Raw genomic sequence first — 100793 nt, 5'->3', positions numbered from 1 at the left:
TCCTTTTCTACTCATGCTTTGCTTAATACCGTGCTGTTTAAGCGTCTTATTAAACGGTCTCATTTGATAGTGCCACCCTTGATCTGAATGCAGCATTAATCCGTTTTTCTGGTGCGTATCTATCTTATCTAACGCCTTATCTAGCATCTTACTAACCAAGTCATAAGTCGGTCTCTTTGAAAGCGTATAACTGATGATCTCATTGTTATAGCAATCAAGTATCGGTGATAAATACAGCTTATGACCGCCAACTTTAAATTCAGTGATATCGGTAAGCCAACGTGTGTTTGGTCGATCTGCATTAAACTGGCGCTTTAGATGGTTCTTTGCAATCTTGCCTTGTACGCCTTTATAAGAGCGATACCTTTGTCGTCTAATCCGTGCGCTTAAGTTTAAATGACGCATAAGCTTGGCAATGAGCTTGTGGTTGTGATGGCTACCTAACTGCTTTAGCGCTGCTGTTATTCTGCGATAGCCGTACCTGCCTTTATGCTGGTGATATAGCGTGGCGATACGCTGTTTTAAGTCAGTATATTTATCGCCACTATCAAGCTTTGCTCTATGGTAGTAAAAAACGCTTTTAGGCATCTTGGCGATGTCTAGCAAAGCTGATAAAGGATAATCTTGCCTTAGTCCTTCGATGAGCCTTGCTTTTTGCTTGCTTGTTCCTGCTCCCTGAGCAAGGCATCCAGCTTTTTTAGGTAAGCAACCTCCGCACGAAGATATTCATTCTCACGTTTAAGCTCTGCTAGTGTCTTTTCATCATCTGGCTTGTCTGTGATATAGGGTTTACTCATGGCGGTTCTACCTTGACGTTTAGAAGTGAGTCCAGACATGCCTTCTTGCCGATATGCTTTGTGCCAGTGGCTTATTAATGCCGGTGAGCTGATGTTGAATTTCAATGCCACCTCAGATTGACTTAAGCCTTGGCTAAGCATCGTTGTAATCACTTCGTGTTTAAACTTGCGACTATAGTAGGCTTTACTGATCTTTGGCTTTATAGCATCTATACCACCGCTTTGATATTGCTTCACCCATTTATGTACAAATTGTGGGTTTACATTAAACTTCTTAGCTGTGGCAGCTCCTGTATGTCCTTGCCTATAGTATGCTATGACTTTTATCTTAAAGTCTAGGTCGTAACGCATAAAAATACCCCATAAGTTGTGTCCAACTTATGGGGTTCAGTTCATTAGGGGCTTAGCCTTTTTATATTTATCAGCATCAACATCAGCGACAATTTAGCTTAGTTTGATTTTGTCTTGTAACAAAAATTCCATTAAAGCTTTTTGAGCATGTAAGCGGTTTTCTGCCTCATCCCAGACCACAGAGCGTGGGTCATCAAGTAGGTCGTGCGAAATCTCTTCGCCGCGGTGGGCAGGCAAGCAGTGCATGAATAAAACTTCAGGGTCTGCTTTATCTAACATAGATGGGGTAACTTGATAGGGGGCAAAACGGCGGGCGCGAGTGTTTTGCTCACTTTCTTGACCCATACTGGCCCAGACATCAGTTACGATTAGATGAGCATCTTTGGCCGCATCTTGAACGTCTTCTACTAGGCTAACACAGTGTTTGAACTTCTCCATTAAATCTGGGTTAGGCTCAAAACCGTAAGGGGCAGCGACTCTTAATTCAAAGCCAAACTGATTGGCAGCGGCCATAAATGAAGAGCACATATTGTTGCCATCACCTACCCAAGTAACGATTTTATTTTTGATGCTACCACGGTGCTCATAATAGGTCTGCATGTCTGCTAGCAACTGACAAGGGTGGAAGTCATCGGTTAACGCATTGATGATAGGCACTGACGAGTATTCAGCAAACTTCTCTACTTTCTCGTGCTCAAAGGTACGAATCATAATGATATCGACCATACTTGAGATTACTCTAGCTGAGTCTTCAATCGGCTCACCACGGCCCAATTGAGTATCTTTGGGAGATAAGAAGATGGCGTGTCCACCGAACTGGCCCATACCGGTCTCAAATGAGATACGGGTACGGGTAGAGGACTTTTCAAAAATCATACCTAGCGTACGACCCACGAATGGCTGATACACTTCGCCAGCATGTTGCATCTTTCGAAGCTCACTTGCACGCCTAATTAGGGTTTCAAGCTCGGTTGGAGATAAATCGAGTAGAGTTAAAAAATGACGCACGCTCATGTGGCTCTCTTTAAATAACGGTTAATTTAGGTAGAAGGTTTCAACAAATAAATGACTAAACTCTCAGTATAGCGAACTTTTTAGCTATGTGAAAACAGTTCGCTGTTATTTAATCTCAATGCAGTAAATCTGAACAGTCACCCGTTGCCTTTGAGGCTTAAATCACCACACGAGTGGGGCGCTGTGTTACTCGGCATAATAACTCATAGCCTAAAGTGTGCGCTGAGTTAGCAATCTCATCGACGCTAGGCTCTGACTTGTCTGGATCACCCCATAAGGTTACCTGATAGCCGACAGTAGGGTTAGGCACTTCGGTTAAATCAATGGCAATCATGTCCATGGCCACGCGTCCAATTACTGGGCATTTATAGCTTACCGCTGCTTTTGCCGCAGTGCTGTTATCACTATCGGCCTCAATAGGTTGTGGCTTAACAGTGACCCAAGCTGAGCCATCAACCACACGAGGGTAGCCGTCTCCATAACCAATGCTGACAATGCCTTTGACAATAGGGCGGTTGGCAACGAAACGGCTGCCATAGCCTACTGGAGCGCCGGCAGCAATGTTATGAATGGCCATTAAACTGGCCGAAAAAGTCATCACTGGTTTTAACTGTAATTCCTGAGCACTAATGCTCTCTAAAGGTGTACTGCCATAAAGCATAATGCCAGGACGCACCCAGTCAAAATGACACTCAGGGAAGTTGATAATACCGGCTGAGTTGCATAAAGAGGCTTTTATATGGTCATCTACCTGCTCTCTTAACTGGGTTAAGGCGTCAGTAAATACTTTAATCTGATTGGCGTTAGAGGGGTGATCAGGGCGATCTGCATTGGCAAAGTGGCTGGTTAATATGAGGCTGTATCCCGCATCAACCAGTGTTTTTGCTACCGCTACAATCTCTTCAGGCTCAAAGCCTAAGCGGTTCATGCCAGTGTTTAACTTCAGCCAGATAGTTCGGCAAGGAGAGTCAGCGGCGGGTAGGTTTTCTAAAGCCCACTGCACTTGGTTTTGATGATGAACAATGCTCTGGCATTTGGCTTCAATAGATTCCGCCCATTCTTGTTGACTAAATACGCCCTCGATAAGCACCACGCCTTTTTGCCAGCCTAAATCGCGAATTTGTTTTGCTTCATCAAAGCAAGCCACGCCTAGAGCATCTGCCTGCTGTAAACCGGGGACACAGTGCCTGACACCATGACCGTAAGCATCTGCTTTAACCATTGCCAAAACCTGGGTTTTTTCAGGGATTTTGTTGATGACTCGATTTAAGTTATGAGTTAAAGCGGCAGAGTTTAGAGTAATTGAGGCATGACGCATGGTTAACACTCACTAAGATATCTAAAGAATGGGAGTTGGGTATAAGCTGACAGCCTTATAAGCCTTAGTCATTATTTTGACAATAGTTGCTCGCTGCCAGCTTGGGTTGAAACGCAAGCTTAGACAGAATCTAGCCTAAGATACGCCACAGTACAAATAATACGGCCAATATATAAAATATCGGCGATAGCCAAGCGATAACTTGCGTGGCAATAGCTACGTTGATAACAAAGCCTGCTAGAGCGATCCAGTCTTTGCGTCTGTCATTTAGCATATCGGCGCGGATTTGCTGAATTTCACGCAGCTGCTGGTCTTGTCTTGACCCTTGTGAGGCCATACTTTGTAAGCCTTGATCTAATAGCTTTGGTACTTGAGCGGTTGATAATAATAACTCAGGAAGTTGTTCACGTAATTCACGCATATTGCGGGCAGGATCGAGCTGTTCTTTTACCCAACCGGTCAAAATCGGCTTGGCCAATGACCAAATATCAAGCTCTGGATATAAGTCGCGACCTAGACCTTCAACGTGTACCAAAGTTTTTAATAGCAGCATAAGCTGTGGCGGAATACTCATGTGGTGGCGACGAGCAATGTCTAAAATTTGCATCAATACACCAGCGAAGTCTATTTCATTAATAGGCTTCAATACCATCGGGGCAACTGTGCGGCGCATATCACGGGTTAGGGCATGCTTGTCGGTGTTTGGCGGTATCCAACCCGCTCGGCTGACAATGTCTACCAAGTTGCTGAAGTTGTTGTTCATTACCGCTAATAGCATGCGTGCCACGATCATCTGATCGTCTTTTGACAGCTCACCCATGATGGCGCAATCTAGGCCAATATATCTAGGGTAGAAGCGATACGGCTCTGGCGTATCTGCCGGCAAGGTCTCAACGAAGACGTTCCCTGGATGCATGTCGGCATGGAAGAAGTTATCGCGGAAAACTTGCGTGAAGAAAATGGTTAAGCCTTTTTCGGCTAAGGCAGCACGGTCATAGCCCAATTCATCAAACACATGAGTATGCGAGATAGGCACACCCACAATGCGCTCCATCACCATCACGCTTTTTGAGTCGGCATAAACCTCTGGCACATACATCATTGAGGAGCCTAAGAAGTTATTACGCATCTTAGTGGTATTGTCCGCCTCAAAGGTTAAGTCCAGCTCATTTAGCATGATTTGACGATAGTCTTCCACCACCTCAATAATACGCACGGCACGTGCCGCCTCTAGACGAGCAGAGGCCCACTGTGCCATGTCGCGTAATAACTCGAAGTCAGAGACAATACGCTCACGAATATCAGGTCTGACCACTTTGACTACTACCTCACGGCCGTCATGCAAGGCGGCCGTGTGTACCTGAGCAATAGAAGCGGCGGCTAAAGGCTTGGTATCAAAGCGAGAAAAAAGCTCGTTAATGGTTTTGCCAAGACCAAATTTTGGGTCTTCAATTTGGGCAATAGCAATACTGACATCGAAGGGTTTGACTCGGTCCTGAAGCTGAACCAGTTGCTCGATAATCTCAGGGGTAACTAGATCTCGTCGAGTAGACAACAACTGACCTAGTTTAAGAAACAAGGTCCCCATTTCTTCTAAAGCAAACTTCACACCATTGGGCTGATGCTTCTTACCCCAAGCTGCAGGGTGAGATTTGATCATACGTGCCACAGACTGTAGCTGGGGAGCGTCCTCTATGGGAAGGTGAGTGTCAAGGCGGTGAAGAGCGGCGATGCGCCAAAGCTCGAGTAGTCTTTTGCGATGAGATAACAGCATGTGGAGCAACCCATATCAGGAGTATAAAGAAAGCAATGACTCACTACGGAGTCTTAATCAGCTTAAATAATTGTCATTAATGATACCACGGGAGAACCATTTTAAGAATGGCTGAAGCCGGTTAGATAAGACAAATTGACTGAAATTATCTGCAAATATAAACCCATAAAAAAAGCCACCTTAAATTTAAGATGGCTTAGTTAAGTAGGTAATAGTTAAGCAGGTAATTATAGTTTTGCTTGTGAGGAGGTAAACTGGCCTCTACTTTAAGACTGGCTGTCGCCTTTAAGACGAGCCTGTTCAGCCTTGATCATCGCCAGTCGAGCTTCTTCACGCTCGATATCGGCACGTAGTTTAAGAAGCTGCTGTTTTAGATTATTGGCTTCTTGCTCTTCAACAGGGTCAGGAGGTTGATTACCCGCTACCTCATTGGCCCAGTCGGCCACATCATTAAAAGCATGCTTGGCGGTATGACGTACGTTACCTTTTAAGTACTTAATCAACAGGTTAAGCTGCATCGCAAGAGCAGGACCAATTAAAGGCTCAAGCTGGCCTGCGATATCTGGATTAAAGCCAGAAACCAGTTGTTTGACCTGCATTAAGACGCGATAATCGCCTTCAATGGGTAGGTTGCCACTGGCATCTCGCATAAGGTTCATCAGCTCAGCCGGGTTCTCCACTTTAATGGTACAGTCTGGCTGGCTACTGCCGATAGCAACGTACTCTTGCCAAGCTTGTTCTCTTTCAGAGTTGGCTGCAGTACCTGGCGTTTCAAACACACTTTCAACTTGAGAGACCGGCTCAAATCGGATGTGATCTTCGTTAAAATGCACATCAATACTAAATTCAGGCATGGCCATAGTTAAGCGTAATACTTTACCTGATAGAGGAGATAGCCCAGACTTGGTGATCTCATCACTTAAAATAGCAAAGTTTATAAGCTTTTCTATGCCGGTTAATATTAGAACTGTAATCATAAATCGCCGCCTAAAAAATTATTGAGTCTGGTAGCTGTGAAAGAGACGCCAGTACCGATTTTACTGCCGTGATTTATTTTTTAAAGCCACGGTGAACGGCTACGATACCTGCCGTTAGGTTGTGGTAATCACAGTTCACAAAGCCTGCATTTTCCATCATATTTTTCAGTGTCTGCTGATCAGGATGCATGCGAATAGATTCGGCCAAATACTGATAGCTTTCTGAGTCATTGGCCACAATCTTACCCATAAGAGGTAAGGCAGTAAATGAGTACAAATCGTATGCTTTTGATAAAGGCTCAAAAATAGGCTTAGAGAATTCCAAGATAAGTAAACGGCCACCTGGCTTAAGCACACGGTACATAGCACGTAAAGCCGCGTCTTTATCGGTTACGTTGCGTAGACCAAAGCTGATGGTTAATAGATCAAAGCTTTCATCTTCGAAAGGGGCTAGGGTTTCAGCGTTTGCTAATACGAAATCAACGTTGTTACAGCCCGAATTGATTAAGCGCTCACGTCCGACATCTAGCATGGCTGCGTTAATGTCTGATAAAACCACTCTCCCGTTACGACCCACTTCACGGCTAAATGCTTTGGCCAGATCGCCTGTACCGCCTGCGATATCTAGCACATGCTGACCGGCACGCACACCTGACAAACTGATGGTGTAGCGTTTCCATAAGCGGTGGATACCAAAAGACATCAAGTCATTCATGATGTCGTATTTCTTAGCCACAGAGGTAAATACATCGGCCACTCTTGCTTGTTTTTCCGCTTTTTTAACTTTTTTATAGCCGAAGTGAGTTTCTTCTAAGCCGTCGGTATCAGGAGTATGCGGGTTATTGATATCATCTTTTGGGTTAAAACGAGGCAATTCACGTTGGCCGGTTAACTCTTCAAAACTTTGAGTAGGCTGAATGCTGCTTGGTTCAGTTTGGTCTGCGTTAAAAGGACGGGTAGTCTGTTGGCCTTGTGGTGTGCCTTCAGGTAACTGAGAGATATCGCTAAACTGCTCATTTAATACGGTTTGCTTAGCAGAGTTAGATTGTAGCGACTGCTGCACTTTGGCATTGGTTTGATGAGTATGGTCAATGGTGTCTTGGACCAATTTAGTTTGCAGGCTTGCAGTGTCGTTATTTTGGTTATTGGGTTGGCTCATTATAGATCCTGATTTTAGTATTTATACATTAAGTATTTATTCATTAAATAGTACTGAGAGGTTAGCAATCAAGTGTAGAGTAAGTTGAGTGATTAATCTACAAGTGTAATAGGGCTATGCGCCTATTGTCTGCTTAATTGCTAACCAAAAGTAAAGGGGGCTTGATGACACTTATAATACATCAAATAGTAAAGGGCTGCTTACCTAGATAGGCAGCGGTAAGCACACTTAGGCACCGTGATGTACTTCGTCAATAATAGCAAGCTCACGCTCACAGAAAGGATCAATAAAGCTGCCCACACTCTTAAGGGGCTTCATGGCTGAGAAGCCGGCATCAATAAAGTCGTATAAAGGCTGAAGATTACGTTTGTAAGCTTGTTTTTTGACCAGTTTAAAAGACTTTTGTACGATAAATGAGTTTAAGTATTTATCACTGCGGTAGCACACTTGCTTTAAATCTTCGATTTGCTGACGACGAGCGGCCTCATCATTAACGGCCAAATAAGCTTTTTTCATATTGGCTTCATTAACCTCAAGGTCATTATCACTTAGCCACTGAGCCAATTTAAGATCAAGCTTGGTTGAGGTGATAGCAGTTTCTACACCTAAAGTCCCTGTTTCTAAAGCATTTGATGGGGCCAGTTTTTCAACTTTTTGTGCTTTTGGTACAATTTTTTCAAGCTGACTGACGATTTGATTTAAGCTATCGCCGCCGTATAAGTGGGTTAAAAAGTAGTCTGCCATCGGTTTGTTTTTTGGTTGAGAAAAAAGCTCAGCATGGGTATTGCGAATACGGTCTTTTTGCCAGCTTTGGACTTCTGCTAATTTTGTTGCAAGCTTAGGGTCATTATGATGGGGTAGCTCCCAAAACTGTTTTAACTCAACACTTAAATCGGATAGGGCAGACATAGAAAACTCCTGACTCGGGTTAGTAAATTATTTTATGTGAAAAATTTTAGTAACTATGAAAATACTAGTAACAAAGTTAGATAAAGATAAAAATTGTAGACAAAATAAAATCAATTAATCAAAAATATGCCAGTTAACTTGGTATGAGTTAAATATGAATTATGTAGCAAGCGATATTCGTTGTCATAAATCTATGGCATTGTATTTGGCGTATGCATTATAGTGATGCCAATACAATTTGGCTTTATTTTATCAAACCTAATTTTAATTGTGATAATACTATATGTAAGCGCTACATAATATCAAAGCCTACCACGAATTTTAGGTTCAAAGCCTGTATAAGTCTGATAACAGGTAGTGATTTATTTTAAAGGATGAAAAAATGTCTAAAGATAATAAGAATGAAAGCAAAGAGATGCGTATTAATGCTGACCCTTTAAGCAAATTCCATATGGATGAAGATGAGTTACGCTTAGAGCTGGTGAAGGCGCAATATGCCTTGCGTGAAACCCGTCAGCAAGGGCAAGCCACGGGTCTATTGGTACTAGTAAATGGTATGGAGTATTCGGGCAAAGGGGCAGCCGTGACTCAGTTACGCCAGTGGGTAGACCCAAGATTGTTAAACGTTGAGGCCACGATTGGTACGATACCCAGTAAATATGAGCCTATCTGGCAGCCACACGTGGCGAAATTGCCCCGTCATGGCAATATAACTGCGTACTTTGGTAACTGGTATGCTGACCTAATTGAGGGCGCACTACGGCTGATGAAGCAGGATAAGTCTGATGATAAGGAAGATGGATTTAAAACATGGGAAGTTTATCTGCGTCATCAGCTGGATTTATTGGCAGAGTTTGAGCTTGATCTAATGAACAACCACACCAAGCTATTAAAATGTTGGTTTCATATAGATGAAGATACTTTAAAGCACCGTATAAAAGACGATAAAGAAGATCCAGAATGGTTGTACCACATGGACTGGCAGAGTAAAAAGAAAGTCAAACGCTTTAATAAAATTGCCAAAGTTATCTTAAGTCAGCAGCAAGACTGGGTCATCATTGATGGCAGTGAGCCTGAAGATATTACCGAAAATAAATCGAAAAAGGATTATAAGGATCAAGGCTATTCAGAAGAAGCCAATCTGCATTTTTGCCATGAGGTGTTGCATGCCACTCAAAGCGCTTTATTAAGCAGTCATCAAAATGACAGTAAACATCCTTTGGTATCTGAAATTAGTCGTAATATCAATGCGGCGTTTTCGTGGGCAGATGTGCCAGATAAGCTAACTGATATTGATGATCCGGATATAGGCAAAACTGATTATCAAAAAGCGTTGGCTAAAAAGCAACAGCGCTTGGCTGAACTGTTACGTGCCCGAGCTGATTATAGAGGCAAAGACGGGGAGGACGAGCCCACCAACCATCATGTGATATTTGCCTTTGAAGGCATGGATGCGGCAGGTAAAGGAGGGGCTATTAAGCGGTTGGTTGCTCCATTAGACCCTCGTGAGTATCAGATTTATAATATCTCTGCCCCAAATCGCATTGAGCTGCAACACCCTTATTTGTGGCGATTTTGGAAGCGTATGCCTGAGTTCTCTCCAACCTTAAAAGAAGAGCGCTTGAGTCGAATCGCAATTTTTGATCGGACTTGGTATGGCCGCGTACTGGTAGAAAGAATTGAAGGCTTTGCCAGTGAGGCCGCCTGGCAACGCGCTTATGAGGAAATCAATCGCATGGAGCGTGATTTGGCTGCGAAAGGAACCATTATTCTTAAATATTGGCTGGCTATAGATAAGCAAGAGCAGCTAGAGCGCTTTGAGGAAAGAAAAGAGACGCCACACAAACAGTTTAAACTGACCGAAGATGACTGGCGCAATCGCGATAAGTGGCATGAGTATGTGCAAGCAGCTGCAGATATGCTGGCACGGACAAATACGAAGAATGCCCCTTGGCATGTTGTGGCTACCAATGATAAGCGAACGGCAAGATTGGCGGTATTGGACCATGCCATTGCGCAACTTGAAAAAGTGATTAAAATTTGAGGTTAAAAAAACAGCTGTTTCAAGTTCAACCTGACAAGGGTATAATAGACAGAATTTATTTATAATGGGCATAAACGCCTGTCAAATAATGCTAATAACCTTACGCTAAAATAGGCTTAAAGCCTTATGTAGCGTAGGGTTGGTAATTGTCTCGATCAAACGGACTTGTTTTAATTCATTGAAGCCCCGATTTCTCGGGGTTTTACATTTTCACCTCCGATTGGCTCAGAAATATCATGCTTCCAAAGTCAACTACACCTAGTGGTACCCACTTTAAGGGATCAGCAAAGGCTAACTACACCTTTGGTATTTTCCTTTTTGCAGTTACGGCCTACTTTATATGGTGGGGTCTAGATTATACTAACCATCAACAAACTACGCTGTTTATCGTCGCCACTGTATTTGGCATCTTTATGGCCTTCAATATTGGCGGTAACGATGTCGCAAACTCATTTGGTACGTCCGTAGGCGCAGGTACGTTAACCATCCCCCAAGCTTTAGCGGTTGCTGCTATTTTTGAGGTGTCTGGGGCAGTTATTGCCGGTGGTGAGGTTACTGACACCATTCGTAAAGGCATCGTTGATCTAGAACTCTTAGGTCCAGCAGTTACCCCTAACTTATTTATTTATGTGATGTTGTCAGCCTTGATTGCTGCAGCATTTTGGTTGCTATTTGCTACCAAAAAGGGGTTACCTGTCTCTACTACCCACTCAATTATTGGTGGCGTGGTGGGGAGCTCCATAATAATGGGTATTCAGATTGGCGGTACCGAAACCGCTTTATCAACGGTACAGTGGGACCAAGTGGGGCAGATTGCCATCTCTTGGATCCTATCTCCATTATTGGGCGGCGTCTTAGCTTACCTTCTTTATGGTCAAATTAAGGTCAATATCTTAGCTTATAACGACCGCGCAGAAGAGCGTGTGAAAGAGTTGAAAGCTGCGAAAAAAGCCCTTAAAAAGCGTCATAAAGAGTGGTTAAACGAGCTGGCTGAATCTTTGCAGATATCCTATACCTCAAAGATGGTTCGTGACCAAGAAATCTATAAAGATGAAGACACAGAGCGTGACGACTTAGAGACGGATTACTACCAAGAGCTTTATGATATTGAACGCGAAAGAGCGAGTATTGACACCCTAAAAGCATTACGTCATTGGGTGCCTTTAATTGCAGCGTTTGGCGGTGTGGTAATGACGGCTATGGTTGTGTTCAAGGGCCTAAGTAATGTGAAGATGACGCTGACTTCTTTACATGGCTTCTTGTTAATGATCATGGTGGGTGCCCTAATTTGGCTAACCACTTATATCTACACTAAGAGTATTAAAGGTAAGCAAAAAGAGGATCTAACTCGAGCGACTTTTATTCTATTTAGTTGGATGCAGGTCTTTACTGCTGCCGGCTTTGCATTTAGTCATGGTGCTAATGATATTGCCAACGCGGTGGGTCCTTTCGCTGCGATTATGGACGTTATTCGTACTAACGCTATCGCCAGTGAAGCTGCCGTACCTGCCCCTGTTATGGTTACCTTTGGTGTGGCTCTAATTGTGGGCTTATGGTTCATTGGTAAAGAAGTTATTCAAACGGTTGGTACCAATTTAGCGCAAATGCATCCAGCTTCTGGTTTCTCAGCTGAATTATCAGCAGCGGCCGTGGTAATGGGTGCTTCTATGTTAGGTCTACCAGTCTCAAGTACTCACGTATTAGTGGGTGCGGTATTGGGTATTGGTATGGTAAATAAGAACACCAGCTGGGGTCTGATGAAGCCAATTGGTCTAGCTTGGGTAGTGACTTTACCTGCAGCAGCGACCATGTCTATGATCAGTTACCTAATTTTAACCAATATCTTCTAACTGCTTAGTCTTATATCAAAACCATATGAAAACTAACAAGGCCCCCATAATTAATTATGGGGGCCTTGTGTATTCTAGCGGCTTAAATTAGCTAAGAAATCGGATAAAGATTAAACGTTTTGACTGTGCTGATTTTGCTGAATATTTTTGGCTAGCTTATAGCACTGATTGATGTGGTCATTAGCAATCTTTTTGAAAATCATATAACCCATAGTAGCCGCAACCATTTGACCGCCTAATGGAATAAACTTGGTTACTTGTTTGGCCACAATACGTCCGCCGTAACCCTGTACGGTCTTTTTCACCACACCGCGAGTGGCCATTAAGCCGGCAAAATCTACCGCACGGTTTTTCATTTCGCTCCAGTGAATTTCTTTGGCATCTAAGTCGATAGCAGATTCACGCTCAGAGATTAGACCAAAACGAGCACTGATTTCTGGAAGCAGTTGGGTTAAGATGCCAGCATCGATTGCGATGTCAACGAAAGGAACCGGGATAATGGCAGCACCTGCAGAATATTTAGCACGTTTTTTAACCATTTCTTGGCATTCTTTTTTGATCTTTTCTAGGTTTAAGTCAGGATCAATGGTTTCTGGTAGTTTTTCAGCTGCAGGAAGAGTTATCATGAAGCATCCTTATAGTAGAGTTAATGTAAGAAACTGCTATTAAGACAGATTATATAAAGACTTAATAGGAAAGCTTAGTCTTCTATTGTCTTTGAGAATTTACTGTCTTTGAAAATTTACAGTTCAATTAATAAGCTATTGGTTTATAGTAGGAATTTTAAAGAATCCTTAGTTTGACACAAGTGCGAGTTTGTATCTACAACGCCTAACCGCGTAAGTTTTGTAAAAAATTATAATTTTAATTTAAAAATTAAGCCATTGCCCTAATCGTCTTTAACTGGACTTGCTGTTTTAATTGAACTTACTGTTTCCTATCCCCCTTAATGAGTTAACTATATAAAATTATGTTGAATTTGACCCCACGATTTACTGGAAAGCTCCCTGCTGATTTGCCTGAAGGCTTACAAAATTTATATCAATACTCTCCAACTCTAACTCGCCTGTTCTTAGCCCGCGGTGTCAAAAGTAGTGAGGCTTTAGATTATGGGTTATCTACCTTGCTACCGGCTGATGGATTAAAAGATATCGACGAAGCGGTAAAGATTTTAGACACAGCCATCGAAAGTCAGCAGCGCATATTGATCGTTGGCGACTTTGATTGTGACGGCGCAACCAGTACCGCTTTAATGATGCGAGTACTGGGGGAGATGGGCGCAGAAGTTGACTTTGTGGTGCCAGATAGGTTCAAGTACGGTTATGGATTAACCCCTGAAATTGTGCAGTTGGGGATTGATGAATATGCTCCTGACATTATTGTCACCGTGGATAATGGTATTTCCAGCCATGAAGGGGTCGATAAAGCACGAGAAAATGGTATTACAGTGATAATCACTGACCACCACTTAACTACCAAACCTAACCCTGAAGCACACGCTGTGGTTAACCCCAACCAATTGAAATGTGAATTTGATAGTAAAGCTTTGGTTGGCGTAGGTGTGGCGTTTTATTTATTGGGTCGATTGTCTAAATATCGCCGTGAGGCAGGGCGCTCTAGTGCTCAGGTAAGCCGTTATTTAGATTTGGTAGCCCTAGGAACTGTGGCTGATGTTGGGGTATTAGATCACAACAATAGAACTTTGGTGGCGCATGGTTTAGCGGCAATACGAGAAGGTCGCTGTTCATTAGGCATTTTAGCCTTGCTCGAGCTTGCTGGCCGTGATCCACAAAAGATGACCGTTCAAGACTTTGGCTTCGTCATTGGACCTCGTATCAATGCAGCTGGGCGTATGGACAATATGCGTATTGGTATTGAATGCTTGATGGCAGACAGTATGGAGGAGGCAAAACGTTTGGCATTTGAGCTTGATAAGCTCAACAAAGAGCGCCGTTTTGTAGAGGGGGGCATGCGTGAGCAAGCCGATGATATCTTACGCCAGCTACAGTTATCTGATGACTCACAGTCCGCCAGTACGGATGTAAAAGATTCAGTTGAAGCTAAAACAAAGGCAAGTGGCTTACGCAGTCTTATTTTATATCAAGATGATTGGCATCAAGGGGTCATTGGTATCGTTGCCGGCCGCCTAAAAGAAACCCACTATCGACCTGCGATCGTCTTTGCTCCTGCCGATGAAGCCAAAGTCGGCGATGAGGATGCCATTAAAGGCTCAGCCCGATCTATTCCAGGGATACATATTCGAGACGCCATTGAGAGCATAGCAGAGAGCGATCCTGAACTGATTACTCATTTTGGGGGTCATGCTATGGCTGCCGGTCTAACGCTTAAAAAGAAGCATTTTGAGCGCTTTTCTGAAGCCTTTGAGCGGTTAATGCAAAGTTTAGAGCCTTCCTTATTTGAAGAAGAGCAGTTTACTGATGGGGAGCTGATAGCAGACGATTTTAGTCTGCAATTTGTTGAAGCATTAACTCACAGTCATATTTGGGGTCATGGCTTTGTGGCCCCACAATTTGATGGTCTATTTGAAGTTTTAGACAGTCGAATTCTAAAAGATAAGCATTTAAAGCTTTCTTTAAAATATCCTGGCGTGCTGTATCCGGTAGATGCCATTTGGTTTAACTACGATACAGATAAATGGGATTATCGGGCCAAAGAGGTGCATGTATTATTTGAGTTGAATATCAATGAGTGGAATGGCAATCAAAACATCCAAATGATGATCAAAGATTTGGCAGTGACTCACATAGTGCCTTAAATGCGGATTAGTTGATAACAAATAAAAAGCCTAAACTGTGACGTTTAGGCTTTTTATTGCTCTACAAACTACTAAGCTATTAATCGACTAAGCGAATAGAAGGTAGGTGCCAATCAAAGATAAGTGCCAAGATACGAACGAAAAATATAATACCCAAGGTTAATAAGTCGTTAACCCCTGGATCGACACCAAGCGCTTGCATGACAAAGTAACAGCATGAGCCAATCACGCTTGCGGTGATATAAATTTCTCTTTGTAGCACCAAAGGAATTTCATTACAAATAATATCTCGAACCATACCCCCGACAATAGCAGTACAGACCGCCATTAAAACAGCGATGGCAGGGGCAACGCCTTGGGAGAGAGCAACTTTTAGACCAATGACACTAAAAGCGGCAAGGCCAATGGCATCAAAAAACTTTAATGCAGTATCGATTTTATGATACAGATGAAAGAATATTTGCAGAATTAATGAGGTAATGGTAATTACAATGATGTAGTTTAAATCTGTCATCCAAAACAGCGGATGGCGATCGATTATCACATCACGGATGGTACCACCGCCGATGGCATTCGCCATAGAGACCAAGATACAACCTGCAATATCAAATCCCTTATGCTGGGCGAGTAGGGTGCCGGCAATGGCACAGGCAATAACCCCGACCATATCAAATAGGTAAATTAGTATGTCCGGAGTAATGTAATAACTGGGCATGTTTTATCACACAATAAGTTAATGAGGTGGTTGGTTTTTCATAACATGACAACTATTTATTGAGCGCAAATAAAAGGCCTCTAAAAAGAGACCTTTATATTATCAACGGTTTTTAAATATTAAGATAGTCTAACTTATTACAGCCAATTTTTTTGGTTGCTAGTTGACTGATTATTTTAGGATTTTTAGCCCTGCTTTTTTAGCTCGCTCAACCGTCTCTGCTTTAGAGGGAGGCTTAGGTTTAGAAGGCTCAGGCTCTTCAGGGGTAAAGTTATCATATTCTGAGGGGTCAAAAGGCATGGCAATAGACTGATTTTCTTTAGCAAAAAGTGCCATCACAGCCTGCATAGGAATCCATAACTCGCGAGACACCCCACCAAAACGGGCATTAAAATTAATGTAGTTATTGTCGATATTCATATTGCCTGTAGCTTGGCTAGCAATATTTAATACGATTTTACCATCTTGAACGTGCTCTGTTGGAATCACTAAGTTGTCTTGCGTGGCATCAACGAGCAAGTAGGGAGTTAGAGCATTGTCTTCTAACCACTCATAAAAAGCTCTGATCATATAAGGACGAGTGGGGGTCAAGTTCAGCTCTTCTGTCATAGTAACCTCTTTTATAGTTTAAATTTATTTATTCTATAGTTTGTAAAAAGCTTTCGCGCTCAAATAGGCGCTTTTGATATTCAATCAAAGGACGACATAAGTGAGTAGGCAACTCTATTTGCATCTCATCAAGCCGATATAGCATGGCGCCTAGTAATACATCACACCAGCCAAACTCATCCGACATAAAATAACTAGATTGTCCAAATACTGGAGATAAAGTCACTAAAGCATCAGATAACTTTTGATGGGCAATTTTGGCTTGTTGCGGGTTAATGCTGTCTTTATGAGTTAATAAAATACGGCCCAGCTTTAACCAGTCATTTTGGATACGCCAAGCAAGTTGTCGTTGTAGTGCTTTTTGTTTGGGACTATCAGGCAATAGCTTATGACCATGGTATCTGTCTTCTAGATACTCAAAAATGACATTTAGCTCATATAAGCTAAAGTCGCGATGTACCAAAACGGGAATGGTATTGTAAGGATTTAACTGACGTAAATCTTCTGGTCGTTCGCTATCAAGGAGCGATAAATAATACTTCACTTTTTTTTCTACTAACAATAGTCGGACTACGTGGCTATCGTAACCATCATCAGCATACAGCACAATCTGGCTGTCAGGAATGTCTTTAGGATCAATCATAGACTACATAAAGCAATGAATAGACTAGCATAGTAACCAAACTGCCTAGGTTAATCAATTGCATAATCTTTACCAAATTTAATGCATAAAAAAAGACGATAGATTTCTATCGTCTTTTACTCAGTTTTCTATGCTCATTTAGAGTAGAGAGAGATTATTTAACGTCTTTCCAGAACTCTTTGTTCAATAGATAAACTGGGATTAATAAAATCAATAAGAAGATCATCACGAAGAAGCCATAACGCTTACGGTCTTCACGAACAGGCTCTGCCATCCAAGCCATGAAGTTGACTAGGTCACCCACACGACTACGATATTCTTCTTCACCTAACTCGTTTTGTAAGTTTAGAAGTACATGAGGCATCGCTGCGTTCTGTAGTACCAAGTTGTTAGCACCCCAAGGACGGCTTGGATCTTCATAGAAGCTTAGTAAGTAGGTGTACACCCAGTCATCACTACGTAAGCGAGTCTCTAGTGATAAATCTGGTGGTGGTGCACCAAACCAACCTGCTTGAATGTCTGGGTCAACGCCATTGTCAATATGATCACCGATCTGATCTGAAGTTACCAATAGGTACTTTTCAACCAACTCAGGTGGAATCTCTAAGTCTTGAGCAATACGCGAGTGACGCACATATTTTGCCGTGTGACAGCTAGCACAGTAGTTCATGAACATGGTAGCACCGCGCTGCAATGACCCCTTGTTAGAGAAGTCAATTGGGGCAGTACTACAAGCCAGCTGCTCTTCTACACCTTCTGCGTTGGTAAAGGTACCACAGCTCTCCGCACCTGCTGCTTGGGCAGATGTGGTAGCGGCTAGTGTTAAAGCAACACCAAATCCGAAGCCGGTCAATGATTTAGTTAAAGCACTCATTAGTGACCTCCAGTAACGCGTTCAGGTGGCTGCTTACATGTCTCAATTGATGTGTAAATTGGCATCAATAAGAAATATAAGAAGTACAAGATAGTAAAGATACGACCTAGGATAGTGTTAACTGGAGTAGCAGGTGCCACACCTAAGTAACCTAGTACCAGGAAGCTAACTACGAAGATACCTAGAGCAATCTTAGATAAGATACCTTTGTAACGAATAGACTTCACAGGTGAACGGTCTAACCAAGGTAGTAAGAACAGCATGGCAATAGCGCCACCCATGGCAATAACACCACCTAACTTATCTGGAACCGCACGTAAGATTGCATAGAATGGTGTGTAGTACCAAACTGGAGCAATGTGTGGTGGGGTTTTCAGAGCGTTAGCTGCTTCAAAGTTTGGTCTTTCGATAAAGAAACCACCGCCTTCTGGGAAGAAGAATACCACAGCAAAGAAGATGATAAAGAATACCACGATACCAACCATGTCATGCACAGTGTAGTAAGGGTGGAATGGAACACCATCTAAAGGCACACCATTTTTATCTTTTAGCTTCTTAATATCAACGCCATCAGGGTTGTTTGAACCCACATGGTGTAGGGCTACTAAGTGAATGAATACCAAGCCAACTAACACAAGTGGAATTGCCACAACGTGTAGAGCGAAGAAACGGTTTAGGGTAATACCAGAGATTAGGTAGTCACCACGAACCCATTCAGCAAGGCCGTCACCAATGACAGGAATAGCAGCAGGTAAGTTAAGAATAACCTGAGCACCCCAGAATGACATGTTACCCCATGGTAGTAGGTAACCGAAGAAGCCTTCCGCCATTAGACACAGGTAGATACCCATACCAATCAACCAGATAAGCTCACGTGGCTTCTTATATGAGCCATACAGCATACCGCGGAACATGTGTAGGTAGACTACCACGAAGAAGGCAGACGCACCGGTAGAGTGCATATAACGAATTAACCAGCCGCCTTTAACATCACGCATGATGTATTCAACAGAGGCGAACGCACCTTCAGCGCTTGGGTTAAACATCATGGTTAGCCAAATACCAGTTACTAACTGGTTGACCAACACAATCATCGATAAAACACCGAAGAAGTACCAAAAGTTAAAGTTTTTTGGTGCGTAGTACTTTGACATATGATATTCATACGTCTCAGTAGCAGGGAAGCGGGCATCAACCCAACTCATCATTTTTTTACCAAAACTCATGATTACGCCTCCCCAACAGTTAAGATAGGACCATCTACGCTGTATTCTGGTACTGGTAAGTTAGTCGGAGCAGGAACACCACTGTACACACGGCCAGCTAGATCGTATTTCGAACCATGGCAAGGACAGAAGAATCCACCGAACCAGCTATTACCACCTAAATCAGCAGCGCCTACTTCTGGACGGTAGTTAGGTGCACACCCTAGGTGGGTACAAACACCTTCTACAACTAAAACGCTAGGCTCACGCGAGCGAGTAGCGTTCTTGGCATATTCAGGCTGTACTGAAGCATCAGAATTCGGATCACTTAGCTGAGGAGTTACCTTCTCTAAGTTAGCCACCATCTCTTCGGTACGCTTAACGACAAATATTGGCTTACCGCGATATTTAACCACAATCATTTGGCCATCTTCGATAGCACTAATGTCTTGTGTTACGGCAGCACCTGCAGCTTCGGCCTTCGCACTTGGATACCAAGAGCGCACGAATGGTGTGGCCACCGAAGCAACCCCAACTGCGCCTATAGCGGCAGTCGAAGCGATCAAAACTCTACGGCGTTTTATGTTGACGCCTTCGGCATGGCTCATTAAAAACTTCCTCCAGATAAAAGTCATGAAACGACGAGGCTTAGTATATAAGTAACTCGCTGCATTTCATACTGGTATGTAAAACCCAATGCAATAAGAAGACAATAACACTGCATTCCATAGGTGTTATTTGTCATTAATAATAAATGTTGGGTTACATTGGCTTTGCCTAATATTACTAATTGTGTCTATTCTAAGCTATTTTAGTAATAAAATAAATTCTCATCTGTAAAAATAAAAAAACCCTTGAGTCAACAAGGGTTTTTTTAATATTAAATAAGCAAATATAACTCTGCCTATAAAATAAATTAACGCTTCGAGAATTGAGGACGTTTACGCGCTTTGCGTAGACCCAATTTCTTACGTTCAACTTGACGTGAGTCACGAGTAACGAAACCAGCTTCTTTAAGAGCAGGCTTTAAAGTTTCGTCAGACTCGATTAGCGCGCGAGTGATACCATGACGGATAGCACCGGCTTGACCATTGATACCACCACCTTTAACAGTAGCGTAGATATCATATGATTCAGCTGAATCAAGTAATTCTAGTGGCTGACGAACAACCATGCGTGAAGTTTCACGACCGAAGTATTCATCAAGTGGTTTGCCGTTTACAACGATGTTACCAGTACCTTTTGATAAAAAAACACGGGCAGTTGACGTTTTACGACGACCAGTTCCGTAATTGCGTTCCATAACTTACTCCTGATTATGCGATTAGATGTCTAGTTCTTTAGGCTGCTGGGCGGCATGTGGATGCTCAGTACCAGCATATAGCTTCAACTTCTTAATGGTAGCATAACCAAGAGGGCCTTTAGGTAACATACCTTTTACGGCTTTCAAAAGAACTTCTTCTGGCTTATGAGCGATTAACTTAGTGAAGTTAGTCTCTTTAATGCCGCCAGGGTAGCCACTGTGACGATAGTATTTTTTGTCTTGGGCTTTCTTACCAGTTACAGCAATCTTGTCTGCATTGATAACAACGATATAATCGCCAGTATCTACGTGCGGAGTGAAAGATGGCTTATGCTTACCGCGAAGGCGATGAGCGATTTGAGTGGCAAGACGACCTAAAGTTTTACCTTCAGCATCGACGATATACCAGTCGTGAGTAACCTCAGCGGGCTTTGCACTTTGTGTTTTCATGATTAAACCTTAAGTTATCGAGTGAAACAGTTATCTGTGAAACAGGTTAACTGCTTCACTGTCGTTGAGAGTGTTGGGGGAAACGGGGCTCTCAAAAAACAGACGCACATTGTAGTCATTGCCTACAAAAAAAGCAATATAAGATTGTAAATAGAGGGCTTTATTTCATTAAAAGCTATTTAGCCGAGCTATAAACTTATTTATTGTACAAATTATAGTCTATATTAAGAGAGTAGAGGCGATATATTTAGAGGCAGTATCTTTATTGTCAGAGACTAGATTTGCTCTATCTGCAGCAAAGTTGCATAAACTTGGCCTATTTTAGTCTCTTTAAGCACAGTATAGTCATAAGGTAGCTGCTGCAAAGTTTGACTCAGCTCTCGTTTGTCTTCTAAATAAAATAAAGTCTGTGAGTTCGCCAGTTTATGCTTAATGAGCAGATCGATCATAGGCACCCATAAATCAAGGTCATAAGGAGGATCTACATAGACAATATGATAGCAAATGGCCTTATCAATAGAATTTTGCACAGATAAGGTGGGGATTTTTTCTAACGCATCTCCCACAGACACTCGAAAGCAGTCATTTGGAAGCTTAAGCTTTTGTGCCGTTTGAGATATTAAAGAGGCTTGATTGGGCTGAAGTTCAATAAAATCGACCCAACTTGCGCCGCGGGATAAGGCTTCAAAACCTAAAACGCCGCTACCAGCACATAGGTCTAAAACATAGGCATCATGAAGCTCAAACTGAATCCAGTTAAATAAAGTCTCTCTTAATCTATCAGGGCTAGGTCGCAGGCCATCCGCATCTATAAAAGGCACTAGCTGGCGTCGAAACTGACCTCCTATGATGCGGACCTGACCCGTTGCCCTGGCTTTACCTTTGGTAGAGCGTCTTGAGTCAGCAGCTTTGTGGGGACGGTTTCGTTTCGCGTTCATTACCTTCGCCTTATAACTTAGCTTTGTAAACAGTAAATTTAAGTGCTTTTTGACACAAGGGCCTTTAGGTTTCTGAGCTTGTCTCAGGCTTATTGGCCTCAGCTTCTTCTGCCTCTTTTTCTAAAGCCTCTTGTGCCTCTCGCTCAGCGTCTAGTAGCGCTTTGGCGGCTGCTTTTTCTGCTCTAATGACTTCTAGCTCTTCAGGGCTAGGAGGAACGAGCGGGTTGTTTGGTCGACGCAGCATCCAGTAGTCAAATAGGGCACGACCAATAGGAGCAGCGGTTGAGCTTCCGCCACCGCCGTTTTCTACTAGGACTGCAACAGCGATTTGTGGGTCCTCAACAGGGGCAAAGCCAGTAAACCAGGCATGGTCCCAGTGACGCTTATCTAAAGCCGCTTTGTTATAGCTTTTACCTTGAGCAATAGATTTAACCTGAGCAGTACCCGTTTTACCGGCAATACGATAGCGATTGGTATAAATACCTCTACCTGTGCCTCGCTTAATGGTTTCTTCCATTGCATCACGCATCTTTAACCAGTCAGCTTCAGACCCATTAAACTCAATCGTACCTGTGGGTCTATCGATAGGATGAACCTCAGCTGCGCCCTCAGAGCGTTTTAGCATATGCGGAGTTAGCTTTTTACCTAAGTTGGCAGTCATCGCTGTTGCATTAGCAACTTGTAAGGGGGTGGCTAAGAAGTAACCTTGACCAATACTGACTGAAATAGTCTCACCCGGCAGCCAAGATTTGTCATAAGTATCCATCTTCCACTTCGGTGAGGGCATGACCCCTGATTTTTCATTGGGCAAATCAATACCTGTCGGGCTACCAAATCCGAAGCGAACCATCCAGTCATGTAAGCGCTGGATACCCATCTGATAAGACAGTTTGTAGTAGTAAGTATCGACCGACATGACAATGGATTTGGTCAGGTTAACCGTACCATGGCCACCTCTTTTCCAGTCACGGAATCGGTGACTGTCCCCTGGCAGTGTGAAATAACCCGGGTCATAAATGGTGTCATTCCAGCCCATTAATCCATAATGAATCGCCCCCAATCCCTCAAACGGCTTGATAGTAGAAGCAGGGGGATACATGCCTTGCAGCGCTCGGTTATATAAAGGCTGGTCGGGGTCATCGCGCAGGGCGCCATAATCTTTAAATGAAATACCTGAGATGAACGGGTTTGGGTCAAAGCTTGGGTTACTAACGAAAGCTAGGACATCTCCGTTTTGCGGATCAATAGCGACAATCGCACCTCGGCGACCATTTAGCTGGTCTTGGGCTATTTTTTGGAGCCCGTAATCTAAGCTTAGGTAAATGTCATTACCTGGCACTGGGGGCGTGTTATCTAATTTGCGTAAAATATCGCCATGAACGTTGGTTTCAACGGCTTGGTGACCTGCTTTACCTAACAGTAAATCCTCATAGTATTTTTCAATACCAATTTTGCCAATAAGGTCTGTGCCCGCATAGCGCTCTTTATCAATCTCTTTAGACTCTTTGTCATTAATACGGCCCACATAGCCAATCACATGAGCAAATAGTTCGTCATGAGGGTAGCTACGAGTCAGCTTACTTTGGATACTTACCCCTTTAAAAAAGGGCTTGCGCTCACTAAACTGAGCCATCTGCTGATCATTAATACCAATTTTAATGGTCACTGGGTCGTTTTTACTTTGCTCTATACGAGCCAAAATATCGACAATATCTTCTTCAGTTAAGTCAAAAATTGGCGTCAACAGCTCAAGGGTACGCTTTGGATCTTGTACCTCGTCAGGGCTGAGCATTGCAGTAAATACGGGTTTGTTATCCGCTAGCAAATGACCGTTTCTGTCATAAATATAGCCCCGAGAAGGGGGGTCGGATATTAGTTTAACTCGGTTGTTCTCAGCTTGAGTGGTATATTTTTCGTGAGAATATACTTGTAAAAACCAATAGCGAGCCATTAGTCCTGAGAGACCTAAGAATATAAATAACGCAGCAAACAAAATGCGGTTTAAAAAACTGCGATTTTCTTGGCTAGTATCTGAAGATAAGGGTTGTTTCATTAAGTTTATATACTTAGCAGGATGAAGAAAGAAAATACGGCTTAAAAGGGGAGGTGGTTTGTAAAAGCGACCAGTTCTAGCAATTATATCACAACAAATCAAAGCTCATTGTAGTGGTCAATGATTTTTAGTGCAGGGAAAACTATTGCAGTTTAGACATATATCAAGCTATTATCAGGTCTCACTAGGACCGGTGAGTTGATTTAAGTAAATCTATAGCTAGTGTGTTAGAATCCTGCACACTGACACCACAACAACATGGAAATAGGTTCCTTTAACCTAAGTATAAGTGATATATCCAACATGTTCTCTTCTATCTGGCAAGTCTTAAGCGCGCATCCTGAATTTTTTGCAATGTTAACCATTCCATTTGTAACGGCATTCGTTACATGGGCGCACGTTTGGATGGCTTTGAAAATGTTGTTTTACCCTATTAAATTCTGGGGTATCAAGATTCCAAACTTGCCTTATGGTTGGCAAGGTCTTGGCTGGCAAGGCATTGTGCCAGCGAAAGCCGGTAAGATTTCAGGCGTAATCGTTGATCAGACATTATCAAAGCTAGGGTCACTCGATGAGTTCTTCAAGGCGATGGAGCCTGAAGAAATGGCTGATTTTATTACTAAGACGGTCGATGCCAATCTTGAGCAGCTTATTGATGAGATTATGAATGAGCGCTCTGCCACGCTGTGGAGCAACTTACCTTATGCCTTAAAGCGCCGTATCTATGGCTATGCCCATGAGCAGCTACCCACTATTATGAGAGAACTGGTGGTTGATCTGACTCTGAATGTTGAAGAGCTGGTCGATATGCGTCAGATGATCGTGCGTACTATGGAAAATGACCGCCGTTTGATGGTCAATATGTTCTTAAAAGTGGGTCAAAAAGAGATCAACTTTATTTGGCATATTAGTGCGCTGATTGGGTTTATCTTTGGTATCGTGCAAATGTTTATTTATTTGCTAGTTCCTCAGCACTGGACGGTGCCTTTCTTTGCGGCGATTTGGGGCTTTTTAACCAACTGGATTGCTATTTGGATGGTATTTAACCCAGTTGATCCCAAACCTATCAAATATATTCGACTATTTAAGCGGGTAGACGGCTTCCCGTTTATTGTGCCAGTATTACCTCGTATTGATACTTATTATTGGCAAGGCGGCTTTATGAAGCGTCAGCCAGAAGTTTCTGAGGTTTTTGCGGCCATTGTGGTGCAAGAGCTGGTGACCTTAGAGAACATCATGAATGAGATGATGTATGGACCCAAAGCTGCCGAGACCCGCAACTTAATGAAAGGTCATTTATATGGTGTTCTAGAATCTCCTGTCGTGAGTACTACTTTACGTGTAGGCTTGGGTAGACGTGAATTTGGTCAGCTGAAAAATACCATTATTAATAAGTCAATTGATGCCACTATGGTGCCCATTCGTGACCCTGAGTTGAATGAAAGTCGGGCCAATAAGATTTATGGGTTATTCTGTGAGCGTATTAAGGCACTAACTTCACGTGAGTTCCAAAACCTATTACGTCCTGCATTCAGAGAAGATGAAACGACTTTGATTATCTTGGGTGGATTGACAGGTTTCTTAGCTGGTTGGTTGCATTTAATATTAGTATTTTTCCCAGTGAGCGGATAAAGTGCTAAAATATGCAGATTAGCTGAAGCTATCTATATAATTATCGATACTATACAATATGACTATATATTAAATTGTATATGGATATACCAACTTTGATGTACAAGTTAAAGTAAAGCCACTCTGTAGTTTGAGTGGCTTTATTCGTAAAGATATAGTAAAAAAAACTTAATAGACAATAAATAGCATCTAAGCAAATTGATTTTGAGTCACAAGCAGTAATTAAGCAGTATAAGGTTTTAGCCCTGGTAACTCATAAAGGGGCTGTGCCTAACGCAATGAATGACCAAAGCAAAAAGTAAATGATGACTTATCGATGAACCACGGTAAGACGAAAATTAGATTTGAGTTTAGATCCTGTTATTTGAAACAATAGGTTTTAATAAATATTTATACGCTTACTAGAATAGGGGTTGCCTCTAGCAGCTCCTACCAAGCTTAAGCAACAGCATAGTAGTATTAGGGCGAGCGAATATGGTAATTACTGAGCTAGGATATTTTGCATTAGTTGCATCAATGATTTTGGCTTTACTGCAAGTGGTGCTGCCGACCATTGGTATTGCACGAAATCAAAGTCATTTGCAACGTTTGGCACCAAGCTTGGCTTGGGCACAATTCGTCGCAGTGTTCGTATCTTTTTTGACACTCATGGCTGGCTTCTTCTACAACGACTTTACGTTGGTCTATGTGGCTCAGCACTCAAACTCACTATTGCCTTGGTACTATAAGTTATCAGCGACCTGGGGTGGCCACGAAGGCTCTTTGTTATTGTGGGTCACTATCTTAGCAGGTTGGTCGGCTATGGTGGCTTGGTTTAGCCGTGGTTTACCGCTAAATATGCGCGCTAGGGTATTGGTGATATTAGCTGCTATACAGCTGATGATGTTAGCCATGCTTATTTTCACCTCATCGCCTTTTGAGCGTACCTTACCTAACGTGCCAGTAGATGGGGCAGACTTAAACCCGCTACTACAAGACCCGGGTCTAATTTTCCACCCTCCTATGCTGTATATGGGTTATGTCGGCATGGCGGTTCCTTTTGCCTTTTGTATGGCGGCATTGTGGGCTGGTCGACTTGATGCGGTATGGACCCGATGGTCTCGCCCTTGGGCACTAGCGGCTTGGGGCTTTTTAACCTTAGGTATCGCTTTAGGTTCATGGTGGGCTTACTATGAGCTTGGCTGGGGTGGCTGGTGGTTCTGGGATCCAGTGGAAAACGCTTCGCTTATGCCTTGGCTGGCTTGTACGGCATTAATTCACTCATTAGCAGTTACTGAGAAGCGAGGTGTATTCAAAGCGTGGACCATCATGCTGTCTATCTTCGCTTTCGCTTTAAGCTTATTAGGAACCTTCTTAGTACGTTCAGGGGTAATCACCTCTGTTCACTCTTTTGCCGCAGACCCGACTCGTGGTTTGGCTATTTTAGCTATTTTAGGCGTGGTTATTGGCTCAGGTCTAATTGTCTTTGCTTTACGTGGCTGGCGTTTAACCGTTGAGAGTAACTACGGCCTTAAGTCGCGCGAGACACTTCTAGTTATTAATAACATCGTCATACTAGTGGCCACATTAGTGGTGCTGCTAGGCACGTTGTATCCCATTATCGCTGACTTCTTTAATTTAGGTCAGGTATCGGTAGGCCCTCCATACTTCAACGCGCTATTTGTTCCTTTAACTTGGTTGCTATTATTGACCATGGGTATGGGCTCTAACCTGCGCTGGAAACAGGACAAGCGTCCTTTATTGGGCATAACGCTGACTATTTTGGTGAGCAGTGCTTTATTGGCCGCTATCGTTACTTACTTATTTACTCAAAGCTTAAATCTACAAATTGTGGTTACCAGCTTATTGTGCCTATGGGTACTGGGGTGGATAATTTACGATATCAAAGATAAAACCAAACATGCGACAAGCTTAGGTAAAGGTATCAAGCGCTTAAAAGCTCACTATTGGGGCATGCAAATTGCTCATATTGGGGTGCTTATCGTATCACTAGGAATAGGGATAACGAGTGCGTTAAGTATCGAAAAAGACGTAGCGATGACCGTTGGAGATACGGTTGAAATCAAAGACTACGATTTCACTTTAGTTGAATTCGATGAGGTGCGTGGTAAGAACTATGATGCTACTCAGGCTGAAATTAAGGTAGAAAAAGACGGTAAGTATGTCACTACTTTATACCCACAAAAACGTAATTATGTGGTGAGTAGTATGCCAATGACTGAAGCGGGTATCCAAACCACCTTCTTCCGCGATCTTTATGTCGCTTTGGGTGAGCCTATTGATGATAATGATCCTGATGGAAGTTGGGCGGTACGTATTTATGTTAAGCCGATGATTGCTTGGCTATGGACCGGATCCATCGTTATGGCATTAGGGGCGCTTATTAGTATGCTTGATCGTCGCTATCGCCTAAAAAAATCTTCATAGACGCTGTTGCCGATAATCGTGATCAAATATTGATTATCGGCAAAAGTGGTCTAGGATAACAGCAAAAAACTGGTGCAAAATTTGTATTGAGGATATGGTAAATGTCTGACCCATTAATGAGTAAGTCACAGTTTAAGATTTGGTTTTTAATTCCCCTGATTGTTTTCTTAGGTCTTATTGTTATGTTCTTTGCCAGATTAGGTAAGGACACTAACGTGGTATTTGATAATGCATTAAACCGACCTGTTCCAGAGTTTGATCTGCCGCTATTGTCTAATCCTGAGACCAATGTAACCAATGCTGACTTACCAAAAACCCCTTTTATTATTAATGTATGGGGTTCTTGGTGTCCTACTTGTTACGAAGAGCATCCGTTCTTTATGGAGCTGCATGAGCAGCAGGTACCTATAGTCGGCGTTAACTACAAAGATGAGCTCGACAATGCTCATGAGTATATCCGAAACGGCGGCGACCCTTATGTGTTTAGCTTTAGAGACTATGATGGCAGCTTTGCTATTGATTTGGGGCTAACAGGTGCTCCTGAAAGTTTTATCGTTGATACACAAGGCAATATTCGTCAGCATATCGTGGGTGAAGTTAGCGCAGAAAACTGGCAGTCTAGAATTAAGCCTTGTATGGATGTCCTAACAGAGCTGGGTCAAAATCAAGTGGCTTTAGATGGCCCAGATATCACTAAGCAAATTGCTGAGGTGTGTAAATGATTACAATAAAGGCAAGCTCAATGTCAGCAATAACAAAGCGTCTTAGTGCCTTATTTAAAGTGTTGGCCTTGATAGTTACCTTAGGCTCAGTGAGCAGCTTGTCACAGGCTGCCATTGAGGTATTTGAGTTTGATAACCCAAGACAAGAAGCACAATACCAAGCTTTGATTGAAGAGTTTCGTTGCCCGAAATGCCAAAACCAAAACTTAGCCGGTTCAGATTCTGTTATCTCTCAAGATCTAAAACGCAAAACTTATGACATGGTTATGGCAGGCCAGTCAGATGCTCAGATACGAGAGTATATGTATGAGCGTTATGGCGACTTTATCAGTTATAAGCCGCCGGTTCGTCCGTCAACTTGGATTTTATGGTACTTCCCACCGGTGATTTTATTATTGTTAATAGTAGGCTGGTTGATGCGTACTAAAGCCAATAATAAAAAACAAGTCAGTACAGTACAAAGCGGTGCTAGCAATGATATTGACTTAGATAACCTAGGCTCTAACTTAAGTGAGGAAGAAGCGCAAAAGCTTAAAGCGTTGCTTAAAGAGCACAGTAACGACAATCTAAGTGATAAAAAATAATCAGACGCTAGCCGTTTTTATATCGAAAATTTAAGTTAAGCAGTGAAGTTTTGCTGTCACCACCAATTGCGGTTTATATCTCAACTTGTAAGGAGTTAAATCATGCCAACGTTAGTGATTTTTGTCGCGCTGGCAATTTTATTGGCAATAATATTAGCGATTATCGTGCTTATGCCATGGTTGCGAGTGGATAAGTCTGCTCAAAACGATCAGCTAATAGCGCTTAATGTTGAGGTATTTAAAGAGCGACTGGAAGAATTAAAAGCTGACTTTAATGCCGGAGCAATGACTGAGTCGGAGTTTAAAACTCAAAAGACAGAGCTTGAGCGTCAGCTATTATTGGCCAGTGATGACAAAAATAGTGTGGTGTTGAATGAAGGTCTTAAAGAAGAGAACTTCACCAGCGCAGAGCTGTCAAAAGCCAAGCGTGAGCAGCAATTTACTCGCAGTGGTAAAGCGCGCTTAACACTGCTTCTGTGTGTGCCTACCTTAATGATACTAGGCTACTTCTTGGCAGGGGATAGATCTCCAGTGGTCAATCTATGGCAAGCACAAGACAAGGTGGGCCAGGTGGCTGATGATCTGTTAACCGGTAAGATTGATGCTCCGCCAGAGTGGGCTATCGAAGATTCAGTTGGCTTAATGGGCGCTATTCAGACTAACGTGCATCATCATGCTCACGATCCTATGCGCTGGATGCGACTGTCAGATATATTATTGGCTTTTGAAGCCAACGAACAAGCCAAAGAAGCACAGGCTCGTGCTTATCGCTTGGCGCCTGAAGATGAAAACATTGCAGTTAGTTATGCTCAGACTAACTTCTTTACCAGTGGTGGCATGTTAGATGCCAGTAGCCGCAAAGCCTTGGAAGGGGTTCTGCAAAACAATCCAGAGCACCAAGGGGCTCAAATGCTGATGGCGATGGGTGAGGCGCGTTCAGGTAACTATCAGCAAGCTCAAGCCTGGGTAGAAAGATTAAAAGCAGGTATTATGGCTAGAGATGGCGACCACAGCGAAGCTTTAAGCAGCTTAGAGGAGTTAAGCCGTAATATTGCCCAGCAGCAGCAAGCCAGTTTATCTGCAGCAGATCAAGGTACAACTGCCGTTGCTACTCAGACTGTCGCTGTAACCGTGACCCTAAACCCAAGTCTGGCTCCGTTATTAGCACCCTCAGATATTTTGTTTGTGACGATTCAGCAAGCTTCAGGCGGTGCACCATTAGCAGTTAAGCGTTTGCCGGCTTCAGAGCTAGCAAATGCAGCCAACGGCTTTAATATCGAGCTGAGTGATGAAGATGCCATGATGCCAACCCAAACTTTGTCTAAAGCGATGCAGCAAGGTCAACAGTTGGTGTTAAAAGCTAGAGTAAGTAAATCAGGGCAAGCCATGCAAGAAGCTGGTGATTTGGCCGCTAATGACTTACCGCTCAACTATCAAGACAATACTGACAGTAAGCTTAAAGTGACTACTGAAATTAATAAACAGTTGCCTTAATTTATTGATAACACTGTATTAATGACGATTATCTGAAGTTTGTTTGACTACTAAGTTTTACTTATAGCGGTATTTATTATTAAAATAGCTTGAGCTTTTTTTCATCTCAATGTAAGGTATTTGTGCTTAATACAACAGTCAAACAAGACTTGTCTGAGGCGTCATTGCTTGTAACCACCTAATGAATTAACCCTAATCAGGGCTAGGGCTTGTGGTTACCATTTATTGTCATTTAAGACATATTATTATTTAAGACGCTTATTTTTTAAGATGATTTTTCATCGACACAATTCAAGAGGATTACCACTATGATGCGTATTATTTTGCTAGGGCCTCCAGGGGCAGGTAAAGGAACCCAAGCACAGTTCATATCTAAAGAATATGATATTCCACAAATTTCAACGGGTGATATGCTACGTGCTGCTATCAAAGAAGGTACAGAGCTAGGCAAAAAAGCTGAAGGCATCATGAAGTCAGGTGGTTTAGTCTCTGATGATCTAATCATCAATTTGGTTAAAGAGCGTATTGAGAAGCCAGACTGTGCAAATGGTTGCATCTTCGATGGTTTCCCACGCACTATCCCTCAAGCAGAAGCTTTAATTGAAGCGGGTGTTGATATCGACCATGTGGTTGAAATCAGTGTGCCAGATGATGAAATCGTTTCTCGTTTATCAGGTCGTCGTCAGCATCCAGGCTCTGGCCGTGTCTATCACCTAAAATACAATCCACCTAAGCAAGAAGGCTTAGATGATGTTACTGGTGAGCCACTAATCCAGCGTGAAGATGATAAAGAAGAGACCATTCGTGACCGTCTGGCTACTTATCATGAGCAAACTTCTACTTTGGTTGGTTTCTATCAAAACAAAACAAAAGAAGATGCCAATGCTCCTAAGTATCATCAGTTTGATGGCACTAAAGATATCGAAGTGGTTAAAGAAAATATCCTTAGCGCCCTTAAAGGCTAGTTTACTACTGAATCAAAGTTAAAGATTTAGTTTATAAACTACGAAAAGCCCCGCAATCTATTTAGATTGGGGGTTTTTTTATTGAGTTTAATAAATCAAAGATAGTCAAAGATAGTCAAAGATAGTCAAAGATAGTCAAAGGTATTAAAAGAGGGGATGCAGGTGAGTTTATGCCTGTAAATTTTGTACAAGTAAATAGATAGATGTGTACTAGTAAATTTGTACCAGTAAATAGAATAGGCTAGCCTATATTGAGGGCATAAAAAAAGCCACTATAAACGACTTATAGTGGCTTTTATAAGACCAACCAAATGGCCGATAATCACAAAGGATTATGCGTTGCCTGAACCGTCAGCAGCTTGCTGTTGGCTTTGAGCATAGGCTTGGTCGAAGTTAACTGGGGCTAACAGTAACTGTGGGAAGCTACCACGAGTTACGATATCACTGATAACTTCACGTGCGTATGGGAACAAAATGTTAGGGCAGTAAGCGCCTAAGATTTGGCCAATTTGATCTTCAGGGATATCTTTGATTAAGAAGATACCGGCTTGATGAACTTCAGCGATAAAGGCTGCAGAACCTGCGTTTTGAGCATTTACAGTTACGGTTAGAACCACTTGATAATGGTCCTCATCTAATGGCTCAGCGTTAGTCGCTAGATTAATATCTAACTCTGGTTGCCATTCTTTAGTAAATACATCAGCACCAGCTACTTCAAGTGACATGTCTTTAACATAAATACGCTCAAGGGCTAGTTGAGGTTGTGCTTGTTGTTCAGCCATGAAAAATATCCTTTTTTAAAGTTAAATTTTATGATTATAAAATTATAAAGCCACCAAATGCACAACATTAAGCATTTAGCATTTCATCAAGTTTGCCACTTTCATTCAAAGCGTTTAGCTCATCAAAGCCACCAACGAAAGTTTCGCCAACAAAGATTTGTGGAACGGTTCTGTAGTTGTTGGTTTTTTTCATTAAAGCCATACGCTCATCAGAACTCATATCATGCATACCAATTTCTTTGTACTCGATGCCTTTTGATTTTAAAAGCTGTTTGGCGTTTGAGCAGTAAGGGCAAATAGGGGTTGTATATACAGTAACAGGAGCAGTCATGAGTAATCCTTTTATTTATATGAAATATTTATTGGTGTAGCTTTTAAAGTCAATTGTACCAAAACACCGTTCTTTATAATTAAGGGTTTATCTGGCATTTTGTACCGGATATATTACTTAATGTGTGCAGGGTATCGTATAGTAACCACAGTCTGCAAGTTATTTGGCTTTGGCTTTTCCGTCTACGGTCTTAGATTTTTTTACAGTGGCTCCAACCAGTGGCATGCCTGCTGCTTGCCAACCGCCGATACCGCCATCAAGACGGAATACGTTTGGTTTTCCAATCAGTTGTACCGCAGCACCTGCTTGAATACCCATATCACAAACCACGACAACCGGAGCTTCAATAGCTCTGATTTCTTCTAAACGGTCTTTTAATTGGGTGAATGGAATATTACGGCTACCTTGGATATAACCTGTCTCAAACTTTTTCTTAGCACGAATATCAATAATTTGTGCATTTTGGGAGTTAACTAAGGTACCTAAAGTATTGGGTGAAACTTTTTTACCACTGCGTTGGTTTTCAACCGTGAAAAATAAAAAGATAAGTACAGCCAAAACACCAAATAAGACAGGGTGGTTACCCATAAATTCAAGCCAACGATCTAGTGACAAAACACTTCTCCAGTAAAATTTTTATGGCGATTATTATAACGTGATAAGCGTTAGAATGCATTAAAGACAATAGAGAATTCCTAACTTAGCGGTTAGAAATCCCTATTTAAAGTATTTGAGTCAATATCTAATAAGTGGGGGTGTCTGCTTCTGCTTGCAAGGTCACCAAGCTCTCGACTCGGCGCTGCATGACTTTACCCTCAGCTACCGCTTCCCACAAGGCACAACCCTTACTATTATGGGTGTGTTTGCAGTCTCTAAACTGACAGTCGCCCGCTAAAGGATACAGCTCAACAAAGCCGGCAATGATATCGTCCGGAGTTAAGTGCCAAATGCCGTACTCGCGAATGCCTGGGGTATCGACAATACCGCCTTGGGTCAGATCTTCAGGATTAAAAGGCAATAAGCGACTGGTTGTCGTGGTGTGTTGACCCAGTTTTGAGTTGGTAGAGATCACATTTACGCTTTGATCAGAGTTGGGCAGTAAGGCATTAACTAAGGTGCTTTTACCGACCCCTGATTGACCGGCAAAAATTACCAGCTTGTCTTTTATTTGTTGCTGCAGATCGGTTAGTCCCAATTCAGCTTGCTGCTGTAAAGGCTCGATATCTGTCAGCTTGGCACTGTCTATGGCTTGCTTGCTATTACTCTGAGTAGGATTGAGTAAAATGTTTTCAGGACAGGGGGCGGCTGTTAACACTGCCTCATAGCCCAAGCTTTGATATTCATTAAGCAAGTTTTTAGTAAAAGCATAGTCTTCAATAGCCAGTAAGTCTGCTTTGTTTAATACCAAAAGCGGCTTAACATCGGCATGATGGCAGACCACCAGATAACGGTCGATAAGATTAGGAGCAGCGGCAGGGAGTGGGGCAAAGACAATGGCCAAAATATCAACGTTGGCCGCCACCGGCTTGAGTTTATGGTATCGGTCTGGACGAGACACTAAGGAAGTACGCGGCTGAACGGATTCGATACGGCCAAAGCCCGTATTGGGGTCAGCTACCCAGCGCACCTTATCTCCCGTCGCTAACATGGGTAAGTTGGTGCGGACATGACAGCGCCAAATATCGCCTAACTCGATGGCCTGCCAAAATGGCTCAGGCTCACCTTCAGCCACAACAGGCGGGTTTGGAATGATAGCGGGCAGTGAGGTGACTTGAACCTCTAGCTGTTTGCCATAATGAGCCATCACCACGCCATCCATCAAGCTACCATCAATTGACTCTTGTTGCTGAGCTTGTTGTTTATCAATTCGTCTAAGTTGTTGCTTGGTTAGCTTACGTTGTCGTATCAAAGCCATAAATTCAAGTTACCTGTAATATTAAGTGTGCTGAAGTAAGCGCAAGGGTTACTAAAAACAGTGACAGTGAGTATCAGAGTGTCTAGGATATAGTTTATTGGGCGCTGGTACAATAAATTCAAAGTTTACGTGTTATATTGCGCGAATAGTTAAGGTGTCAGGTGTTAAATTTGTTACCATAGTCAGATTGAGTAGTCTGCCTATTTGCAGATCATAATAAAGGACTTAGTTGCCTACAATTAACTCTATTTTTTATCTATCTTTATGAACTAAAAGTGTCTAGGAAGTATTATGAGTGATCATCCCAATAAAATTAAAATTAAAAACCAAGGTAAAAAAGGTCTTATCTGGATTGATTTAGAGATGACTGGTTTAGATACCATGAATGACGATATTATTGAGATTGCGACCATCGTCACTGATGAAGACTTAAATGTGCTCGCTGAAGGCCCAGTATTTGCTATTAAGGTTTCTGACCAAAAACTAAATGCTATGGATGATTGGAATACCAAGCAACATGGTCAGTCGGGGCTAATTGATCGAGTGCGCCGTAGTACTGTGACTCTTGAGCAGGCCGAAAAAGAAACGATTGAGTTTTTGAATAAATGGGTAGATGAAGGGAAATCTCCCATGTGTGGTAACTCAATTTGCCAAGACAGACGTTTTTTAGCGCGTCAGATGCCTCAGTTAGAGCGCTTCTTCCATTATCGTAACTTGGATGTCTCTTCTATCAAAGAGCTGTGCTATCGCTGGCGTCCTGATATCCTAAAAGGGGTAGAGAAGACCGGCAGTCACTTGGCTATGGATGACATTCGTGACTCGATTCGTGAGCTTAAGCACTATCGTCAGCACTTCTTCAAGCTATTAGACTAATACTGTCTCTATGTGATTTATCTATTAGTATCAATGGGATACTCTTGGAAGTCATGAATAAGCCTTTGGCTAAGTCAGTTTGAGTTTAAACTCTTTGTTGGGTTTAAATTATAAATTTGACCAGCTGAAGGCTTTCTTTTTGCTCTAAGCTTGTGCTGTTTGCAGTGTTTGTACTTTGTTCAGGAAGGCAGCTTAAAGCAATAACAGCTTCAGCTTGTTGATACGAGCTGTCAGGATTGATCACACGCCAATCACCTAAAACATAACGGAGCTTGGTTTTGTTAGCGTCTTGATCTGTTACAATCTCATGGACAGCAGGGCGGTGGGTATGACCATGCAATAAGGCATCTACAGGCTTTAAGGCTTTAAGCACAGCGCCTGCATTAACATCCATAATCGACATGGATTTATTGGTTTTATCTAGAGCACTTTTTTGACGAATTTTTTGTGCTAAAGCGATTCTTTTATGTAGGGGCCTTTTTAGGAGCATCCATTTGGTAAGAGGATTACGGATTATGGCCCGAAATCTCTGATAAGACTTGTCATCGGTGCATAAAGCATCACCGTGCTCAAAGCGGAAAACTTTATCGCCGATGGTCACCAAAGAAGGCTCAGTAATCAGCTGACCTTGGAATAAATCACAGAAGCTTTGACCAATCAAAAAGTCGCGATTACCATGCATCACTTTTATTTGGCAGCCTTGGGTGCTGAGCTGTGTCAGCTTGTTAATAATAGGGGTGAGCCAGTGTCGTTTGGTTTCAATAGTCGATAAACTTAGATAAAAATCATCTCCAACCCAAGCATCAAACCAATCGCCAAGAATGTAAAGCTCATTTAAATTTGGTAAAACGATTAAATCATCAAGGAAGGCTAAAAAAGCCTGCACTAAGGCAGGCTCATCCGCTGATAAATGCAAGTCACTGATGACCACTCGGCGAATGTCATAAGGCCGAGTGGTTATCAGGTAGCTGTAATCAATCACAGCAAAGTCATCTATTACCATAGTATAATGAGTAACTGATAATTAGCGGTAAGCTAAATTATTCAGAAACCATAACTGCAGATTCGATGATAACTGGCTCTTTTGGCACATCAGCATGCATACCGTAACGACCGGTTGGAACACCTTCAATTTTCTTAACTACGTCCATACCGCTGGTTACTTTACCAAATACAGTGTAGCCCCAACCTTGCATGTTTTTGCCAGAATGGTTTAAGAAAGCGTTGTTTTTTACGTTGATGAAGAACTGGCTAGTGGCTGAATGTGGATCTTGAGTACGTGCCATAGCAATGGTGCCTTCTTCGTTCTTCAGGCCATTGTCTGCTTCGTTCTCGATAGGTGCGTTGGTGTTTTTCTCATCCATGTTAGCGTCCATACCACCGCCTTGTACCATGAAGTCTGGGATAACGCGATGGAAGATAGTGCCATCATAATGACCAGATTTTACGTAAGACACGAAGTTTTCTACGGTCTTAGGTGCTTTTTCAGCATTTAATTCGATAACAACTTCACCCATTGAAGTATTTAACTGAACTACAGGCATATCACTCATTTTTGTTTCCTTAACATTAGATGTAACATTGGTGTTGGTATTGGTGCCAGTATTATTGTTTTGGGTTGTATTGGTATTGGTACAGCCCATTAAAAAAAGAGGCATCATTAAAGTGCCAAAACCTAAAGTTTTAAGTGCATTCACAGGATGTCCTTGAGGGCTTTTATTGGACTGATGGCCAAACAAACCCAAGCTGTATTCATTATTAGTTTGATAAGAGGTAAAGATATTAACCCAGGTCAGGCCTTCGTTAATTTATTTCTGCTTTATGCAGATAACCCCTTGTTTAAAAGACGTATTAACTCTATATAGAATGAATACTCTTAAATTCAAAGGGGTAGTCTAACCTCTTTTTTTTAGGTTGTCATGTGTCTAGCTGTTACAGGGTTTGGTAAACCTGATAGAATGGGGCAAATTTTTACAAACTTATAGTAATATCCAGGTTTTTATAGGAGAAGTAATTCGATGAGCACTGAAAATAATAAAGCGAATGCCTCAGCTGAGCTCAAAGAGGATCAAAAAAACGATTTTATTCGTCATATCATCCGTGAAGATGTTGCCAATGATAAGTATCAGCAGATTATCACTCGTTTCCCGCCAGAGCCAAATGGCTACTTGCATTTGGGTCACGTGAAGTCTATTTGCCTAAACTTTGGTGTGGCCAAAGAGTTTGAAGGTATTTGTAACTTACGCTTTGATGACACCAACCCAACTGCTGAAAAACAAGATTATATCGATAACATCAAAAGAGATGTGACTTGGCTTGGCTTTGAGTGGGCGAACAAGCCTTACTATGCTTCTGATTATTTTGATCAGTTACATGAGTGGGCCATTAAGCTAATTAAGCAAGGCGACGCTTATGTGGACTTGCAAACGCCAGAACAGATTCGTGAAACCCGAGGGTCATTTAATGAGCCAGGTAAGCCCTCTCCTCAGCGTGATGCCAGTGTAGAAGAAAACTTACAACGTTTTGACGACATGAAAAACGGTAAGTACGCTGAAGGTGAAGCTGTTTTACGTGCAAAAATTGATATGGCTAGCCCAAATATGAACATGCGGGATCCGGTGATCTACCGTGTTATGCATCAGTCACATCACCAAACGGGTGATAAGTGGTGTATCTATCCCATGTATGACTTTGCTCATCCTTTATCAGATGCCATTGAAGGGATTACTCACTCAATTTGTACCTTAGAGTTTGAAGATCACCGTCCGTTTTATGATTGGGCTGTTGAAAAAGTTGGGGTTGAAGGCGGAATTAAATATCCTCCACATCAGTACGAATTTAGCCGTCTAAACGTTGACCATACCATGACCAGTAAGCGTAAGCTTAAGCAGTTGGTTGATGAAGGTATCGTAACCGGTTGGGATGATCCGCGTATGCCGACTATTGCAGGTATGCGTCGTCGTGGTTATACCCCTGAAGGTCTGCGTGACTTCTGTGAGCGTGTGGGTGTGACTAAGTCAGACAGCGTTGTAGACTTCCGTTTGCTTGAATTTAGTATCCGTCAATCACTTGAGAACACAACGGCACGTGGCATGGCTGTGCTAAAACCTCTTAAAGTGACCATCACGAACTTTGATGAAGCGCTGAGTGAGTGGGAAAGCTTAAAAGATGATGGCGTGAATGCCCGCTGGGATGAGGCTGAAAAAACCTTATGGATTAATCAGCCTAAGCACCCTAACGTTGATATGGGCGAGCGTGAAATTCCATTTACTGAAACCATTTATATCGATCAAGGCGATTATGAACTTGAGCCACCAAAAGGCTACAAGCGTCTGTCTCCTGAAAAGCCAGAAATCCGCTTACGTAACACCTATGTATTGGCAGTGACTGAGCATGTGCTAGATGAAGCAGGGAATGTGGTTGAGTTAAAAGCCACTATCGATAAGACCACTTTGGGTAAAAACCCAGAAGACCGCAAGGTTAAAGGAGTCATTCACTGGGTGTCTGCAACCAAAGGCGTACCAGCTACTGTGCGTTTATATGAGCATTTATTCTCAGCAGAAAACCCAAGTGCCGTGCCAGATCTTCATGATGCCTTAAACCCGAACTCATTAACTGTTCTTGAAGCGGTAGTAGAGCCATCACTGGCCAATGCTGAAGCGGGCAATCGCTTCCAGTTTGAGCGTGAAGGTTACTTTGTGGCAGATTCAGAAGAACACACGGCGGATAAACCGGTATTTAACCAAATTGTTAGCTTACGAGATAACTATAAGCCGCAGTAGTATTCAGCTAAAGTTTTAAGCAACAAAAAAAAGAGGGGCTAAATTAGCCCCTCTTTTTTTTATGATTAGTTTTTTTATAGGTCGGTTTCTTTATAGATTAGTTTACAGTTAAGCGGTTTTTTCTTGCTTAGACTCAACCAAATGCTCAGTACCAAATTCTTTACGTTTACCGGCAAAGAATCTATCTAATCTGTCCATAGCATCTTCTAAGTCAAATAAGTTAGGTAGGAAGACCACACGGAAATGATCAGGTGCGTCCCAGTTAAACCCAGTCCCTTGGACCATTAGTACTTTTTCTTCAATTAATAAGTCCATCATAAACTGCATATCATCTTCGATAGGATAGATGGTGCGGTCTAGTTTAGGGAAACAGTAAAAGGCCCCTTGTGGTAGTGTGCAAGAAATACCTGGGATGGCATTTAGACGCTCAACTGCCAATTGACGCTGCTTATACAAGCGACCAGATTCAGCGGTTAAGTCCTGCATGCTTTGATAGCCACCCACTGCCGTTTGAATGGCATGTTGAGCGGGCACGTTGGCACACAGTCGCATTGAGGCGAGCATATCTAAGCCTTCGATGAAGTCGCTGGCATGCTCTTTATTACCTGATAGCATTAACCAACCTGCACGGAAGCCGGCAATACGGTGTGACTTAGACAGACCGTTGTAAGTTAGAATTAAAACGTCTTGGGCCAGTGTACACATTGGCGTATGAACTGCGTCATCATATAAAATACGGTCGTAAATCTCATCTGCCATGATTACCAAGTTGTATTCACGTGCCAGTTCAAGAATCTCTAGTAACACTTCATTGGAATAAAGCGCACCTGTGGGGTTATTTGGGTTAATGACTACAATACCGCGAGTTTTATCGGTAATCTTCGAGCGAATGTCTTCAATATCTGGCTGCCAGTTTTGATCTTCATTACAGCGATAATGAACTGCGGTACCGCCTGCTAAATTAGCCGCTGCAGTCCATAAAGGATAATCTGGCATTGGGATAAGCACTTCATCGCCATCATTCATCAGAGCCTGCATGGTCATGACAATAAGCTCTGACACCCCATTACCTAGATAGACATCACGCACATCGACCGCAGATAGCAAGCCTTTTGATTGATAATACTGCAGCACCGCTTTACGGGCTGAGAAGATACCTTGCGAGTCTGAATAACCGGTTGCGTTATGCAGATTTAGCGCCACATCTTGTAAGATTTCATGAGGCGCATCTAGATTAAAGGGAGCAGGGTTGCCCACGTTTAGCTTCAAAATTCTTTGACCTTGAGCTTCCATCTGCATCGCTGTCTTTAATAAAGGACCACGGATGTCGTAGCAGACGTTTTGTAGTTTGTCAGATTTTTTTAAAGGTTGGCGAGCGGGGGTAGGGGCTGTATTGGTCATGGTACGGTTACTCGTGCTTTGATTAGAAGACTGGGAATTGGTAGAAACTTGAGTTTCAGCGGCTAAAGAATCGGAATAATCAGCTGAATTAGAAGGGCTGTCTGGCAGTTCACCACGCAGTAAATAGCCTTCAGAGCAGCCTAAAATAGTTGCCAGAGCGGGAAGCTTTGAGGAGACAATGCCGTTTATGCCCCGTTCCCAATTTGATATGGCGCCACGGCTAACTTTTGAGCCAGCGTCTGTCATGGCAGTGGCCAGCTGCTCTGCAGTTAATCCTTTGGCTTTACGCAGCTTACTAAGCCTCTCTCCTTGAGCTTTGTATTCAGATTGCTCACTCATAGCGACTACTCTCTAAGTATTAAAAGGGTCATGATTATTATTGCTAAGCTAGTAAAATAAACCTTATTAGCTAATGCAAGATATTATTGCATTCCTATTTGTTTATCAATAGTCTAAATGCAAGTAAATCTTGCATTAGAGTTGACTGTATTATTATTGTCTTACAGTTATAGCATAGTTTTTTATAAAAACATCAATAAAATAAAAGGCTTAACACTGAGAGTGGGCGTTTAAAACAAACCAATGGGTCTGTTTTTATTATTATGTAACTAATCGTAAAGTTAGCCGGTAAAAATAGGTGTTTTGGCGGCTGAATGCTTGAAGCAGAAGCTTTTAGCCTCATTAATTAACTTAGCTTCTTTAAATTCATAATATTTCAATTCATAACATAGTTACACTAGTACTAGAGCCAAAAAATAATCAATACTTTAGAGGCAAAGTCTTAAAGTAGATGAATCGAAGGACATTATAAGACGCACATTATAAATAGATGACTACGATAAATAAGGAACCGTTATGCAAGATTCACAGTTAACCAAAGAAGAGATAGCCCAATTAACAGAAGCCGATTGGCGTGAGCGTTTAACTGACTCAGAGTATTTTGTGCTACGTGAGAAAGGGACTGAGCGTCCTTTTACGGGCATTCATAATGATATGAGTGAGCAGGGTATCTACCGCTGCAAAGGATGTGGCGCCAAGCTATTTGACTCAAACAATAAGTTTGATGCCGGCTGTGGTTGGCCAAGTTTCGATGCCACTATTGACGAGTTAGCAATTGATGAGCACTTAGATACTTCTCATGGAATGCGCCGAGTTGAAGTAACTTGTAGTAACTGTGGCGGGCATTTAGGTCATGTGTTCCCAGATGGGCCAAGAGAGACCACAGGCCTTAGATACTGTATTAACTCTGTGGCGATAGATTTAGAGCCAAAAGCTTAAATTTACTTCTGTAAATGCTATGCTCAATAAGTACTAGTGGAATAAATACCAGTTCAATAATTACCAGCTCAAGAAAATAAATCAGTGGCGCTTATATAAAAGCAGTTCACATCAAGGAAGAGAGTATGACGAACATTTATGAATTTAATGCCAAAGATTTAAATGGCAATGTAGTAGACTTTGCTCAATTTAAAGACAAGGTCTTGTTAATCGTTAATACGGCCAGTAAATGTGGGTTCACCCCTCAGTTTGAAGGCTTAGAGAAGTTGTATCAAAGTTATAAGGATCAAGGACTGGTTGTTATTGGCTTTCCTTGTAATCAGTTTGGCAGTCAAGACCCTGGCAGTAATGAAGAAATCGGGGAGTTTTGTCAGAAGAATTACGGGGTTAGCTTCTTAATGATGCAAAAGATAGAGGTTAATGGCGACAATGAGCATCCGTTATATACTTGGCTGAAAAAACAAGAAGGTGGTTTTTTGACGGATGGTATCAAGTGGAATTTTACTAAGTTTTTGGTGAATCGTCAGGGTGAGGTGGTTGATCGTTATGCGCCTACCACTAAACCTGGAGCTATCGAATCCGAGATCGTTAAGCTTCTAGGCTAGTTTTTAACTGGTCATCAAAGATTTATAAAATTAGCTTAAATAATGGGTAACACTAAAAAGTGTTATCCATTTTGTTTTCTAGCTAAAGTGTTAAACTATCGATTATTCCTAGACAATCCAAATTCAAATAAAAGTTTTAGTGAGAAAAAATCATGCGAATCCGTAAGCTGTTCAAGTTTGAAAACGCTCATATTGTGCGTAACTGTAGCTCAGATAGATGCAAGCGCTCTATACATGGGCATAGTTATCAGATTGAGCTTATTTTGCAAGCTGATAGATTAGACAATGGTCAAATGGTCTATGACTTTGGGTTATTAAAATCGTCTATCAAAGACATTATTGATAGCTTCGATCATGCCATTTGTTTTTGGAACAAAGATGATCCTGAATACATTGAGATGTGTAAGAAGTTCAGTGCGCGCTGGATTAGTCTGCCGGTCTCTCCCTCAGCTGAGCAGTTCTCAAGAGTGATTTTCTTTTGGGCTCAAAGCATTTTAGATCAGACCAAAATGGCCAATGGAGAAGCGGGCGTGAGCGTTTACTCTGTTATCGCGCATGAGACGGCAACAGGCTATGCTCAGTGCTTTGCAGAAGACATTACTAATGAGCACATGGGGCTTCTAAAGCTAGAAGATTTTGAATTTAGTGAACAGGTGATGCAAGAGTGGACCGACCCAAAAATGTATCAAAAGCTAATAGCGGGTGAGACTTTTGTAAACCCTGAAGTAACCCTTCAAGTTAAAGCTTAGTGATGACTCAAGTGATAGCTAAATGCTATTAAATCAAATAGATATCGCCTTTAAAAACTTCATTAATAATTATGCGAGGCAGACAATGGCAGGCCAACATAAAGAGATTATCTTAAAGTCTGAAGCCGATACCGAAGCTTTAGCACAGCAACTGGCGAAGGCCAATATTACTGGGAGCGTCTGGCTGTCTGGTGACTTAGGGGCGGGCAAGACTACGTTGACTCGCTATTGGCTAAGAGCCTTGGGTCATCAGGGCTCAGTAAAAAGCCCAACCTATACCTTGGTCGAGCCGTACGAGTTAACTGAGTCTAATAATGAGTTAATACAGCGTGTCTATCACGCGGACTTGTATCGTTTACAAGACCCTGAAGAATTGTCATTTATTGGATTTGAAGAATATCTAGAAGATAATAAAGCCTTGGTTATTATTGAATGGGCCAGTCGAGCTGAGGGTTACTTACCTCAGCCTCAAATGACACTAGATATCACTGTGACAACAGAAGAAAATGAGCAGGTCAGACGAGTTCAGATAAACTATGAGGATGGCATTAACCTTGATATCTTTTGAGCAAAACATGGGTTGAGTAAAGCATAGCTTGAGCAAAACATAGACAAACTTGCTTTGCTACTTATAAAAACCCCTACCTATTTGCCTTTTATTCAATTTCAACCTCATTGATAGCCTATTATGACTTTTCGTAGTAATTCAACGGCATTAACCCAGGAGCACACAGCGTTTGTGGTTAGTGCCAGCAACCGTATCAAAAAACTGCCCCCGCTGTTGGTCAACCAACTTGCCGCGGGTGAGGTAGTGACGCGTCCGGCATCTGTGGTGAAAGAGCTCATTGAAAATGCCATTGATTCTGGTGCCAAGCACATTGATATTCGAATTACTCAAGGGGGTATGGGTATTATCGAGGTGTCTGATGATGGCTGCGGCATTCATCCTGATGACATGATTATGGCGGTGACCCGATTCGCTACAAGTAAAATTGCTGATGTGGCTCACTTACAGGGAATTGCGACCTTAGGATTTCGTGGTGAGGCGCTGGCAGCGACAGCTGCGGTGTCTAGGTTGACGTTGACCAGCTGTAGTGATGACAGTGGGATTGGACGCGAATTGAATGTGGCCGGCATTTTAGAAGACATACCGCAATTATTACCTGTGGTACGCTCTAAAGGAACTACGGTAACGGTTAAGGATTTATATTTTAATGTGCCTGCTCGGCGAGGCAATTTAAAGTCCATTTCTACTGAATACGCTCATATTGAGACGGTGGTGAAGCAGCTGGCTTTGGTTGCCAGTGATATCAGCTTTACGCTATGGCACAATGACAAGCGCAGATTTAACTTTGAATCTATTGCTAGTGCTAATGAAAGTAGTGCTTATAGCGTAAGTGGCTCTGAGGCGATGAAGCCAACAGTCATGCAGTCAGTGCTGGCAAGATTAATGGCCTTAATACCAACCAGCCATGATCAAGCTGAACTGTTTAGTGACAGCAATTTGCAACCAATTAATATTAACTTAGAAGGCTTACTACCACAAAGTGCTTGGCAGCAAGGTGCTGAAGAGCGGCTGGCCATTACAGGCTTTTTGGTCCCCAGTCCAAGAACATTATCGAGCGCGACCTATAAACTGATTTATATTAATGGCAGATTGGTAAAAGATAGACGCATCGCTCAGAGTATTCGAGATACTGCAGCCAACTTACCAGGCATTAATAGTCTAGGCTATGTGTTGTTTTTTAATCTGCCTAAGGCTTGGTTGAACTTAAATGTTCACCCTTCTAAGCAATGTATCAAGATTCAAAACCTAGCCAATGTGATGGCATATCTTGAAGTAGGGGTTCGAGATGGACTTCAGTTGTGGCAAAACCGTCAGCCGGCTAGAGTGGCCGCAGCACCTGAAGCCAGGACACTCTCTGGCTCGAAAGCTACAGGCTATGTAGAGGATAGCTTAGAGGCTAATTTAGAGGATAACTTAGAATATAATTCTCAACTAAAGTCAGCTGCCGCCAACTCTGCTACGATTGCTAATTTTAAAACAGTTCAACAGCCTAGAGCTGATTATCAGCTTGGTGAGGGGCGTAACTTCTTAGGTAGTACATTAGACAATGCAGCAGATAATAAATCGGTTTTTGCTGCAGCCTCTAATGATACGTCACAGAGTTTATTTGTTCAGACTACGACGACTAATATCACAGCTGCTAACACTGCAGACAAAAATGAAGCTACTGCAGTAGTGCCCAGTCAATTGTTGGGCTTGGCTGTATTAGACAAGAATTCTCTATCTCAAACTCTATTAAATGAGCTACAAAGTACCTATCAGGTCGAACCCTCCGCTATCCGTTCACTGCTGCTTATCCAAGAGGGTCAACGTATTTATCTGATGACAGAGCAGGGGTTAAAGTCAGGGTTACAGGACATAAAAGCAGATTTACCTGCTCATTTAGACAGCTTTTGGTTTGAGTCAATGAGCTTGCAGTCGTTACCTGAGCTAAATTCAGTGCTCAGCAGAGTAGGCGAGTTGTCGGAGGCAGACCGTAAGCCACTTATCGCACAGGCCATAACTCAGTTATCGTTTTTACAGTTGGCTGAACTGATGATTGAAAGACTTTAAAACAAAAAAACTATAAAGCTATATAAAACACTAACAATATATTCGTACATTATCCAAAGAGACCGTTATTATGGTTAACCACTCGACAAAATCATCATTAGATAAGAGCCCTTTGCCGAAAAACAGTGTGGTATGTTTGATGGCCCCCACAGCCAGTGGTAAAACCTCTTTGGCTTATGAGCTTTATGAGACAGGGAGGTTTGAGATTATCTCTGTAGATTCAGCTCTAATTTATAAAGATATGAATATCGGTACTGCTAAGCCTACCGAAGAGGAGTTGTTGCAATATCCGCACTATTTGGTAGATATCATTGATCCGACTGACTCTTATAGTGTGGCTAACTTTGTCACTGATGTGGAGCGGCTAATCAAAGAGATTCATGGCCGCAATAAAATCCCACTACTTGTGGGTGGCACCATGATGTACTATATGGCTCTGTTTGATGGGCTATCGGCAGTGCCAGATACTGACCCACAAATCCGTGAACAGGTGGAGCACTGGCGAAAGCAGCAAGGTATTGAAGTGCTGCACCAGTATTTACAACAGGTAGATCCGGTTATTGCTGAGCGCTTGCCACTAGGAGATACTCAAAGGATTACCCGAGCGATTGAAGTATATAAACAAACGGGGAAACCGTTAAGTGAATGGCAAAAATTGCCTAAACAAGCTTTATCTAATAATCCAGAGCAGTATTGGCTAGGATTGGCTGTCATGCCAGATAGAGCTTGGTTACATGAACGCATTGAGCTTCGTTTACAGATTATGTGGCAGCAAGGGTTCTTTGAGGAAGTGACTGCTCTATTACAGCAATATGAGCTATCAGCCGATATGCCTTCGATGCGCTGTGTTGGGTACAGACAAGTGATAGATTATTTGCTTTTAACAAATCATCCAGCGGCGAAGCGACTAATAAATAACAGCGAAACTATTGAAGATAAAGGCTTAGCTGTTAATAACCTTGACGAGGCAACTGCTTGTCAAGATATGAAAAATAAGGCATTATATGCCACAAGACAGCTTGCAAAACGCCAGTACACGTGGCTTAGAAACTTAGTAGCCAGCTTTGATCCCTCAAATGTTGAACCAGCGAATGGTGATCAAGAGAATAGTTCCCTGACCACTCAGCGCCAGTTCTCTCAGACAGATACCTTCAATACGTCTGCCCAACTTGACCGTGGCAACAAAGTGGTTCATGCTTTTGCAACTATTACCGAGGCAAAAGATTATCTAAACGCTAGATTATAGTATTTCTAAAGCTAATAATTAGAAAAAACTTACTTACACATATAACACTCACTGTGAACTAATTTTCTAGTACGGACAGTCAAAAAAATGATATGGTAAAGACAGTATAAATATAAACACTCTCTGTTTGAGAGTAGAGCTAATTTATAACGAAACTTAATGGCTATTTTAAATTGACCGTATTAAGCTAATAACTAATCTGTCATCCATATATAATAAATTAAAAATTTAGGAGACACACCCGATGTCAAAAGGACAAACGTTACAAGACCCGTTTTTAAATTCATTGCGTAAAGACCGCATCCCAGTGTCTATCTTCTTAGTCAATGGCATAAAACTCCAAGGACAAATTGAGTCATTTGATCAGTACGTGGTTTTATTAAAAAATACAGTCAGCCAGATGGTATATAAGCATGCCATCTCAACCGTAGTACCTGCCCGTAACCCACGCAGCAGTGGCGCAACGCCTAGCGGTGGCATTGCTCAGCAGCCCGCTGGATATCAAGGTGGCTTTGGGGCGAATCCTGCTGCCACGTCAGGTTTTGATCGTAGTGCGCCTGGCTTTGAGCCTGGTGGCTTTGCTAATAAGCGCAGTAGCGGCTTTAATCGTGGTGGCTTTGCTGACCGTGGTTTTAATCAAGAAAGAGGCGGCTTTGTACAAGAGCGTGGCTTCGGTGTTGAGCGCGGCTTTGAAGGCGATCGTGGTTTTGATTCTGATAGAACCTTTGGTGCCAATCGTCCACAGCACGGGTTTGGTGAGCGCGGCTTTGAGAAACGTGGCTTTGCTGGCCCATCACAACAAGATGAAGATGATTTAACCAAAAACTTTGGTGATGACGAGTAATCGGCTTATAGTAAAACATAAACTTTCTTCTAGCTTTGTGTTGGATGAAAAGAAATAAAAGCCTGCTAATTAGCAGGCTTTTTTATTACTAAATTATAGATATTAATACACGGAACTTACATCCTAGACTGCTTGTAACACAGGTAATATGCTAAACTTAGTCCCTAATATGGTTTTTGCTAAGCTCTATAAATAAAAGGGCTATAAATAAAATCGTTATTGCTATTTTTCACAAAAATAAAGAAAAGTACTCAGACACTATGAAAACACAGATTGAGCCACCTACCGCTGAACAGTATATTACTTACGCCGTCGATGCGATTCGCACAGAACAAAACGCTCTTGAGCTGTTAATAGAGCAGTTAGATGAGAGATTTGTTCAAGCCTGCGAGCTTATTCGCAATTGTAAAGGGCGAGTGGTGGTAACTGGTATGGGTAAGTCTGGGCATATTGGTCGTAAAATTGCGGCTACTTTTGCTTCAACCGGATCGCCTGCCTTTTTTATGCATCCTGGGGAAGCCGGTCATGGTGATTTGGGCATGCTTGTGCCGGGAGATGTGCTGCTGGCCATCTCTAACTCAGGGGAGTCTGATGAGATTAAGACTTTATTGCCTGTGGTTAAACAGTTATCCATCCCTCTGATTAGTATCAGTCGGGACAAACGAGGCATGTTGCCAAAGTCGGCAGATGTGGCCTTAACTTTAGGTGCCTCTGAAGAAGCTTGTCCTTTAGGTTTAGCTCCCACCTCTAGTACCACAGCAACGTTAGCCCTTGGTGATGCTATTGCGGTTGCTTTGGTTCATGCGCGTCAATTCACCTCAGAAGACTTTGCGTTATCGCATCCGGCAGGGGCTTTAGGTCGCAAGTTATTAATGCGGGTAAGTGATTTAATGCATCAAGCTGAAAAGGATTTACAGTTACCGCTAGTGACTACAGACACCACTTTGTACAATGCACTGTTTGTCATGACCAGTGGTCGTTTGGGTATGGCAGTAATTGTGGATGATAATAATAAAGTGGTGGGTATCTTTACCGATGGCGACTTACGAAGATGCTTAGAGAAAAAAATTGATTTAGAAACGTCCATGTCTGAGATTATGACGCCAAATCCAAAACAGGTTTCAAAGACTATGAGAGCCTCTGATGCCCTTAGTTTAATGAATGAAAAAGCCATTAGTCAGTTATTAATTGTTGATGATGAGCAGCAGTTAGAAGGCGTGATTAGTATCCATGACTTACTACAAGCTGGTGTGAGCTGATAAGTTAACTCACTGATTTTTCAGGTTTTAACCTGGTTGGTACTTTTAAAATAGTTAGCATTATTTAAAATAAATAGAAGGCAATTATGCAAGACTTAATTCAAGCGGCATCGAAAGTTAAATTACTGGTATTAGACGTGGATGGTATTTTATCCAATGGCTATATTATCTATGATGCTAATGGTATAGAAACAAAATGCTTTAACGTAAAAGATGGCATGGGAGTTAAGTCCGTTAAGTTAGCAGGGGTAAAAACGGCCATTATTACAGGCAGAAGTAGTGCCATGGTCAATCAGCGTGCGAAAGAAATGGGCATTGATTACGTCATTCAAGGTCGTGATGATAAGCTTGAAGCTTTAAAGCAGTTGCTTCTTGATTTACCAGTTGAGCTTGAAGAATGTGCTTACATGGGCGATGATTTACCTGATATCAAAGCTTTGCAGTCAGTGGGTTTTTCGGCCACTGTGCCTAACGCTCATCCAGAAGTATTAAGCCGCGTTATGATGGTGACTACACATATTGGTGGAGAGGGCGCAGTACGAGAAGTGTGCGACTTAATTCTAAAGGGTCATGGTAAGTATCAAGACTATATCAGCCAATACGTCCTTGATTAGTGTTTTAATAATCTCCATCTAATAAGGTATTAGGTTAATTGGCCATAATTGGTGAGAATAAAGAGGTGTAATGAATACCCGGTTTCTGTTCGTAATTTCACTATTGATAGCCATGTTTGCGGTTTGGTTTTATAGAAACCAAGGCGATCTAGACACTATTTTAAATATGTCTACCACCAATATTGAATATGAAGCTACTGAAATCTTAGCGGTCCAAACTAATGAGGAAGGGGTGGCGGAATACTCACTGACTGCCGACAACTTAACCCATTATTCAGACCAGAACTTTGATAAATTAGTGGCCATGAAGCTCAACTGGCGCCCCAGTAGCAGTCAAAACGTGATGATTAATGCTGATGAGGCAGTTATGTATCACGAGCAATCAAAAGTTGTGATGACAAATAACGTGCTTTTTTCTAGTCAGTCAGATGCCAATACACAGGCGGCTAAACCGCCTATGAAGTTGGTTGCTTCGGAATTAATTGGAGACTTGGAGCAAAAGAAAGTCTTTAGTGAAAAGCCTATTAAAGTGACCCAAGCAAACAACAGCTTTGAGTCTTCAAGCTTTGTGGCGGATGTGAATAGCGGCGATTATGAATTCTCCAATGTTGCCGTGACTTTTATGCCGCCGGCCCGTAGAGATACTCCTTTATTCTAAAAAAACATTTAAACATTTATTAAATAAGATCTGTTCAGATCTATAGAACCATCGGTTAATTAACAAATTGGTAATTTATAAAACCAAACGTCTAGGAACTAAACTGTGAATAAACGCTCTAATATCAAAGCGCTAATCAACTCAAACCAATATTCAAATACCCTCAAAGTAATGGGCTCATATATGTTAAATTTACCTAGAGTTGCCTTATGTGCTACTGCAGTAATAGCCTCAACAGCCTCTTTTCAGGCCAATGCATTGCCTTCAGACGCCCAGCAGCCTATACGCTTATTGGCGGATAAAGCCACCTATAGTGAGCGGACAGGTGTGACTTCCTATTCAGGGAATGTCACCATCACTCAAGGTACCTTAAAGTTGGCTGCAGATAATATTACCGTGAACTTATCAGATGGTCGTAGTATCCAGTCTGCTATCGCTACCGGTCGTCCCGCTACCATGCAGCAAGTGGTCACTAAAGAAAAAGGACTGGCCAAAGGTCAAGCCAATAAGATTGATTACAATGCACAAAACGGTATTGTGACTTTAACAGGCAATGCTAAATTAACCCAAAATGGGGCTAGCTTTGCGGGTAACGTGATTCGCTATAGCCTAAAAGTGGGTGATGTGGAAGCGACGGCAGGGGGCAGTCAGCGTGTTGAGTTGATCTTCCCACCGAGTCAGTCAAACAGTCGTACAGGAATTAGATAGACCATGAGTAACTCACAGCCAAATCCTGCTGAATCAGAGCAGACTGTACAGCCCACTGCTGCAGAAGTCATGCCTGAGTCGGCCACTACCCAAAGCTTAATCCCTGAAGCCTCGAATACGGCTTTGACCATGCGTAATCTAGCCAAGCGCTATGGCAAACGCTGGGTCGTTAAAGACGTCTCTTTTAGTGTTGAGCCTGGACAAGTAGTGGGTTTGCTTGGACCTAACGGCGCGGGAAAAACCACCAGTTTTTATATGGTGGTTGGCTTGGTAAACATGGATAAAGGTGTGGTAAAGCTTGGCAATCAGGATTTGTCTAAGTATGCCATGCACGAGCGTGCTAGAGCTGGGATTGGTTACTTACCTCAAGAGGCATCTATCTTTCGTAAGCTAACCGTCGAAGACAATATTTTAGCCATTTTAGAAACCAGAAAAGATCTGGATAAAGCCGCGCAAAAGCAAGAATTGGAAAAGCTGATTTCTGACTTTAGCCTAGGTCATGTGCGCCATTCATTAGGAATGAGTGTCTCTGGGGGTGAGCGCCGCCGCTGTGAGATTGCGCGTGCCTTGGCAGCCAACCCCAAGTTTATTTTATTAGATGAGCCATTTGCTGGGGTAGACCCGATATCTGTGAGTGATATTAAAGAAGTTATTATTGCTTTAAAACATCGAGGTATCGGTGTTTTGATCACAGACCATAACGTGCGTGAGACTTTGGCCATTTGTGAGCATGCTTATATCGTCAGTGAAGGTGCTATTATCGCTCACGGTAGCTCAGATGAAGTGTTAAATAACACCTTAGTAAAAGAGGTTTATCTGGGTAAAGACTTCCAAGTTTAGGCTAGCAAACCGTCACGGCTTAGCTGTGTAAACGATTATGTAAAAGGTCGTGTAAAAGGTCATATAAAAGATAGTATCTCTTGTTTTTCCAATTATAAAAAATGGCTGGCTGAAATAGGCTGGCCATTTTTATCTTGTCATTTATAAGGTATCGCTATTATGTCCAAATCTAAAACCAGCTTTGTCTGTCAAAACTGTGGGGCACACTTTGGCAAGTGGTCTGGACAGTGCTCTGACTGTGGTGAGTGGAATACTTTGGTGGAAGCACCCAATGTGTCTATGCCTCATCATAAAAAGTCTAGTAAGCCAGTGGCTTCAGCGGGTCCAAGCTTAGGTGGTATCGCAAAAAATGACAGAATGAATTACTCAGGCTCACAAAGTGGGGTGGTCACACTCGGCTCTGTTAATGTCACTTTTGATACCCGCCTACCTACAGGTATTAGTGAATTTGACCGTGTATTGGGTGGCGGATTGGTTGCTGGGTCAGTCGTGCTGATCGGGGGTGACCCAGGTATCGGTAAATCGACTATCTTACTGCAAACTGCGGCCAATATGGCAAACCCTGAATCTTTAGCGGGTAGTGCCTTGTATGTAACGGGTGAGGAGTCTTTGTCGCAAGTAGCGATGCGTGCTCAGCGTTTAGGGCTCTCAAGTGATCATTTAAAAGTGATGACTGAGACCAATGTTGAGACCATCTGTGCTGCATTGACTCAAGAGCAGCCTGCTGTGGCCATCATTGACTCTATTCAAACCATTTATACCGATGCCATTAATTCGGCGCCAGGTGGGGTAAGCCAGATACGAGAATCTGCGGCCATGTTAACCCGGTATGCCAAACAAACAGGAACGGCGTTATTTTTGGTGGGTCATGTGACCAAAGAAGGAACGCTGGCAGGGCCAAGAGTCTTAGAGCATATGGTGGATACTGTGCTGTACTTTGAGGGGCAGTCGGACTCGCGTTTTCGCATGATTCGAGCGGTGAAAAACCGTTTTGGTGCAGTGAACGAGCTGGGTATTTTTGGTATGACCGATACCGGATTAAAAGAAGTGGCAAACCCTTCAGCTATTTTCTTAAGTCGCTACGATAAGCCAATTTCAGGTTCAGTAGTTATGGTTAGCCGTGAGGGTACAAGACCCTTATTGGTGGAAGTTCAGGCACTCGTAGATGATTCAGCAGGTCAGCCAAGGCGTATGGCATTAGGTCTAGACCCACAGCGTTTGGCCATGTTGTTAGCCGTTATGCATCGACATGGGGGGATTCACACCAGTGGCCAAGATGTTTACGTCAACGTGGTGGGTGGGGTTAAAGTTATGGAGACCGGCTCAGATTTAGCGGTGCTACTAGCTTGTGCTTCTAGTATTAAGGAAAAGCCTCTGCCTTCCTCTTTAGCGGTATTTGGTGAAGTAGGGCTATCAGGTGAAATCCGTCCTGTACCTAACGGACAAGAACGTCTAAAAGAGGCCATGAAACATGGCTTTACGCACGCTATCGTGCCTAAAGCCAATGCCCCAAAAAACTTAATGGGGCAGTTTAAAGGAATCAATGTCATCACTGCCGATCGTTTGGACGATGCCATCGATAGGGCATTTGAAATTTAATGGGTTTATATTAATAGTGTTTATAAAAGTGATGCACTGGGCCATGGCCTTGGCCCACATTTAAGGTGTCGGCTTTACTTAAAGCACCCGTCAGATACTGCTTGGCTTTGTCACAAGCGGTTTGTAAGCTGTCACCTTGACCCCAAAAAGTAGCAATCGCAGCAGATAAGGTACAGCCTGTACCATGGCTATTCTTAGTGGCGATGCGCTCTCCTTCAAACCAGTGCAGCTCACCTTCAGCAGATAGCAAGTCAGGAGACTGTTCACTACCAGATAGATGGCCTCCTTTTAAGAAGGTAGGCACTTGTAGGCGCTGAGCCTGTTCAATCATCTGTTCCCGATTGGTGGCTTCAGCAACACCTAATAAGTCAGCGGCTTCAGGAAGGTTGGGGGTGATAAGGCCCACTTGCGGCAGTAAGACATCTCTTAAAGCGGCCACTGAATCACCATCTAGTAATCTATCGCCACTTTTAGCCACCATAACCGGGTCTAATACGACCTTGCTAGGCTTGTACTTAGCTAAAGCCTCAGCCACGCACTCAATGACCTCTGCGTTACCCAGCATGCCTATTTTGACAGCGTCTACCTGTACGTCTGAGAAGACTGAATCAATTTGGGATCGGATCATCTCAAGCGGCATCATTTGTATCTTTTGTACACCTTGGGTATTTTGAGCCACAACAGCGGTAATAATACTCATGGCGTAGCTGCCATTGGCGCTAATGGCTTTGATATCCGCCTGAATCCCAGCGCCACCGGTGCAGTCTGTACCCGCGATTGTCAGTGTATTGGTAATCATCTTTACTCTCCGTCCTTATTATTTTATAGGCTAGATTGTTTTTCTAAACGAGTGAATAGTTTTTATAGGCTATTGAGCCAAAACGTGTTGTTGTAATAGGTCTTGTGCTGCAATTTTAGGGTCGTCGGCAGCACAAATAGCGGATACTACCGCGATGCCATCACAGTGAGTTTGATAAACTTGACGGGCATTGTCTAACTGAATGCCACCGATGGCAACCGTAGGCAATAGACTTGCTTTTGCTAAATCATCTAGTCCCGATAAACCCAGAGGGCTGGCATGATCGGGCTTAGTATGAGTGGCAAATACTGGCCCTAAACCAAAGTAGTTCAGCTGATCTAGGTGGTTGTTATGGGCATGCTGCAACTGGGATAAGGTATTGATAGATAAACCTAGCCAAGCGTCAGGACCCAGTATGTGTCTAGCCTCAGTAACACTAAGGTCACCTTGACCAATATGAGCGCCATCAAGTTTGGCTTTTTTGGCAATATGCACCTTATCGTTGATAACTAAGGGAACACGGCCCGCGATGGCTTCTTTTAGCTCACAGGCAATTTGATAAAGCTCATCATCGTCTGCTTTTTTGTCCCGCAGTTGCACAAAACTTACGCCACCTTCAATTGCCTCACACACGGTTTGTACTAGGCCTAGCTTTTGACACATTAGGCTATCTGTCACCAAATATAGCTTTAGGGCTGAGCCATTTTTCACACTCAAATTACTTGAATTAGTTAAGGAAACATCTGATTGGCTGGTCATGATGAGGTTACTCTTAAATTATCGATTAGGGTTTGGGCTTCTAGGTTATATAAAGCATCTAAAAAATGAACATAAAAGTTACCTGGCCCCTTGGCTTGTTGTGCGGCTATTTCGCCAGCTTGGGCATAGTAGGCTAGGGCCGTAGTCGCTGCGTTTAGAAGTGAGTCACTGTTAGCCTCTTCTGTCTTTGATGTATTAGCACCGATAAAGCCACCTATTAACGCTGTCAATGCACACCCTATGGCGGTCACTTGAGTCATCATCGGGTGACCATGGTCAACGGCATAGCCTTGAGTGCCATCAGTGACCCAGTCTATAGCGCCAGTCACTACCACCACTTTTGCATATTGAGTCAGTTGTTGGGCAGCTTCTTTGGCTCCCTCTACGCTATCGCCACTGTCTGTGCCTTTGGTGCGGCTACTCATTCCCGCCAATGCCAAGATTTCAGAAGCATTGCCACGAATAACATCCGGTTTAAACTTTAAAAGCTCAGTACAAGCTTGCTGCCGAAAGGAAGTTGCGCCCACAGCAACAGGGTCAAGTATCCACGGGATATTTTGACTATGAGCCACTTCAGCTGTGGCCAGCATGCTTTGTAAGGTAGTTTGGGTTAATGTGCCAATATTTATAGATAGGGCTTGGGCTAGAGTAACAAACTCGGGTGCTTCTTTAATATCATGAACCATGGCAGGAGAAGCACCTGCAGCAAGTAGGACGTTGGCTACCGTGTTATTGGCCACATCATTGGTAATGTTATGTACCAAAGGAGAGGTGTCTTTGAAGGTAGTAAAACAGTGATGAATAATTTTGGGTTGCATATTCCCTCCATATGGATAAAGAGGGCGTTAGAAACACACAGCAAAACAGTAGAGGTTTGAAAAAAGGGCTTGGCTACTGCAACTGCTATACACTCCCTACGCCAGTATGATCTGGATCAGGTTCAAAGGGTGCATCTCAGCCATAAGGCGCCCCTGTGAATAACGTTAATTATATTTGATAAAACATCATAACTAACTTGCTGGATAATCACAAGTTGAAGGCATAAAACCAAAAAAAGACCTGCAAGGCAGATCTTTCTTATTCCGTACTCACTTAATTGGGATCAATTAAATGAGTAGGCAGGATATTTAGAGGGTAGGGGCAATTAAGGCGAACCCACTCTTTCAATAGTTACGTTAGCAATACCACGGCTAACTAAACCGATTTGTTTGGCAGCGGCGTAAGATAAGTCTAATACGCGGTTACCATGGAAAGGACCACGGTCATTCACTTTTACTACAACGCTTTTACCATTACCTTTGTTGGTTACTTTGAGGTAGGTGTTAAAAGGAAGAGAAGGGTGAGCTGCGGTTAAAGAGTTCATATCAAAGCGTTCACCGCTGGCAGTTTTTCTGCCATGGAACTTACCACCGTACCAAGAGGCACGACCACTTTGTTTGAATTTATTTACTGCATTTGAGGCCACTAAAGTTAAATGAGATAGAACATCCTCATCACCTTGATTGGCTTTGCTAGATCCTCTGTTACTAATCAATGAGCTGTTTGTAGAAAGTGTTGATGGCTCAAAAGAAGTTTGAAGTAACGAGGTGGGTTGATTTTGTTTACGTGCTAACTCGTTGAGGACGCTGTCGATATCGCTTGGGCTTTTGACGCTAATAGTTTGCTTTGATTCAGTAGCTTGAGCTAAGTTACTAGCTCCTACCATGCAAGCTAATGCACATAAAGCTGATGAGAATTTCTTCATAATTGCCTCGTAAGCATAAATCTAATGGGTATAATTTAACAGGATTCAAAAGATTATGCATTTACTATTTAAATAATACGTAATTAAAAACTTAATTAACAAAGTAATGGAAGTAATAAATATCTGTATAAATTATTAACACGGGCTGTAAAACCGTAAGTGCTAAAGATACACATGAAGTGTCACAATTTGATTTGCCAATGTAGTCGTTTTGTAAATTAACATTAAGCAATGCGATTATGCAAGTGACGCTAGAGTTCAATTTTGGGCGATTATTTGTTAATAACGGCTTACAAAGGGCGTAAACATTGAACTCTAGCGGATTAGACGAGGGCTATAAATAATTGTTAAGTTTTAGTGATTATTCATAAATTACTTCGATAATTTCAAACTCAACCAAACCACTTGGGGTTTCGATGCGTGCTTCATCGCCTTCTGATTTGCCAATTAAACCACGGGCAATAGGAGAGTTAACAGAGATTTTGTTGTTTTTGAAATCCGCTTCATCATCACCAACGATTTGATAGCGTTTTTCTTCTTCCGTATCTAAGTTTTCAATTACCACAGTAACTCCGAAAACCACACGGCCTTCACGAGGTAATGTCGCAGGGTCAATTACTTGAGCGCCTGATAGCTTGGCTTCGATATCACGGATGCGAGCTTCACAAAAGCCTTGCTGTTCGCGAGCTGCGTGATACTCAGCATTTTCTTTTAGGTCGCCATGTTCACGAGCTTCAGCAATTGCCGCAGTAATACGGGGACGATCTACAGTCTTAAGTTGCTTAAGTTCTGCCTCTAACGCAGCATGTCCTTGCGGAGTCATAGGGTAACGTTGCATATCATCTTCCTCATATACATAAATAGATGAACAAATAAATAAAAAAACACCTCAACACCCTCGATCAAGGGTGCTGTAAGTGCATAATTTTGGATACGTTTTATTTTGTAGAAGGCAAAACCTTGCTACAAAGTTTTTTCATTACTGGCTCAAAAAAGCCAATGGCTTATAACAAAAATTGCTAACCGAAGCCTTCGATTAGCAATTGATAAAGAAATAAGGGGATATAAATTAACGAGTACAAGCTGAACTTACTTAAAATATTAGACCATTATAAGCGTTTCGTTAAGACTGTATCGCTAATTTTTGTTACTTAGCTTTCTATTAGCCTTTATTCGCAGCTACTTGAGCCTGCTCATGTAAGGTTTGTAACTTATAAACTTCAAAAGGTAGTTTAATAGCGTAAGACTTACAAACCGCTTCTGCCGCCCCTAAAGTAGTGACATAGAATACCTTGCTTTGTAAGGCATTACGACGGATTGAGAAAGAGTCTTCCTGTGCTTGTTTACCTTCTGTGGTATTGATAATAAGGTCAATTTCGCCATTTTTCAAGGCATCTACCACATGAGGACGGCCTTCAGTAACTTTATTGATACGCTTACACGCAATACCTTGCTCAGTGAGATACTGCTCTGTACCCGCGGTAGCGACAAGGTTAAAGCCATAGTCGATTAACTGCTGAGCAACGGCAGCGATGCCTGGCTTATCACTGTCACGTACTGAGATGAATACAGTTTTGTTTTCACCTTCTTCTGGCAGACCAGGTAGGCGCTCGTTAGTACCGATGATGCTCTTGTAGAAAGCTTCGCCAAAGGTCTTACCGACACCCATAACTTCACCAGTAGACTTCATCTCTGGGCTTAGAATTGGGTCAACCCCTGGGAATTTAGCAAATGGGAATACTGACTCTTTCACCGCATAGAATGCTGGCTTGATTTCTTTAGTGAACTGTTGGCTCTCTAAAGATTGACCCGCCATACAACGGGCAGCAACCTGTGCTAGCGAGGTACCGATGCACTTAGAGACGAATGGTACAGTACGCGCTGCACGTGGGTTCACTTCCAAGATATATACCGTGCCATCTTTTACTGCAAACTGAACGTTCATCAAGCCCACTACGCCAAGCTCTTTGGCCATAGCGATAGTTTGAGCACGCATCTCATCACAGATCTCATCAGACAGTGAATAAGGAGGTAGTGAACACGCTGAGTCACCTGAGTGAACACCGGCTTGTTCGATGTGCTGCATAATACCGCCGATAACCACTTCATTGCCGTCGCTCACACAGTCCACGTCTACTTCAACAGCGTCATCTAAGAAGCGGTCAAGTAATACAGGCGCTTCGTTTGAGGCTTGTACGGCAGTGCGAAGATAGTGCTTTAACTCTTCTTCGTTGTAGACAATTTCCATAGCACGGCCGCCCAGTACATAAGAAGGACGGACAACCAGTGGGTAGCCCACATCTTTGGCTTTAACCAGACCGTCTTCTAGGCTAGTAGCTAAAGCGTTAGGGGGCTGAATTAGGTTTAATTGATGAATCATGTGCTGGAAACGCTCACGGTCTTCTGCGCGGTCGATAGCGTCAGGTGAAGTACCAATGATGTTAACGCCAGCTGCTTCTAGAGCACGAGCAAGTTTTAGCGGCGTCTGACCACCGAATTGAACGATAACGCCTTCTGGCTTCTCGATACGTACGATTTCTAACACGTCTTCTAGGGTGATAGATTCGAAGTATAAGCGGTCAGAGGTATCATAGTCGGTTGATACAGTTTCAGGGTTACAGTTAACCATGATGGTCTCGTAACCGTCTTCACGCATGGCCAATGCTGCGTGTACACAGCAGTAATCAAACTCGATACCTTGACCAATACGGTTTGGACCGCCACCGATAACCATGATTTTTTTGTTATCGGTTGGGTTCGCTTCACACTCTTCATCGTAAGTTGAGTACATGTAAGCGGTTGAGGTAGCAAATTCAGCGGCACAAGTATCTACACGCTTATAAACTGGGAATACTTCTAAGTCCCAACGCTTTTTACGAAGCTGCTTTTGTGATACCCCAAGAAGTTTGGCCAAACGTAAGTCAGATAGACCTTTACGCTTAAGTTTGCGTAAGTTTTTGGCTGTTAAGCCGCCAAATCCTAGCTGCTTAACTTGTGCTTCAGTTTTAACGATATCTTCAATTTGAACCAAGAACCAAGGATCAATGTTGGTAAAGCCAAATACATCTTCTACGCTAAAGCCTAGGCGGAAAGCGTCTGCGATATAGAAAATACGCTCAGGAGTAGGAACGGTTAGACGTTGTTTGATTTCAGATTTAACTTTATCTTCGCTGATTTTTCCTGCTTTTAGAGCAGCAAAGTCGATCTGCTCGTCAAAGCCGTCAGCACCGGTTTCTAAGCCACGTAGGGCTTTGTGCATAGACTCTTGGAAGTTACGACCAATGGCCATGACTTCACCCACAGATTTCATCTGGGTAGATAGGATGTTGTCTGCTTGTGGGAATTTTTCAAAGTTAAAGCGAGGAATCTTGGTCACAACATAGTCGATTGAAGGTTCGAAGCTGGCTGGTGTTTGACCGCCAGTGATGTCGTTTTGAAGCTCATCTAAGGTGTAACCTACCGCTAATTTAGCAGCGATTTTGGCAATAGGGAAACCGGTTGCTTTAGAGGCCAGTGCAGAAGAGCGAGATACGCGAGGGTTCATCTCGATGACAACCATGCGACCTGTTTTTGGGTTAACACCAAACTGTACGTTTGACCCACCAGTTTCAACACCAATCTCGCGTAGTACTGCCAATGAAGCGTTACGCATGATTTGGTATTCTTTATCAGTAAGCGTCTGTGCTGGTGCTACTGTGATTGAGTCGCCCGTGTGCACGCCCATAGGGTCAAAGTTTTCAATAGAGCAGATGATGATACAGTTGTCGTTTTTGTCACGTACCACTTCCATCTCATACTCTTTCCAGCCGATCAACGATTCGTCAATTAATAGCTGGTGAGTAGGGGATAGGTCAAAGCCGCGCTCACAGATTTCGATAAATTCATCACGGTTGTAAGCGATACCACCGCCTGAACCACCCATGGTGAAAGAAGGACGGATAATACAAGGGAAACCAAGCTTGGCTTGAATTTCAAAGGCTTGTTCCATGGTCTCTGCAATTTCAGCGCGAGGACATTCTAGACCAATACGCTTCATTGCTTGGTCAAATAAGTCACGGTCTTCGGCCATCTCGATAGCGTCTTTGGTGGCACCAATTAGCTCAACATTGTACTTCGTTAGTACACCGTGCTTGTCTAAATCTAGTGCACAGTTAAGCGCCGTCTGACCACCCATGGTAGGTAGGATAGCATCTGGGCGCTCTTTATCGATGATACGTTCAACAGTTTGCCAGGTGATTGGCTCGATGTAGGTAGCATCCGCCATAACTGGGTCAGTCATGATGGTCGCTGGGTTTGAGTTAACTAGGATAACTCGATAGCCCTCTTCACGAAGAGCTTTACATGCTTGAGCGCCAGAGTAATCAAACTCACAAGCCTGGCCAATGACGATTGGGCCTGCGCCAATGATTAGAATGCTTTTGATATCGGTACGTTTTGGCATAAGTCTCTCTTTTATATAATTAGTTCTGCGTAAGTTCTTTAGCAATCCGATTAAAACGGCGGTTTAAGCTTGTTTGTTTTGTTCCATCATCGTCGCAAATTTATCAAATAAAGACGATGATTCGTTAGGACCTGGGCTGGCTTCTGGGTGTCCTTGGAAGCTAAATACTGGCTTATTGGTTAGCTCAATACCTTGGTTGGTGCCATCGAATAAAGAGCGGTGCGTCGATTTAATATGCGCAGGCAAGCTGTCTTCGTCTAAAGCGAAGCCATGGTTTTGACTGGTAATCATAACCACTTTGGTTTCTAAGTCTTGCACAGGATGGTTGGCACCATGATGGCCAGTTTTCATTTTCATAGTTTTAGCACCGCTGGCTAGGCCAATGATTTGGTGGCCTAAGCAGATACCGAAAGTTGGAATATCGGTTTCTTCAATGATATGACGAACGTTTTCGATCGCGTAGTCACAAGCTGCAGGATCACCAGGGCCATTTGATAAGAAGATACCGTCTGGATTCATGGCTAGAACATCAGCTACCGGAGTTTGGGCAGGAACCACAGTCACTTTACAGCCTCTATCTACAAGCATACGTAAGATGTTGGTTTTTGCGCCAAAGTCATAAGCCACCACATCGAATTTATGTTCGATATGCTCACCTAGCTTTTTGAAATAGCCACCGGTTTCACTTTCAGTAACACCGTGTACGCCGCGGTCTGCAAGCTCCCAAGTCCCTTCAGTCCACACAAAGCCGTCTTGGCTTGAGGATTCTTTGGCTAGGTCTAAACCTTCAAGGCCAGAGAATTCATTAGCCAGTTTAATGGCTTGCTCAATGTCAGCATCGGTAATGGTTTCACCATTTGAAGCGGTGAAGATACAGCCGTTTTGTGACCCTTTTTCACGAAGAATGCGGGTTAGTTTGCGAGTGTCAACCTCAGCAATAGCCACAGTCTCATGACGCTTTAGGTAATCTACTAAGCTTTCAGAGCTACGGAAGTTTGAGGTGGTCATAGTAATATCACGGATGATTAGGCCTTCCGCCCAAACCTGATGCTTGCGATTAATATCGCCAGACTCGCCATCTTCAGTATTGGTGCCAGTATTACCAATATGAGGGTAGGTTAGAGTAACGATCTGTTTGGTGTAACTGGGGTCAGTTAGGATTTCTTGATATCCTGTCATTGAAGTATTAAACACCACCTCACCGACGCGACTGCCTGCTGCACCTATAGAGATGCCACGGAAGATGCTGCCATCTGCTAAAGCTAAGATAGCCTCGACTTCATTTAAGCTATTTTGTGTTGTGTCTTGGTGTATACCCATATTCCTACCCTTTAAATTCGTGTTTATCATGACCTGACATTGGTTAAAGTTGCGACCGATTGAGAACTATAAAAAGTGATTTTTTATCAAATTTTAGCCACAAAAAAGCGAGTACGACAATAACAGAAAACAACAATATCACTAAGGTAAAGGTCTTTAGTGAGTGTTGCTAACTGGGTCATGTCTACTCGCTTAGGTACAGATTTTGCGTATTATACAAAACCCTTGCCTAAATGGCTAGGAAATACTAGAAATAATCCGTAAAAATAAAACTTAAACTCTAAAACTGATAATGCAGTGCCACTTGATAAGATTCAGGAGCTAAATTAGCACTAATAACAAGCTCATCATTGTGATAGCTCTTGGTTAAAAACATACTACTGGCTACCCCAAGTGCAGCCCCTGCTAAGACATCAGAGGTGTGATGCTTGTCCGCCTCTATACGGCTATAGCCGACAAATGTCGCACCGACATAAGCAGGGATACTGTACTCTAAGCCATAACGCTTATGGATAAAGCTGGCCCCTTGAAAGGCAATTGAGGTATGTCCTGAAGGAAAAGAGTCATCATCACTGTGATCAGGACGATCTTTATCAATCGCTTTTTTTAAGCCATAGGTGGCTATCGCATTGGTAGAAAACGACTTATAAAATTGCTGACGTCCTTCAGGATCATCCATATAGTAAGTGGAGCCATAGGCAATGGCAGGGATGGTTACTGCAATAATATCGCCTGCTGTTTCAATATCTGATTTGGCATAAGCTGGAGTAACAGCCAATGCCGAGCCAGATAACAATAAAGCAGCAGTAAGAGATTTGTGCTTATTTAGCATCTATCAGCGTCCTAATGGGGGGCTAAGTTGAGTCTCAGTTGTCGAGTATAAGTTGTTGCGTCTTGACTACTGCGTCTTTTCCATGCGCTTTTTATATTGAATAGAGTTGTATAAAGACAATCCAATAAAGGCCACACCAATTAGACCGGTAACCAGTTCAGGTACATGGAACTTCATTGACAACAGCATAATAATTGCCAGTGCACCGATAGCATAGTGTGCGCCGTGTTCTAAGTATACAAACTCACTTAAAGTGCCTTTGTCCACTAAGTAAATAGTCATTGAACGCACGAACATAGCACCGATGGCCAGACCTAACATGATAATAATCACGTCGTTGGTAATGGCAAAAGCACCGATAACACCATCAAAACTAAATGAGGCATCTAACACTTCAAGATAGATAAATCCGGCAATACCCCCTTTTAAAATAGTAGAAGACACACCGGCAGTATTGGTAATGACATTGCCTTTTGCATCGGTAATGACTTCATCTTCATCAGAGTCCGTGCCGCCTTCAAGTAGGCTAGATAGTACGTTGACCCCAAGGTAGATCAAGATACCCCAAATACCTGCGATTAAGATGGCAGGTTCTTTGGCTTCGTCTACCCAGCTTAATGAAACCATAAGTACCACTATGGCCACAAAAGTACTCATGGCATCAACTTTACTAAAGCGGGTTAGCTTGCGCTCAAACCAATCAAACCAGTGCACCTCTTTATCCCCAAAGATAAAGGTTAGGAACACTAACAATAAGAACATACCGCCAAAAGCTGAGATTTCAGCATGGTGAGCATTTAAATGGGCAGCATATTGAGCCGGCTCGTTAATGGCCAATTGAATGACTTCCATAAAGCCTAACTTGGCTGTGACTGCGACGATGACGATTGGGAATACCAAGCGCATACCAAACACAGCGACAAGAATACCCACAGTTAAGAATATTTTTTTCCAAAAGTCATTCCAGCCTTTAAGGATAGAGGCGTTAACCACCGCATTATCAAAAGATAAAGAGATTTCCATGATGGCTAAGATGGCGGTAACCGCAAGGGCGGTCATTAACCCACCGACACCCCCGTGGGAGTAACCCCACCAAGCAGCGACGACCAAACAGGCAATGGTAAATATAAAATCGAATAAAAAGTGACGCATAGACTATCCAGTAAAAGGGCTATTTGTTGAGATTGATAGTGTTCTATTAGTGGTTTGGCTAATTAGCAGGCTACCGACTAATCAACTAGTAATAGATAAATACAATTTTAAGGTGTGATAATAGCACGGTAGAAAAATACAATAAATTGACTTACACATAAATGCTTAGATAATGGCTATTAGTTAGAACAAAAACAGCCAATAGCTTAGGATACAGTCATTTTGTTAAATTTTCGGTAAATTAATGCTAACCTAATGACTTTTAACGCTAATAATCTTTGAATTGTTAAGGCTAATAACTTTATAAGCCAATTAATAAGACAGCTACTTTATACCATTTACTTTATATCAGTTACTTTATAAAAGGATGTTCCCCATGATTTTTAAATACTTAGAAAAAACCCCACAATTTGCCACTCCGTTTCAAGGTTGGATTGCAGACAGCGCTCGTGTTATCGGTGATGTTTATTTAGGTCATCAGGCCAACGTATGGTTTGGTGCTGTCATTCGCGGTGATAACGAACGCATTAATATCGGTAACTATACCAATGTTCAAGAAAATGCGGTTATCCATACTGATGCAGGGATTGAAGTTAATATTGGCGATTATGTTACCATCGGCCACTTAGCGATGTTACATGGCTGTACTATTGGTGAAAACAGTCTAATTGGTATTGGTGCTGTGGTATTAAACAACGCTAAGATTGGCAAAAACTGTATTATTGGTGCCAAAGCCTTGGTCACTGAAGGCAAAGAAATTCCAGATAACTCACTGGTAATGGGCGCGCCAGCTAAAGTGGTTAAAACTTTAACTGATCAGCAAGTGGCTATGCTGAAAATGTCAGCACTGCATTATACTCAGAAGGCTGAGCAGTTTAAGACCGGCCTGGAACAGATTGAGGCGCCTGAGTAATATTTTAAAAAGCTTTTACAGAGCAAGTTTGGATTAACATATTTCTATCAAAGATTTGAATAAAAAGGGTGAGGGGCTAAATGCAAAATCAGGCAGCGAACAGTTCGCTAGATAATCTGGCAAAGTCGGAAAACAACAGTAAAGAATTGGCTTTATTTGACTTAGATCACACCTTGCTGGATGTCGACAGCGATTACCTATGGGGTGAGTATATCGTCAAAAACGGCTTGGTAGATGAGGCGCAATATAGAACGGCCAATCAAAGGTTTTATGAAGAGTACATAGCCGGTACTTTAGATGCTACGGAGTATAATGAGTTTGTGGCAGACTTCTTGACCACTTTGCCTTTACCGCGACTGTTTGAGATTCGTGAAGACTACATTAAGACTGAAATTGAGCCACACATTCGCCCCAAAGCCATCAGCGCCATTCAGCATCACATTGAAGCGGGCCATGATGTGGTTATTATCTCAGCCACCAATGACTTTGTGGTGTCAGCCATTGCCCAGCGCTTTGGTATCGATGCGGCAAACGTATTAGCCACCCCGCTTGAAGTAAAAGATGAGCGCTATACTGGAAAATTAACCGACAAACCCAACTTTAAAGAAGGTAAAATATACCACTTGAATAAATGGCTAGAAGCCAAAAAAGAGCAGGGCGTCACTTATAGCAAAACCTATGGCTACTCTGATTCAAAAAATGATCTGCCCTTATTAGAGTGGGCTGATGTGCCGGTAGCAGTCACCCCGGATGACGTGCTACATGCCCATGCTTTAGCCCACCGCTGGGCGGTTGAAGACTGGTCTATCTAAGCCGCTTTGGTCTCACTCAGACACTATAGTTTTAAATTTTTGGAATATTTATGGAAACCAACCAGTACCAAGAGCAAATTAAAGATTTAACCGAACGTTCAAAGGATCTACGGAGGTATCTTTGACTTCGATGGTAAGTCAGAGCGCCTAGAAGAAGTTAACCTTGAGATGGAGAGTCCAGAGCTTTGGAATGATCCGGAACGTGCGACCAAAATCAGTAAAGAAAAAAGTCAGCTTGATGGCATTATCAATACCATCACTGGCCTTGAGACCACGCTTGAAGATGCTGCAGCTATGCTTGAGTTGGCAGTAGAGGCGGATGATGAAAGCCTTCTTGAAGATGTGCAAGGTGAGCTTGATACGGCACAAGCCAAAGTCGAAGACTTAGAGTTCAAGCGTATGTTCGATGGCGAAATGGATGCCAACAACTGCTTCGTTGATATTCAATCGGGCAGTGGCGGTACTGAAGCTCAAGACTGGGCGGAAATGCTACTGCGTATGTATACCCGTTGGTGTGAATCGCACGGCTTTAAGGTTGAGATTATTGAAGTATCGGCTGGTAGTGTGGCCGGGGTTAAATCCGCTTCTTTCAAGGTAAGCGGGGATTATGCCTTTGGTTGGTTACGTACCGAGACTGGGGTTCACCGCTTGGTGCGCAAATCTCCTTTTGACAGTAATAATGGGCGTCATACCTCATTTGCTGCGGTATTCGTGTCTCCTGAAATTGATGATGATTTTGAAATCGACATTAATCCTGCTGATTTACGTATTGATACCTATCGCTCAAGTGGCGCTGGGGGTCAGCACGTAAACACTACTGACTCAGCGGTTCGTATTACCCATGAGCCAACTAATACTGTGGTGCAGTGTCAAAATGAGCGCAGTCAGCATGGTAACAAGGCCACTGCAATGAAGATGTTGCGTGCTAAGTTGTATGAGCTTGAGATGCAAAAGCGGATGGAGAAGCAGCAGGCTGTTGAAGACAATAAATCTGATGTGGGCTGGGGCAGTCAAATCCGCTCGTATGTATTAGATGACTCACGTATCAAGGACTTGCGTACAGGGGTTGAGACCTTTAACACCGGTGCGGTGCTTGATGGTGACTTGGATCCATTTATCCAAGCAAGTTTAAAAGCAGGACTGTAAGCTGAACTATCAGTTTAAAAGACCGCTTAGCAGAGGGTGAAAACCTGAAGCTAAGCGGTCTTTTTTAATGTAGTCTTTTTAAATGAAGAGCAGTTTATGAATAAGCTTAAAAGTTAGCTGCTCTCGACCTCAAGTAGAGGATGTAATACCTGCTGTAACCCATACTCTTCAATGCTGCCCGTAACAAAGTCAGCACGCTCTTGTAAGGCAGGTTGGCCATCTCCCATGGCAATGGCATAACCTACGGCATCAAACATCTCTAAGTCATTAAATCCATCACCAATGGCCATGGCATCCTTAATATCTATGTCAAAATACTCACAGACATCGCGTACGCCTCTTTCTTTAGAAGCCTCAAGGGGTAAGATATCGCCGCCCACTTGATGCCAATGCACAAGCTTTAAGCCATAAGCTGCGAAATCTACTTCCTGCATTTTTCTTTGTTCGTCATTAAAGAAAACGGAGCATTGATAGACAGGATTGTGTTTAAAGTAGTCAGGATCGATGATGGCACTAGGATTTTGGGCAGCAAAGGCTCGAATTTTTTCATTGTCATTAGCCCAAGCCAGATGCTTGTCAGAATCAAATTTGTGAATGAGGTGGTCGTGTCGACATAACTCATCAATTTTACTGGCTTGTTCTAAGGTTAAGGGGTAGTGACTAATAACCCCTTGTTTATCAAAGTTATATTGCCCATTGGTACAGACAATGGCATCAAAAACATCTGCTTCAAGTAGTGCCATAATATCGTCTGGGATAATGGATTTTGAGCGGCCAGTAGCAATCACTAACTTAATATCCGTTTTGGCCAATTGTTCTAAAGTGGCTTTGTTATGCGGTGCGATAACTCCGTTGCGGCTTAAGGTGTCATCGATATCAAAGAATATGATTTTTGGAGTAAATGGAACGGGTGTGAGCGCTACGGCATTTGCCAAAATCTGAGTCATGACCATCCTATTAAAGTATACAAGAAGTTTAAGTAAAAGCTTAAGGTAGTGGTGTGGTGATTAGCTAGGCTACAGGTTCATTAGACAGTAGCTCGTGTAATAGATTAGTTTGATTGAGTCGATTTAGATTTAAGGTAAGCGTACTTACCTCAGCAAAGCTGTCCTGTAGTACAAGGTGTTTGTAGCTGGACATTTGATGAGCCACTTTTTGTAATAAATCTTGTGGACAATGGGTGACTAGTTGCTTGAAGGCTTGATACGACTCTTCATAATGACCAAGCTTATAAGCATTAATACACCACTCATAAGCAGACCAATAGTGATAAATGTTTTTGGCTAAAAATAAGCGGTTGCCTGTAGGCATTGGTAACTGTGCAGCTTGTCGACCAAACACATAGGCTAACTCGGTATGTTTGCTCCAGCTGTGTCTTCGTGCCATATGGTACCAACATTCGGCGCGTTTGGGATCGTGAACGATGCCCTGTTGCCAATAATGGAGGGCTTGATCAAAATCTTTTTTTCTTTCATACAGTAGGCCTAATTCGACATAGCTACAATATCTTTCATCTGCCCAGCCCGCTTTGATTTCTATACGCTTTTTATACCACTTTATAGCCTCATCTATCATAGCGGCGTCTCGATAAGATTGGGCACAATAGAAGGCATAGCGGGGCAGTAGGTCACTGTCTTGCGCTTCTATAAAAGCATCTTTTAAGATTTGAGCATCCTTTTGATACTTATTTTTATCTAGGCTACGATTGCCCTTTCTACCAGATACAATGGCATAGTCGCCCTGAATCTGAGCTACTGTTTCAGACCGATTGCACTGTATGAATTCGTGTAGTACTCCTCGCCAGCTATAGCTGCTATCATTTTTTATAATAAGTTTGCGCAGGTACTTCATGGCACCAGATTCACTGGTGAACTGCATCAGATAACTGTCTGCACCTGTCTTTGGATCAAGGTTGGGCAAGTTGATTTCACCAGTTACATGATCATCAGCGTCAAATATTAAGACATAATCACTTTTACCTACGCATTGCTTTAAAGCCACGTTTCTATTGTGACTAAAGTTTTTCCAAGGCTCTCGATAAATATGTCCCTGAATCCCTTTTTTCTGAAAAAATTGTTCAATTAATTCAATGGTGTTATCGCTTGAACCAGTATCGCAGATGGCCCAATAAGTAATGGGAAAATGTTGGCAAATATTGTGTAGGGTGGCCTCTATGATGTGGCTCTCATCCTTCACGATCATATTTAAACAAAGTGACATTTAATTACCTTAAAGTTGTTATAAGTCCATTCCATTGCGTACCGTTTAAGCCGAATAAAATCAAAAGGTGGTCTATTCTAAGTCGGTCGCTTCTAAGCTCAGCTATTGGTAAGTATAGACACAGTAATTTCGCATAGCAAGAATGAGGGTTACTGCGGAGGATTGTTGTAGACAATTTTTGTAGACGCTCTTAAACTTATTTTTGTTTAATCTAATTTGTTTAATCTAATTTGTTTAATCTAATTTGTTTAATCTAATTTGTTTAATCTAATTTGTTTAATCTAATTTGTTTAATCTAATTTGTTTAATTTAAAAAACACAGTAAAAATAATTTATTTGGAGAAGTAGATGGATACTTTAGCTTTGGTTTGTGTCGTTATAGGTTTTATTATTCTATTATTTTATGGCATTCAGCTTATCATTATTGCGTTTAGAGAATCGACAGCGTGGGGCTTGATGTATTTATTTGTGCCTTTAGCCAACCTTTACTACGTCATAACGCGCTGGGAGAAGTGTAAATCTCCTTTTTTAAAGTCGCTGTTGGCTTTGCCTTTTATCTTCCTTGGTTTTTATTTGATCACTACCAGTATAGCTGGCCCAGGCTATGAAATGATTGAGACTTTGCCGTAGATTTGAGGCCATAAATTATCCACGGTAGCCATGGTTGGCTTCTATATAAGGTATAATCGAAGTCACATAGCTAACTTTTAGCAAAAAATGCCCAGCTTTACTGCTCCTAACTCTATAAATAATTGTTGGTTAAGTAGCTATTGGGCATTTTGATGAATTAATCCCACTAAGGCCCCTTTATGATTAATACAAAAATATACCGAGCGATTTATAATTTAGCCGAAGACTTATTAGAGGCCGATAGCAAAGACGATCAAGCCCGTTTTGATGAGCTATATGCTGAGCTAAAAGCCATTTGTGACGACAATGAAGGCACGGATAAAGATCATCCAGAGCAGTGGGAAACCTTGGCGGATTTCACTGCTGATTTAGATCAAGCTTTGGTGATTTATCAAAAAGCTTTGGGTAAAGCCACCGAGATTAACTCAAAAGACCACCTATCCTCGATAGCTTTTTCTATGGCAGAGCTGCAACTGGAGATGGGTCAAACTGAAGCGGCTATCGAAAGCCTGAAAAATGCTAAGGTCGCAGCCAATAAAATCGAAGACAAAGAATTCAAGCAAGAAATTGAGGCTTTGCTGACTAAGCTACTGTCTGAGTAAAACTGTCACAAAAACGGTTAAACCTTACCGTATCAACTTATAACCAATAACAAGTAACTAATACCAAGTTATATCCGATAAATAACTGAGCAAATAATTAAACCTATAAGAAGGATGCCCACATTGGACCGCTTAACCCTGCCTACGATCCCTAATATTGATAATCCAGAACTGGCTGCCAAACTGCAACATTTGTTAGATGATAAAACCAAGCCACCAAGGTCTTTGGGGCGTTTAGAGTCTTTAGCAGTACAAATAGGGCTTATCCAAGGCAGCACGGCGCCAAAAATTGAAAGCCCACATATTCGGGTGTTTGCGGCTGATCATGGATTGACTAAGCATGGTACCTCTGCGTTCCCGAGTGAAGTGACCGCACAAATGGTGCTGAACTTCTTAAATGGGGGTGCAGCCATTAATGTGCTGGCGCGTCAGCATAATATTGAGCTGAAGGTTGTGGATGCCGGTGTTGCTACCGACTTTGCTGATTTTGGTGTCGAAAAGCATCCTCAGCTAATAACTGAATACAAGGTACGCTTAGGAAGCCGCGATGCGTTAACTGAACCAGCAATGAGTAGTGAGGAGTGTATTCAAGCACTGCAAGCAGGTATGGATGTAGCCAAGCAGCTTGAAGGTAACTTATTTATTGCCGGTGAAATGGGCATTGGTAACACCTCAGCGGCCAGTTTATTGCTTGCTAAGCTTGAAGATGTGCCTATTGCGGAGTGTATTGGCCGTGGTACTGGCCTTGATGATGCTGGATTGCAGCGTAAAGTTGAGGTGCTTAGCCAAGTGCTACAGCGTCACGAGCAAGTGACCACACCGCTAGAGATATTAGCGGCATTGGGCGGGCTTGAGATTGCCATGATGGCCGGTGCATTTATTCAAGCTGCCAGTGATAGACGTGTCTTGTTAGTAGATGGGTTTATTGCCAGTAGTGCTCTGTTGGTTGCTGAGCGCTTAGTACCCGGTGTGGCTAAGTTTGCAGTATTCGCCCATCACTCAGTAGAGCCTGGGCACAGCAAGATGCTAGCTGCTCTGGATGCCGAACCACTATTGGGCTTTAACTTACGTTTGGGTGAGGGGAGTGGAGCAGCTTTAGCTTATCCTTTATTACAGTCTGCCTGCGCCATAATCAATGAGATGGCAAGCTTTAGTGATGCCGGTATTAGTAATAAGAGTGACTCAGATTCACAAGATGATTTAGACCAATTAGACCAAGCTGACACAGCTGATGAGCGTTAAAACAGATGTCTATTAAACAAGAATGGCGTCTGCTACTGGTCGCCACCCAATTTCTGACCCGTATTCCAATACAGTTTAACGACTATCAGCCCCAGTGGCTGCACCAAAGTAGCCGTCATTTCCCTGGTGTGGGATTATTGGTGGGTGTGGTTTGTGCTGCTATATTTTGGCTAGCAAGCTTGGGGTTTCCGCCTTTAGTGGCAGCCATTGCTACCACGGCTTTTGGGATTAAGCTAACGGGTGCTTTTCATGAAGATGGGCTTGCTGATACCTGTGATGGGCTTGGCGGGGGCCTGACTCGTGAGCGCACCCTGACTATAATGAAGGACTCGCGTATTGGCACTTACGGTACGTTAGGTTTGGCCTGTGCCTTGCTATTAAAGGTAAGTTTGCTTGCTGCGATGCCTGTAATGACCGCAGTGGTGGCTTTGGTTATCGCCCACAGTGCATCACGTTTATTATGTACTGCACTGATAGTACTGCTGCCTTATGGGGGTGAGATAGAGCATGCTAAGGCTAAGCCCATGGCACAGCAAATGACCCTAAATCAGTGGCTTGGCAGTAGTCTATGGCTTCTATTTATCGGCGTCATGCTGTATCTGTTGTTGCCACTGGCATTGCAGCAAATTACGGTTCAGCAATGGCTGTTGGCTTTGGTGTTTTCGGTATTAGGCATCACTCATATGTATCGGCTGCTTAAAAGGCGCTTGCAAGGCTATACAGGAGATGGCTTAGGGGCGACTCAGCAAATCACTGAAATTGCCATTTATGCCGGTCTAGCGGCCAACTTTACGGGATAGACAGTCATTTTATGCAATTATATATTTGGCGCCACCCCAAACCTAAGCAGGTGCATGGGTTGTGTTTCGGTCAAAGCGAAGTGGCGGTTGATAGACGTAAAATAAAGCGTCTGGCCAATCAGATTGACAGTTATACCAAAAAACATCAATTGCCTAAGCAAATTTATGTCAGTCCTTTACAGCGCTCTATGCAGGTAGGACTCTATTTACAGCAACTAGGCTTTGACTGTCAGATTGATGAGCGGTTAATGGAGACTAATTTTGGAGATTGGGAAGGCAAGCCTTGGTCGAAAATTAGCAAAGATGGGATCGATAAGTGGTGTGATGATTTTGCGCACTTTGCTCCGGCGGGCGGAGAGAACTTGACTCAGCTGTTTGAGCGAGTACGAGCTTGGCTAAAGATACGGAAGATAGAGGAAGCCAAACCTAAAGCCCCGATTTTGGCAGTGGGGCATGCTGGCTGGATTACCACGGCGAAGATGGTTTGTGCTGGTAAAGAGGTACCGAGTCAGGCAAAAGACTGGCCCAGACCTGTGGGCTATTGTCAGCTCAGTGTGCTTGAGTTTTAGTACGGAAAATAAAGCACGCTCAAGCAAGCTATGGCTATTTAGTATTATTGCTACAGCTGTTTATGACTGTAATAGATCTTTAATCTATCAACGCAACTAGAGACTATCGGCCAATGCACCTGGAAACTATCGGCGATTAGAGAGCATTTTTTGTGAAGCAAAGTCATAGTCGTTTTGGGCATCATCAATCGGGTTTTGAGCACGGATTTGATCTTCAATGGCATGATTATCGACATAATCTTCCATGTGCTGTTCAATTTGATGTTCAATGCGGCTTTGTACCAGCGCAAACCAATAGGCCGGCCACTTTTCATTCGGTTTGATATTATTCACCACCAGTGCAACGCTTATGAGAGCGACAGAGCCCGCCAATACTGGCATTAATAAAAAATCCCAGCCATAAGTCACCTGATCAGCCGTTAGCAATACCACCAAGGTAGTTGCGCCAGCAGGAGGGTGAATGCATTTAAGTAGATGCATAAAAAAGATAGCTAAGCCAACAGCAAAGGCAATGGTGAAGATATTGACGCCCACATATTTCAAAATAACGAGACCCACAAAGCCAGCAATTAGGTGACCAAAAATAACATTGCGCGGTTTGGCAAGGGGTGAGTGAGAGGCTGAAAACAAAAGCACACAGGTCGCACCAAAGGGCGCCATAATCATCATGTTACCGGTATATTCAGTTAATAACAGCAGTACGAATATGCCCAAAGTCCCACCGATTAATGACCTTAATAAGTCTGTTTTTGTGGCGTTGTCAGGAAGTTTTTCTGCTCTATCAAATAAGAAATGCATTAATAAAAGCCCCAGATTGCGTAATTCTTTTTGATGACCTTTGGAAAGCCAAAGTGCTTACATTAAAATTACTCAGTTAAATGTATTTTTGATGAGTATTATTAATTGGGTCATCGATATTAGCACAGGTGCCTGAACTGAAATAGCGAATGCAATATGCAGTAATGCCTATAAAAAATTCTAAATTAGAATATTGAATTTGATTTGTAAATCAAATAAATGAATGGATAAGTGGTCATATTTTTTTGATATCATCGTTTTTTTAAGATAAGAATAAACTGAAGTTTTTTGTTAAGGAGTTTTATGGAAATCTACGCAACAGCACTTACTTTGTTTTTAATTATGGATCCTTTGGGTAATATCCCTATTTTTTTATCGGTGTTGAATAAAGTACCTGAGGGAAGACGTAAGTTTATTATTATTAGAGAGTTGCTGATTGCACTGTTATTAATGATATTGTTCTTATTCGCTGGTGGCAGTATTTTGCATACCTTAGGGTTAAGCACTGAAGCCGTCGCTATTGGTGGCGGTTTGGTCATGATGATTATCGCTATTCGTATGATTTTTCCTACCCGAGGCGGGGTGATGAGCGATGAGGATGATGAAGATGGTGAGCCTTTTATTGTCCCGTTAGCAGTTCCATTAATTGCGGGGCCATCAATTCTAGCTACCTTAATTTTATTAACCGAAAAGAACCCTGAAAGCATTCCAAAGGCGTTAATGGCTTTACTATTGGCCTGGTTTATTTCAGCAGTTATTCTATTCTTCTCAACCAAGTTATATAAGCTGCTAGGGCACCGAGGTCTAAAAGCTATTGAGCGTTTGATGGGTATGATTCTTATCTCAATTTCAGTACAAATGCTGCTAAATGGTTTTTCTTCGTTTATGGCTTAATATTAAAAACCCCAACAAAAAAAGCGCTCCAATTAAATAGGAGCGCTTTTTTGTGGACTTAATGCTTTTTTTATGGGCACAACAATGAAAAACACTAGTCACGCCATTGACCGCCTACCATAACGCCTTCTATCGGGTTTAAGCCCATTTGATAGGCTAAATCGGCAGGGCGCTCGATATCCCAAAGGGTTAAGTCAGCATCCAAGCCCACTTCAATACGGCCTTTGTTATCAAGCCCCAATGCTTTGGCGGCATGGGTGGTGATACCTGCCAGCGCCTGTTCTGGTGTCATACCGAATAAAGTACAGCCCATATTGAGTGTCATTAATAAAGAGGTGAGCGGAGAGGTGCCGGGGTTGCTGTCTGTCGATAGTGCAATGGCCACATTGTGTTTATACATCGCTTGCATAGGCGGCAATTGGGTCTCTTTTAGCGTATAAAACGCACCAGGTAACAAGACTGCAACCACATCATGCTCGGCCATTTTCTCAACATTTCTCTCAGATAAATATTCAAGATGGTCAGACGAAAGCCCATTATAGTCAGCGACCAAGCCACTACCGTCCATATCACTTAGTTGCTCGGCATGTAGTTTAACCGGTAACCCCAATTGTTTTGCGACATCAAATACTTTGGCCATTTGCGCTTTGCTAAAGCCAATGTTTTCACAAAATCCGTCTACTGCATCAATCAAGCCTTCTTTGTGTAAGATAGGCATCCATTCACATACCGCATCAATGTACTCATCTGAGCCGTTTTCTTTGTCTTTATATTCGGTGGGCAGGGCATGGGCCGCAAGATAAGTGGTTTTGACAGTAATGTCATGGTCCTCACCCAATTGACGCGCCACTTGTAGCATTTTGCGCTCAGTCTCTAAATCTAAGCCATAGCCAGATTTTATCTCAATGGTGGTTATGCCCTCAGCAAGTAACGCTTGTAGGCGACGCTCAGTTTGCGCATATAGCTCATCGAAGTCTGCTTCACGAGTGGCAGTGACGGTTGCAACAATACCGCCACCGTTTTCAGCAATCTCTTTATAGCTAACACCTTGCAGGCGTGCTTCAAACTCATTACTACGGTTGCCGCCATAAACCAGATGAGTGTGGCAGTCGATCAGACCAGGTAACACCCATTGGCGGTTGGCATAGATGATTTTGTCATCGGCATCAATTTGCATAATCGTATTGTGATAAGCCGGACTGTTTAATGCACTTTGAGCATCGCCAATCCAACTGATTTTGCCGTCTTTAATGGCTAATGCAGCGTCTATAATTTGGCCGTAAGGGCTGTGATATTTGCTGGCATCTGTATTTTCTGAGTGAGCGACTGCTAGGCTTCTATCAAAGCCATATGTCTCAGAGAAGGTTGCAATATTGGCATGTAAAATTAGGGTATCAAAATCTTCTGGGAAATCTTTTATTATTGAGGATGTCATAGCAGACTCCGAGTTTATGAATGGGTTAAGTAGTACTATTTATAATCTATTTAAATCTTTAATCTTGTAATAATAAATGGTGCTGAACCATCAGTGCCAGTAAGCGGGCGGTGACTTTACAGCTACGAGCATCGATATCGTAAGTGGGGTTAATCTCCGCAAAGTCAGCCATTTTTACTTTGCCACTGGCGAAAATTACCTCAAGGCAGCGCTCTGTGAAATCTAGTGAAATGCCTTTGGCAGCAGGGGCGCTAACACCCGGAACAATGCTGGCGGGGAAAGCATCCATATCAATGGTGACATACAGCACATCCACTTGATCGATGAACTCATTTAGCTTTTTCGCACTATTCTCCCAGCTATCACGGGCGCAGTTGTCATCGCTAATAATGGTCACACCCAGTTCATCGGCTCTATCAAATAACGCAGCGGTGTTTGAGAATTGACTAATGCCAATGGCGCAGTAATGAAAGGGTTGGCCGTGCGCTTGATTGTGCTCTGCGATTTGACGAAAGGGGGTTCCTGACGTGCCCTTCGGCGCATTGCGAATGTCTAGATGTGCGTCAAAGTTAATGATGCCAATTTTGGGCGCATTAGATTGTGAAGGCTTAGGCGTATTTTCATCTAATTTTGAATCATTATTTAATGCCTGCCAAAGCCCCATATAACTGGCATATGCGATGGCATGACCACCGCCGATACCAATGCCTAGACTGTCTTGCTGGATAATATCTGACACTTGTTGGCTATATAAAGCTTGAGTTTGCTCCAATACATCTGGCATTAAGCTGTCATTGTCGTGGCATATCACATCCCCAGCATCGGCTAATAATAAACCATAGTCAGCTTTATCAAACTTATCCTGCAGTATAGGGGTAATAGGCAGCTTGGCAAAGGTCTGGCGAATCGCAGGCGGTGCAAGCTTAGCACCCACACGGCCCAGATTACGGCGTACGCCTTGATCACAAGCAAAGCCTACTAAGGTGACTTTTGAGTTGGCTTTACTGTCGTCATCGTCCGCTGTTTGATGCGCGCCCACTACTTGATACCAATATAGCGCGCGCTCTGATTCATCAGGTTCAGCGCGTCCCGTCCAAAGACTGGTATCAAAAGGTACCTGCTCGGCACCAACTTTAGCATTATCAGTTACAGGGTGTGAACTTGACATAATAAACACTCTCAAAAGTCATTATTTGGGTTAATTTAGTCTTGGTTAATCTGCGTTAATCTTGCAAAAACCAATCACTACGAAGCTCAGACCAGTGCTCATTCAAGGCGGCAGATAAGACCAACTGCTTAGCGGCTTCAATGTCTGGGGCAAGGTAGCGGTCTTTGTCATAAAAACTAACTTTATCACGCAGTAAGTTATGGGCTTGTGTTAATAACTTAGAGGTTTGTAATTCTTTATGAAAATCAATGCCTTGTCCTGCGGCCAACAACTCTATACCAACGATGGTAGCGGTGTTTTGGGCCATATCATACAGGCGGCGACCAGCGAAGGTGGCCATAGACACATGGTCTTCTTGGTTCGCTGAAGTTGGGATGCTGTCAACGCTGGCAGGGTGTGCCAGAGACTTATTCTCTGAAGCCAAAGCTGCTGCGGTCACATGGGCAATCATAAAGCCTGAGTTCACCCCAGGGTTGTCTACTAAGAATGGAGGTAGGCCGCCATTTAGTGTGGCATCAATTAGCAGTGCCACACGGCGCTCAGACATAGAGCCAATCTCTGCTATGGCAAGTGCTAAGGTATCGGCGGCAAAGGCAACTGGCTCAGCGTGGAAGTTACCGCCAGAGATGGCAACCGGACCATCTTCGTCTCTAAAGATTAACGGGTTGTCAGTCACTGCGTTGGCTTCGATAAGCAGGGTGTTGCCAGCTTGATTGATGATATCAAGGCACGCACCAACCACTTGTGGCTGACAGCGCAGACAGTAGGGGTCTTGTACTCGGTCATCATTTTCGGTGTGTGAGGCGCGGATTTCACTGCCCGCAAGTAAGCTGCGGTGCGCTTTGGCGATTTGGATTTGACCGTGATGGCCACGCACTTCATGGATACGGGCATCAAAAGGAGAGTCCGAGCCACGTGCTGCATCAACCGATAATGCGCCGACCACAGTGGCGGTGGCTACCAAATCACGGGCCAAGAAATAACCGCGTAGCGTTAACGCTGTTGACACTTGAGTGCCGTTAATCAAAGCCAAACCTTCTTTAGCGGCTAGGGTGACCGGCTCAAGTCCGGCTTGTGCTAAAGCATCTTTGGCTGACATTTCTTGACCGTTCACATAGCAGGACCCTTGACCAAGCAAGGTGAGCGTCATGTGAGACAGTGGTGCTAAATCGCCAGAGGCACCGACTGAACCTTTGGCAGGAATATGCGGAATAATATCGTGATTAATCAGTCCAATTAATCCGTCAATCACATCACGGCGAACCCCTGAAACGCCTTGGGCAAGGCTTGCGACTTTCATCACCATAATTAGACGGACCACACCATCTTCTAATCGTTCACCTGTGCCGACAGAATGCGACACAATAAGGTTGTATTGCAGTAAACCCAGTTGATCATCGCTAATACGGGTCTTGGCCAGTAGTCCAAAGCCGGTGTTAATACCATAAGCGCTTTTATCACGAGCAATGATTTCTTTGATGCAGTCGTGTGAGGCATCGATGTCTTGATAGGCAGAATCAACCAAGCTGACTTGTACGGGCATGTCGTAGACTTGTCGTAGCTGAGCAAAGGTAAGCTTACGTGGGGTAAGGCTGAGGGTCTGAGTAGAGGTCATGAGAAAGTCCTTTATTAATGATTATTATTATTAGTTTTTTAACGTTAGGTTTTATTTTCTGTTAGTTTCCAAGACTGTCATAGTCAAACTACATTAGTAGATAAAAGCCTGGCCTAAGTCACTCCTTTGAACTTAGGCGTTTATTGTTATTCGGGTATTAGTTTGGTTAGCCTATCCAGCCTACTGCAATAGCAAGATGAGCAAAAGCAGAGGCCAATAAGATACTTAAAATGGTTCTTTGTAGCCAAATAATCAGCATTTTTGGGATAGATAACGGTATTTTTGTCGCTAAGATACAAGGAATCATAGCAGAGAAAAACAGTATGCTACTAATAGAGACCACGCCGGCCACATAACGAGTCACAAAATCAGCTTCGCTAAGCAATAAGGCAGGCAAGAACATCTCTGCTAGACCGGCTGATATGCCTTTGGCGGCAAGTAGAGGGTCAGGTAGGCCACTAATAAAAGTAAAGGGATACAACACCAGCCCCAGTATTTCAAATACAGGGGTGTATTTGTCCAGTAGTAAACCGGCCAAGCCCACTGCGATAATAGAAGGCACAATGGCAGCGGCCATCTCTAAGCCGTCTTTAAAATTACACCAAAATATTTTTGGTAAATTGCTTGAGCGTCTTGAGGTTTCAATCCCTAACTCAACAGCAGCACCTAAACGATTGCCTTTGACATCCGCCAAAGCTTGCGCCGCAGGGTCAGCATCATCATTACGCTCTTGGCTAATGGGCGGAATGCGGGCGGTAATGGCTGTGACAATAAAGGTGATGATTAAGGTAGACCAAAAAAACAGATTCCAAAACTCCATCAGCCCCAAGGTTTTGGCGACAATTACCATAAACGCCGCTGACACAGTAGAAAATCCAGTAGCGATAATAATGGCTTCACGGGTAGAGTAATGACCTTGAAGATAAACGCGATTGGTGATTAACAAGCCAATGGAATAGCTGCCCACAAAGGAGGCCACCGCATCGATAGCAGAAGTGCCAGGGGTGCGCCAAATAGGTTTCATAATCGGCTGCATTAAGACACCAATCATCTCAAGCAAACCAAAGCCAATGAGTGAGGCTAAGATCAGCGCACCAATGGGCACAATCATGCCTACAGGCAGTGCCAATTTCTCAAACAAAAAAGGCATCATGTCTTTTTCCATGATAACGTCTGGCGCCATACCCAGCACATATAAGCCTGCCAATATTAATCCCGCTACTTTGGCAAAACTTAAAATAGCATGGGTAATACTCTCTTTGTATTTACCCGTAACAATCGGTTTGATAGCGCCATAGGCCATCAAGAGGAATAACAGGCCAACTGCTAACGAATGCAAATCATTGACCAAATAAGAGGCAATATGATCAAATAAAATAGTGCTTTTGTCATTAATGGTAAACGGAATAAAAAACGTTGTGATACCAATAATGCTAAAAATAATCAGCTGAAAGATGCCGCGTGACCGGGATAAAAGCGGATCTTCGTTATCTGATAAGCTCGGATGTAACTCTTGCTGATCCACTGTAAGCATTTCAACGTTTTTATCGATTTCCATGGTGACAAGTCCCTGTCTGTGGCAATGGGTTAGAATGTGTTGAGCTAAATAATTGGTTAGGCTGAGATTGGTTAATATAGGTAAAGCTACAGCTATTGAGCCCACTGCTTGATTTGCCTACTTGCTTAATCTGCCTATTTACAGACATAGACAGATTAAGCTGAGAGTCCTTTTTAATTTAAATTAATAAGGACTCAAATAAGCTATTTGATCATAGGTAGTTTTAGGCCATATTCCTTGGCTGTCTTAATCGCTAACTCGTAACCGGCATCCGCATGGCGCATAACCCCTGAGCCACAGTCATTAACTAAGACACGTGACAGACGTTTGGCTGCTTCATCAGTACCGTCAGCGACGATAACCATACCAGAGTGCTGTGAGTAACCCATACCAACACCGCCGCCATGATGCAGGGAGACCCAAGTAGCACCGCCAGCCACGTTTAGCATGCCGTTTAATAGTGCCCAGTCTGATACTGCATCCGTACCATCTTTCATGCTTTCTGTTTCACGGTTTGGACTTGCTACAGAGCCAGTATCTAAATGGTCACGACCAATGACGATTGGGCCTTTAAGCTCGCCATTTTTAACCATTTCGTTAAAGGCAAGACCAGCTTTATCACGCTCACCTAAGCCAAGCCAGCAAATACGAGCAGGTAGACCTTGGAATTTGATACGGTCATTGGCCATATCTAACCAGTTATGCACGTGTTTGTTTTCTGGGAACAGCTCTTTAATCTTCTGGTCTGTCTTGTAGATGTCTTCTGGATCACCTGATAAAGCTACCCAGCGGAAAGGACCTTTACCTTGACAGAATAGAGGGCGAACATACGCAGGTACGAAGCCTGGGAAGTTAAACGCATCTTTAACACCTTCATCAAAGGCAACTTGGCGAATGTTGTTACCATAGTCAGTAGCCGGTACGCCCATTTTTTGGAACTCAAGCATCGCTTCTACATGAATAGCACATGAACGAGCAGCATCTTTAGCCACTTTTTCAAACTGCTCAGGATCTTCTTGAGCCGCACGCCATTCTTCTACTGTCCAGCCGATTGGTAAATAACCATTCACCAAGTCATGCGCAGAGGTTTGGTCAGTCACCAAGTCAGGCTTAATATCGCCCCCTTTAGCACGTTTTACCATCTCTGGTAAGATTTCTGCAGCGTTACCAAGTAGTGCGATAGATACCGCATCACCAGCTTCAGTATGCTTTTTGACTAGCTCATAAGCGTCATCTAAATCTTTGGCTTGCATGTCAACGTAGCCAGTGCGTAGACGGAAGTCGATGCTGCTTTGTTGACATTCAATGTTTAGAGATACCGCACCAGCGAAAGTTGCTGCTAGTGGCTGAGCGCCGCCCATACCACCTAGACCAGCGGTTAAAATCCAGCGACCTTTCCAGTTATCTGGGCTAGCAGTTTCAGCGCCTGCACCATAATGTTGACGACCTGCTTCAGCAAAGGTCTCATAAGTACCTTGAACAATGCCCTGCGTACCGATATAAATCCAGCTACCTGCTGTCATTTGACCGTACATAAACAGGTCTTTGCGGTCTAGCTCGTTAAAGTGCTCCCAAGTTGCCCATTTAGGCACAAGGTTTGAGTTTGCAATTAATACACGAGGGGCGTTTTCGTGAGTTTGGAATACGCCAACAGGCTTACCTGATTGAACCAATAAGGTTTCGTCGTCTTCAAGCTCTTTTAGAGACTCTAGGATTTGATCGTAGCATTCCCAGTTACGCGCAGCACGGCCGATGCCGCCATACACAACTAGGCTTTTTGGGTTTTCAGCGACATCAGGATGTAAGTTGTTTTGAATCATGCGAAAGGGTGCTTCGGTCAACCAGCTTTTACAAGTTAAGGTTGGGCCAGTAGGTGATGCGATTTCGCGGCTTTCGTCTCTGCGGGTAAATTTAGAGGTTGTCATAGTCAGTCCTTTGAGTGGTCAAATCAGAATTAATAGAAGTGTTGTTGCAATTATTGTATATACAAATTATCAAGAAAAAAATCAGGATGCAAGTTTTTTTTATGTTAACGTTAAGCCAGCTTTTGTTTTTACGGCGAAATTTTTTTTATAAGTAAATTTGTTGTCATTGGCTTAATTGTATTATTATCGCTATACCAATGTTATTAAAGTTCACTTATTGTGATGATTGTTATAGTCCCTTAAAAAAAGCCCTTTATAAAAATAAGTCTTCTATCATGTCAAAAAATAAAACAATAGTGTCAAAGGCTAAGCGAAAACCTAAGCCTGCTTATCAACGTATCAAAGAAAGCATTTTAAGAAACATTCATTCAGGCCGATGGCAGGCAGGAGATGTTATTCCAACGGAGCATGCTTTAGCTGAAAAATTTGCTGTGTCTAGAATGACAGTAAATAGGGCGCTAAAGGAGTTGAGCGAGGAGCGAGTGCTATATCGTAGGCAAGGGTCAGGTACCTTTGTGGCACAGCAACAGTACAATCATACTGTGGTAGAGGTGCGTAATATCGCTGCTGATATCAAAGCCACAGGAAAACAGTATAAGGCGCAAGTGGTCAGTCAACATCGAGTGGTTGCCAGTGAAGTGAGTCCGCCGATTTTAGCTTTATTAACCCAGCCCATGCTCGATGACTCTCCAATATCACAAAAGAGCTTTCAACAGCGCGAAGACAGTGATCTGATTGACGAGGTGAAGCTGATTCATATAGCTGATGGTAAGCCGCTTCAATACGAGGAGCGCTGGGTGGATGCGTCCTTGGTGCCTGGCTTTATCGAACAAGATTTTAGTATCGTCAATACCAGTGATTACTTAATTCAGCAAGCGCCTCTACAGGGAGGTAGCTATACCATTCGTGCAGTTGCAGCGCCAAAAAAAGTGGCTCAAGCTTTAGACCTGGCTGTGGGTGCGCCTGCTTTACTGCTAAGCCGTCAGACTTTCTCAGCTGGGCGTGTGGTCACCTTTGTTAATATGTGGCATGCAGGCGATAGTTATCAGATTTCTGGCACCTTATAATTTCAGCAAATACTCAGTAAAAACTAAAGAGAGGCTATTCCTCAATTGAGGGGTAGCCTTTAATTATTAACAAGAGTTAGTACGATTTAAAGCTGCCTATACAAAAATAAGTTTGATTACGTTATAGCCAAGTGGCATAAACTTATGCAATAATAGTATACAAAATTATATAATATGTTTATGTGTAGGCTAGGTTTTTTGTATATAATAATTATCCATAAAATAAATCTAGGATGTTGTAATAATGTCAACCAATACCTTAAATGTAGAAAGTATTGATGTAGAAGCATTAAAGGCTTCTGCTTCTAAAGCCTCAGCTTTGCTTAAGTCGCTTTCTCATTCTGATCGCCTACTATTGCTTTGCCAACTTGTTGGATCTGGTGAAGCCTGTGTGCGTGATTTGGAGCTATCAACAGGTATTAAACAACCAAGTTTGTCTCAACAACTTGGTGTGCTTCGCGAAAATGGGTTAGTGAATACAAGACGAGAAGGCCGACAGATTTTTTATAGCATTGCCAGTGAAGATGCCTTGGCAGTGATGGAAGTTCTGTATCAGCGTTTTTGTGCTACTGACCAATAGGATCTTGGATTGCTTTTTACCTCAATCCATCAGTAAGTATGCCCATAACTGATACGTAAATAATATATATTTGAATGTAATATTAGGAGCGCATATGTACGCTTGGATTGACATGGCAAGCTTTACCCCTTGGAGCGCTTTATTCGGTGGATTACTCATCGGTCTTGCCTCAGCGATTTTGATTGTCGGTATTGGCAAAATCATGGGCATGAGCGGTATCTTAAAAAGCAGTTTGGCAAGCCTACCTAAGTTTAGTTGGCAGTTGGCCTTTGTCATTGGTATGGCTATCACCACTTGGCTGTACAGTTTATTTATTGGATTTCCCGAGCTTGAGATGGGGCAGCCCCTTTGGAAAATCATAGTGGCAGGATTATTAGTTGGCTTTGGGACACGTTTGGGTTCTGGCTGTACAAGCGGTCATGGTATTTGCGGTATTTCGCGCTTATCAGGTCGTTCAATCACCGCCACCATTTTGTTTTTATTTAGTGGTGTGGTGACAGCTACTTTATTTGCAATGGCTTAGCTAAGGCTTTTACCCCATTGCAAAACCCATCTGTATCTATGTATCCCTATATCAAGGTCATATTATGAGCACCTCAAATAAAACCAATCCAATTACGCTAATTATCAGCCTATTATCAGGATCTATTTTTACCATTGGCCTTATCGTCTCTGGTATGGTCAACCCAGAAAAAGTATTGGGTTTCTTACGCCTGTTTCATGGCTGGGATCCCTCGCTAGGCTTGGTTATGGGCGGCGGTATTGCTGTTGCGATGCCAACTTTCTTTTATGTGAAGTCCCGAATTGCTAAAGGCGAGAAAGCCTTAAATAAAGGCAACTTTGATTTACCTACAGCGACCAAGATTACACCGCAGCTTGCTATTGGTAGCCTTATGTTTGGGGTAGGCTGGGGCATGCTTGGATTTTGTCCAGCGCCTGTATTGGTGACGGCATTAGCCGGTTATACAGAATCGATGATTTTTGTCGTTGCGATGCTGGCAGGATTTTGGTTGCATGCTAAATTAATCAAAAACTAAGTCTAAGTTTAAGTTTATAAGTCTAAGTTTAATAGCTTGAGTTAAATCTATACTTAAACGAATAATAAACAGGGGTTAATGATGCAAAAGTTGATGTTTGTCCATTAGCCCCGTATAATCAGCCTACTTTTGACCCAAAGCCATCAAGGCTTTAGGCTGTCAAATATCTAATTTTATTGAGTTACTATATTTATTCATCCGCTTTATTGTCGTCTAAAGAATGACAAATAAGCCACAACCTACGGAGGAGTCAGCATGCAATTGTTTCAAAAAACTGTGTTCAAGATAATGCAAAGCAATGCGATGTTCGTTATGACTTCGCGCAGGTTAGGCTAAGCTCTATATAATTTAGCTTTCCCTTCCAAGTATTGACCATTAGCGTCAAATCTAACCTCCACTGCTTGTATTTCTGACACTCATTGACCTTAGGTTAATGGGATTTTTGCGTCTGTTATTTAACACGGTTTCAACTCACAACAATCTATTAATCAAAAAAACAAATATAAAACGAATGGTGCTTGTGTAAATCAATTGGATTCATGAGCACATTCGACTAAAAATGAAGGTAATAACAAAATGGGCATACAGCTAATTTTGAATGAAAACAGTAAAAAGGGCGTACCGGTTAAGGTGTACACCCAAGATATCGCGCAAGAGGCGATACAGCAATTACGCAATATGGCGCAGCTCGAGTTTGTGCACTCGCACATTGCGGTGATGCCAGATGTGCACGTGGGTAAAGGCGCAACAGTAGGCAGTGTTATTCCGACCAAATCTGCCATTATCCCAGCGGCAGTCGGTGTTGATATTGGCTGTGGTATGAATGCGGTGCGTACCTCGCTAACCGCCAGCGATTTGCCGGACAGCCTAAGAGCAGTACGCTCAGCGATTGAGAAGCAAGTGCCGGTTGGCTTTAATATGCACAATCAAATCACGGCCAAAGCATCAACGCTTGATCCGCTTGGTAAACGCTTAAAGCCAATTACCGATAAGCACCCAGGTCTTTTAAAGATGCTCAAAGGTTTTGAGCGAACGTGGGCCAAGCAGCTCGGTACACTTGGCGGCGGTAATCACTTTATCGAAATTTGTCTCGATGAGAATGACGATGTGTGGGTGATGCTGCATTCGGGTAGCCGAGGTATTGGCAACTGTATCGGTCGCTATTTTATTAATTTGGCCAAAAAAGAGCACCAATCACGCTTTGGTCATGTGCCTGATAAAGACTTGTCTTATTTTGCTGAAGGTTCAAGCAGCTTTGATGACTATTTCGAAGCGGTGCAGTGGGCGCAGGATTATGCGGTGCAAAACCGAAAAGAGATGATGCGCTTGGTATTAAGTGCGATGCAGTCCAAGCAGGCAGGATTACCACACTTCACCTTGACCAAAGAAGCCATTAACTGTCATCACAACTATGTGGAAGAAGAGACTCATTTTGGCGAAAACGTCTATGTCACTCGTAAAGGCGCTATCAGTGCTTACGAGGGTGAGCTGGGTATTATTCCAGGCTCTATGGGGGCTAAGTCTTTTATCGTGCGTGGCCTTGGTAACGAAGAGTCCTTTTGCTCGTGCTCACATGGGGCAGGGCGTAAAATGAGTCGAACCAAAGCGTCTAAGACCTTTACCGTTGATGAGCTCAAAGCACAAACCGCAGGCGTTGAGTGTAAAAAAGACAAAAGCGTACTCGATGAAATCCCCGGTGCGTACAAAGACATCGACGAGGTAATGGACAATCAAAAAGACTTGGTTGAGGTAGTGCATACCTTAAAGCAGGTACTTTGTGTGAAGGGGTAGTTATTCGTGTCATTTAATGCTGTTACGTTTTCAATCTCGATTGAAGTCCTAAAAGTGCATCAGCACTCGATTTCCTCGTAGCAGGATGAAATAGTAACGAATAACCCCTCTATAGTAAGCAAAATAGGTCGGTCAACATATTAAGGAGAATAAAAATGTTTTTAATCAAAAAACCAAATTATAAATCAAATAAAAAACGAATAAATTTAGGAAAAATGTATGAGCTTAAAACAAACACTAAAGCTGGCTAAACAGCTAGAAAGTCAAGCCAAAAAGAGTGATGCTAGCCCTAATAGCACGGCAAACCTCAGCGCCCTAAAAGAGGCAACCAAACCACGTAATCATGTGGCTTTTAATCCGCTACTCAAAAAGGGCGGCGTGCATGAAAAAGACAATATCGAAGCGGTGCGTAAGAAAAAACGCCGCGAAACTAAGAAAATTCTGCGTCAAAAGGATTGGTTGTCAGAAATCTAAATGGTTTGATGTCGCTTATTTAGCCAAGCAAACAAAAAGCCCGTTCTATGAAGGTAGAATGGGTTTTTTATTATTAGTATGAAACTATATGAGCTTATAAAGGGCTAGCATGAGAACGTTTTATAAAAGTGAGTCCTTATCATATCAATTCCTGCAAATGTTATTTGAATGTAGCTAACGGTTTAAAAAGCCTGATTTAGTCCCATTTAATAATCAGAATTATTTACCAATAATCTAAAAGGTTATTTAAACAGTTATTTCCTCAGTTTTTATTCTTACATTTGTGCTGTCATATTAGTATTGCTACTAAGGAGTCTCATGAGTCTATTTTTCGAAAAACTCGTCAATCCTTTCCCCAAAATTGATAACCAAACCCCGCCAAATACTTTGTGGGGCTTTATTCGTTATCATAATCAGGGTTATGGTTGGGTGTTTCTCGCACTAGGCATCTTAGAGGCGCTATCGGCAGTGAGTGAAATTGCCATCTATGCCTTTATGGGGCAATTGGTTGATTTGCTAAGCGAGCATGACAAAGCGACCTTTTTGCAAAGCGAGATGCCAACTTTATTGGGTTATTCAGCGTTGCTGCTGATTGCGATGCCCTTGATTAACTATCTGCGTACCTCACTGAGAAGCCGTACCTTAAATGGTAACCTGCCGATGAGTGTGCGCTGGCGTTCACACCGTTATTTGCTTAATCAAGGCATGTCGTTTTTCCAAGATGAGTTTGCAGGGCGAGCGGCGACCAAGGTGATGCAAAGCAGTATGGCGGTGCGTGAAGTGACCTTGATTACGGTCTCGGTGATGGTCTATGTGCTGGTTTATTTCGGCAGTATGCTGTATGTATTGACTAATCTAAACACCTGGTTCTTAGTTCCGATGCTGGTGTGGCTGTTTATTTATACTGCGCTGCAATTCTACTTTAATCCTAAGGTACGTCAGTATTCGCAAGCGCAGTCCGATGCACGCTCGACCATGACCGGCCGTATCGTAGATGCCTATACCAATATTAATACCGTCAAGTTATTTGCGCATACCGACAGCGAAGCAGAATATGCGCGCGACAGTATGGATACCTATTTGCAGACGGTTTATAAGCAAATGGGCACGTTATCAACCTTGATGATAACCATGACCATTTTGAACTATATTCTTATCTTTGCGACCAGTGCACTCAGTATCTATCTGTGGCTCAACGACTTGGTTGGCCTTGGCGCGATTGCGGTTGCGGTATCGATGGCATTAAGACTGCTCGGCATGTCACGTTGGGTGATGTTTGAGCTGACCGATTTATTTGAAAGCTTGGGTACAGTTCGAGATGGTATGAGCTTACTGACTAAGCCATTGACGCTAACCGATAAAGAAGGCGCTCAGCCATTAGCTGTCAAAGGTGCGCAGGTTGATTTTAATAACGTAACATTCAGCTATCACAGAGCCGGTATCAATGATGGCGACAGTGAAGATGACAAAGCATTAAGTATCTTCAAGGATTTGAATTTACATATCAAACCTGGCAAGCGAATTGGCCTAGTCGGTCGGTCGGGTGCGGGCAAGTCAACCTTGGTCAATTTGCTACTCAGATTTTATGATGTGCAAGGCGGTAGCATCTGTATCGATGGGCAGGATATTAGCAAAGTAGAGCAAGAAAGCTTGCGTGAACACATTGCTATGGTGACTCAAGATACGTCGTTGTTGCACCGTACCGTACGCGAAAACATCATCTATGGTAAGCCTGATGCCACTGAAGAAGAGCTACAGCGTGCGATTAAACAAGCCAATGCCGATGAATTTATTGATTCATTGGTTGACCTAAAAGGTAATAAAGGGCTTGATGCGCAAGTCGGTGAGCGCGGGGTGAAATTATCAGGCGGTCAACGTCAGCGTATTGCCATTGCGCGTGTGCTATTAAAAGATGCGCCCATTTTAATTTTAGATGAGGCAACCTCAGCACTTGATAGTGAAGTGGAAGCAGCGATTCAAGAAAGCTTGGATAGCTTAATGCAAGATAAAACAGTGATTGCCATTGCTCATAGACTATCGACCATTGCATCGATGGATAGACTGGTGGTGATGGATCAAGGACGTATTATCGAGCAAGGCACGCACCAAGAGTTACTTGCGAAAAAAGGGGTGTATGCCAGCCTGTGGGAGCGTCAGACTGGTGGTTTCTTAACAGATGAGTAATGAGCTGTGATTGTGTAGTAACGCCTATCTTATGGTTTAGTGACGTAAAGATTTAGATGTCATTTTAATCGCAAACTCAGTAGAATGAATGAGTATTAATTCTCTGAATATACCCTTCATGCGTAAGGGATATACATCGTGACTGTTACTAATCTATACTCATTTTTTAAGGATAATCTATGCCAAGCGTTAATCAGTATTTTGATAATAAAGTGACTTCAATTGCTTTCCAAACGGCAACCAAACCCGCAACCGTTGGGGTGATGGAAATTGGTGAGTATGAATTTGGTACCAGTGAGTTTGAAACCATGACTGTGGTCAGCGGTGCATTAACCGTTAAATTGCCAGGCTCGGATGAGTTTGTGACCTATGACGCCGGTCAGAGCTTTACCATTGAAGCCAATGAAAAGTTTCAGGTAAAAGTCGCCGTTGAAACCGCTTATCTTTGCACTTATGGTAAGTAGCCTATAAATATAAATTAGCCTTAACTTCTAATGAGCAGCGAACTTTGGTTTGCTGCTTTTTTTATAATTTTTATTAATGATACGTTTTGTATTGAAATAAGTATTAAAATCGGTTATTAATAGAGGGGTTAAAAGGAAATTAACGGCCTGACTGTCCTAAAAATAAAGAAACCTCCAAATAAGGAGGCAAGGTATAGGCCTTTGAGTGGGGTACTTGTTTCCCCTAGAACAGTAATTAAGCTAAAGGAATAGCGGTTATGTCAGTAACTACAGTAAAGTCTATTGCGCCTCAAAATTATGCTGATTTTTATCAAGCATTCACTCCAGATACTCTTATTAAAGAAATCTTTAACGACCATCCTCAAGATCAGTTTAATGCTTACCTAGCTTGTTGTGGCAGGCATGTCCGTAATGGTTTAGGGGATAAGGTTGCCTTGGTTCATGAAGATACCAAGCAAAACATAACTCAACTTACCTTTGATGAATTAGATAAAAAAAGCGCTCAAGTGGCTCATATGCTACAAAATTATGGCGTCAAAAAAGGCGATAGAGTGGCGACAATGCTATCGCGCACCCCAGAGCTGCTCATTATTGTTTTAGCTACTTGGCGTATCGGTGCGATTTATCAGCCCTTGTTTACTGCCTTTGGGGTTGAGGCTATTCAGTATAGACTTGATAAGGCAGACACTAAGGTGGTATTTACCAACCTTGATAACCGATCAAAGTTTGAAGAAATTACTAACTTACCGCAGATGGTTTTAGTGACTAAAGAGGGCGAGGATGCCAGCCAATATACAGATGCCAATTTTAAAGATATTGAGGGTTTCGACACTGACTTTGAAGCGGTTATGCTAGATGCTGATGCGCCGTTTTTGCAGATGTTTACCTCAGGTACAGTGGGTAAGTCAAAAGGGGTGAGTGTACCGCTTGCTGCCTTATCTACCTTCTATTTGTATATGCGTTATGCTATCGATTTGCAGGAAACGGATAACTACTGGAATATGGCAGATCCAGGCTGGGCATATGGCTTGTATTATGCCATTACCGGTCCTTTATTGATGGGTATTACCACTCACTTTAATGAGATGGGCTTTGATGCTCAAAACACCCTTGATTTCCTACAACGTCATAAAATTACCAATATTGCCTCATCACCAACGGCCTTTCGAATGATGAAGTCTAGTGGCGTATTTGAAAATGCGGCGGATAAATTATCGCTGCGTGTTGCTAACTCAGCAGGTGAGACCTTAAATACTGAAGTGGTTAACTGGGTAAAAGACAATTTAGGCTGTGATGTATTTGATCAATATGGTCAAACAGAAACCGGTATGACCTGCTGTATGCACCATGCGCTAACTCATGATACTCCGACTGGAAGTATGGGGGTTCCTATGCCAGGGCACAAACTGGTGGTGCTCGATGATAACTTGCAGCCCGTTGAAGATGGTACCCAAGGCCAATTGGCAGTAGTGGTCAGTGAATCACCAGCTTTTTATTTTAAAGGCTACAGCTGGAATGAAAAGGATGCCTTCTCAGGAGATTACTACTTGACTGGGGATGTGGTCGAGCGTCATGAAGATGGTACTTTCTGGTTTGCAGGACGCGATGACGACATTATTATTACCGCCGGCTATCGTATTGGGCCTACCGATGTTGAGAACTGTGTCATGGAGCATGAAGCGGTCGCTGAGTCTGCAGCAGTTGGGGTGCCAGATGAAATGCGTGGTCATGTGATTAAGTCATTTGTGGTGTTAAAACAAGGCATTGTTGGGACGGAAGAGTTGGTGAGCGAAATTAAGGCGCTGGTACAAAAGCGACTTTCCGCCCATGCTTACCCACGCTTTGTGGAATTTGTAGAGTCATTACCAAAAACACCCAGTGGTAAAACTCAGCGCTTCTTATTGCGCCAATAAAATATAATAATATACTAAGACTTGGCTGAAGAAGTACCTCTTTACTTTATTAATGGGTCGTTTTGTTAAATAAAAATATTATAAGGATGTTATATGAAAACTGAATCACAAACTTTTATCGTAACCGGCGGTGCCTCAGGTCTGGGCGAAGCAACCACTAGAGAGCTGGTATCACGCGGCGCTAATGTGGTCATTGCAGACCTCAATGAAGAAGCAGGTCAAGCGTTGTCTAAGGAGCTGGGTGAGGCCGTACGCTTTGTTCGCTGCGATGTCACCAACGGAGAGCAGGTTCAAGCTGCGGTTGAAACTGCGGAAAAAGAGTTTGGGGGTTTAGCCGGTAGCGTTAACTGTGCAGGTATTGCTATTGTACAAAAGCTACTAGATAGAGATAACAATCCAGCCGACCTAGATCAGTTTAATAAAGGGGTACAAGTCAACCTAATAGGCAGCTTCAACGTGGCACGCTTGGTGGCTTCAAGCATCGCTAAGCGGGTAGCAGCTGAAGGCGGACCAAATAACGAAGACCAAGGTATTATTATCAATACCGCCTCTATCGCAGCCTTCGATGGTCAAGTCGGCCAAGCCAGCTACTCTTCATCTAAATCAGGTGTAGTAGGTATGACTCTGCCTTTGGCGCGTGAGCTGACGCGTCATGGTATTCGAGTGATGACCATTGCCCCAGGTATTTTCGCAACGCCTATGATGGCAGGTCTTCCAGAAAAAGCACAAGAGCAACTAAAGGCCAGCGTACCTTATCCTAAGCGTTTAGGTGAGCCATCAGAGTTTGCAAACTTGGTAGCACACATTATTGAGAACGCTTATCTAAACGCTGATGTTATTCGTTTAGACGGTGCGATTAGAATGACCTAGTTTGGCAGTTATTCGAGACTTATAAGAAGCTGTACCCAAAATAGGGTACAGCTTTTTTTGTTAGCAGTGAATTTGAGTGGGGTAATCAAGTTACAGGCAGTAACCATTCTCCTAAACGTGACCTCTGTGTTAACTGAAGTGGTCTATTTAAAATAAAAGCAGGGTTATTAATTAGGGTTGTCGCTTTATGCAAAACTATTTTATTTAAGCAGACAGTCATAACCCCCTCAACAGTAGCTAAGTGTGGTAGTTATAATGACTGTTAGACTGTTTGAAGCGCCCAATGAGAAAGCATTGTTGGCATTTTTAGCCTCAAACGAGTAATCTATCGCTAAGCTCTTTATCCTTAATAATAAATACTCAATCCGTCGTATAACTCATGGCTCCCTTTGCACTATCTTCTCTCGTCCTGACTGCTCAAGTAGATTTAGTCCAGCAACTAGATCGAGTGATGTCGTCGCTAGAATCTCTATCGGCAGGAAACTGGGCGTGGTTAGGGGTGTCCATTCACTTAGTATTAACCGTGTTTATGGTGGTGCGTATTTTATCAACGCAGCGCAACACAGGTATTGCTATTGCTTGGTTGGTTCTATTATTTGCTATCCCGTTTTTTAGTATTATTGCTTATATGTTGGTGGGTGAGCCTTATTTGGGCAAGAGCTATAAGTTGCGTAATTCGCAGGCTCAAAATATGTTAAAAGGGGTGGCTAAGCGTCAAGATATTCAACTAGCACAAGTGGATGACGCTCTGCCTAAGCGCTATCAAGGTGTGAGTCGCATTGGTACCTATGACACTGGCTTTGGGGTTTATGACAATCACCGTATGCAGCTATTAACCTCTGCCGATAGTACTTTTGATACTTTAATACAAGACATTAATAACGCCTCTGCCTTAATCTTGATGGAGTTTTATATTATTTATCCCAAAGGCCGGGTGCAAGAGGTGTTTCAAGCTTTAATTGAAGCGGTTGAAAGAGGGGTAGAGTGTCAAATATTGGCGGATAGTGTGGGAAGCTTTAGCTTTTTTACCGATGATTGGTATGAAAAACTGGTCGAAGCTGGGGTTATTGTCCACCAGTCATTGCCCGTGGGTTTATTCAAAACCTTATTTAAGCGTAGTGATTTGCGTAACCATCGAAAAATTGTGGTGATTGATGATGATATTGGTTATACCGGTAGCTTTAACCTAGTTGATCCTGAGTTCTTTAAACAGGATAAAGCGGTGGGGCAATGGATTGACCTTATTATGCGCATACAAAGTGATAATGCAGTGAGTGTGGTTACCGCATTGGCAGCGGTTAACGTCACCGATATTGGGGCAGAAAGTACCCGTAACTTACAGCAGCTAGGTTTTCGTATTGAAAACAATATCAATATGTATACCCGTAAACTATATCGTCCCAAGCCGGCAATTAATGACATTAACGATAAGGCATCCGGTTATTTGGCCAGACAAATATCTTCTTTGAATTTAAGCGATGAGTATGGTCATGATTTTAAGGCCTCCGAGCAAGATCCTGATTATGAGGTAGATCCAGACCCAAGCTTACCGCCTTATATGCGTGCTATTGCTAATATGCCGGTGATAGACAATGTTATGGCTCAAGTTATCCCTTCAGCGCCGCGCATTACCGAGCATGTGATTTATAACACGCTTTTGACAATTTTCCATAGAGCGGATCACCGTATTCTGATAACAACGCCTTATTTCGTACCGGATGAGGCCTTGCTGGCTGCTTTAACCACAGCCGCTAAAAGAGGGGTGGAGGTCACTTTAATCCTACCCGAAAAAGTAGATTCCTTTTTTGTTCAACATGCCTCACAGGCCTCCTACTCAATTTTGATGGAAGCAGGGGTGAATATCGCGTTATTTAAAGGCGGTTTACTTCATGCTAAGACAGTGGTTATTGATGATGACTATTGTCTGTTTGGTACCGTCAACATGGACATGCGTAGCTTTTATCTGAACATGGAGATTAGCTTGGCGCTGTACACCCCAAGTATCGTAGAGCAGGTCCATACTTGCCAACAAGCTTACTTAACACAGTGTGAGCTGCTAAATCTGGAAGAGTGGGAGAGTCGACCGACTTACAAACAGCTTTTTGATTCAGGAATACGTCTGTTTAGCCCCTTACTATAATGCTGAGATTGCGGATAGTAATGGCTATTTTATAAATTTTAAATGCGGTAGAATACCGGCTATTTTTTATCCAAACCGTTTTATCAAAGTGCCTGATTACTTGGTTTTTTTTTAACAAAGCTGTTAATTAATGAGCTTTTAAATAAATCACTAAAGTAATTGACGGCTGTAATTTTTTACAAGGTGACCATAGGTTGATTATGACAGACAACAAAGACGCCAATGTTTCTAACTCAGCCTATTCTTCAGCATCTCATGTTGCCAATAGCACTAAGGCCATAGCCCCACCTTGGTATTATAAATTAGCAATCAAACTGTTAAAGCCCCTCTATAGACTGGTGTTGTGGCGCCGCTATAAGCAAGCCAGAAAAAGCGATATGCCAGTGGCCGATTATAAGCAAGAAATTGACTCTCGTTATGGTCGTGCCTATCCGCAGCCTCCGGCTATAGCCTCATCCCAATCTCTTTCGGCGGCCAGTCCTTTAAACGGGGCAAATATTTGGTGCCATGCTGTGTCTTTAGGAGAAACCAATACCATTGCGCCTATGCTAAAAGTGATGCTGCAGCAAGGGGCCAAAATTTGGATTACCAATACCACCCAAACCGGCTTTGCGCGAACCGAACAGCTCTTTGCAGATGCCATTGCTAACAAGCAGATGGTTCATACTTTTGTTCCCGTTGATGATAAAGCGATAGTTGAGAAGTTTGTTGCTAAGGCTAAGCCAGATTTGGCCATGTTTGTAGAAACAGAGCTGTGGGCCAATATATTGGCGGTGTTAAAACAGTTAGGTATTTCTTCGGTGCTGGTTAATGCCAGATTGTCACAAAAATCTTTCGAAAATTACGCCAAATATGAGTCTGTTAGCAAAAGCATGATGCATAACATCAGCATGATTATTGCTCAAGATGCAGACTCAGCGAAACGCTTTCGCCGCTTAGGAACTGAAGTTGCTAAGATACGCCGAGCGGATTCTTTGAAGTGGTCAACGGGAGCAGCTCCTGCTACCTCTCAGTCCAATCTTGAGTTAACGGCTAAAAATCAAGCTTTACAGGCTGAGTTCGGCTCAAGTCCTGAAGTGTTTGATCGCCCTATTTGGGTGGCCGGCAGTACCCATGAAGGGGAAGAGAAGGCAGCCATTGAAGCTCACAAACAGCTTATGGCTCAGTCTAAATTGGCCAATGCTTTACTGATTTTAGTGCCTCGTCACCCCGAGCGTTTTGATGCAGTGGCTGAGCTAATTGAGCAGTCCGATTTGACTTATCAGCGCCGTAGTCAAGAGCAGCTTATTGAAGCCAACACCCAAGTTTATCTGGCAGACACCATGGGCGAGTTAACTTCCTGTTATCAGCTGTCAGATGTGGCCTTAGTGGGTGGGTCTTTGGTAAATATCGGAGGTCATAATCCGATTGAAGCGGCAAGCTTAGCCAAGCCCATTATTATGGGGCCTTATACCCAATCTTGTCATGAAGTGGTGGCGGCCTTAAATGATGTGGGCGCCTTAAAAGTAGTCAATGCCGTTGATGGCGATCGAAATAATAAAGCTTCTAAAGGGGCGGATAACACTCATGTAACGCCTAATGCCACACTGGCGGACAGTGTGGCTGAGTGGCTGACTTATCCTGAGCAAGCTAAGCTGGCAGGCCAAAAAGGGCAGCAGTTGGTGACTACCAAAAGCAATGCCATGCAGCAGCAATTGGCGATGATAGAGAGTCTGTTAAAGGCCAATAAAATGACAAATAAAGAGGTTGACCCTAGAGACGAAGAAGTAGATTTAGACCACTTTAAAGTTCGCAGACGCGGTGAGGATGAGGCATAGTGAATATCCTACTGTTACCTGAGCTAGATAATAATCAGTCTTGTATTAGTATTACTAACCTTGACCAAATTAACCATGTACAGAAGGTGCTTAGGCTTAAAGCAGGCGACAGCTTAAAAGTAGGTAGCTTAAAAGGTAAGTTAGGCACAGCGGTTATTGAAGCTGTGTCAGATAAGCAGCTTAAACTGGGTCAGCTAAACTTGAATACGATGCCTCCGAGCAAACTTGATTTAACGGTGGTTTTGGCCTTGCCGCGGCCGAAGGTATTGCGCCGGTTAATAATGGATATGACGGCCATAGGGGTGGCTGAAATTATCTTGGTTAATAGCTATCGCACCGATAAAAGCTATTGGCAAAGTCCTATGCTCAAAAGGATTGATGAGTTTGTCAAAGAAGGCTTGCAGCAAGGGGTGGATACCATACCGCCGAAGATACAATTAAAAAAACGCTTTAAGCCCTTTGTGGAAGATGAGCTGGCCGCATGGGCCAAAGATCGTAGCCTCGTGGTGGCCCATCCTTACAGCCCACTGTCTTTTAATAAATATATTGAGCAGGCAGGTTTACCTCAGGTGCTATGTATCGGTGCTGAAGGAGGCTGGATTGATTATGAAGTGTCTTTACTACAAAATAATGGCTGTCAGTCTGTTAGTATAGGCAGTCGAATATTACGTACTGAAGCTGCCGTTAACGCGCTTTGTGGGCGTTATTTATAAGGTGATTTTCAGGTATACTGAACACTCCATTGATTCTGCATTTTTTATCTATAGGTTCTATTTCATGCTCAAGGTTGTTAGGTCAAATAGCAAGTTGCTAAAAAGAGCTTTGTCTGTCTTTATTCTTGCCTCGCTAAGTTTGACCGGGTGCTCAAATGCCCAAGATGAGGATGAAAATCAGGCCGACAACCCTGTCCAAATCAGTCAAGAAAGATTCCAAATTGGTACCGATTTAGATATAAAAACTCTAAGTCGGCTTAGTGATGCCTACCGCCAAGAGACGGGTATATTGATTGAGTGGGTGCCTGTAGATAAAAGCGTCTTTACTATTCATTTTGATGAAGAGCCACCTTTGCATTTCGATGTTAAGCTCCCCAAAGGCGTAGATATGTTAATGATGCATAGCGTCTATACACTGGCCAACGCTAGTGCCAGCCATGTCTTGCAGCCAGTAGGGTCACGAACCTTGGCGACTACGGTGCCGGCGCACTACCAAGATCCAGATGGGGAATGGTTTGGGGTAGGCAAATATGCACGAAGCATTGTCTATAACAAAAATAAAGTCAATGAGCGAGAGCTAGTGAACTACGCCGGCCTTGGTGCCAGTAGATGGTTTGGCAAGCTGTGCATGACTGATATTTATAGCCCAGAAAACCAAGCCATTGCTAAGATGATGATGTCTTATAATGGCACCAAACTTACCCCAGAAATCCTGGCTAACTGGCAAGCTAATATGGGTAGTCCACTGGCTAATAATGCTGAGATCCTTAATCAGATAGAACAGGGCGGCTGTGATGTGGGGATAGTAGACAGTGATGCCTTCTGGGGGTATGCCAAGACACACCCCAACACACAGCTTCGATTAATGTGGCCCAATCAGATTAACAGAGGCGCGATTACCAACGCCATTAGCATAGGTATGGTAGATGCTGGAGAAGAGGTGGGTCAAGCCTTAAGGTTTATGGAGTGGTTGGTCAGTGATCGCGGGCAGGCCTTGCTTGCTTTTCATACCAGCACCTTCCCAGTGATAGACATTAAAGATGATACGGTGAATATGGAGACGATTCGACCTGAGTGGACACAGTTTGAGCCTGATTCAACCCCTTTAATCGACTTTATTAAAGATCATCGTAAGATTGAACCCCAAAAAAAAGAACCTGAAGTGCCAGAAGAAGAGGGGGAGGAGACCCAAGCTTTAGAGTAGTGTATCTATTTTTGACTAAAGTTAATTGATAATCAGTCGCTAATTGTTATTGATAATTATTACCATTTGGATTAAGATGCTTTCAGCAAATTAATCCTATAGTTCTTATATCTAAAAGATATATCACTACAAAACAAACGCTTAATTCTTTATAAAAGAGGCAAATATGGGAACATCACGAGAAGCGACATCTGTTACTAAAGCAAGCACCAAATACACTATGTTAACCGCTGCTGTTCTAGGTGCACTGGCATTAGTAGGCTGTAATCAGTCAACTGAAGAGGCCGCAACGACTGCAGATACTGAAGTGCAAACTACTGATAAAGCTTCAAGTGATACCGTCACCATTTATTCATCGCGTAACGAGCAGCTGATTCAGCCTTTATTAGATGAATTCACCAAAGAGACAGGTATTCCTGTTGAGCTAGTTACTGATGATAGCGGCCCTCTAATCGCGCGTTTGCAAGCAGAAAGCACCAATACTCCTGCTGACATCTTATTAACTGTAGATGCTGGTAACTTATGGCAAGCAGGTCAACAGGGCCTACTACAGCCTATTCAATCTGAAGTAATTAATAGCAACGTGCCTGAGAAATACCGTTCAGTAGATGATCTATGGACGGGTCTATCTTTACGTGCGCGTACTATCTTCTATGATCCAGCTAAGGTACAGCCAACTGACTTATCTACTTATGCTGATCTTGCTGATCCTAAGTGGAAAGGTAAGCTTTGTTTACGTACCTCTAAAAAGGTATATAATCAGTCTTTAGTGGCCAGTATGATTGAGCATTACGGTCCTGAGAAGACTGAAGAAATTGTTAAAGGCTGGGTAGCCAACTTAGCAGCCCCCGTATTTAGTAATGACACTAAGCTACTAGAAGCCATTGCTTCTGGTCAGTGTGAAGTCGGTATTGCTAACAGCTACTACTACGGTCGTATCTTAGATGAAGATGCTAATTTCCCAGTGAAAATATTTTGGGCAAACCAAGGTGAGGGTGCTGAAGCGACCGGTACTCACGTAAACGTATCAGGCGCAGGTATCATTAAGAACTCTGATAACGTAGAAGGCGCTCGTAAGCTAATTGAATGGTTGTCTTCAGATACGGCTCAAGGCAAGTATGCTAGCAGTGATAAAGAGTTCCCAGTAAAAGAAGGTGTTGATGAGTCAGACATGCTTCGCTCATGGGGTAGCTTCAACCAAGACAATATTAATGTTAGCATCTTCGGTCAGCGCCAAGCTGAAGCGGTACAGTTAATGGACCGTGCAGGCTACGAATAAGTAAATCTCAGCTCAGATTTATCACCAGTCGCCGTAAAACTACCCACTTCAGGGGGTGGATATAAGGCGACACATATTGTCGTGAGTAGTGTTTAAAAGGTTGTAAGCTAAAATTAATCTTGCCATACTAAGCATATGAAAACACTCAAGCTACGCATTAAAGACAAACACATAAAAGAGCTGAATCGTCTAAGCGGTT

At 42.8% G+C, this 100793-nt stretch carries 90 protein-coding genes, 1 pseudogene and 1 riboswitch; of the genes and pseudogenes, 48 read left to right on the top strand and 43 right to left on the bottom strand.

The window, feature by feature from the left end:
* From A1232T_RS07960 to A1232T_RS07925, 8 genes are all read right to left on the bottom strand, one after another.
* Nucleotides 1–642 (bottom strand): IS3 family transposase (locus A1232T_RS07960; protein ID WP_244152420.1); only part of this gene is annotated, 642 nt, incomplete at its 3' end.
* Entirely contained in the window at nt 630–1148 is a 519-nt protein-coding gene (locus A1232T_RS07955; RefSeq protein ID WP_077448922.1) for a helix-turn-helix domain-containing protein, read from the bottom strand. The genes A1232T_RS07960 and A1232T_RS07955, both read right to left, overlap by 13 nt.
* A 93-nt stretch (nt 1149–1241) precedes the next feature.
* Nucleotides 1242–2162, bottom strand: coding sequence for an ornithine carbamoyltransferase (gene argF, locus A1232T_RS07950; RefSeq protein WP_077448921.1), 921 nt, complete (start codon nt 2160–2162; stop codon nt 1242–1244).
* A 157-nt stretch (nt 2163–2319) separates the two neighbouring features.
* A complete protein-coding gene (gene alr, locus A1232T_RS07945; protein ID WP_077448920.1) occupies nt 2320–3480 on the bottom strand; it encodes an alanine racemase in 1161 nt (386 codons plus the stop codon).
* 130 nt (nt 3481–3610) lie between these two features.
* Nucleotides 3611–5254: an ABC1 kinase family protein gene (locus A1232T_RS07940; RefSeq protein ID WP_077448919.1), complete on the bottom strand. Its 1644-nt coding sequence runs from the start codon at nt 5252–5254 to the stop codon at nt 3611–3613.
* Nucleotides 5255–5520: 266 nt separating this feature from the next.
* Nucleotides 5521–6231: a ubiquinone biosynthesis accessory factor UbiJ gene (locus A1232T_RS07935; protein WP_077448918.1), complete on the bottom strand. Its 711-nt coding sequence runs from the start codon at nt 6229–6231 to the stop codon at nt 5521–5523.
* Between the two features lie 73 nt (nt 6232–6304).
* On the bottom strand, nt 6305–7390 hold the full coding sequence (ubiE, locus tag A1232T_RS07930; RefSeq protein ID WP_244152417.1) for a bifunctional demethylmenaquinone methyltransferase/2-methoxy-6-polyprenyl-1,4-benzoquinol methylase UbiE: 1086 nt from the start codon (nt 7388–7390) through the stop codon (nt 6305–6307).
* Nucleotides 7391–7618: 228 nt separating this feature from the next.
* Complete coding sequence (locus A1232T_RS07925) at nt 7619–8299, bottom strand: DUF8198 family protein (RefSeq protein WP_077448917.1); 681 nt, start codon at nt 8297–8299, stop codon at nt 7619–7621.
* 382 nt (nt 8300–8681) lie between these two features.
* Here A1232T_RS07925 and A1232T_RS07920 point away from each other — a divergent pair, with 382 nt between their 5' ends.
* A complete protein-coding gene (locus A1232T_RS07920) occupies nt 8682–10343 on the top strand; it encodes an ATPase (RefSeq protein WP_077448916.1) in 1662 nt (553 codons plus the stop codon).
* Between the two features lie 236 nt (nt 10344–10579).
* The gene (locus A1232T_RS07915) at nt 10580–12193 is read left to right on the top strand and encodes an inorganic phosphate transporter (protein ID WP_077448915.1); all 1614 of its coding nucleotides are present in this window, start codon (nt 10580–10582) and stop codon (nt 12191–12193) included.
* A gap of 110 nt (nt 12194–12303) precedes the next feature.
* Here the strand turns inward: A1232T_RS07915 and A1232T_RS07910 are convergent, their stop codons facing one another.
* Nucleotides 12304–12819: a hypothetical protein gene (locus A1232T_RS07910; RefSeq protein ID WP_077448914.1), complete on the bottom strand. Its 516-nt coding sequence runs from the start codon at nt 12817–12819 to the stop codon at nt 12304–12306.
* A gap of 344 nt (nt 12820–13163) precedes the next feature.
* On the opposite strand from A1232T_RS07910, the gene recJ reads away from it, so the two are divergent.
* On the top strand, nt 13164–14969 hold the full coding sequence (recJ, locus tag A1232T_RS07905) for a single-stranded-DNA-specific exonuclease RecJ (protein ID WP_077448913.1): 1806 nt from the start codon (nt 13164–13166) through the stop codon (nt 14967–14969).
* Nucleotides 14970–15048: 79 nt separating this feature from the next.
* Here the strand turns inward: recJ and A1232T_RS07900 are convergent, their stop codons facing one another.
* The 10 genes from A1232T_RS07900 to mrdA all read right to left on the bottom strand — a co-directional run bounded on the left by A1232T_RS07900 (nt 15049) and on the right by mrdA (nt 23759).
* On the bottom strand, nt 15049–15684 hold the full coding sequence (locus A1232T_RS07900) for a trimeric intracellular cation channel family protein (RefSeq protein ID WP_077448912.1): 636 nt from the start codon (nt 15682–15684) through the stop codon (nt 15049–15051).
* A 171-nt stretch (nt 15685–15855) separates the two neighbouring features.
* A complete protein-coding gene (locus tag A1232T_RS07895; protein ID WP_077448911.1) occupies nt 15856–16293 on the bottom strand; it encodes a ClpXP protease specificity-enhancing factor in 438 nt (145 codons plus the stop codon).
* 28 nt (nt 16294–16321) lie between these two features.
* Nucleotides 16322–16936, bottom strand: a complete 615-nt coding sequence (locus A1232T_RS07890) for a glutathione S-transferase N-terminal domain-containing protein (protein WP_077448910.1) — start codon at nt 16934–16936, stop codon at nt 16322–16324.
* A 154-nt stretch (nt 16937–17090) separates the two neighbouring features.
* Nucleotides 17091–17810 carry a cytochrome c1 gene (locus A1232T_RS07885; RefSeq protein ID WP_077448909.1) on the bottom strand — a complete coding sequence of 240 codons (720 nt, stop codon included), beginning with the start codon at nt 17808–17810 and terminating at the stop codon, nt 17091–17093.
* Nucleotides 17810–19015: a cytochrome b gene (locus A1232T_RS07880; RefSeq protein ID WP_208606930.1), complete on the bottom strand. Its 1206-nt coding sequence runs from the start codon at nt 19013–19015 to the stop codon at nt 17810–17812. The genes A1232T_RS07885 and A1232T_RS07880 overlap by 1 nt, the downstream gene beginning before the upstream one ends.
* A 23-nt stretch (nt 19016–19038) precedes the next feature.
* Nucleotides 19039–19623 carry a ubiquinol-cytochrome c reductase iron-sulfur subunit gene (gene petA / locus A1232T_RS07875; RefSeq protein WP_028859265.1) on the bottom strand — a complete coding sequence of 195 codons (585 nt, stop codon included), beginning with the start codon at nt 19621–19623 and terminating at the stop codon, nt 19039–19041.
* Between the two features lie 308 nt (nt 19624–19931).
* Nucleotides 19932–20318 (bottom strand): 30S ribosomal protein S9, encoded by a 387-nt coding sequence (gene rpsI, locus A1232T_RS07870; RefSeq protein ID WP_077448907.1) that lies wholly within the window; start codon nt 20316–20318, stop codon nt 19932–19934.
* 21 nt (nt 20319–20339) lie between these two features.
* A complete protein-coding gene (rplM, locus tag A1232T_RS07865; protein ID WP_028859267.1) occupies nt 20340–20768 on the bottom strand; it encodes a 50S ribosomal protein L13 in 429 nt (142 codons plus the stop codon).
* A gap of 275 nt (nt 20769–21043) precedes the next feature.
* Nucleotides 21044–21706 (bottom strand): 16S rRNA (guanine(966)-N(2))-methyltransferase RsmD, encoded by a 663-nt coding sequence (rsmD, locus tag A1232T_RS07860; RefSeq protein WP_077448906.1) that lies wholly within the window; start codon nt 21704–21706, stop codon nt 21044–21046.
* A gap of 64 nt (nt 21707–21770) precedes the next feature.
* The gene (mrdA, locus tag A1232T_RS07855) at nt 21771–23759 is read right to left on the bottom strand and encodes a penicillin-binding protein 2 (RefSeq protein ID WP_077448905.1); all 1989 of its coding nucleotides are present in this window, start codon (nt 23757–23759) and stop codon (nt 21771–21773) included.
* Nucleotides 23760–24062: 303 nt separating this feature from the next.
* On the opposite strand from mrdA, the gene A1232T_RS07850 reads away from it, so the two are divergent.
* From A1232T_RS07850 to adk, 6 genes are all read left to right on the top strand, one after another.
* Nucleotides 24063–25391: a DUF445 domain-containing protein gene (locus A1232T_RS07850; RefSeq protein WP_077448904.1), complete on the top strand. Its 1329-nt coding sequence runs from the start codon at nt 24063–24065 to the stop codon at nt 25389–25391.
* 474 nt (nt 25392–25865) lie between these two features.
* On the top strand, nt 25866–27818 hold the full coding sequence (locus tag A1232T_RS07845) for a heme lyase CcmF/NrfE family subunit (RefSeq protein ID WP_077448903.1): 1953 nt from the start codon (nt 25866–25868) through the stop codon (nt 27816–27818).
* A gap of 101 nt (nt 27819–27919) precedes the next feature.
* Entirely contained in the window at nt 27920–28540 is a 621-nt protein-coding gene (locus A1232T_RS07840) for a DsbE family thiol:disulfide interchange protein (RefSeq protein WP_077448902.1), read from the top strand.
* Nucleotides 28541–28560: 20 nt separating this feature from the next.
* Nucleotides 28561–29124 carry a cytochrome c-type biogenesis protein gene (locus tag A1232T_RS07835; RefSeq protein WP_095532750.1) on the top strand — a complete coding sequence of 188 codons (564 nt, stop codon included), beginning with the start codon at nt 28561–28563 and terminating at the stop codon, nt 29122–29124.
* A gap of 102 nt (nt 29125–29226) precedes the next feature.
* Nucleotides 29227–30618 (top strand): c-type cytochrome biogenesis protein CcmI, encoded by a 1392-nt coding sequence (ccmI, locus tag A1232T_RS07830; protein WP_077448900.1) that lies wholly within the window; start codon nt 29227–29229, stop codon nt 30616–30618.
* Nucleotides 30619–30929: 311 nt separating this feature from the next.
* The gene (gene adk, locus A1232T_RS07825) at nt 30930–31583 is read left to right on the top strand and encodes an adenylate kinase (RefSeq protein ID WP_208606929.1); all 654 of its coding nucleotides are present in this window, start codon (nt 30930–30932) and stop codon (nt 31581–31583) included.
* Between the two features lie 332 nt (nt 31584–31915).
* On the opposite strand, the gene secB is transcribed toward adk, so the two are convergent.
* The 4 genes from secB to rsgA all read right to left on the bottom strand — a co-directional run bounded on the left by secB (nt 31916) and on the right by rsgA (nt 34611).
* Complete coding sequence (secB, locus tag A1232T_RS07820) at nt 31916–32365, bottom strand: protein-export chaperone SecB (protein WP_077448898.1); 450 nt, start codon at nt 32363–32365, stop codon at nt 31916–31918.
* 67 nt (nt 32366–32432) lie between these two features.
* The gene (grxC, locus tag A1232T_RS07815) at nt 32433–32696 is read right to left on the bottom strand and encodes a glutaredoxin 3 (protein WP_077448897.1); all 264 of its coding nucleotides are present in this window, start codon (nt 32694–32696) and stop codon (nt 32433–32435) included.
* Between the two features lie 159 nt (nt 32697–32855).
* Complete coding sequence (locus tag A1232T_RS07810; RefSeq protein WP_077448896.1) at nt 32856–33284, bottom strand: rhodanese-like domain-containing protein; 429 nt, start codon at nt 33282–33284, stop codon at nt 32856–32858.
* Nucleotides 33285–33438: 154 nt separating this feature from the next.
* Nucleotides 33439–34611, bottom strand: coding sequence for a ribosome small subunit-dependent GTPase A (rsgA, locus tag A1232T_RS07805; RefSeq protein ID WP_077448895.1), 1173 nt, complete (start codon nt 34609–34611; stop codon nt 33439–33441).
* A 291-nt stretch (nt 34612–34902) separates the two neighbouring features.
* Here rsgA and orn point away from each other — a divergent pair, with 291 nt between their 5' ends.
* Nucleotides 34903–35484 (top strand): oligoribonuclease, encoded by a 582-nt coding sequence (gene orn, locus A1232T_RS07800; protein ID WP_077448894.1) that lies wholly within the window; start codon nt 34903–34905, stop codon nt 35482–35484.
* 103 nt (nt 35485–35587) lie between these two features.
* Here the strand turns inward: orn and A1232T_RS07795 are convergent, their stop codons facing one another.
* Complete coding sequence (locus A1232T_RS07795) at nt 35588–36487, bottom strand: UDP-2,3-diacylglucosamine diphosphatase (protein WP_077448893.1); 900 nt, start codon at nt 36485–36487, stop codon at nt 35588–35590.
* Nucleotides 36488–36524: 37 nt separating this feature from the next.
* Entirely contained in the window at nt 36525–37037 is a 513-nt protein-coding gene (locus A1232T_RS07790) for a peptidylprolyl isomerase (RefSeq protein WP_077448927.1), read from the bottom strand.
* 465 nt (nt 37038–37502) lie between these two features.
* Here A1232T_RS07790 and A1232T_RS07785 point away from each other — a divergent pair, with 465 nt between their 5' ends.
* The gene (locus tag A1232T_RS07785; RefSeq protein ID WP_077448892.1) at nt 37503–39266 is read left to right on the top strand and encodes a glutamine--tRNA ligase/YqeY domain fusion protein; all 1764 of its coding nucleotides are present in this window, start codon (nt 37503–37505) and stop codon (nt 39264–39266) included.
* Between the two features lie 108 nt (nt 39267–39374).
* Here the strand turns inward: A1232T_RS07785 and A1232T_RS07780 are convergent, their stop codons facing one another.
* Nucleotides 39375–41006, bottom strand: coding sequence for an aminotransferase class I/II-fold pyridoxal phosphate-dependent enzyme (locus A1232T_RS07780; RefSeq protein ID WP_077448891.1), 1632 nt, complete (start codon nt 41004–41006; stop codon nt 39375–39377).
* A 516-nt stretch (nt 41007–41522) separates the two neighbouring features.
* Between A1232T_RS07780 and msrB the strand changes: the two genes are divergently transcribed.
* The 13 genes from msrB to radA all read left to right on the top strand — a co-directional run bounded on the left by msrB (nt 41523) and on the right by radA (nt 53687).
* The gene (gene msrB, locus A1232T_RS07775; protein ID WP_077448890.1) at nt 41523–41945 is read left to right on the top strand and encodes a peptide-methionine (R)-S-oxide reductase MsrB; all 423 of its coding nucleotides are present in this window, start codon (nt 41523–41525) and stop codon (nt 41943–41945) included.
* 125 nt (nt 41946–42070) lie between these two features.
* The gene (locus tag A1232T_RS07770; RefSeq protein ID WP_077448889.1) at nt 42071–42550 is read left to right on the top strand and encodes a glutathione peroxidase; all 480 of its coding nucleotides are present in this window, start codon (nt 42071–42073) and stop codon (nt 42548–42550) included.
* Between the two features lie 152 nt (nt 42551–42702).
* Nucleotides 42703–43299 carry a 6-pyruvoyl trahydropterin synthase family protein gene (locus A1232T_RS07765; RefSeq protein WP_077448888.1) on the top strand — a complete coding sequence of 199 codons (597 nt, stop codon included), beginning with the start codon at nt 42703–42705 and terminating at the stop codon, nt 43297–43299.
* 85 nt (nt 43300–43384) lie between these two features.
* Nucleotides 43385–43867, top strand: coding sequence for a tRNA (adenosine(37)-N6)-threonylcarbamoyltransferase complex ATPase subunit type 1 TsaE (gene tsaE / locus A1232T_RS07760; protein WP_077448926.1), 483 nt, complete (start codon nt 43385–43387; stop codon nt 43865–43867).
* A 120-nt stretch (nt 43868–43987) separates the two neighbouring features.
* Nucleotides 43988–45919 carry a DNA mismatch repair endonuclease MutL gene (gene mutL, locus A1232T_RS07755; RefSeq protein ID WP_077448887.1) on the top strand — a complete coding sequence of 644 codons (1932 nt, stop codon included), beginning with the start codon at nt 43988–43990 and terminating at the stop codon, nt 45917–45919.
* Between the two features lie 70 nt (nt 45920–45989).
* Entirely contained in the window at nt 45990–47165 is a 1176-nt protein-coding gene (gene miaA, locus A1232T_RS07750) for a tRNA (adenosine(37)-N6)-dimethylallyltransferase MiaA (protein WP_077448886.1), read from the top strand.
* Between the two features lie 244 nt (nt 47166–47409).
* Nucleotides 47410–48009 carry an RNA chaperone Hfq gene (hfq, locus tag A1232T_RS07745; protein ID WP_077448885.1) on the top strand — a complete coding sequence of 200 codons (600 nt, stop codon included), beginning with the start codon at nt 47410–47412 and terminating at the stop codon, nt 48007–48009.
* 260 nt (nt 48010–48269) lie between these two features.
* A complete protein-coding gene (locus A1232T_RS07740; protein WP_077448884.1) occupies nt 48270–49268 on the top strand; it encodes a KpsF/GutQ family sugar-phosphate isomerase in 999 nt (332 codons plus the stop codon).
* Between the two features lie 86 nt (nt 49269–49354).
* On the top strand, nt 49355–49882 hold the full coding sequence (locus A1232T_RS07735; protein WP_077448883.1) for a KdsC family phosphatase: 528 nt from the start codon (nt 49355–49357) through the stop codon (nt 49880–49882).
* Nucleotides 49883–49952: 70 nt separating this feature from the next.
* Nucleotides 49953–50540, top strand: a complete 588-nt coding sequence (gene lptC, locus A1232T_RS07730) for an LPS export ABC transporter periplasmic protein LptC (RefSeq protein ID WP_077448882.1) — start codon at nt 49953–49955, stop codon at nt 50538–50540.
* A 183-nt stretch (nt 50541–50723) separates the two neighbouring features.
* Entirely contained in the window at nt 50724–51248 is a 525-nt protein-coding gene (lptA, locus tag A1232T_RS07725; protein WP_244152416.1) for a lipopolysaccharide transport periplasmic protein LptA, read from the top strand.
* A 69-nt stretch (nt 51249–51317) separates the two neighbouring features.
* Nucleotides 51318–52088, top strand: coding sequence for an LPS export ABC transporter ATP-binding protein (lptB, locus tag A1232T_RS07720; RefSeq protein ID WP_077448924.1), 771 nt, complete (start codon nt 51318–51320; stop codon nt 52086–52088).
* Nucleotides 52089–52247: 159 nt separating this feature from the next.
* Complete coding sequence (gene radA, locus A1232T_RS07715) at nt 52248–53687, top strand: DNA repair protein RadA (protein ID WP_077448881.1); 1440 nt, start codon at nt 52248–52250, stop codon at nt 53685–53687.
* A 10-nt stretch (nt 53688–53697) separates the two neighbouring features.
* Here radA and thiD read toward each other — a convergent pair whose 3' ends face one another.
* From thiD to A1232T_RS07670, 9 genes are all read right to left on the bottom strand, one after another.
* On the bottom strand, nt 53698–54486 hold the full coding sequence (thiD, locus tag A1232T_RS07710; protein WP_077448880.1) for a bifunctional hydroxymethylpyrimidine kinase/phosphomethylpyrimidine kinase: 789 nt from the start codon (nt 54484–54486) through the stop codon (nt 53698–53700).
* A 69-nt stretch (nt 54487–54555) separates the two neighbouring features.
* Nucleotides 54556–55245, bottom strand: coding sequence for a thiamine phosphate synthase (gene thiE, locus A1232T_RS07705; protein WP_077448879.1), 690 nt, complete (start codon nt 55243–55245; stop codon nt 54556–54558).
* Nucleotides 55242–56063, bottom strand: a complete 822-nt coding sequence (gene thiM / locus A1232T_RS07700) for a hydroxyethylthiazole kinase (protein WP_077448878.1) — start codon at nt 56061–56063, stop codon at nt 55242–55244. The genes thiE and thiM overlap by 4 nt, the downstream gene beginning before the upstream one ends.
* A gap of 76 nt (nt 56064–56139) precedes the next feature.
* Nucleotides 56140–56228, bottom strand: a riboswitch (TPP riboswitch).
* Between the two features lie 161 nt (nt 56229–56389).
* Entirely contained in the window at nt 56390–56989 is a 600-nt protein-coding gene (locus A1232T_RS07695; RefSeq protein WP_077448877.1) for a septal ring lytic transglycosylase RlpA family protein, read from the bottom strand.
* 361 nt (nt 56990–57350) lie between these two features.
* On the bottom strand, nt 57351–57827 hold the full coding sequence (gene greA, locus A1232T_RS07690) for a transcription elongation factor GreA (RefSeq protein ID WP_028859504.1): 477 nt from the start codon (nt 57825–57827) through the stop codon (nt 57351–57353).
* A 324-nt stretch (nt 57828–58151) separates the two neighbouring features.
* Nucleotides 58152–61430 (bottom strand): carbamoyl-phosphate synthase large subunit, encoded by a 3279-nt coding sequence (carB, locus tag A1232T_RS07685; protein WP_077448876.1) that lies wholly within the window; start codon nt 61428–61430, stop codon nt 58152–58154.
* 63 nt (nt 61431–61493) lie between these two features.
* Nucleotides 61494–62750, bottom strand: a complete 1257-nt coding sequence (gene carA, locus A1232T_RS07680) for a glutamine-hydrolyzing carbamoyl-phosphate synthase small subunit (protein ID WP_077448875.1) — start codon at nt 62748–62750, stop codon at nt 61494–61496.
* 280 nt (nt 62751–63030) lie between these two features.
* Nucleotides 63031–63582, bottom strand: coding sequence for a phosphatase PAP2 family protein (locus A1232T_RS07675; protein ID WP_077448874.1), 552 nt, complete (start codon nt 63580–63582; stop codon nt 63031–63033).
* A 66-nt stretch (nt 63583–63648) separates the two neighbouring features.
* Nucleotides 63649–64734 carry a DUF475 domain-containing protein gene (locus A1232T_RS07670; RefSeq protein WP_077448873.1) on the bottom strand — a complete coding sequence of 362 codons (1086 nt, stop codon included), beginning with the start codon at nt 64732–64734 and terminating at the stop codon, nt 63649–63651.
* 376 nt (nt 64735–65110) lie between these two features.
* On the opposite strand from A1232T_RS07670, the gene A1232T_RS07665 reads away from it, so the two are divergent.
* From A1232T_RS07665 to prfB, 3 genes are all read left to right on the top strand, one after another.
* A complete protein-coding gene (locus tag A1232T_RS07665) occupies nt 65111–65647 on the top strand; it encodes a gamma carbonic anhydrase family protein (protein WP_077448872.1) in 537 nt (178 codons plus the stop codon).
* Between the two features lie 80 nt (nt 65648–65727).
* A complete protein-coding gene (locus tag A1232T_RS07660; protein ID WP_077448871.1) occupies nt 65728–66459 on the top strand; it encodes an HAD family hydrolase in 732 nt (243 codons plus the stop codon).
* A 50-nt stretch (nt 66460–66509) separates the two neighbouring features.
* Nucleotides 66510–67605 (top strand): peptide chain release factor 2 gene (prfB, locus tag A1232T_RS07655; protein ID WP_143513969.1). Its coding sequence is split into 2 segments (ribosomal slippage): nt 66510–66581 and nt 66583–67605, totalling 1095 coding nucleotides; the frame shifts between segments, so codons are not numbered across the junction.
* 113 nt (nt 67606–67718) lie between these two features.
* On the opposite strand, the gene A1232T_RS07650 is transcribed toward prfB, so the two are convergent.
* Together A1232T_RS07650 and A1232T_RS07645 are read right to left on the bottom strand one after the other, a co-directional pair.
* A complete protein-coding gene (locus A1232T_RS07650; protein WP_077448869.1) occupies nt 67719–68552 on the bottom strand; it encodes a Cof-type HAD-IIB family hydrolase in 834 nt (277 codons plus the stop codon).
* A 64-nt stretch (nt 68553–68616) separates the two neighbouring features.
* On the bottom strand, nt 68617–69825 hold the full coding sequence (locus A1232T_RS07645) for a glycosyltransferase (RefSeq protein ID WP_077448868.1): 1209 nt from the start codon (nt 69823–69825) through the stop codon (nt 68617–68619).
* Between the two features lie 348 nt (nt 69826–70173).
* On the opposite strand from A1232T_RS07645, the gene A1232T_RS07640 reads away from it, so the two are divergent.
* The 5 genes from A1232T_RS07640 to A1232T_RS07620 all read left to right on the top strand — a co-directional run bounded on the left by A1232T_RS07640 (nt 70174) and on the right by A1232T_RS07620 (nt 73668).
* A complete protein-coding gene (locus A1232T_RS07640) occupies nt 70174–70455 on the top strand; it encodes a hypothetical protein (protein ID WP_077448867.1) in 282 nt (93 codons plus the stop codon).
* A gap of 179 nt (nt 70456–70634) precedes the next feature.
* Complete coding sequence (locus A1232T_RS07635) at nt 70635–71057, top strand: P-loop NTPase family protein (protein WP_077448866.1); 423 nt, start codon at nt 70635–70637, stop codon at nt 71055–71057.
* Between the two features lie 123 nt (nt 71058–71180).
* Entirely contained in the window at nt 71181–72299 is a 1119-nt protein-coding gene (cobT, locus tag A1232T_RS07630) for a nicotinate-nucleotide--dimethylbenzimidazole phosphoribosyltransferase (RefSeq protein WP_095532748.1), read from the top strand.
* Between the two features lie 5 nt (nt 72300–72304).
* A complete protein-coding gene (cobS, locus tag A1232T_RS07625) occupies nt 72305–73099 on the top strand; it encodes an adenosylcobinamide-GDP ribazoletransferase (protein ID WP_077448864.1) in 795 nt (264 codons plus the stop codon).
* A gap of 11 nt (nt 73100–73110) precedes the next feature.
* On the top strand, nt 73111–73668 hold the full coding sequence (locus A1232T_RS07620) for a histidine phosphatase family protein (protein ID WP_077448863.1): 558 nt from the start codon (nt 73111–73113) through the stop codon (nt 73666–73668).
* Between the two features lie 270 nt (nt 73669–73938).
* Here A1232T_RS07620 and A1232T_RS07615 read toward each other — a convergent pair.
* Nucleotides 73939–74466, bottom strand: a pseudogene (locus A1232T_RS07615) (HPP family protein); the annotation flags it as partial.
* A gap of 303 nt (nt 74467–74769) precedes the next feature.
* Here A1232T_RS07615 and A1232T_RS07610 point away from each other — a divergent pair.
* Nucleotides 74770–75360 (top strand): YhgN family NAAT transporter, encoded by a 591-nt coding sequence (locus tag A1232T_RS07610; protein WP_077448861.1) that lies wholly within the window; start codon nt 74770–74772, stop codon nt 75358–75360.
* A 94-nt stretch (nt 75361–75454) separates the two neighbouring features.
* On the opposite strand, the gene hutI is transcribed toward A1232T_RS07610, so the two are convergent.
* The 5 genes from hutI to hutU all read right to left on the bottom strand — a co-directional run bounded on the left by hutI (nt 75455) and on the right by hutU (nt 83061).
* Nucleotides 75455–76795 carry an imidazolonepropionase gene (hutI, locus tag A1232T_RS07605; RefSeq protein ID WP_077448860.1) on the bottom strand — a complete coding sequence of 447 codons (1341 nt, stop codon included), beginning with the start codon at nt 76793–76795 and terminating at the stop codon, nt 75455–75457.
* 58 nt (nt 76796–76853) lie between these two features.
* Complete coding sequence (gene hutG / locus A1232T_RS07600) at nt 76854–77963, bottom strand: formimidoylglutamase (protein WP_077448859.1); 1110 nt, start codon at nt 77961–77963, stop codon at nt 76854–76856.
* A gap of 55 nt (nt 77964–78018) precedes the next feature.
* Nucleotides 78019–79578 carry a histidine ammonia-lyase gene (gene hutH / locus A1232T_RS07595; protein ID WP_077448858.1) on the bottom strand — a complete coding sequence of 520 codons (1560 nt, stop codon included), beginning with the start codon at nt 79576–79578 and terminating at the stop codon, nt 78019–78021.
* A 166-nt stretch (nt 79579–79744) separates the two neighbouring features.
* On the bottom strand, nt 79745–81136 hold the full coding sequence (locus A1232T_RS07590) for a YjiH family protein (RefSeq protein ID WP_095532747.1): 1392 nt from the start codon (nt 81134–81136) through the stop codon (nt 79745–79747).
* Nucleotides 81137–81339: 203 nt separating this feature from the next.
* Nucleotides 81340–83061, bottom strand: coding sequence for a urocanate hydratase (gene hutU / locus A1232T_RS07585; RefSeq protein WP_077448857.1), 1722 nt, complete (start codon nt 83059–83061; stop codon nt 81340–81342).
* Between the two features lie 275 nt (nt 83062–83336).
* On the opposite strand from hutU, the gene A1232T_RS07580 reads away from it, so the two are divergent.
* The 15 genes from A1232T_RS07580 (at nt 83337) to A1232T_RS07510 (ending at nt 100594) form a co-directional block, all read left to right on the top strand.
* Nucleotides 83337–84128 carry a UTRA domain-containing protein gene (locus A1232T_RS07580; protein ID WP_244152415.1) on the top strand — a complete coding sequence of 264 codons (792 nt, stop codon included), beginning with the start codon at nt 83337–83339 and terminating at the stop codon, nt 84126–84128.
* A 244-nt stretch (nt 84129–84372) separates the two neighbouring features.
* A complete protein-coding gene (locus tag A1232T_RS07575) occupies nt 84373–84708 on the top strand; it encodes an ArsR/SmtB family transcription factor (RefSeq protein ID WP_077448855.1) in 336 nt (111 codons plus the stop codon).
* 94 nt (nt 84709–84802) lie between these two features.
* Nucleotides 84803–85231, top strand: a complete 429-nt coding sequence (locus A1232T_RS07570; RefSeq protein WP_077448854.1) for a YeeE/YedE family protein — start codon at nt 84803–84805, stop codon at nt 85229–85231.
* 64 nt (nt 85232–85295) lie between these two features.
* Complete coding sequence (locus A1232T_RS07565; RefSeq protein WP_077448853.1) at nt 85296–85745, top strand: DUF6691 family protein; 450 nt, start codon at nt 85296–85298, stop codon at nt 85743–85745.
* A 576-nt stretch (nt 85746–86321) separates the two neighbouring features.
* Nucleotides 86322–87536, top strand: a complete 1215-nt coding sequence (locus A1232T_RS07560) for an RtcB family protein (protein WP_077448852.1) — start codon at nt 86322–86324, stop codon at nt 87534–87536.
* A 219-nt stretch (nt 87537–87755) separates the two neighbouring features.
* Nucleotides 87756–88010 (top strand): hypothetical protein, encoded by a 255-nt coding sequence (locus A1232T_RS07555; RefSeq protein ID WP_077448851.1) that lies wholly within the window; start codon nt 87756–87758, stop codon nt 88008–88010.
* 318 nt (nt 88011–88328) lie between these two features.
* On the top strand, nt 88329–90194 hold the full coding sequence (locus tag A1232T_RS07550) for an ABC transporter ATP-binding protein (protein WP_077448850.1): 1866 nt from the start codon (nt 88329–88331) through the stop codon (nt 90192–90194).
* Nucleotides 90195–90373: 179 nt separating this feature from the next.
* Complete coding sequence (gene ppnP / locus A1232T_RS07545; protein WP_077448849.1) at nt 90374–90658, top strand: pyrimidine/purine nucleoside phosphorylase; 285 nt, start codon at nt 90374–90376, stop codon at nt 90656–90658.
* A 257-nt stretch (nt 90659–90915) separates the two neighbouring features.
* Nucleotides 90916–92571 carry an AMP-binding protein gene (locus A1232T_RS07540; protein WP_077448848.1) on the top strand — a complete coding sequence of 552 codons (1656 nt, stop codon included), beginning with the start codon at nt 90916–90918 and terminating at the stop codon, nt 92569–92571.
* 93 nt (nt 92572–92664) lie between these two features.
* Nucleotides 92665–93441, top strand: a complete 777-nt coding sequence (locus A1232T_RS07535) for an SDR family NAD(P)-dependent oxidoreductase (RefSeq protein ID WP_077448847.1) — start codon at nt 92665–92667, stop codon at nt 93439–93441.
* A 379-nt stretch (nt 93442–93820) separates the two neighbouring features.
* On the top strand, nt 93821–95581 hold the full coding sequence (locus tag A1232T_RS07530) for a phospholipase D-like domain-containing protein (protein WP_077448846.1): 1761 nt from the start codon (nt 93821–93823) through the stop codon (nt 95579–95581).
* 200 nt (nt 95582–95781) lie between these two features.
* Complete coding sequence (locus A1232T_RS07525; protein ID WP_077448845.1) at nt 95782–97398, top strand: 3-deoxy-D-manno-octulosonic acid transferase; 1617 nt, start codon at nt 95782–95784, stop codon at nt 97396–97398.
* Nucleotides 97398–98111: a 16S rRNA (uracil(1498)-N(3))-methyltransferase gene (locus A1232T_RS07520; RefSeq protein ID WP_077448844.1), complete on the top strand. Its 714-nt coding sequence runs from the start codon at nt 97398–97400 to the stop codon at nt 98109–98111. The genes A1232T_RS07525 and A1232T_RS07520 overlap by 1 nt, the downstream gene beginning before the upstream one ends.
* 64 nt (nt 98112–98175) lie before the next feature.
* Nucleotides 98176–99315, top strand: a complete 1140-nt coding sequence (locus A1232T_RS07515; protein ID WP_077448843.1) for an ABC transporter substrate-binding protein — start codon at nt 98176–98178, stop codon at nt 99313–99315.
* Nucleotides 99316–99481: 166 nt separating this feature from the next.
* Nucleotides 99482–100594: an extracellular solute-binding protein gene (locus tag A1232T_RS07510; RefSeq protein WP_077448842.1), complete on the top strand. Its 1113-nt coding sequence runs from the start codon at nt 99482–99484 to the stop codon at nt 100592–100594.
* Nucleotides 100595–100793: the final 199 nt, after the last annotated feature.

The organism is Psychrobacter pasteurii, from assembly GCF_900162815.1.
GTDB classification, from domain to species: domain Bacteria; phylum Pseudomonadota; class Gammaproteobacteria; order Pseudomonadales; family Moraxellaceae; genus Psychrobacter; species Psychrobacter pasteurii.
This window is presented reverse-complemented; position numbering and strand designations above follow the sequence as displayed.

Bases quoted from the DNA above. Each gene is read 5' to 3' on its own strand.
- A1232T_RS07670 (WP_077448873.1), bottom strand. From the start codon at position 64,734: ATGCGTCACTTTTTATTCGATTTTATATTTACCATTGCCTGTTTGGTC.
- rsgA (WP_077448895.1), bottom strand. From the start codon at position 34,611: ATGGCTTTGATACGACAACGTAAGCTAACCAAGCAACAACTTAGACGA.
- A1232T_RS07610 (WP_077448861.1), top strand. From the start codon at position 74,770: ATGGAAATCTACGCAACAGCACTTACTTTGTTTTTAATTATGGATCCT.
- rsmD (WP_077448906.1), bottom strand. From the start codon at position 21,706: ATGAACGCGAAACGAAACCGTCCCCACAAAGCTGCTGACTCAAGACGC.
- A1232T_RS07660 (WP_077448871.1), top strand. From the start codon at position 65,728: ATGCAAAATCAGGCAGCGAACAGTTCGCTAGATAATCTGGCAAAGTCG.
- A1232T_RS07515 (WP_077448843.1), top strand. From the start codon at position 98,176: ATGCTCAAGGTTGTTAGGTCAAATAGCAAGTTGCTAAAAAGAGCTTTG.
- A1232T_RS07785 (WP_077448892.1), top strand. From the start codon at position 37,503: ATGAGCACTGAAAATAATAAAGCGAATGCCTCAGCTGAGCTCAAAGAG.
- hfq (WP_077448885.1), top strand. From the start codon at position 47,410: ATGTCAAAAGGACAAACGTTACAAGACCCGTTTTTAAATTCATTGCGT.
- A1232T_RS07735 (WP_077448883.1), top strand. From the start codon at position 49,355: ATGCAAGACTTAATTCAAGCGGCATCGAAAGTTAAATTACTGGTATTA.
- grxC (WP_077448897.1), bottom strand. From the start codon at position 32,696: ATGACTGCTCCTGTTACTGTATATACAACCCCTATTTGCCCTTACTGC.
- petA (WP_028859265.1), bottom strand. From the start codon at position 19,623: ATGAGCCATGCCGAAGGCGTCAACATAAAACGCCGTAGAGTTTTGATC.
- A1232T_RS07900 (WP_077448912.1), bottom strand. From the start codon at position 15,684: ATGCCCAGTTATTACATTACTCCGGACATACTAATTTACCTATTTGAT.
- A1232T_RS07790 (WP_077448927.1), bottom strand. From the start codon at position 37,037: ATGAGTGATATGCCTGTAGTTCAGTTAAATACTTCAATGGGTGAAGTT.
- greA (WP_028859504.1), bottom strand. From the start codon at position 57,827: ATGCAACGTTACCCTATGACTCCGCAAGGACATGCTGCGTTAGAGGCA.
- A1232T_RS07910 (WP_077448914.1), bottom strand. From the start codon at position 12,819: ATGATAACTCTTCCTGCAGCTGAAAAACTACCAGAAACCATTGATCCT.
- cobS (WP_077448864.1), top strand. From the start codon at position 72,305: ATGTCTATTAAACAAGAATGGCGTCTGCTACTGGTCGCCACCCAATTT.
- lptA (WP_244152416.1), top strand. From the start codon at position 50,724: ATGTTAAATTTACCTAGAGTTGCCTTATGTGCTACTGCAGTAATAGCC.
- A1232T_RS07565 (WP_077448853.1), top strand. From the start codon at position 85,296: ATGAGCACCTCAAATAAAACCAATCCAATTACGCTAATTATCAGCCTA.
- A1232T_RS07835 (WP_095532750.1), top strand. From the start codon at position 28,561: ATGTCAGCAATAACAAAGCGTCTTAGTGCCTTATTTAAAGTGTTGGCC.
- A1232T_RS07675 (WP_077448874.1), bottom strand. From the start codon at position 63,582: ATGCTAAATAAGCACAAATCTCTTACTGCTGCTTTATTGTTATCTGGC.
- A1232T_RS07650 (WP_077448869.1), bottom strand. From the start codon at position 68,552: ATGACTCAGATTTTGGCAAATGCCGTAGCGCTCACACCCGTTCCATTT.
- lptB (WP_077448924.1), top strand. From the start codon at position 51,318: ATGCCTGAGTCGGCCACTACCCAAAGCTTAATCCCTGAAGCCTCGAAT.
- A1232T_RS07925 (WP_077448917.1), bottom strand. From the start codon at position 8,299: ATGTCTGCCCTATCCGATTTAAGTGTTGAGTTAAAACAGTTTTGGGAG.
- A1232T_RS07665 (WP_077448872.1), top strand. From the start codon at position 65,111: ATGATTTTTAAATACTTAGAAAAAACCCCACAATTTGCCACTCCGTTT.
- rpsI (WP_077448907.1), bottom strand. From the start codon at position 20,318: ATGGAACGCAATTACGGAACTGGTCGTCGTAAAACGTCAACTGCCCGT.
- A1232T_RS07885 (WP_077448909.1), bottom strand. From the start codon at position 17,810: ATGAGTGCTTTAACTAAATCATTGACCGGCTTCGGATTTGGTGTTGCT.
- A1232T_RS07575 (WP_077448855.1), top strand. From the start codon at position 84,373: ATGTCAACCAATACCTTAAATGTAGAAAGTATTGATGTAGAAGCATTA.
- alr (WP_077448920.1), bottom strand. From the start codon at position 3,480: ATGCGTCATGCCTCAATTACTCTAAACTCTGCCGCTTTAACTCATAAC.
- thiD (WP_077448880.1), bottom strand. From the start codon at position 54,486: ATGATTACCAATACACTGACAATCGCGGGTACAGACTGCACCGGTGGC.
- A1232T_RS07915 (WP_077448915.1), top strand. From the start codon at position 10,580: ATGCTTCCAAAGTCAACTACACCTAGTGGTACCCACTTTAAGGGATCA.
- A1232T_RS07525 (WP_077448845.1), top strand. From the start codon at position 95,782: ATGACAGACAACAAAGACGCCAATGTTTCTAACTCAGCCTATTCTTCA.
- hutH (WP_077448858.1), bottom strand. From the start codon at position 79,578: ATGACCTCTACTCAGACCCTCAGCCTTACCCCACGTAAGCTTACCTTT.
- A1232T_RS07940 (WP_077448919.1), bottom strand. From the start codon at position 5,254: ATGCTGTTATCTCATCGCAAAAGACTACTCGAGCTTTGGCGCATCGCC.
- A1232T_RS07840 (WP_077448902.1), top strand. From the start codon at position 27,920: ATGTCTGACCCATTAATGAGTAAGTCACAGTTTAAGATTTGGTTTTTA.
- adk (WP_208606929.1), top strand. From the start codon at position 30,930: ATGCGTATTATTTTGCTAGGGCCTCCAGGGGCAGGTAAAGGAACCCAA.
- A1232T_RS07510 (WP_077448842.1), top strand. From the start codon at position 99,482: ATGGGAACATCACGAGAAGCGACATCTGTTACTAAAGCAAGCACCAAA.
- hutG (WP_077448859.1), bottom strand. From the start codon at position 77,963: ATGTCAAGTTCACACCCTGTAACTGATAATGCTAAAGTTGGTGCCGAG.
- A1232T_RS07955 (WP_077448922.1), bottom strand. From the start codon at position 1,148: ATGCGTTACGACCTAGACTTTAAGATAAAAGTCATAGCATACTATAGG.
- mrdA (WP_077448905.1), bottom strand. From the start codon at position 23,759: ATGAAACAACCCTTATCTTCAGATACTAGCCAAGAAAATCGCAGTTTT.
- A1232T_RS07890 (WP_077448910.1), bottom strand. From the start codon at position 16,936: ATGATTGATCCTAAAGACATTCCTGACAGCCAGATTGTGCTGTATGCT.
- argF (WP_077448921.1), bottom strand. From the start codon at position 2,162: ATGAGCGTGCGTCATTTTTTAACTCTACTCGATTTATCTCCAACCGAG.
- A1232T_RS07645 (WP_077448868.1), bottom strand. From the start codon at position 69,825: ATGTCACTTTGTTTAAATATGATCGTGAAGGATGAGAGCCACATCATA.
- hutU (WP_077448857.1), bottom strand. From the start codon at position 83,061: ATGACAACCTCTAAATTTACCCGCAGAGACGAAAGCCGCGAAATCGCA.
- lptC (WP_077448882.1), top strand. From the start codon at position 49,953: ATGAATACCCGGTTTCTGTTCGTAATTTCACTATTGATAGCCATGTTT.
- A1232T_RS07570 (WP_077448854.1), top strand. From the start codon at position 84,803: ATGTACGCTTGGATTGACATGGCAAGCTTTACCCCTTGGAGCGCTTTA.
- radA (WP_077448881.1), top strand. From the start codon at position 52,248: ATGTCCAAATCTAAAACCAGCTTTGTCTGTCAAAACTGTGGGGCACAC.
- A1232T_RS07530 (WP_077448846.1), top strand. From the start codon at position 93,821: ATGGCTCCCTTTGCACTATCTTCTCTCGTCCTGACTGCTCAAGTAGAT.
- rplM (WP_028859267.1), bottom strand. From the start codon at position 20,768: ATGAAAACACAAAGTGCAAAGCCCGCTGAGGTTACTCACGACTGGTAT.
- carB (WP_077448876.1), bottom strand. From the start codon at position 61,430: ATGCCAAAACGTACCGATATCAAAAGCATTCTAATCATTGGCGCAGGC.
- secB (WP_077448898.1), bottom strand. From the start codon at position 32,365: ATGGCTGAACAACAAGCACAACCTCAACTAGCCCTTGAGCGTATTTAT.
- ubiE (WP_244152417.1), bottom strand. From the start codon at position 7,390: ATGAGCCAACCCAATAACCAAAATAACGACACTGCAAGCCTGCAAACT.
- A1232T_RS07935 (WP_077448918.1), bottom strand. From the start codon at position 6,231: ATGATTACAGTTCTAATATTAACCGGCATAGAAAAGCTTATAAACTTT.
- A1232T_RS07535 (WP_077448847.1), top strand. From the start codon at position 92,665: ATGAAAACTGAATCACAAACTTTTATCGTAACCGGCGGTGCCTCAGGT.
- A1232T_RS07620 (WP_077448863.1), top strand. From the start codon at position 73,111: ATGCAATTATATATTTGGCGCCACCCCAAACCTAAGCAGGTGCATGGG.
- thiE (WP_077448879.1), bottom strand. From the start codon at position 55,245: ATGACCAGCCAATCAGATGTTTCCTTAACTAATTCAAGTAATTTGAGT.
- orn (WP_077448894.1), top strand. From the start codon at position 34,903: ATGAGTGATCATCCCAATAAAATTAAAATTAAAAACCAAGGTAAAAAA.
- A1232T_RS07550 (WP_077448850.1), top strand. From the start codon at position 88,329: ATGAGTCTATTTTTCGAAAAACTCGTCAATCCTTTCCCCAAAATTGAT.
- A1232T_RS07765 (WP_077448888.1), top strand. From the start codon at position 42,703: ATGCGAATCCGTAAGCTGTTCAAGTTTGAAAACGCTCATATTGTGCGT.
- A1232T_RS07590 (WP_095532747.1), bottom strand. From the start codon at position 81,136: ATGGAAATCGATAAAAACGTTGAAATGCTTACAGTGGATCAGCAAGAG.
- A1232T_RS07920 (WP_077448916.1), top strand. From the start codon at position 8,682: ATGTCTAAAGATAATAAGAATGAAAGCAAAGAGATGCGTATTAATGCT.
- tsaE (WP_077448926.1), top strand. From the start codon at position 43,385: ATGGCAGGCCAACATAAAGAGATTATCTTAAAGTCTGAAGCCGATACC.
- ccmI (WP_077448900.1), top strand. From the start codon at position 29,227: ATGCCAACGTTAGTGATTTTTGTCGCGCTGGCAATTTTATTGGCAATA.
- A1232T_RS07780 (WP_077448891.1), bottom strand. From the start codon at position 41,006: ATGAGTGAGCAATCTGAATACAAAGCTCAAGGAGAGAGGCTTAGTAAG.
- hutI (WP_077448860.1), bottom strand. From the start codon at position 76,795: ATGACATCCTCAATAATAAAAGATTTCCCAGAAGATTTTGATACCCTA.
- A1232T_RS07635 (WP_077448866.1), top strand. From the start codon at position 70,635: ATGATTAATACAAAAATATACCGAGCGATTTATAATTTAGCCGAAGAC.
- A1232T_RS07880 (WP_208606930.1), bottom strand. From the start codon at position 19,015: ATGAGTTGGGTTGATGCCCGCTTCCCTGCTACTGAGACGTATGAATAT.
- A1232T_RS07770 (WP_077448889.1), top strand. From the start codon at position 42,071: ATGACGAACATTTATGAATTTAATGCCAAAGATTTAAATGGCAATGTA.
- mutL (WP_077448887.1), top strand. From the start codon at position 43,988: ATGACTTTTCGTAGTAATTCAACGGCATTAACCCAGGAGCACACAGCG.
- A1232T_RS07810 (WP_077448896.1), bottom strand. From the start codon at position 33,284: ATGGGTAACCACCCTGTCTTATTTGGTGTTTTGGCTGTACTTATCTTT.
- A1232T_RS07850 (WP_077448904.1), top strand. From the start codon at position 24,063: ATGTTCTCTTCTATCTGGCAAGTCTTAAGCGCGCATCCTGAATTTTTT.
- recJ (WP_077448913.1), top strand. From the start codon at position 13,164: ATGTTGAATTTGACCCCACGATTTACTGGAAAGCTCCCTGCTGATTTG.
- miaA (WP_077448886.1), top strand. From the start codon at position 45,990: ATGGTTAACCACTCGACAAAATCATCATTAGATAAGAGCCCTTTGCCG.
- A1232T_RS07895 (WP_077448911.1), bottom strand. From the start codon at position 16,293: ATGACAGAAGAGCTGAACTTGACCCCCACTCGTCCTTATATGATCAGA.
- carA (WP_077448875.1), bottom strand. From the start codon at position 62,750: ATGGGTATACACCAAGACACAACACAAAATAGCTTAAATGAAGTCGAG.
- A1232T_RS07560 (WP_077448852.1), top strand. From the start codon at position 86,322: ATGGGCATACAGCTAATTTTGAATGAAAACAGTAAAAAGGGCGTACCG.
- A1232T_RS07695 (WP_077448877.1), bottom strand. From the start codon at position 56,989: ATGAAGAAATTCTCATCAGCTTTATGTGCATTAGCTTGCATGGTAGGA.
- A1232T_RS07845 (WP_077448903.1), top strand. From the start codon at position 25,866: ATGGTAATTACTGAGCTAGGATATTTTGCATTAGTTGCATCAATGATT.
- msrB (WP_077448890.1), top strand. From the start codon at position 41,523: ATGCAAGATTCACAGTTAACCAAAGAAGAGATAGCCCAATTAACAGAA.
- A1232T_RS07580 (WP_244152415.1), top strand. From the start codon at position 83,337: ATGTCAAAAAATAAAACAATAGTGTCAAAGGCTAAGCGAAAACCTAAG.
- thiM (WP_077448878.1), bottom strand. From the start codon at position 56,063: ATGCAACCCAAAATTATTCATCACTGTTTTACTACCTTCAAAGACACC.
- A1232T_RS07540 (WP_077448848.1), top strand. From the start codon at position 90,916: ATGTCAGTAACTACAGTAAAGTCTATTGCGCCTCAAAATTATGCTGAT.
- A1232T_RS07740 (WP_077448884.1), top strand. From the start codon at position 48,270: ATGAAAACACAGATTGAGCCACCTACCGCTGAACAGTATATTACTTAC.
- A1232T_RS07640 (WP_077448867.1), top strand. From the start codon at position 70,174: ATGGATACTTTAGCTTTGGTTTGTGTCGTTATAGGTTTTATTATTCTA.
- A1232T_RS07555 (WP_077448851.1), top strand. From the start codon at position 87,756: ATGAGCTTAAAACAAACACTAAAGCTGGCTAAACAGCTAGAAAGTCAA.
- ppnP (WP_077448849.1), top strand. From the start codon at position 90,374: ATGCCAAGCGTTAATCAGTATTTTGATAATAAAGTGACTTCAATTGCT.
- A1232T_RS07795 (WP_077448893.1), bottom strand. From the start codon at position 36,487: ATGGTAATAGATGACTTTGCTGTGATTGATTACAGCTACCTGATAACC.